This is a genomic window from Sphingomonas sp. (assembly GCF_036269755.1).
Taxonomy (GTDB): domain Bacteria; phylum Pseudomonadota; class Alphaproteobacteria; order Sphingomonadales; family Sphingomonadaceae; genus Sphingomonas.
In genome coordinates this window covers 54,291-169,633 of record NZ_DATBDV010000023.1, presented here as the reverse complement: position 1 = coordinate 169,633, position 115,343 = coordinate 54,291, and the positions used below count along the sequence as shown (strand labels likewise).

The 115,343-nt window shown below is 66.2% G+C and carries 103 protein-coding genes and 1 pseudogene (2 of these 104 cut by a window edge); 53 read left to right on the top strand and 51 right to left on the bottom strand.

What is annotated here, in order from left to right:
• The 4 genes in view from VH326_RS15530 to VH326_RS15515 are tightly spaced (at most 52 nt apart) and all read left to right on the top strand, a layout consistent with a single transcriptional unit that may run on beyond the window.
• A protein-coding gene (locus VH326_RS15530; RefSeq protein ID WP_329632752.1) for a cytochrome ubiquinol oxidase subunit I crosses the window boundary here: on the top strand, positions 1-1,243 show its 3' portion. 158 nt of this gene lie to the left of the window's left edge; 1,243 of the gene's 1,401 nt are visible here — the last part of the coding sequence; its start codon lies off the left edge, out of view; the stop codon is at positions 1,241-1,243.
• On the top strand, positions 1,240-2,250 hold the full coding sequence (gene cydB / locus VH326_RS15525) for a cytochrome d ubiquinol oxidase subunit II (RefSeq protein ID WP_329632751.1): 1,011 nt from the start codon (positions 1,240-1,242) through the stop codon (positions 2,248-2,250). Before VH326_RS15530 ends, cydB begins: the two co-directional genes overlap by 4 nt.
• Positions 2,250-2,369 (top strand): DUF2474 domain-containing protein, encoded by a 120-nt coding sequence (locus tag VH326_RS15520; RefSeq protein ID WP_329632750.1) that lies wholly within the window; start codon positions 2,250-2,252, stop codon positions 2,367-2,369. Before cydB ends, VH326_RS15520 begins: the two co-directional genes overlap by 1 nt.
• Before the next feature lie 52 nt (positions 2,370-2,421).
• Positions 2,422-2,724 carry a DUF6916 family protein gene (locus VH326_RS15515; protein WP_329632749.1) on the top strand — a complete coding sequence of 101 codons (303 nt, stop codon included), beginning with the start codon at positions 2,422-2,424 and terminating at the stop codon, positions 2,722-2,724.
• Here the strand turns inward: VH326_RS15515 and VH326_RS15510 are convergent.
• The 9 genes from VH326_RS15510 to VH326_RS15470 form a co-directional block, all read right to left on the bottom strand.
• Positions 2,717-3,202: a GNAT family N-acetyltransferase gene (locus tag VH326_RS15510; protein ID WP_329632748.1), complete on the bottom strand. Its 486-nt coding sequence runs from the start codon at positions 3,200-3,202 to the stop codon at positions 2,717-2,719. The two genes, VH326_RS15515 and VH326_RS15510, sit on opposite strands and share 8 nt — an antisense overlap.
• Before the next feature lie 61 nt (positions 3,203-3,263).
• Positions 3,264-3,800: a phage tail protein gene (locus VH326_RS15505; protein ID WP_329632747.1), complete on the bottom strand. Its 537-nt coding sequence runs from the start codon at positions 3,798-3,800 to the stop codon at positions 3,264-3,266.
• 17 nt (positions 3,801-3,817) lie between these two features.
• Positions 3,818-4,372 (bottom strand): phage tail protein, encoded by a 555-nt coding sequence (locus VH326_RS15500; protein WP_329632746.1) that lies wholly within the window; start codon positions 4,370-4,372, stop codon positions 3,818-3,820.
• A gap of 30 nt (positions 4,373-4,402) precedes the next feature.
• Positions 4,403-4,933 carry a phage tail protein gene (locus tag VH326_RS15495; RefSeq protein ID WP_329632745.1) on the bottom strand — a complete coding sequence of 177 codons (531 nt, stop codon included), beginning with the start codon at positions 4,931-4,933 and terminating at the stop codon, positions 4,403-4,405.
• A 450-nt stretch (positions 4,934-5,383) separates the two neighbouring features.
• Positions 5,384-7,288 carry an asparagine synthase-related protein gene (locus VH326_RS15490; protein ID WP_329632744.1) on the bottom strand — a complete coding sequence of 635 codons (1,905 nt, stop codon included), beginning with the start codon at positions 7,286-7,288 and terminating at the stop codon, positions 5,384-5,386.
• A 19-nt stretch (positions 7,289-7,307) separates the two neighbouring features.
• A complete protein-coding gene (locus VH326_RS15485; RefSeq protein WP_329632743.1) occupies positions 7,308-7,574 on the bottom strand; it encodes a PqqD family peptide modification chaperone in 267 nt (88 codons plus the stop codon).
• 13 nt (positions 7,575-7,587) lie between these two features.
• Positions 7,588-8,490, bottom strand: coding sequence for a sulfotransferase domain-containing protein (locus tag VH326_RS15480; protein WP_329632742.1), 903 nt, complete (start codon positions 8,488-8,490; stop codon positions 7,588-7,590).
• Positions 8,487-9,410 (bottom strand): hypothetical protein, encoded by a 924-nt coding sequence (locus VH326_RS15475; RefSeq protein ID WP_329632741.1) that lies wholly within the window; start codon positions 9,408-9,410, stop codon positions 8,487-8,489. Before VH326_RS15475 ends, VH326_RS15480 begins: the two co-directional genes overlap by 4 nt.
• A gap of 47 nt (positions 9,411-9,457) precedes the next feature.
• On the bottom strand, positions 9,458-10,657 hold the full coding sequence (locus VH326_RS15470) for a sulfotransferase (protein WP_329632740.1): 1,200 nt from the start codon (positions 10,655-10,657) through the stop codon (positions 9,458-9,460).
• A gap of 107 nt (positions 10,658-10,764) precedes the next feature.
• Between VH326_RS15470 and VH326_RS15465 the strand changes: the two genes are divergently transcribed.
• On the top strand, positions 10,765-11,331 hold the full coding sequence (locus VH326_RS15465) for an aspartyl/asparaginyl beta-hydroxylase domain-containing protein (protein WP_329632739.1): 567 nt from the start codon (positions 10,765-10,767) through the stop codon (positions 11,329-11,331).
• The gene (locus VH326_RS15460; RefSeq protein ID WP_329632738.1) at positions 11,304-12,158 is read left to right on the top strand and encodes an FkbM family methyltransferase; all 855 of its coding nucleotides are present in this window, start codon (positions 11,304-11,306) and stop codon (positions 12,156-12,158) included. Before VH326_RS15465 ends, VH326_RS15460 begins: the two co-directional genes overlap by 28 nt.
• On the opposite strand, the gene VH326_RS15455 is transcribed toward VH326_RS15460, so the two are convergent.
• Together VH326_RS15455 and VH326_RS15450 are read right to left on the bottom strand one after the other, a co-directional pair.
• Complete coding sequence (locus tag VH326_RS15455; protein ID WP_329632737.1) at positions 12,127-13,125, bottom strand: GDP-mannose 4,6-dehydratase; 999 nt, start codon at positions 13,123-13,125, stop codon at positions 12,127-12,129. The genes VH326_RS15460 and VH326_RS15455 overlap by 32 nt on opposite strands.
• Positions 13,126-13,135: 10 nt before the next feature.
• Positions 13,136-14,383, bottom strand: coding sequence for a nucleotide sugar dehydrogenase (locus VH326_RS15450; protein WP_329632736.1), 1,248 nt, complete (start codon positions 14,381-14,383; stop codon positions 13,136-13,138).
• Between the two features lie 112 nt (positions 14,384-14,495).
• Here VH326_RS15450 and VH326_RS15445 point away from each other — a divergent pair, with 112 nt between their 5' ends.
• Positions 14,496-15,452 (top strand): M48 family metallopeptidase, encoded by a 957-nt coding sequence (locus VH326_RS15445; RefSeq protein ID WP_329632735.1) that lies wholly within the window; start codon positions 14,496-14,498, stop codon positions 15,450-15,452.
• Between the two features lie 102 nt (positions 15,453-15,554).
• Complete coding sequence (locus VH326_RS15440; RefSeq protein ID WP_329632734.1) at positions 15,555-16,844, top strand: sugar transferase; 1,290 nt, start codon at positions 15,555-15,557, stop codon at positions 16,842-16,844.
• Between the two features lie 4 nt (positions 16,845-16,848).
• Here the strand turns inward: VH326_RS15440 and wecC are convergent, their stop codons facing one another.
• Positions 16,849-18,102: a UDP-N-acetyl-D-mannosamine dehydrogenase gene (gene wecC, locus VH326_RS15435; RefSeq protein WP_329632733.1), complete on the bottom strand. Its 1,254-nt coding sequence runs from the start codon at positions 18,100-18,102 to the stop codon at positions 16,849-16,851.
• 1 nt (position 18,103) lies between these two features.
• Positions 18,104-19,237, bottom strand: a complete 1,134-nt coding sequence (gene wecB, locus VH326_RS15430) for a non-hydrolyzing UDP-N-acetylglucosamine 2-epimerase (RefSeq protein WP_329632732.1) — start codon at positions 19,235-19,237, stop codon at positions 18,104-18,106.
• Between the two features lie 353 nt (positions 19,238-19,590).
• On the opposite strand from wecB, the gene VH326_RS15425 reads away from it, so the two are divergent.
• Both VH326_RS15425 and VH326_RS15420 read left to right on the top strand, forming a co-directional pair.
• Positions 19,591-19,818, top strand: a complete 228-nt coding sequence (locus tag VH326_RS15425; protein ID WP_329632731.1) for a hypothetical protein — start codon at positions 19,591-19,593, stop codon at positions 19,816-19,818.
• 150 nt (positions 19,819-19,968) lie between these two features.
• On the top strand, positions 19,969-20,688 hold the full coding sequence (locus tag VH326_RS15420) for a class I SAM-dependent methyltransferase (RefSeq protein WP_329632730.1): 720 nt from the start codon (positions 19,969-19,971) through the stop codon (positions 20,686-20,688).
• Here VH326_RS15420 and VH326_RS15415 read toward each other — a convergent pair.
• The 18 genes from VH326_RS15415 to VH326_RS15330 all read right to left on the bottom strand — a co-directional run bounded on the left by VH326_RS15415 (position 20,671) and on the right by VH326_RS15330 (position 45,192).
• Entirely contained in the window at positions 20,671-21,918 is a 1,248-nt protein-coding gene (locus VH326_RS15415; protein ID WP_329632729.1) for a hypothetical protein, read from the bottom strand. The two genes, VH326_RS15420 and VH326_RS15415, sit on opposite strands and share 18 nt — an antisense overlap.
• Before the next feature lie 10 nt (positions 21,919-21,928).
• Positions 21,929-24,145 carry a GumC family protein gene (locus tag VH326_RS15410; RefSeq protein WP_329632728.1) on the bottom strand — a complete coding sequence of 739 codons (2,217 nt, stop codon included), beginning with the start codon at positions 24,143-24,145 and terminating at the stop codon, positions 21,929-21,931.
• Between the two features lie 15 nt (positions 24,146-24,160).
• A complete protein-coding gene (locus tag VH326_RS15405) occupies positions 24,161-24,916 on the bottom strand; it encodes a polysaccharide biosynthesis/export family protein (RefSeq protein WP_329632727.1) in 756 nt (251 codons plus the stop codon).
• Complete coding sequence (locus tag VH326_RS15400) at positions 24,894-26,327, bottom strand: O-antigen ligase family protein (RefSeq protein ID WP_329632726.1); 1,434 nt, start codon at positions 26,325-26,327, stop codon at positions 24,894-24,896. The genes VH326_RS15405 and VH326_RS15400 overlap by 23 nt, the downstream gene beginning before the upstream one ends.
• Before the next feature lie 97 nt (positions 26,328-26,424).
• Entirely contained in the window at positions 26,425-27,168 is a 744-nt protein-coding gene (locus VH326_RS15395; protein WP_329632725.1) for a class I SAM-dependent methyltransferase, read from the bottom strand.
• Positions 27,165-28,313, bottom strand: coding sequence for a hypothetical protein (locus tag VH326_RS15390; protein WP_329632724.1), 1,149 nt, complete (start codon positions 28,311-28,313; stop codon positions 27,165-27,167). Before VH326_RS15390 ends, VH326_RS15395 begins: the two co-directional genes overlap by 4 nt.
• Positions 28,314-28,327: 14 nt before the next feature.
• Entirely contained in the window at positions 28,328-30,244 is a 1,917-nt protein-coding gene (gene asnB, locus VH326_RS15385; RefSeq protein WP_329632723.1) for an asparagine synthase (glutamine-hydrolyzing), read from the bottom strand.
• Position 30,245: 1 nt separating this feature from the next.
• A complete protein-coding gene (locus VH326_RS15380; protein ID WP_329632722.1) occupies positions 30,246-31,583 on the bottom strand; it encodes an oligosaccharide flippase family protein in 1,338 nt (445 codons plus the stop codon).
• Positions 31,580-32,764, bottom strand: coding sequence for a glycosyltransferase family 4 protein (locus VH326_RS15375; protein ID WP_329632721.1), 1,185 nt, complete (start codon positions 32,762-32,764; stop codon positions 31,580-31,582). Before VH326_RS15375 ends, VH326_RS15380 begins: the two co-directional genes overlap by 4 nt.
• 8 nt (positions 32,765-32,772) lie before the next feature.
• Positions 32,773-33,537: an FkbM family methyltransferase gene (locus VH326_RS15370; protein ID WP_329632720.1), complete on the bottom strand. Its 765-nt coding sequence runs from the start codon at positions 33,535-33,537 to the stop codon at positions 32,773-32,775.
• Positions 33,534-34,697: a glycosyltransferase gene (locus tag VH326_RS15365; protein WP_329632719.1), complete on the bottom strand. Its 1,164-nt coding sequence runs from the start codon at positions 34,695-34,697 to the stop codon at positions 33,534-33,536. The genes VH326_RS15370 and VH326_RS15365 overlap by 4 nt, the downstream gene beginning before the upstream one ends.
• Positions 34,694-35,617, bottom strand: coding sequence for a glycosyltransferase family 2 protein (locus tag VH326_RS15360; RefSeq protein ID WP_329632718.1), 924 nt, complete (start codon positions 35,615-35,617; stop codon positions 34,694-34,696). Before VH326_RS15360 ends, VH326_RS15365 begins: the two co-directional genes overlap by 4 nt.
• A complete protein-coding gene (locus VH326_RS15355) occupies positions 35,614-37,707 on the bottom strand; it encodes a bi-domain-containing oxidoreductase (protein ID WP_329632717.1) in 2,094 nt (697 codons plus the stop codon). The genes VH326_RS15360 and VH326_RS15355 overlap by 4 nt, the downstream gene beginning before the upstream one ends.
• Positions 37,708-37,709: 2 nt before the next feature.
• Entirely contained in the window at positions 37,710-39,362 is a 1,653-nt protein-coding gene (locus tag VH326_RS15350; protein WP_329632716.1) for an alginate lyase family protein, read from the bottom strand.
• A complete protein-coding gene (locus tag VH326_RS15345) occupies positions 39,359-40,576 on the bottom strand; it encodes a glycosyltransferase family 4 protein (RefSeq protein ID WP_329632715.1) in 1,218 nt (405 codons plus the stop codon). The genes VH326_RS15350 and VH326_RS15345 overlap by 4 nt, the downstream gene beginning before the upstream one ends.
• Entirely contained in the window at positions 40,573-42,381 is a 1,809-nt protein-coding gene (gene asnB, locus VH326_RS15340; RefSeq protein ID WP_329632714.1) for an asparagine synthase (glutamine-hydrolyzing), read from the bottom strand. The genes VH326_RS15345 and asnB (VH326_RS15340) overlap by 4 nt, the downstream gene beginning before the upstream one ends.
• A 3-nt stretch (positions 42,382-42,384) precedes the next feature.
• Positions 42,385-43,839 carry a hypothetical protein gene (locus VH326_RS15335; RefSeq protein WP_329632713.1) on the bottom strand — a complete coding sequence of 485 codons (1,455 nt, stop codon included), beginning with the start codon at positions 43,837-43,839 and terminating at the stop codon, positions 42,385-42,387.
• A 273-nt stretch (positions 43,840-44,112) separates the two neighbouring features.
• The gene (locus VH326_RS15330) at positions 44,113-45,192 is read right to left on the bottom strand and encodes a CgeB family protein (protein WP_329632712.1); all 1,080 of its coding nucleotides are present in this window, start codon (positions 45,190-45,192) and stop codon (positions 44,113-44,115) included.
• A gap of 122 nt (positions 45,193-45,314) precedes the next feature.
• On the opposite strand from VH326_RS15330, the gene VH326_RS15325 reads away from it, so the two are divergent.
• The 3 genes from VH326_RS15325 to galU all read left to right on the top strand — a co-directional run bounded on the left by VH326_RS15325 (position 45,315) and on the right by galU (position 48,251).
• Entirely contained in the window at positions 45,315-46,088 is a 774-nt protein-coding gene (locus VH326_RS15325; RefSeq protein ID WP_329632711.1) for a metallophosphoesterase, read from the top strand.
• Positions 46,085-47,287: a nucleotidyltransferase family protein gene (locus VH326_RS15320; RefSeq protein WP_329632710.1), complete on the top strand. Its 1,203-nt coding sequence runs from the start codon at positions 46,085-46,087 to the stop codon at positions 47,285-47,287. The genes VH326_RS15325 and VH326_RS15320 overlap by 4 nt, the downstream gene beginning before the upstream one ends.
• Before the next feature lie 100 nt (positions 47,288-47,387).
• Complete coding sequence (gene galU / locus VH326_RS15315; protein WP_329632709.1) at positions 47,388-48,251, top strand: UTP--glucose-1-phosphate uridylyltransferase GalU; 864 nt, start codon at positions 47,388-47,390, stop codon at positions 48,249-48,251.
• A 36-nt stretch (positions 48,252-48,287) separates the two neighbouring features.
• On the opposite strand, the gene VH326_RS15310 is transcribed toward galU, so the two are convergent.
• From VH326_RS15310 to VH326_RS15295, 4 genes are read right to left on the bottom strand one after another with little or no spacing between them, the layout of a single operon-like run.
• Entirely contained in the window at positions 48,288-49,475 is a 1,188-nt protein-coding gene (locus VH326_RS15310; protein WP_329632708.1) for a hypothetical protein, read from the bottom strand.
• A gap of 1 nt (position 49,476) precedes the next feature.
• A complete protein-coding gene (locus VH326_RS15305; RefSeq protein ID WP_329632707.1) occupies positions 49,477-51,051 on the bottom strand; it encodes an MBOAT family O-acyltransferase in 1,575 nt (524 codons plus the stop codon).
• Positions 51,048-52,949 (bottom strand): HAD-IIIC family phosphatase, encoded by a 1,902-nt coding sequence (locus VH326_RS15300; RefSeq protein ID WP_329632706.1) that lies wholly within the window; start codon positions 52,947-52,949, stop codon positions 51,048-51,050. Before VH326_RS15300 ends, VH326_RS15305 begins: the two co-directional genes overlap by 4 nt.
• 20 nt (positions 52,950-52,969) lie before the next feature.
• On the bottom strand, positions 52,970-53,209 hold the full coding sequence (locus VH326_RS15295) for an acyl carrier protein (protein ID WP_329632705.1): 240 nt from the start codon (positions 53,207-53,209) through the stop codon (positions 52,970-52,972).
• 161 nt (positions 53,210-53,370) lie between these two features.
• Between VH326_RS15295 and VH326_RS15290 the strand changes: the two genes are divergently transcribed.
• Both VH326_RS15290 and VH326_RS15285 read left to right on the top strand, forming a co-directional pair.
• Entirely contained in the window at positions 53,371-53,844 is a 474-nt protein-coding gene (locus VH326_RS15290) for a VOC family protein (RefSeq protein WP_329632704.1), read from the top strand.
• A complete protein-coding gene (locus tag VH326_RS15285; RefSeq protein ID WP_329632703.1) occupies positions 53,841-54,779 on the top strand; it encodes a class I SAM-dependent methyltransferase in 939 nt (312 codons plus the stop codon). The genes VH326_RS15290 and VH326_RS15285 overlap by 4 nt, the downstream gene beginning before the upstream one ends.
• On the opposite strand, the gene VH326_RS15280 is transcribed toward VH326_RS15285, so the two are convergent.
• Positions 54,776-55,528, bottom strand: coding sequence for a molybdopterin-synthase adenylyltransferase MoeB (locus VH326_RS15280; protein WP_329632702.1), 753 nt, complete (start codon positions 55,526-55,528; stop codon positions 54,776-54,778). The genes VH326_RS15285 and VH326_RS15280 overlap by 4 nt on opposite strands.
• A 43-nt stretch (positions 55,529-55,571) precedes the next feature.
• Positions 55,572-56,018 (bottom strand): dUTP diphosphatase, encoded by a 447-nt coding sequence (gene dut, locus VH326_RS15275; protein WP_329632701.1) that lies wholly within the window; start codon positions 56,016-56,018, stop codon positions 55,572-55,574.
• Positions 56,019-56,130: 112 nt separating this feature from the next.
• Here dut and VH326_RS15270 point away from each other — a divergent pair, with 112 nt between their 5' ends.
• A complete protein-coding gene (locus VH326_RS15270; RefSeq protein ID WP_329632700.1) occupies positions 56,131-56,607 on the top strand; it encodes a GNAT family N-acetyltransferase in 477 nt (158 codons plus the stop codon).
• 6 nt (positions 56,608-56,613) lie between these two features.
• Here the strand turns inward: VH326_RS15270 and VH326_RS15265 are convergent.
• The 4 genes and pseudogenes from VH326_RS15265 to VH326_RS15250 form a co-directional block, all read right to left on the bottom strand.
• Positions 56,614-57,892: pseudogene (locus VH326_RS15265) on the bottom strand (bifunctional phosphopantothenoylcysteine decarboxylase/phosphopantothenate synthase).
• Entirely contained in the window at positions 57,889-58,998 is a 1,110-nt protein-coding gene (locus tag VH326_RS15260) for a hypothetical protein (RefSeq protein ID WP_329632699.1), read from the bottom strand. The pseudogene VH326_RS15265 and the gene VH326_RS15260 overlap by 4 nt, the downstream one beginning before the upstream one ends.
• Positions 58,999-59,121: 123 nt before the next feature.
• The gene (gene ubiB, locus VH326_RS15255) at positions 59,122-60,657 is read right to left on the bottom strand and encodes a 2-polyprenylphenol 6-hydroxylase (protein WP_329632698.1); all 1,536 of its coding nucleotides are present in this window, start codon (positions 60,655-60,657) and stop codon (positions 59,122-59,124) included.
• A 115-nt stretch (positions 60,658-60,772) separates the two neighbouring features.
• Positions 60,773-61,504 carry a class I SAM-dependent methyltransferase gene (locus tag VH326_RS15250; protein ID WP_329632697.1) on the bottom strand — a complete coding sequence of 244 codons (732 nt, stop codon included), beginning with the start codon at positions 61,502-61,504 and terminating at the stop codon, positions 60,773-60,775.
• A gap of 57 nt (positions 61,505-61,561) precedes the next feature.
• On the opposite strand from VH326_RS15250, the gene mutM reads away from it, so the two are divergent.
• From mutM to dnaA, 3 genes are all read left to right on the top strand, one after another.
• On the top strand, positions 61,562-62,374 hold the full coding sequence (mutM, locus tag VH326_RS15245; protein WP_329632696.1) for a bifunctional DNA-formamidopyrimidine glycosylase/DNA-(apurinic or apyrimidinic site) lyase: 813 nt from the start codon (positions 61,562-61,564) through the stop codon (positions 62,372-62,374).
• A 137-nt stretch (positions 62,375-62,511) separates the two neighbouring features.
• Positions 62,512-62,772, top strand: coding sequence for a 30S ribosomal protein S20 (gene rpsT / locus VH326_RS15240; protein ID WP_329632695.1), 261 nt, complete (start codon positions 62,512-62,514; stop codon positions 62,770-62,772).
• 488 nt (positions 62,773-63,260) lie between these two features.
• Complete coding sequence (dnaA, locus tag VH326_RS15235; protein ID WP_329632694.1) at positions 63,261-64,610, top strand: chromosomal replication initiator protein DnaA; 1,350 nt, start codon at positions 63,261-63,263, stop codon at positions 64,608-64,610.
• A 47-nt stretch (positions 64,611-64,657) separates the two neighbouring features.
• Here dnaA and VH326_RS15230 read toward each other — a convergent pair whose 3' ends face one another.
• From VH326_RS15230 to secB, 4 genes are all read right to left on the bottom strand, one after another.
• On the bottom strand, positions 64,658-65,017 hold the full coding sequence (locus VH326_RS15230; RefSeq protein WP_329632693.1) for an endonuclease domain-containing protein: 360 nt from the start codon (positions 65,015-65,017) through the stop codon (positions 64,658-64,660).
• Positions 65,018-65,083: 66 nt separating this feature from the next.
• Positions 65,084-66,088 carry a tryptophan--tRNA ligase gene (gene trpS / locus VH326_RS15225; RefSeq protein WP_329632692.1) on the bottom strand — a complete coding sequence of 335 codons (1,005 nt, stop codon included), beginning with the start codon at positions 66,086-66,088 and terminating at the stop codon, positions 65,084-65,086.
• Between the two features lie 14 nt (positions 66,089-66,102).
• Entirely contained in the window at positions 66,103-67,671 is a 1,569-nt protein-coding gene (murJ, locus tag VH326_RS15220) for a murein biosynthesis integral membrane protein MurJ (RefSeq protein WP_329632691.1), read from the bottom strand.
• A 28-nt stretch (positions 67,672-67,699) separates the two neighbouring features.
• Entirely contained in the window at positions 67,700-68,221 is a 522-nt protein-coding gene (gene secB / locus VH326_RS15215) for a protein-export chaperone SecB (protein ID WP_329632690.1), read from the bottom strand.
• A gap of 148 nt (positions 68,222-68,369) precedes the next feature.
• On the opposite strand from secB, the gene VH326_RS15210 reads away from it, so the two are divergent.
• From VH326_RS15210 to VH326_RS15195, 4 genes are all read left to right on the top strand, one after another.
• Positions 68,370-69,044 carry a Tim44/TimA family putative adaptor protein gene (locus VH326_RS15210; protein ID WP_414714288.1) on the top strand — a complete coding sequence of 225 codons (675 nt, stop codon included), beginning with the start codon at positions 68,370-68,372 and terminating at the stop codon, positions 69,042-69,044.
• A gap of 198 nt (positions 69,045-69,242) precedes the next feature.
• Positions 69,243-70,523: a murein transglycosylase A gene (locus VH326_RS15205; protein WP_329632688.1), complete on the top strand. Its 1,281-nt coding sequence runs from the start codon at positions 69,243-69,245 to the stop codon at positions 70,521-70,523.
• Complete coding sequence (locus VH326_RS15200; RefSeq protein ID WP_329632687.1) at positions 70,501-71,178, top strand: Smr/MutS family protein; 678 nt, start codon at positions 70,501-70,503, stop codon at positions 71,176-71,178. The genes VH326_RS15205 and VH326_RS15200 overlap by 23 nt, the downstream gene beginning before the upstream one ends.
• Before the next feature lie 69 nt (positions 71,179-71,247).
• On the top strand, positions 71,248-72,930 hold the full coding sequence (locus tag VH326_RS15195) for a putative bifunctional diguanylate cyclase/phosphodiesterase (RefSeq protein WP_329632686.1): 1,683 nt from the start codon (positions 71,248-71,250) through the stop codon (positions 72,928-72,930).
• Positions 72,931-73,139: 209 nt separating this feature from the next.
• Here the strand turns inward: VH326_RS15195 and acnA are convergent, their stop codons facing one another.
• Together acnA and VH326_RS15185 are read right to left on the bottom strand one after the other, a co-directional pair.
• Positions 73,140-75,839 carry an aconitate hydratase AcnA gene (gene acnA / locus VH326_RS15190; RefSeq protein WP_329632685.1) on the bottom strand — a complete coding sequence of 900 codons (2,700 nt, stop codon included), beginning with the start codon at positions 75,837-75,839 and terminating at the stop codon, positions 73,140-73,142.
• 180 nt (positions 75,840-76,019) lie between these two features.
• Positions 76,020-77,084 (bottom strand): HD-GYP domain-containing protein, encoded by a 1,065-nt coding sequence (locus tag VH326_RS15185; RefSeq protein WP_329632684.1) that lies wholly within the window; start codon positions 77,082-77,084, stop codon positions 76,020-76,022.
• A gap of 339 nt (positions 77,085-77,423) precedes the next feature.
• Here VH326_RS15185 and VH326_RS15180 point away from each other — a divergent pair, with 339 nt between their 5' ends.
• Together VH326_RS15180 and VH326_RS15175 are read left to right on the top strand one after the other, a co-directional pair.
• Entirely contained in the window at positions 77,424-79,115 is a 1,692-nt protein-coding gene (locus tag VH326_RS15180; RefSeq protein WP_329632683.1) for a hypothetical protein, read from the top strand.
• A gap of 168 nt (positions 79,116-79,283) precedes the next feature.
• On the top strand, positions 79,284-80,075 hold the full coding sequence (locus VH326_RS15175) for a hypothetical protein (RefSeq protein ID WP_329632682.1): 792 nt from the start codon (positions 79,284-79,286) through the stop codon (positions 80,073-80,075).
• Between the two features lie 383 nt (positions 80,076-80,458).
• Here VH326_RS15175 and VH326_RS15170 read toward each other — a convergent pair whose 3' ends face one another.
• Both VH326_RS15170 and VH326_RS15165 read right to left on the bottom strand, forming a co-directional pair.
• Positions 80,459-81,472, bottom strand: a complete 1,014-nt coding sequence (locus VH326_RS15170; RefSeq protein WP_329632681.1) for an inorganic phosphate transporter — start codon at positions 81,470-81,472, stop codon at positions 80,459-80,461.
• Between the two features lie 25 nt (positions 81,473-81,497).
• Complete coding sequence (locus VH326_RS15165; protein WP_329632680.1) at positions 81,498-82,643, bottom strand: DUF47 family protein; 1,146 nt, start codon at positions 82,641-82,643, stop codon at positions 81,498-81,500.
• Positions 82,644-82,718: 75 nt separating this feature from the next.
• Between VH326_RS15165 and VH326_RS15160 the strand changes: the two genes are divergently transcribed.
• Entirely contained in the window at positions 82,719-83,789 is a 1,071-nt protein-coding gene (locus VH326_RS15160; RefSeq protein ID WP_329632679.1) for a hypothetical protein, read from the top strand.
• Between the two features lie 5 nt (positions 83,790-83,794).
• Here VH326_RS15160 and VH326_RS15155 read toward each other — a convergent pair whose 3' ends face one another.
• The gene (locus VH326_RS15155) at positions 83,795-84,298 is read right to left on the bottom strand and encodes a DNA-deoxyinosine glycosylase (protein ID WP_329632678.1); all 504 of its coding nucleotides are present in this window, start codon (positions 84,296-84,298) and stop codon (positions 83,795-83,797) included.
• Between the two features lie 12 nt (positions 84,299-84,310).
• Entirely contained in the window at positions 84,311-84,589 is a 279-nt protein-coding gene (locus VH326_RS15150) for a type II toxin-antitoxin system VapB family antitoxin (protein ID WP_329632677.1), read from the bottom strand.
• A 109-nt stretch (positions 84,590-84,698) separates the two neighbouring features.
• On the opposite strand from VH326_RS15150, the gene VH326_RS15145 reads away from it, so the two are divergent.
• The 27 genes from VH326_RS15145 to VH326_RS15015 all read left to right on the top strand — a co-directional run.
• Positions 84,699-84,935: a hypothetical protein gene (locus tag VH326_RS15145; protein WP_329632676.1), complete on the top strand. Its 237-nt coding sequence runs from the start codon at positions 84,699-84,701 to the stop codon at positions 84,933-84,935.
• Positions 84,936-85,007: 72 nt separating this feature from the next.
• Positions 85,008-85,982: a cysteine synthase A gene (locus VH326_RS15140; RefSeq protein WP_329632675.1), complete on the top strand. Its 975-nt coding sequence runs from the start codon at positions 85,008-85,010 to the stop codon at positions 85,980-85,982.
• 65 nt (positions 85,983-86,047) lie between these two features.
• Positions 86,048-86,332, top strand: coding sequence for a hypothetical protein (locus VH326_RS15135; protein ID WP_329632674.1), 285 nt, complete (start codon positions 86,048-86,050; stop codon positions 86,330-86,332).
• 341 nt (positions 86,333-86,673) lie between these two features.
• Positions 86,674-87,174, top strand: coding sequence for a hypothetical protein (locus tag VH326_RS15130; RefSeq protein WP_329632673.1), 501 nt, complete (start codon positions 86,674-86,676; stop codon positions 87,172-87,174).
• Positions 87,171-88,112, top strand: a complete 942-nt coding sequence (gene rsmH, locus VH326_RS15125; protein ID WP_329632672.1) for a 16S rRNA (cytosine(1402)-N(4))-methyltransferase RsmH — start codon at positions 87,171-87,173, stop codon at positions 88,110-88,112. The genes VH326_RS15130 and rsmH overlap by 4 nt, the downstream gene beginning before the upstream one ends.
• Positions 88,112-88,696 carry a hypothetical protein gene (locus tag VH326_RS15120; RefSeq protein ID WP_329632671.1) on the top strand — a complete coding sequence of 195 codons (585 nt, stop codon included), beginning with the start codon at positions 88,112-88,114 and terminating at the stop codon, positions 88,694-88,696. Before rsmH ends, VH326_RS15120 begins: the two co-directional genes overlap by 1 nt.
• On the top strand, positions 88,696-90,429 hold the full coding sequence (locus VH326_RS15115) for a penicillin-binding protein 2 (protein ID WP_329632670.1): 1,734 nt from the start codon (positions 88,696-88,698) through the stop codon (positions 90,427-90,429). Before VH326_RS15120 ends, VH326_RS15115 begins: the two co-directional genes overlap by 1 nt.
• Complete coding sequence (locus VH326_RS15110) at positions 90,426-91,844, top strand: UDP-N-acetylmuramoyl-L-alanyl-D-glutamate--2,6-diaminopimelate ligase (protein ID WP_329632669.1); 1,419 nt, start codon at positions 90,426-90,428, stop codon at positions 91,842-91,844. Before VH326_RS15115 ends, VH326_RS15110 begins: the two co-directional genes overlap by 4 nt.
• A 118-nt stretch (positions 91,845-91,962) precedes the next feature.
• Positions 91,963-93,336: a UDP-N-acetylmuramoyl-tripeptide--D-alanyl-D-alanine ligase gene (locus VH326_RS15105; RefSeq protein ID WP_329632668.1), complete on the top strand. Its 1,374-nt coding sequence runs from the start codon at positions 91,963-91,965 to the stop codon at positions 93,334-93,336.
• Positions 93,336-94,415, top strand: a complete 1,080-nt coding sequence (gene mraY, locus VH326_RS15100; protein WP_329632667.1) for a phospho-N-acetylmuramoyl-pentapeptide-transferase — start codon at positions 93,336-93,338, stop codon at positions 94,413-94,415. Before VH326_RS15105 ends, mraY begins: the two co-directional genes overlap by 1 nt.
• A complete protein-coding gene (gene murD, locus VH326_RS15095) occupies positions 94,412-95,710 on the top strand; it encodes a UDP-N-acetylmuramoyl-L-alanine--D-glutamate ligase (protein ID WP_329632666.1) in 1,299 nt (432 codons plus the stop codon). Before mraY ends, murD begins: the two co-directional genes overlap by 4 nt.
• Positions 95,707-96,924 carry a putative peptidoglycan glycosyltransferase FtsW gene (locus VH326_RS15090; RefSeq protein ID WP_329632665.1) on the top strand — a complete coding sequence of 406 codons (1,218 nt, stop codon included), beginning with the start codon at positions 95,707-95,709 and terminating at the stop codon, positions 96,922-96,924. Before murD ends, VH326_RS15090 begins: the two co-directional genes overlap by 4 nt.
• A complete protein-coding gene (murG, locus tag VH326_RS15085) occupies positions 96,921-98,081 on the top strand; it encodes an undecaprenyldiphospho-muramoylpentapeptide beta-N-acetylglucosaminyltransferase (RefSeq protein WP_329632664.1) in 1,161 nt (386 codons plus the stop codon). The genes VH326_RS15090 and murG overlap by 4 nt, the downstream gene beginning before the upstream one ends.
• Complete coding sequence (gene murC, locus VH326_RS15080; RefSeq protein ID WP_329632663.1) at positions 98,078-99,481, top strand: UDP-N-acetylmuramate--L-alanine ligase; 1,404 nt, start codon at positions 98,078-98,080, stop codon at positions 99,479-99,481. The genes murG and murC overlap by 4 nt, the downstream gene beginning before the upstream one ends.
• 14 nt (positions 99,482-99,495) lie before the next feature.
• Positions 99,496-100,377, top strand: a complete 882-nt coding sequence (gene murB, locus VH326_RS15075) for a UDP-N-acetylmuramate dehydrogenase (RefSeq protein ID WP_329632662.1) — start codon at positions 99,496-99,498, stop codon at positions 100,375-100,377.
• A 20-nt stretch (positions 100,378-100,397) separates the two neighbouring features.
• Positions 100,398-101,291 (top strand): D-alanine--D-alanine ligase, encoded by an 894-nt coding sequence (locus tag VH326_RS15070; RefSeq protein WP_414714289.1) that lies wholly within the window; start codon positions 100,398-100,400, stop codon positions 101,289-101,291.
• A complete protein-coding gene (locus tag VH326_RS15065; protein ID WP_329632660.1) occupies positions 101,288-102,220 on the top strand; it encodes a cell division protein FtsQ/DivIB in 933 nt (310 codons plus the stop codon). Before VH326_RS15070 ends, VH326_RS15065 begins: the two co-directional genes overlap by 4 nt.
• A 9-nt stretch (positions 102,221-102,229) precedes the next feature.
• Positions 102,230-103,492, top strand: a complete 1,263-nt coding sequence (ftsA, locus tag VH326_RS15060) for a cell division protein FtsA (protein ID WP_329632659.1) — start codon at positions 102,230-102,232, stop codon at positions 103,490-103,492.
• 115 nt (positions 103,493-103,607) lie between these two features.
• Entirely contained in the window at positions 103,608-105,077 is a 1,470-nt protein-coding gene (gene ftsZ, locus VH326_RS15055) for a cell division protein FtsZ (protein WP_329632658.1), read from the top strand.
• A 114-nt stretch (positions 105,078-105,191) separates the two neighbouring features.
• Positions 105,192-107,264 (top strand): SPOR domain-containing protein, encoded by a 2,073-nt coding sequence (locus tag VH326_RS15050; protein WP_329632657.1) that lies wholly within the window; start codon positions 105,192-105,194, stop codon positions 107,262-107,264.
• A 58-nt stretch (positions 107,265-107,322) separates the two neighbouring features.
• Complete coding sequence (locus VH326_RS15045) at positions 107,323-108,483, top strand: deoxyguanosinetriphosphate triphosphohydrolase (protein WP_329632656.1); 1,161 nt, start codon at positions 107,323-107,325, stop codon at positions 108,481-108,483.
• 90 nt (positions 108,484-108,573) lie between these two features.
• Positions 108,574-110,106, top strand: coding sequence for a DUF1800 domain-containing protein (locus tag VH326_RS15040; protein ID WP_329632655.1), 1,533 nt, complete (start codon positions 108,574-108,576; stop codon positions 110,104-110,106).
• Between the two features lie 3 nt (positions 110,107-110,109).
• Positions 110,110-111,261: a DUF1501 domain-containing protein gene (locus VH326_RS15035; RefSeq protein WP_329632654.1), complete on the top strand. Its 1,152-nt coding sequence runs from the start codon at positions 110,110-110,112 to the stop codon at positions 111,259-111,261.
• A gap of 263 nt (positions 111,262-111,524) precedes the next feature.
• Complete coding sequence (gene argS / locus VH326_RS15030) at positions 111,525-113,252, top strand: arginine--tRNA ligase (RefSeq protein ID WP_329632653.1); 1,728 nt, start codon at positions 111,525-111,527, stop codon at positions 113,250-113,252.
• Positions 113,252-113,980: an SPOR domain-containing protein gene (locus VH326_RS15025; RefSeq protein ID WP_329632652.1), complete on the top strand. Its 729-nt coding sequence runs from the start codon at positions 113,252-113,254 to the stop codon at positions 113,978-113,980. Before argS ends, VH326_RS15025 begins: the two co-directional genes overlap by 1 nt.
• Before the next feature lie 159 nt (positions 113,981-114,139).
• Positions 114,140-115,147: a glycoside hydrolase family 3 N-terminal domain-containing protein gene (locus VH326_RS15020; protein WP_329632651.1), complete on the top strand. Its 1,008-nt coding sequence runs from the start codon at positions 114,140-114,142 to the stop codon at positions 115,145-115,147.
• 111 nt (positions 115,148-115,258) lie between these two features.
• Positions 115,259-115,343 carry the 5' end (the start) of a ScpA family protein gene (locus tag VH326_RS15015; protein WP_329632650.1) on the top strand. 647 nt of this gene lie beyond the right edge of the window, so 85 of the gene's 732 nt are visible here — the first part of the coding sequence; it begins with the start codon at positions 115,259-115,261; its stop codon lies off the right edge, out of view.

Here is a 115,343-nt window from a genome sequence, read left to right as displayed (position 1 = left end):
CCTGTTCCGGTTCTGGGTGAAGATCTTCGCGGTCGCGTTCGCGATGGGCGTCGTGTCGGGCATCGTCATGTCCTACCAGTTCGGGACCAACTGGTCGGCGTTCAGCGACAAGGCCGGGCCGGTGATCGGGCCGCTGATGGCGTACGAAGTGCTGACCGCCTTCTTCCTCGAGGCCGGCTTTCTCGGCGTGATGCTGTTCGGGATGAAGCGAGTCGGGCCGGGGCTGCATTTCGCGGCGACCTGCATGGTCGCGCTCGGCACCTTCATCTCGGCGTTCTGGATCCTGAGCGTCAACAGCTGGATGCAGACCCCAACCGGGTTCGCGATCAACGCGCAGGGGCAGTTCGTCGTCGCGCGCGGCTGGGCGGAAGTGATCTTCAACCCGAGCTTCCCGTACCGGCTCGTCCACACGGTGATCGCGGCGTATCTTACGACCGCGCTGGTCGTGGGTGCGTGCGGGGCTTGGCATCTCCTCCGCGACCGCGCCAATCCGCACCACCGCAAGATGTTCAGCATGGCGATGTGGATGGCGGCGCTCGTCGCGCCGGTGCAGATCCTCGCCGGCGATGCGCAGGGGCTCAACACGCTCGAGCATCAGCCGGCCAAGGTACTGGCCATGGAGGGCGACTACGAGCCTAGCCCGAACGGCGCGCCTTTGGTCCTGTTCGGCTTGCCCTCGAACGCCGACGGCAAGGTGCATTACAAGCTCGAGATCCCCAAGGTCGGATCGCTGATCCTCAAGCACGACCCCAACGCGCCGCTGCCGGGCCTCAAGGACTTTCCGCGCGACCAATGGGCGCCGGTGCCCGTGGTGTTCTGGTCGTTTCGCGTGATGGTCGGATTGGGCTTCGCGATGCTCGGGCTCGGGCTGTGGAGCCTCGTCGCGCGGTGGCGGGGCAAGCTCTACGATTGGAAGTGGCTGCATCGTGTCGGTGTGGCGATGGGGCCGGCGGGGTTCGTCGCGGTGATCGCCGGTTGGATCACCACCGAGGTCGGGCGCCAGCCCTGGACGATCTATGGCCTGATGCGCACCAGCCAGGCGGCGTCTCCGCTGGCGGCGCCCGCGGTCGCGAGTTCGCTTGTCGCGTTCGTCGCGGTCTATTTCGCGGTGTTCGGGATCGGCGTCTGGTACATCCTGAAGCTGATGCAGGCGGGCGCGGTGCCGGATGAGCCGCAAATGGGCGATGCACCGATCCGCACCGCCGGGATCACCCCTGCGCCACAGCGGGGAGACGAATCATGACCGCCGATCCGACGCTCGCGCTGATCTGGGCGTTCCTGATCGCGTTCGCGGTGTTCATGTATGTCGTGATGGACGGGTTCGACCTCGGCATCGGCATCCTGTTCCCGGCGTTCGGCGTCGGTTCCGAGCGCGACCAGGCGATGAATGCGATCGCGCCGGTGTGGGACGGCAACGAGACTTGGCTGGTGCTCGGCGGCGGCGGACTGATGGCGGCGTTTCCGCTCGCCTTTGCGGTGCTGATGCCGGCGATGTATCCGCCGATCATCGCGATGCTGCTGGGGCTGGTATTTCGCGGCGTCGCGTTCGAGTTCCGCTGGCGCGATCCGCGGCACCGCGCCTTCTGGGACTTCGCCTTCACCGCAGGGTCGGTCACCGCGGCGCTGGCGCAAGGGATCGTGCTCGGTGCACTGCTCCAGGGCGTCAAGGTCACGGGCCGCGGCTATGGCGGCGGCTGGCTCGACTGGCTGACGCCGTTCTCGCTGCTCACCGGCATCGGTGTGGTCGCGGGATACGCCTTGCTCGGCAGCTGCTGGCTGATCTTCAAGACCGATGGCGCGACCCAGGGACGCGCGTTTCGGCTCGCGCGAATCGCGGGCGTGGCGACTGCGCTTGCGGTGACGGCGGTTAGCGCCGCCACGCCTTTCCTCGAACAGCGTTATTACGAACGCTGGCTCACCTTTCCGAGCATCCTATTCGCGGGATCGGTGCCGGTGCTGGTTGCGGCGCTATCGATCGGCTTCTGGTGGGCGCTGCTCAACAAGAAGGAGTTGATGCCGTTCCTCCTAACGCTCGGCCTGTATCTGCTGTGCTTCGCCGGGCTGGGGGCGAGCATGTACCCCGACATCGTGCCCGGCGCGGTGTCGATCGTCCAGGCCGCATCGCCAGCGAAGAGCCAGACCTTCATGCTGATCGGTGCCGGGCTGATGATCCCGATCATTCTCGCCTACACCGCCTGGTCGTATTGGGTGTTTCGCGGCAAGGTCGGTGACGCCGGCGGGTATCATTGATGGACGCGGACGCCGGTCCGTTGTGGAAGCGGCTCGCCTGGATGGCGGGCATCTGGGCAGCGAGCGTTGCCGCGCTCGGCGTGGTGGCGCTGGCGATCCGGAGCGTGCTCCACGCTTGATCGAGCGCGCGGCATGCGTCAGTAATGACGGCGCAAGCTGGGGGATCGATGCATGGCAACGCTGACTGTCGAGGATTTCGCGCCGCACGTGGGGACGGTATTCACGTTGCCCGCCGGTGACGGGGCGGAAGCGCTGCATTTCACCTTGGTCGAAGCGAATCCGCTCAAGGTGTCGACCCTTCCGGAAGGCGCGCGCCCACCGTTCGAACTGGTCTTCCGCGAGCCCGGCCCGACCGTCTACCAACAGGGAATGTATCGGCTGGTCCATCCGACGATGGGCGAGCACGACATCTTCATCGTGCCGAACGCCTATTCGGAGGCTGAAGGCGCGACTTATTCGGCGACGTTCAACTGACGACCGGTTCGGGCGACCATTCCATCGTCTGGTAGATGCCTTCGTCCGAGATATGGGTGAAACCCAGCCGGCGATAGAGATGAAGCGCCGGGTTGAACGTCTCGACCGAAATGCCGACACCCTTGCCGAGCGCCCCGGCATGAGCCAGCAGCCCCTCGAGCAATTGCGTGCCGACCCCCTGGCCGCGCATGTCGGGCATCAGCGCGATGTCGATAATATGATACGAACCAGACCGTGCTTCGAGATAGAGGCGGCCGACCGGCACGCTATGCAAGTCGATCACGTCGAATGCGGTGTCGGGGTAATAAGCGTAGTAATGGCGCCGCTGTGCTTCGAACTGGTTGAGCAGGAACGCCAGCTTTGACAGCGGCTCCCACGGCGCATGCTCCAGTTCGGCTTCGCGCGTGCTCGCGTAAAGCCGCGCGAGGAACGGAATGTCCGCGTCGGTTTCGGGCCGCAGCGCGAACCCCTGAGACACCAGCCCGGCGGGTAAAGCGAAAGCTGACGACGCCTCAGCCATATTCACCGAAGACGTCCGTCTAGTTGCGCGTCGGGAAGATACCCTGAATCGCGACGCAATAATTGATGCATAGCACCGGCTGGATGTTGTTGTGCACCTGTCCCCCGCCGGTGAATCCGATCGTTTGCACGGCCATCGGCGTCAAGTTCGCTGCCGTAGCGACATAGGCCTTGCCGGGCGAACTTCCGCCGAACATCGCTCCGGCCTCGGGCGTGCCGCTGACCTGGTTCGGCGCATTGGCCACCGTGCCGCCCATCATCTGATGGGTGTGGGCCGGCATCTCGGTGCTCAATAGCGTCACGTTCTCCGTCCCGGTCGTTTCGCCGAGTACATATTGGCTGAGGCCGGGCCCTTGACCCTGAGCGATCGCAACACGGCCGCGCAAATCGGGCAGCGCGAAGTTGGTCGTCCCATTGCCGCCATAGGTCGTGCCGAGGATCGAGAACAACGCGGTATACTGGGCGATGGGGAGCAACTGACCCGAAGCAAACATATAGTTGCGCGGTGGAAAGTTGAAACCGAACGCCCTGATCTCGCCGATAAAAGGTGCCGTCATGATAAGACCTTTCGAAGTCAGTTGCGCGAGGGGAAAACGCCTTCCAGCGCGATGATGTAGTTGACCGTCAGCAACGGCATGAGATTTTCGTGCGGCTGGCTGCCGCCGGTAGAAGCGATGTTCGCCGGGTTCATGTTGACCGGCGTGATCGGCGACGCCGCGCCAGGGATCACATAGAGCAGCGCGGACTGGCCTCCGACCGACTGCACCGCCTTCGCGGGTTGCGCGGTCGCGCCGGGACGATCGAGTGAGCCCGCGCTCGTGCTGGCGAAGAAAGTGTGTGAATGGCTCGGCATCTGATTGCTCGTGAGCGTGACCGTCTCGGTGCCGCTCATTTGTCCTACGACGTAATTGCTCAGCCCGGACCCTTGGCCTTGGCCGACCGGCAAGCGTCCCCGCAAGTCGGGTATGCCGAACGTGGTTTGGCCGTCCCCGCCAAAGGTCGTGCCGAGCAGCGCATAGAGCGCATCGTTCTGGGCGATCGACAACAAAGCCCCGTTGCAGAAGGCCCAGCCGCGCGGGTTGAAATTGCCGGCGAACAGCCTGATTTCACCAAGGAAGGGATTCGACATGATTTCCTCTTTCTGGCCGAGGCCATCCGGTCAGTTGCGTGAGGGGAACAGGCCCTGCAACGCTATGCTGTAATTCAATGCGGTGTACGGCTGGATATTGCTGTGCGCCTGCGTGCCGCCCGCGTTGGCGATCGTCGCCGGGGCGATCGGCTGCTGCGCGCTCGCATTGTACGGCGCGAGATAATCGACATCGGCGACATTGTCGTGCGCGAACATCGAATTCTGCACCGGCGCCTTGCCGGCATCATTGGTGCTGCCGACCAATTGGTGCGTGTGTTGCGGTATCTGATTGACCGTCAACGTGACGGTTTCGGTGCCGGTCTGTTCACCCCATGTATAGAAGCTGCCACCCGCCAATTGGCCAATGCCGACTGCCCCGCGGCTGCGCAGATCGGGCAACTGGAAGGTGGTCACGCCATTGCCGCCATATGTCGTGCCGATCAGAGCGAACAGCGCCTGATTCTGCGCGATCGGTAAGAACTGACCCTGGCAAAGCGCCCAGCCCCGAACCGACCAGTCCCACGGAAACAGCCGTATTTCGCCGACATATGGTTGGGTCATAGCGCCTCTCACTCCTTAGCCGGCGGCAGGGGCGGAGATTCAAGGCGTCCCCCCGAACGGCTTCGACGCGACCTTATGCCGGTTTTCGGCAGAGTCAAAGCCCAACGGTCATTTTGGAGCTGTTTTCGCTTGGCCTGGCGTAGTGTTCGCACCAAATTGCGGCGTAATACTGCGCCAAAGCAGTGATTACTTGACCCGGAGACGGCAGTGCGCGAAAAGCCGTTACGGACGCGATAATGTCGCGTACCGATTCTTGGGGAAAGGGTTGTCATGAACGCTGTCGAACAATCGCCAGTGCCATCGGAACGGACGCAGGGGCGCAAGCCTTGGGCGACGCCGACGGTGATCGTCGATTCGGCAAGCTCGACCCGATCGCTGGTCAACAATGCCGGACCCGACGGAGTCAGTTCCTACAGCAGCATTTCATACGGCTCTTAAAGGCGCCGCCGTTCAGGCGTTGCTGCGATCGACCCAAGCCACAAATCGCGCAATCATCAACGTGCGCACTGCCGCTGCGGTGCGGATGCGGTCGCGCTTGACGTGTTCGCGACCGCCGCGCGCGAGTAGCCGCTCGACTACCGCAAGATCGACATAGCGCGACATCGTCGAGTCGCGGTCGAGCGCGCGCGTTTCGGCCAGCAGGCGCGGCGCGGCCTCGCGCATCATCCGGAATAGGTCGGGCTGCTCGCGGTCGTTCGGCAATTGCCGCTCGATCATTCGGCGGGGCAGCCGGTTGGCGAAGACGGTGCGCGCCAGCCAGCGGTCGCGGCCGTCGCGAAATTGCAGCGACTCGGGGATCGCCAGCCCGAGTTCGACGATCCGCTTGTCGTGAAAAGGGCGAGTCAGGTCGAGGCCGGCACGCGCGGCCGGCGAGCCTTGTCCAGGCGCGCCCATCGCCACCTGCCGTAGCATCTTGAGCATTCGCGCCGGGCCATGCTTGCGGAGCGGATGCCCGTCATTCAGTTGCGTGCGATCGATAGTTCCCGCGGCAAGCGCGCGCGCCGCGAAGTCGCGGCTGATGCCGCGCCGGCGCCATGACGGGGCAAAACCCTGTTTCGCCGCCAGCGCCCAGGCAACGACCCGATTCGGCGTGAGCGAGGGCAGCACGTCGGAGCGCAGCGCCGAGCGCGGACGCTTGCCGGTGAAGCGCAGCTTCGCGCGAAACTCGCGTGCGAATCGCCCGAAATCGCCGCGCTTCAGCATCGCGCCGAGCCACTGCGTGTCGTAGACATTGACCGTATAGTCGCCGCCATGCCCGTCCATGACCAGCCGCGCGCCGCACCGTCGCGCGATGGCATGGATGCCGTCGCGCGCCATGGTACGCTGCGCCATGCCGCCGCTTTCCGCGAACGCGGCTTCGGGGTCGTCATAGTTGGTTTCGGCGCCGCGGACGAAATAGTGGATGTCCAGCCCCGGGCGGCCCCGAAAGGTCTCGACCGCGGGCCGTGCATCGCGTTCGGGATCGTCTTCGGCGAGCACCGATGCCACGGCGATCAGCTTGCCGCCATTCGCCACGATCGGTGCGGCAACGGCGGCGATGATTCCGCTGTCGAACCCGCCGCTGAACGCCAGGGCGGGCGGCGCGATCAGGCGTCGCACGCGGCACGCAACGGCCTCCTCGATCGTCGCACGATAGACCGCAACGTAGTGCGCATCGTCGCGTGCGACATGCTCATCCCCGGCACGCGGCTGCCAATAGGCAGCGAGGGTGGACCCGCCCGCGGCATTGATCCGCAGCGTCGACCCCCCCGGCAGCAGCGCGACGCCGGCATAGATGGTCTCACCAGGGTGCTTGACCGTCGACCAGAATAGCCGCCGGGCGACCTCCTGCTCGTTGATACGCCGCGGCACGCCCCCGGCGTCGAACAGCGCGCCGACCTCGGTCGCGAAGACGAAAAATTCTTCGCCCGCATGATAATAGACTTGCCGCTGCCCCATATGGTCGCGGCCGATCAGCAGCGTGCCCGCCGCGCGGTCGAAGATCGCAAACGCGAAGTCGCCGAGCAAATGCGCCGCGACGTCGTCGCCCCAGTGCCGCCACGCGTTGAGCAGCACGACGCTGTCGGGCATCGCCGCCAGCGCGTTGCTGGAAATGCCGAGTTCCGCCGCAAGCGCCTCGCGATTGTCGATTCGGCAATCGGCGACGAGCACGGCATCGCGCTCGACGATCGGCTGCGCCTCGTACACATCTTCGCGGTTGACGTGCATCAGGCAATGGCCGAGCGCGAGGCGGCCGAGCTCGATCGTCTCGATTCCGTCCGGCCCGCGATACGACATGCGGCGAGTCATCCGGGCGACGGCGCCGGCGGCGACATCCTCGCCGTCGAACCGCAGGATTCCGCAAATGGCGCTCATTTTCGACTCGCCGGCGCGGTCACGCCGCGGCGTCGATACGGGCCGCGCTCTCCTTCGCCAGCATCGCAAGGAAATCGTCGACCTCGCGCCGGCACTGTTCGGGAGTCACGTCGTATTCGGTGACCAATGTGGCGCACAGGTCCTCGCGCGACTTGGGCGTCTCGATCAACTCCCAGATCCGCGCGCCGACTTCGCTGAGGCTCAGATACTTGCCCTCGCTCGCGCTCATCATCACCAACTGGTCGCCGACCTTGGCACTCAACCAGTCTCCTTCGCGATGGATCATCTCGTCCCTTCCTTCATGCCCGTCGACGTGTCGCCGCATCGGCTTCGATAGCATAACCGAGCCGTCGCATCATCGGCGCGTGGTCGCGCTCGATGCGGGCGGCCTGGTCGGCATCGAGCTCGTCTCGCCAGCCCCCGGCCACGCCGCGACGAAAGAACGTCTTCGCCTTTCTGGGTGCTTCGCGAAAGCCGCTCGCGGCTTCCTGCCGCTGCAATTCATCCAAGCTCGCCCAGGCGATCGCACGGTCGAGCCGAGCCGGATCGGGGTCGACGCCGCAAAATTCGAACGCGGCGCGAATCGTCGGCACTGGCGCGGCGATCATGTCCTCATAGCGGACCAGGTGGACCGGGATGTCGGACTGGTCGAGCCAGCTTGCCGCGAACCCGCTCCAGTCGAGCAACCGCTGCCGCAGCTGGAACGGCTGACGGTCGGTCCCCCCGGCGAGGCAATAATCCGGGTTCGCCATGTGGCCGATCGTCGCATTGATCGACTTGGCGAGGTGGTTGGCGAACGAGCAAGCGACGTCGCGCGGATCGCGCACGAACAGCACGGCCCCGGCAGCCCCGTCGCGGCCCGCCAAGAGCGGCGTGCCATCGGACAGCCGGGTGTAAGCGTCGTGCGACTTGACCAGCCGCACCGGCACGCGTTGCTCGTCCGAGTCGTCGTGCGCTGCCCGGCGCGCGGCATAGGCGTAGAAGATCGGGCGCAGGCGATCGATCTCGTCATGGAAGAGCAGCCCGGTATCGACCAGGCAGCGTTCGTCGATCCGCGGCCGCGCGCTGGCGATCGAGTCGGTGCTATCGATCCGGTTGATGTCGATCGGCGAATCGCTGCCCGACCACAGATTGGCCGCCACGATTCGAAACCAGGTGTTGCCCGACTTGGGGTAGGAAGCGAGCCAATAGGTTGGCGTCACGCCGCCGCTCCGACCAATCCATTCTCCGCCCAATGCCGTTCGAGCAGCGCGATCGTCTCGGCGATCCGGTCGAAGCCAAGCGGGCGAGTCAGCGCGAACACCCCCGCCGCGTCGGCCAGCGCCGCGCTGCCGCGGAAATAATCGGCGCGTTGGCCGAGCTGAGCGATCAGGCTGGGCCGATAGGCGTTCGCCGTGATCAGCCGAGTCGCGTCGATCGCTTCGGCCCGCTCGATCGTCACGGTGGTGCCGTGGCGTTGTTCGACCAGCGCATAGATCGCGCCGACCTGCACCGCGCCACTCGCGGCGCCATCGGGATCGACGTAGAATTTGTGGAGGCGGTCGCGCATCGCGTCGCGGCGCCGGTCGGCGAGGTCGAGCTCGTCGATGCTGTTTTTCCACAAGCGTAGCTGGCGCCCGTCGGGATGGATGCAGGGAATGCCGTCTTCGCCGGTCGTGATCGCGCACTGATCGTCGGCGACGAGCGGATAGCCCGCCTTGCCCAACGCGGCGGCAAACGTGGACTTGCCCGCGCCCGACACGCCGCAGAACAAGACGGCCTTGCCGCCGACCAGCACCGCGCTGGCGTGAAGCACGATGTGGTTGCGCTGATGCAGCAGCATGCCGAACACGCTGCCCGACAGGAAAACCGCGACATCCTGCGGCGTCGCATCGCCTTCGGCCTCGAACGCGATCGATCGCCCATCCTCGAGCAGGAAGCGCGCGATAGTGGGAATGCGCACGAGGAACTGGCGGTCGCTGCGCTGCCAGGTCGGCCCGGTCGCGATCGCGCCGTCGAGCGCCGCCGGGACCGTGTCGTGGCGAATCGTTACCTCGGGCGGACGCGCGGGATCGCCGGCGATCAGCCCTGGGAGATCCACCTCGCTGGCGACTGCAAGTCCCGATACGCAATAGGAATACACGCGTCATCTCCCCCCGGGCTGCGGCATACGGACCTTCGCGGCGGCGTTCAAGCGAGCGGCGCGTCCGCGGCCAGCATGCGCAACTGGCGGTGGATCGCGGCGAGATGTTGGTCGGCCAGCGCGCGAACGGCATCGCTCGCCTCGTCCTGCTTGCCCCGGCTGTCGGGGCTGAAGGTGCTATTGGTCGCCTTGGCGTCGCGGGCCGTGGCGGCGCGCATCGTAGCGCGCTCGGCATCGGTCGGCACGATCCCGAAATGGGGGAGGATTCGCTCCTCGACCGCGTCGGGCAGCGAAGCATAGTCGACGAACATCCCGCCGCCGGCGCCGCGATGCTCGATCGCGGCGCCGCACACCGCGGCCAACGCGCGCGCGGCGAATTCGTCGGCGGGAATCAACGCGCTGTCATCGAACCCGTAGAAGCCCGGCGGCATCATGCCTTGCACCATCTGGCTGCCATGGATGCGCTTGTGCGAAACCATCACTTCCACCGGGTCGCGGAACAGGAATATCCACGGCGTGCCGGGAAAGGCCGCGCGGATCAGCGGCAGCGCGAGCGTGTGCCAGCTGTCGAGCTTGATCACGAACCGCGCGCGCTTGCCGAAGCGGTCGCGCCCCAATGCCGAGGCCATTGCGCGGATCAGTTCGATCCGATGGTCCGCCGGGAGATCGGGATTGGTGTGCGCGAGCTGAATCACCGCATCGAGCGGTGCCGCTTCGGAGACGACCACGTTGGTCGGGACCGCGGCGAGCATCTGCGACACCAGGGTCGATCCGCATCGTGACATGTGAAAGATCAAGGCGTCAGGCGCGCACTGTTCACCTGGGGGCATCGCGCTGGCCAGGGCATTGAGCGGCGTCCGCACGCGGCAGAGCTGATTGAGCGGCCGCCAATTGGTGCGGCGGCGCGTGTCCTCGAAGAACGGATCGGTCAGCGGCATTGCGCCGAAATACGCCCAATCCACCGCCGGCCCCGCGACGGTTGGGACGAGTGCGCTCGGCAGCCAGGCAAGCGGCGGCCAAGCCGTTTCGGTCGGCGGCGTTGCGTCGAATCGCGCGATACCGGCCGGATCGTGCCGGCAAGCCGCCGCGATGTCGGCGGGATCGATCGTCAAGCCAGCCTGGGCGGCGGCCGTTGCAGCCGCGGCGGCAAAATCGAGTCGATCGTCGATCGCGGCGAGATCGTCCTGCAACGAAGGATCGCCGAGGACGAGCACGCGTAGCCGGTCGATGGGTGAGGGGTCGGACATTCAAACCTTTGCAAGCGGGAAGGGGGGCGGATAGGGTCGTGTCGCCGGCCTGGAACAGGGCGGCAGGGAGGGATGCTAGCCTGCGCGACTGGACCGAACAATCGCCCGTGACGCTGCCCGACCGCGTTCGCCTGCCGCTGTCGTTCGACCCCGCGCGGCTGCGTGCCGATCTAGCGACGGTCGAGGCGCTGAGCTGGACAGACCATTTCGTGAAGCAGAATTACGAAGGCCGCTGGGACGTCCTCCCGCTCCGGCATCAATCTGGCGCGACTCATCCGATCATGCAGGCTTACACCCCGCCCGATGCGACCGAGTTCGTCGATGCCGCCGTGCTGGCGCGGACCCCGTATTTCCGCGAAGTGCTCGCAACCTTCGACTGCCCGCTCAAGGCGGTGCGGCTGATGCGGCTGACGCCGGGCTCGCGGATCAAGGAGCATCACGATCATGATCTCGCGGCCGACTGGGGCGAGGCGCGCATCCACATTCCGATCACCACTAACCCCGGCGTCACCTTCCTGCTCAACGGCACGCCAGTCGCGATGCAGCCGGGCGAGGCGTGGTACCTGCGCCTCGCCGATCCCCACGCGGTGACCAACGAGGGCGACGAAGACCGGGTGCACCTGGTCGTCGATTGTCAGGCGACCACATGGCTGACCGACCAGCTCGCGGCGTGAAGCGGCGCCGGCTGACGTTCGCGCAGCACCGGCTGCGCTTCATCCAGCGCCAGATCAACGAACGGCCACGGCTGCGCGAATGGCTGATGCGGCTGCGCTGGGGCGGAAGCGATCGCGACGTCGTGCTGTTCCAGCGCGTGTTTCGGATCAATGCGTTGCGCGAAAACGGCTATTTCCGCGCTTCGAAGCTTGCCGCCGCCAACAGTTTGCTACGCGACGAGACGCTGGTGCTGCAGCGAGTCAGCATGCTGCTCGGACCGGGCACGACGTTCGTCGATGTCGGTGCCAATATCGGGATCTTTTCGAGCGTAATCGCCGACGCCATGCGGTTGTTCGACAATTTCCGCGTGGTCGCGTTCGAAGCCAGTCCGGACACGTTCGCGCGGTTGATCGTCAATGCGGAAAGGTTCGGATTCGAGGCAGTGAATGTTGCGTTGGCCGACAGACCGGGCGAGCTCGACTTCATCAGCGGCGCGGTGTCGGGCGTTGCGACCGCACGCGCTCACGCCGGCAAGGCGCATATTCCGAGCCGTGAGTTTCGCGTTGCAGCACGGCGGCTCGACAGTTTCGGCCTGACAGGGCGGCTGGTGATCAAGATCGACGTCGAGGGAATGGAACTGGCGGTGCTCGAAGGTGCGCGCGCGCTGTTCGGCGCGGGCCGCATCGCCGCGGTCTATTTGGACGAATTCGGCGACAAGCCGGCGGTGCTCGATTTTCTGACGGGATATGGATTCGATCTGATCGCGCCGCCGCGGCTGACGCCTTACAACGGCCGCAGCCGGTCGCTGTTCGCGGTCAGACGCGGTGATATTCCCGGTACCAGTTGACGAAAGCGGGGACGCCGACCTCGATCGTCGTGGTCGGCTCGAACCCGAGATCGCGCTGGATCGCGGAAATGTCGGCATAGGTCGCCTGAACGTCGCCGGGCTGCATCGGCTGGTAATCGCGTACCGCCTTCACTCCGCAAGCTCGCTCGATCAGGTCGATCATGTCGCCGAGCTGCTCGGAGCGATGATTGCCGATATTGTAGAGCCGGTGCGGCGACACGCTGCCCCCGGCCTTGACCGCGTTGTCGTCGGGCGGAGGATTGTCGAGGCAAGCGACGACGCCGGTGACGATGTCGTCGATATAAGTGAAGTCGCGCTGCATATCGCCGTTGTTGAACACCGGGATGGGGCGCCCCTCCAGGATCGCCTTGGTGAAGATCCACATCGCCATGTCGGGCCGGCCCCAGGGGCCGTAAACGGTGAAGAAGCGCAAGCCAGTCTGCGGCAGGCGATAGAGATGCGCGTAGGTCTCGCTCATCAACTCGTCGGCCTTCTTGGTCGCGGCGTAGAGCGATAGCGGGTGGTCGACTCGGTCCTCGACGCGGAACGGCAATTGGTCGTTGCCGCCATAGACCGAAGAGGAGGAAGCGTAGACGAGGTGCTCGACCCCGCGATGCCGCGCGACTTCCATGATGTTGAGGTGACCGACCAGGTTCGACTGGACATAGGCGCGCGGGTTGTCGATCGAATAGCGCACCCCGGCCTGCGCGCCGAGATGGACAATCCGGTCGAACGCCTTCTTCGCCAGCGCTGCGTCGAGTGCCTTGTCGTCGGCGAAATCGACTTGGATGAATTCGAACCGGTTGGTGTTGAGGGCCTGGATTGCGGCGATACGATCGCGCTTGAGGTCGACCGAATAATAATCGTTGAGGTTGTCGATCCCGATCACGATGTCGCCGCGCGCGAGCAAGCGGCGAATCACCCAGGAGCCGATGAACCCGGCCGCGCCGGTGACGAGAACGCGCATCGATAAGCTCCTACAGCGTCCAGCGCGTCGCGCCGGTGAGGGTGGGCATCCCATTCTTGATGTCGGCGAACAGGCCGTCTTGCGCGACCAGCCCGGCGAGCTCGTCGCCCATTTCCAGATAGGCCGCGTGCGGCACCGCGAGCACGACGACATCGTATTGCCGATCGAGCGCGTCGCCATCCACGGTGACGCCATATTCGTGCGTCGCTTCGGCAGCATCGGCATGCGGATCATGGACGGTAACAATGTGGCCCAGCTCGGTCAGCCCGGCGATGAGGTCGGCGACCTTCGAATTGCGCAGATCGGGGACGTTCTCCTTGAAGGTCAGCCCCAGCACCAGCGCCGACCCGGCCTTCCCGGCGCGGTCGTGGATCCGCTCGGCGATCCAGCGCGCCATCCCGTCATTGGTGTCGCGCCCCGCCAGGATCACGCGTGGGTCATGCCCCAACTGCTCGGCGAGGTGGCTGAGATAATAGGGATCGACCCCGATGCAGTGTCCCCCGACCAGCCCGGGCTGGAACGGCAGGAAATTCCACTTCGTCCCCGCGGCGGCCAGCACGTCCCACACCGACAGGTCGATCGACCCGAAGATCCGCGTGATCTCGTTCATGAAGGCGATGTTGATGTCGCGCTGCGCGTTCTCGATTGCCTTGGCCGCTTCGGCCGCCTTGATCGACGCGGCGCGGAACACGCCGGCAGACGTGGCCTTGCCGTAGATCGCCTCGAGCGTGTCGGTGGTCGCTTCGTCCTCGCCGGCGATCACCTTGACGATCCGATCGACGGTGTGCTCGCGGTCGCCCGGATTGATCCGCTCGGGCGAGTAACCGAGCGTGAAGTCGCGCCCCCGCGTCAGGCCCGACACCGTCTCGATCTCAGGCCCGCACAGATCCTCGGTGACGCCGGGATAAACGGTGCTTTCGTAGATCACGACCGGGCGCCGCGCCGGTTCGATCATCTTGGCGACCATCCGCGTCGCACTCATCACCGCGCCCAGATCGGGACGGTTGGCGGCGTCGATCGGGGTCGGGACGGTAACGATATAGGCATCGGCGGCCGGGCAGTCGGCGGGATCGGAGGCATAGGTAAGGCTCGATTCGCGGAGCGTCGCGGCGTCGATTTCGCCGGTTCGGTCTTGGCCGTCGCGCAGCTCGGCGATACGGCGTATGTCGATGTCGATCCCGCACACCTCGAAATGGCGCGCGAGCGCGACGGCAAGCGGCAGGCCGACATAGCCCAGACCGACGACGACCAGCTTCACGCGCACTCCTTCGATTTCAGGCGGTTGACCGCCCCCGGTTCGCGCGCCTTAGCGGCTCGCCCCGCCGCGGCCAAGCTGGCTTGCGCGGCGCGGCTGCGCTAGCGGGAGCGCCATGAGGAAAGCGTTACGATCGCTGGCCGGGGCACTGTTGCCCGGCACACTACTGGTCGCCGCCGCCCCGGCGCCCGCTGCCGATCAGCCGGCTGCGGTCGTGCGCGCGTTGCTGGCGGACGATACCGCGGTCGCGACGGTAGGCTACCGTCTGGCAACCGCGAACGTCGATCTATGCGTCGAGCATATGGTCGAAAGCGGGATGCTGATCGAAACGCTGGCGCAATATGGCAGCGACTATCGCGCCGCCGCTGCCGATATCCTCAAGCTCACCGAGCGGCCGACCATAGCCCTGGTGGTGCCGGGCTCGCCCGCCGAGCGCGCGGAGCTGCAGCCGGGGGACGCCTTGATCGAAGCCGACGGCGCGCCGTTCGCGGAAACGCCACCGACAATTGCCGGAGGCACGTTCACCGCGGTCGAGGCGGCGATGACCGCGCTCGATTCGGCGCTGGCCGATGGCACGGCTCGGTTGACGGTGGTGCGGGCCGGTGAGCGCCGTACGATCGACGTGATCGGCACGCCCGCGTGCAAAGCCCGCTTCCAGCTGATCCCCGGCGACGATCCCGACGCCGTCGCCAACGGGACCTGGGTCCAGTTGTCGACGCGTATGGCGGGGTTCGCCAAAACGCCCGACCAACTCGCCGCGATCCTGGGCCACGAGCTCGCGCACAATGCGCTGGGGCACCGCAAGTCGAGGGCTGCGATCCAGCGTGCGCAGGAGCTTCAGGCGGACCGGCTGATGCCGTATTTGATGGCTCGTGCCGGCTACGACCCCGCGGCCGCGGTTGGCGTGTGGGCAAGCTTCAAGCGCCGCCACCTTGGCGGGCTAATTCAGGATGCCACCCATCCGAGCTGGAGCGAACGCCTTCGCGCGGTCGAAGCGGAGGTTGCGCGCATTGCCGAATTGAAGGCGCGTGGGGAGGCTATCGTGCCGCCGGCCGACCTGCGTCCGCGATAAGACTTAACATCGATCCATGGACAGCGGCGCCCGTGAGGGTGTAACCGCCTCCCGGCTTTGACGCCGGTACAGCGTAACAAGGGGACGACGATCGACATGCTGATGGGTCGAACCACGGCAGCCGCGCGCGCACGATCGAGCATATTCGAATCGTTTCGCATCGAAGCGTTCACCGTGCTCGTACTCGCCGTCGTCGTGCCGTGGCAGCTGTTCAGTCGCCCGTTTATCAACCAAAACCCGAACGCCGCGACGTTGGTTGGATGGCTCGACAACGTCATCCTCGGCTCGATCTTCGCAGCGATTCTCGGGCTGTTCCTGCTGCGCCGCGTGATCGCTTTCCCCGGCTCGCGCGTATTCAGCTATATCGTTCCAAGCTTCCTGACCTCGTACGGGCTTGTCGTGCTGGCGTTCCTGCTGCTTCGGCTCGATTACAGCCGCGGTTTCCTGATCACGTCCTTCGTGCTGGCGACCGCGACGTCCTACGCGATCCATTTCTACCTGCGCCGGCGCGGCACCAAGCCGTTCTATATCGTGCCCTTCGGCAAGACCGCGTCGTTGACGGAGATTGCCGACGTCGAATGGATTCCGTTGACCGAGCCGCGAGTCCCGCCGGGGCGCGAAGTCGTCATCGTCGCCGATCTGCGCTTCGACCACGATGATGCCTGGGAGCGGATGCTAGCCGAAGCCGCGATCAAGGGGCATCCGATCTATCACACCAAGCAGATACGCGAATCGCTGACCGGGCGCGTCTCGATCGAGCATCTTTCCGAAAACAGCTTCGGATCGCTGTTGCCCAACCTGGCCTACCGCAAGATCAAGCGCGCGATCGATCTGGTCTTCACGCTCGCCGTGCTGCCGATCCTGATCGTGCCGATGATCGTGGTCGCGATCCTCATCCGACTCGACTCGCGGGGACCCGCGCTCTTTCACCAGGAACGGATGGGATATCGCGGCAAGCCGTTCCACGTGTGGAAGTTTCGCACGATGACGGCTGCCAACAACGAGGCGGATCGCGATGGTTACATCACGCTCGACGACGACCAGCGCATCACGCGGCTCGGCCGGTTGCTGCGCCGGACGCGGTTCGACGAACTGCCGCAGATGCTCAACATCGTGCTCGGCGAAATGAGCTGGATCGGCCCGCGTCCCGAAGCGGTCGCCTTGTCGAGTTGGTACGAGCAGGAAATCCCGTTTTACTCGTACCGCCACATCGTCCGTCCGGGGATCAGCGGCTGGGCGCAGGTAAATCAGGGGCACGTCGCCGATCTCGCGTCGGTCCATTCGAAGCTCAACTACGACTTCTATTACATCAAGAACTTCTCGGGGTGGCTCGACCTGCTGATCCTCCTCCGGACGATCGGCACGGTGCTCACCGGGTTCGGCGCCAAGTAACGCCTCAGCCGCGCCAGATGCCCCGCGTGTCGTAGATCGCCTTGCCGCTGCGGGCATTGACAGAGACGTTCTTGAACGCGTCGTGATCGACCAGCACGATCAACACGCCGCATTCGTCGAGCGCCTGGTCGAGTTTCGCCAGCGTCGCGCCAGTCCCGTCGAACGCTGCCGGCAGTTCGGTGACGTGCGGCTCGACGATGCGGACTCGGTTGCCATACGCCTTGGCCAGCTCGACCGCGATTCCGAGCGCGGGGCTCTCGCGTAGATCGTCGATGTTCGCCTTGAACGCCAGCCCCAGGCACGCGATCGCAGCGTCGGGATGGGCGCCGGCCAGGGCGGCGGCGCGCGCGAACGAATAGTGCGCCTTGCCGTCGTTCACTTCGCGCGCGATGCGGATCAACCGAGCGTTTTCGGGGTCGCTATCGACGATGAACCACGGATCGACCGCGATGCAGTGACCGCCGACCCCGGGCCCCGGCTGGAGGATGTTGACTCGCGGATGGCGGTTGGCGAGCCGGATCACTTCCCAGACATCGAGTTTGAGCGTGTCGCAGACGATCGACAGTTCGTTGGCGAACGCGATGTTGACGTCTCGGAACGAATTCTCGACCAGCTTGCACATCTCCGCCGTGCGCGCGGTGGTGGCGATGCAGTCGCCGGCGACGAAGGTCCGATAGAATGCCACCGCGCGTTCGGCGCAGCGCCGCGACAAGCCGCCGATCGAACGGTCGTTGCTGACCAGTTCGTCGAGAATCTTCCCCGGCAGAACGCGCTCGGGGCAATAGGCGACGCAAACGTCGCTCGAATGTCCGTCGCCGTCGGGAAACGAAAGGTCGGGCCGCGCGTCGCGCAGCACGTCGCGCACCGCCTCGGTGGTGCCGACCGGACACGTCGATTCGACGATCACGAGGCTGCCGGTACGCAATGCCGGTGCGATCGAACGGGTCGCGGCGAGGACATAGCCGATGTCGGGCGCATGGTCGTCGGTGAACGGCGTCGGCACTGCGACGATGAAGACGTCGCTCGGCTCGGGCGTCAGCGCCGCGCGCAGCGATCCCGATTCGACCATCGCATGCACCAGCAGGTCGAGATTGGCTTCCTCGATATGGATCTTGCCGGCGTTGATCGTATCGACCACTGCCGGGCGCACATCGACGCCGAGCACTTGCGCGCCGCTCCGCGCGATTACCGCTGCGGTGGGCAGCCCGATATAGCCGAGCCCGACGACGCACACGTTGGCAGTCACATCAGGGCTCATGTCAGGCGAACGATTCGACAATGATGCGGGCGATTCGCTCGCTGCTCTTGCCGTCTCCGAAAGGGTTGTGGGCGCGGGCCATGGCTTCATAGGCGGTCTTATCGTCGAGAAGGCGTGAAGCTTCGGTAACGATGGTCTCCTCGTCATTGCCGACGAGCTTCGCCGTGCCGGCCGCGACTCCTTCCGGACGTTCGGTCGTCTCGCGCATTACCAGGACCGGCTTGGCAAGCGCGGGCGCTTCTTCCTGCACGCCGCCGCTGTCGGTCATCACGAAGTAGGACAACGACAGCAGCCGGACGAAATTGGGATAGTCGAGCGGGTCGATCAGCGCGACGTTGTCGGTCCCACCCAGCACTTCGACCATTGGCGCGCGGACGTTGGGATTCGGATGAACCGGGAAGATCACCGCGACATCGGGCCGCGCGGCGAGCCGCCGCACCGCGTGCGCGACCGATTCGAGACCACCGCCGAAATTTTCACGTCGGTGTGTCGTTACTGCAACAATGCGCTTGCCGGCGAACCGCGCCGCGATCGGCGCGACGACCGAAGCGAGCGACGGGTCCGAATCGACTCGCGCGCGGGTTTTCATCAGCGCGTCGATCACGGTGTTGCCGGTCACGTAAATGCGATCGGCGGGCACGTTTTCGGCGGTCAGCGCATCGCGAGCGGTGTCGGTCGGGGCGAAATGCTGGTCGGCGATGCTGCCGACAATCTTGCGGTTCACTTCCTCGGGCCAGGGATGATAGATGTTGCCGCTGCGCAAGCCCGCTTCGACATGGCCCACCGGCAGCTTGCGGTAATAGGCAGCGAGCGCGCCGACCATCGCGGTCGCCGTATCGCCCTGGACGATGACTCGATCGGGCCGATCCTGATCCATCACCGCGCCGAGCTCGCTCAGCAGCCGCGCGGTCAGCGCGTCGAGCGACTGGTTGGGCAGCATTAAGTTGAGGTCGTAGTCCGGCGTAATCTGCGCGATTTCAAGAACCTGGTCCAACATCTCGCGATGCTGGCCGGTGACGCAGACGCGCACATCCGTATCGGTACGGCGTAGCGCATGGACGAGCGGGAACAGCTTGATCGCCTCGGGCCGTGTGCCGAACACGATCAGGATACGTGGGCGGGCGGGCGAGGGCATCGCCGCCCTTTCCCGGATTGACGACCGTCATACAAGGGCTTTGTCGCGACGATCCGCTTGGCGCGGCAGGCGACCGACAGCAGCGATGCCGTCGAGTCACGAGACGTTAACGCTGTGGCGCCATTGCATCGCTCGAACGCAAAATCGCTCGTCAAAACGCATTTTGTGCAACGATTGACTCGCTCTTGCGTTGGCGATGATGTTGGCTGGCTGCCGGATAAAAGGGAACGCGAAATCGACCCTGAAACGCTCGGTGATATGGTTGACAGTCGGCGCGTTTGTGTGGCAAGCGCGGGGAAATTGGAACGAATAACCAAGGGAGTTTGCTAATGGTGCTGTTTAAGTCCGCTGTAGTGGCGCTTGCTTCGGTGGCGCTTGCGGCGTCGCCTGCGATGGCGCAATCCGCGCCTGCAAAGGGCAGTGTCATGGCCAAGGTCAGCACCGTTCGTGCTGGCGCCGACGCTCAGAACGCGAATCACATTCACGGCACGGGTGCGGTGGTCGGCATTCTCGCGTTGCTCGCAATCATCGCCGGCATCATCGCCGCGACCTCGGGCGACTCGAAGCCGAAGAGCCCGTGATCCGATAAGATCAGAAATTCTATTGGGCGCGCGATCTTCGGATCGCGCGCTTTTTTATTGGTGCAGGCTTGTGGCCGGGCAGGCGTGCGTGGCGACCGTCTGCTGCTTCGGTCCTTACCGCCTGCGCGGCGGCTCGGGCGAGCGAGAACGATGAGCGACACCGAGGAAACGGCAATATCGTGGCACGATTCGATCGCGCCGTCGTTTCGCGACGGCTATGAACGGTCGGCCGGTTTTCGCGATCGCCTTCGCACGTGGGGCGGCTTGATCGCGCGCTATGCGCGACCCGGCGATCGGGCGATCGATGCAGGCTGCGGCGCCGGTACGCTATCGTTCGAAGCGGCGAAGATCGTCGCCAGCGTCGAGGGGATCGACGGCAGCCCCCGGATGATCGAACTGGCGCGCGAGACCGCTGCGGCGCGAGGCGTCAAAAACGTCTCCTTCGACGTCGTGCTGTTCGAATCGCTTTCCGATCGCGCCGGAGGATACGATCTTGTCCTGTGTTCGAGCGTGCTCGAATATCTGCCGGATCTGGCGGTCGAACTCGCGCGGCTGGCAGCGTTGCTACGCCACGATGGGCGGATAATCGTCTCCTTGCCCAACGGGCGGTCGCGCTATCGCCGGCTCGAGCGGCTGGCGTATCGCCTGACACGGCGCCCCCGTTATTATCGCCACGTTCGCCACGTACCATCGGCAGCCCAAGTTCGCGATACGCTGCAGGGGATCGGGCTGAGCGTGCTGGACATGGTCTATTATGCCGAGCCGCCGCTGCCCCGCGCGCTGCGTTGGATTGCCGGATCGCGGCGGCGCCGCAAGACGATGTTCGCGATCGTCGCTGCGCGCGCCGCCAGGTCAGCGGATTCGGCGTAGCTCCAGTCCATCGACATAGACGGCGGGCGTGTCGAACGTGTCGCCGATCGACTCGCCGATCAACGCGAGCTGCTGTTGATCGCACCCCGTCGGCACGTCGAACTCCATCGCATATGTCGTCAACCGACCGGGGGCGGGTGCTATCGGCACTTGGCCAAGCGCGGCTTGATGCCCGGGCGTCATGCACACCAGTGCCCAGCGAAACACGGTCTTGTCGACCGCATCCTCGGCATAAGCCCGCCCGGAGAGCCGGTAGTGGCCCGGCGCGAGCACCAGTTCCTGGTCGGCGAACACGGTTTCCTTGTCGCCGGAAAACGAAACGAAGAGCGAATTGCCCATTCCGGCCGGGCCCGTCACGCGTTCGGCATAAACCGACTCGTGCGGGTAAAGTCGCCAGCCGAACGGCGGCGGCGCATCCAAACCGGCAAAATCGCCGTCGCGGAGCAGTCCGCGCCCGGCCGATCTGGCGTCGGGCGGCAGAAGTGCCAACCACTGTGCAAAGAGCGTACCGGGTGCCATCTTTGGCCCGGCCACGACAAAATAGGATTCGAGCTCGCCGCTGGTCGCCGGTGCGCCCAAGTCGGCCAATCGCTTGAACAGGGCGAAGGTCGCGGCGGGGTTCGGGTTGATCGTACCTAGTTTTTGCAGGAACGTTCCACGCCAATACGGTCCGGTGGCGAGCGTTTGCGCCAGCGGTTCGACGACGCGGATGTCGCGGGTCAGCGTGACCAACGCCGGCAAGACGAGATCCCAGTTCTCGACCTGCTGGCGCAGCACGATATCCGCCTCGTGCACGGCCGCCGCGGTCTGGCCGGTGCGGAAGCGGTAGCTCAGCAGCCAGGCATGCGTCAGATAGTCGCGAAGGCTCAGCCGCGCCGCCAGCGACAGCAGCTTCGCAGCCCCGGGCTCGTCATCGTTGGCCGCGGTGATGAACCCGATATCGCGGAGCGCGACGACCTCGTAAGGCGATCGTTCGAGCGTCCGCTTGCTGAAGGCGGTGAGCTGCGCGGCTTCGTCGCCCATCTGCACCGTCTTGAGCCATTCGTCCGCGCGCATGCTCATCGCGTCGGAGTTGGTCGGATCGATCCGCAGCGCGAGTTCGGCCGTGACCGGCGTCGCCAGGAAGAAGGCCAGTCCCGACCGAAGCGTGAACGATCCGCCGACGATCAGCAGCGCGAGCATCGCCGTCCGCGCCGCCCACGTCCCGCGCCGGATCGTGATCATCTTCACGGCGGCCGCCTCAGCCGGTCGCGCGTTTCAGGAACCCGATCCTCTTCTCGCCATATTCGTAATTGTAGCCATAGTCGTAGCCAACCTTCTTGGCGTCGAACTTGGTGAGCACGGCGCCCAGAATGTTGGCGTGGACGTCGGCGAGACGGCGCAGCGACACGCGCGCGGTGCGCGTGTGCGTGTTCTTGGCCGCGATCACGAACATCGTCGCCTCGGCATAGCTGGCGATCAGCGGCGCGTCGGCAAGACCCAGCACCGGCGGGCCGTCGACCACGATATGGTCGTAGGTCTCGAGCAACCGTTCGAAGGTTCGCGGCAGATTGGGCCCGGCAAGCAATTCGGCCGGGTTGGGCGGGATCGGCCCCGAGCTCATGATCGACAGTCGCTCGACCGGCCCGGGACGGATGAAGCTGCTCATGTCCTCGGCGCCGGCGAGGATGTTGGTCAGCCCGGCGGCGTTGGCGAAGCCGAGCATCTTGTGCACCGACGGGTTGCGCAAATCGGCGTCGATCAGGATCGTCTTGCGGCCCAGCGCGGCGAAGTTGCGCGCCACCGCCATCGCCGTGGTCGACTTGCCTTCGGACGGACGCGAGCTGGTCACGAACAGCACGCGCGGCGCGCCCTTGCTCGTGGTCAGGCGAAGCGCCGTCTGGAGCGACAGATAGGCCTCGGCCAGCGGGTTCTTGCTGTCTTCGAGCAAGTCGAGCGAGACGTCCGAATCGGGCACGCGCGGGACGCTGCCGAGCAGCGGCACGCCGAGCTTTCGTTCGAGGTCGTGCGGCGCGATGATCGATTCGTCGAGCTGTTCGAGCATGAATGCCACCGCAGCGCCGATCAGCGCGCCGAGCAACAGCCCGAGCAGCAGGTTCATCGTCGTGCGCGGAGTTACGGGGCCCCGCTGCGGGAGGCCGGCGTCGACGATCGACACGTTGTTGGTTCCGACACCGCCGGCGATGCCGATTTCCTTATACCGCTGGAGCAGCGCGTCGTAGAGTGCGCGATTGGTGTCCGCATCGCGCTGCAGCGTCTGGTATTGCACGCTGCGGCCGCGCAGATTGATGACGCTGTTCTTGAGGGTATCGACCTGACGTTGCAGGTCGTTCTGGCGTTGTGCCGCCGCCTGATAGGCGGAGCGTAGCGAATCGAGGACCACCGACCCTTGGCGGCCGAGCTGCTTCTCGATCTCGGCGATTTGCTGGCGTAGCGCGACCATCTGCGGGTAATCCGGGCGGAACGTCGCCGACAGCCGTTGATATTCGCCCTGGAGTTCGGCGCGTTGCGAACGAAGCTGATTGATCGTGTTGTCGGCCAGGCTCTCTGGGGCGTTGAGTCCGGCGCTGCGTGCCGCCTGTTGATACCGCGCCTCCGCTTGGGCGCGATCGATCTTGGCGGCGTTGAGCGCGTCGTTGAGCGCGCGAAGATCGGTCGATTCGACCGATTGGCCCGGCGTCGGCGCGCCGTTCTTGTCGACCCCGCCGCCCTCATAGTCGATGATGCGTTGCTGACCCGCATAAGCGACCAGCGCGCGTTCGGATGCTTCGAGCTTCTGCCGTGTGGCTTCGATCTGCTGTTGCAGGAATTGTCGCGCGTAGGCCGATGCCTGGAATCGGCGGTCGAGATTGGAGGTTATGAAGTTCTTGGCGAGCGCATTGACGATCGCCGCCGACAGATCGGGATCGGGACTGTCGAAGCTGAGCGAGACGAGGCTCGATCCGCGAACGGGTTCGACCGTCAGATGCGCCATCAACTGGCCGGCGGCGGCGAGTTCGCGCCGGCGACGGTCGCCCGTCAACGCATTGGCGGGAACCTTGCCGCCGCCATAGCCGTAGAGAAACTTGACGTTATCTGCGAGACGCAGGCTTGCGACGGTCTGTTCGGCCAAGGCACGGCTGCGCAGCAACCCGTATTGCGTCTGGTAGAATTCGTTCGACATTGCGGCGCTTTTGGGCGCGGTGTCATCGACGTTGACGACGCGGGCGGCTTCGCGGGCAATCTCCAGCGACGCGGTCGAGCGATAGAGCTTGACGGTGGTCGCGTTGATGAACAGCGCGGCGAAGATGCCGGCGGCGATGATCGCCAGCACGATCCAGCGCTGGCGGACCAGCACCTGGATATACTGAGTCAGCGCGCTTTCGGTGTCCTGCTGCTGAAGGAACTGCTCAAGCGCAAGGTTCGACCCTTCCGGGGTCGCGCCGCGGCTGCTGATGTCGAGCGGGAGGTCGTTCATGACTCGGGAAAAACCCTACCTTACAATCTGATAGAAGATGCCCGCGAGCGGGGCCGCGGTCAGAATATCGTGAAACAGGCGCTTGCCCGCGCTTTCGCCGATGACGATCACGTCATTGCCGTACACTTCCGGGTCGGGCGCGCGCGCGCCGCGAATGTCCCTGATGTCGAAGCGCGCGACCATGCGCTGGCCGCCGACCGTCCGAAATACGATCGCCTCGCGCAGCGACGCATAGTCGCTGGTGCCGCCCGCCAGAGCGAGCATGCGGATCAACGTGGAGCGGCCGACCACGGGGTATTGGCCGGGCCTGTTGACACTGCCTTCGACGGTGACGAGTTGGCTCACCGCCTCGGTCACGGCGACGCTGACTTGCGGATTTTTTACGTAGCGCCCGCCAAGCGCGGCCTCGATCTTGCGCGCGAACGACGAAGGCGTTTCCCCAACCGCGGCGATCTGGCCGACAAGCGGCATCGAGAAATTGCCCGCGCCGTCGACCGTACCGTTGGTCGTCAAGTCGGCGACGCCGAACACCGTCACCGAAAGCTTGTCGAGCGGCCCGATGCGATAGTCCGCCTGGTCGCGAGTCATGTCGGTGATCGACGGCGCAGGCAACGAGGTCTGAACTGCCGCCGCCGATGCGGCCTCAGGCTTGAAGTTCGTGCCGCAACCGCCCAGCAACCCGGCCAGTGCGCCGATTGCGATAATCCTGCCGTAAATACGCGCCTCCTTGCGCCGCGTTGCCGCGACGTTACTCGATGCCCGGTACCACATCCTGTTGCTCGTCATAGCCCGGAAAAGCCTTGTCCCCAAATCTCGGGCGCGAACGGCGCTCGCGCGCCGTGCGACTTTCCTGCGGCGCCGTCAGGCAAGCGGCCAGGAATGCAAAGACGGCAGCGATCGCGCCCGTCCGGATCGGATAGTCGCCCGCGCTGTGGAGCATCACCAGTAGCATGAACAAGGCCGCGGTGATCTGTTGCCGCCGTACGCGCGACGACGGATCGCCGTTTCGCCAGATTCCGACTACGCGAAGGACGTACCAGACGACGAACGCAGCGATCAGCGCGATCCCGACGAGGCCAGCCTCGATCGCGACCTGCGCATAATCCTGATGCGCCTGGTTCCAATAGCCGAAGCTGAGCGATTGCGCTTGCTCGTAGCTTTTGAACACCGGCTCGAAACTTCCCAGCCCCGACCCGAATGGAAAGAAATCGCGGATCACGCGCCCGAACTGCGGTAGCAGCCCGATCCGCTCCTGCGTGCCCTCATCGAGCGCGAACCGGCCCGACAAGAGGGTGCCGCTGAGCACCAGTCCGAGCCCGGTGGCCAGCCCCACCATGACGATCGCGGCCCCACCCATCACGTAACGACGCTTCAGTCCCACGCGCTCGAGCGGCAGCATCGCCAAGCCGCCGACCAAGGCGATCACTGAAAAGATCGCGCCCGCGCGCGAGCTGGTACCGGCGATGCCGAACAGCAGAACGACGATCGCCAGCGCTGCCGCGACTACGGCTGGCACGACGATGCGGCCGGTCGTCGCCATCGAATCGCCGAGCCACGCCAGCGCGATGATGATCCCACCCGCCAGAAACAGCCCGAGATGATTGGCATTGGCGAAGAAGCCGACGCTCGAATCATCGTTGGTAATATGGTAGAAATAGAGCGGGCTGCCCGCGCCGGCGGTCAATTGGCCGAGGCCGAGGATCGCGCTCACCACCGCGAGCATGAGGATCGCTCGCAGCATGACTGCGCGGCCGGCGAAGTCGAGATGCGCGCCGAGCACGTAGCCGGCGAGCGGCACGAACAAGGCGAGCAGGAAGTCGAGCGTTCGGCTTGGCGACAGGCTGATCGGCAGCCAGGGATGCACGCCGATCACCGTGTAGACATCGCGCGCCAGTCCGCGCCCCGGAAGCGCGGTCCAGATGTCCCAGGGCAATGGCACGAGCTGGATCAGCGGGACCGCGAACACCAGCCCCCAAAAGATCAAAGCTGCGCGCTCGATCCGGATTGGCGAGCCATGCCGGCGCCACATGACGTAGGTCAGCGCGATAAGCCCGGCGAGCCGCGGAACGATCGACGTCCCGACATTGTATCGCGACGCGCCGCCGAACAGGATGGCAACGGTCAGGAATATCAGCGCTGCGTAGAGCGTGTGAGGCCGGTTGGAGCGGAATAAACTTGGCATCGGTCGCTCGGCGGGCCCCGTCAGGCGCACATCGGTTGCGCGCGGTACGCGACTAGCGGCTGCGCGTCACGGTGCCAAGCCATCGCGCGCGGGCGACCTACTTGGTCAATCGGGTGAGCATGTCGGCGGTGTAAATCCCGCCCTTGGTCGAGGCGAGCTCGATCATCAGCCGTATCTTGATGCCCAGCCGGATCGCTTGCCACAGCACATAGCGAATCGCGCTCACCACGCCGTGCGGGCGTGGGCCGCATTCGCGAAAGTCGAACCTGCTGAAACCGCACAGCCGCCCGATCTGGATGAAGGCGGACGGCGTGAAGGCTAGCTCGTGGGTGATGTCCCAATAGCGAGTCATCGCGCCGAACGGAGAGCCGGCGTTGGGCGTCATCGCGATCAGCGATCCGCCCGGCTTGAGCACGCGCATGGCTTGGTCGAGCGTTGCCGCCAACACTTGCTTGTCGAGATGTTCGAGGATGTTGAGCGCGGTAATGCGGTCGACGCTGGCATCGGGCAATGCCGCGAGGCCGGCGACGATATCCGCCTCGACGAAGGTCGCCTGAGGCACGATGCTCCGCGCCAACTCGTTCTCGCTCGCGCTCAAGTTGATCCCGGTAACGCTGGCGGCGCCGCGTGCGACCGCTGCCGCGCACGTTTCTCCCATGCCCGAACCGAGGTCGACCACCACCTCGCCCTCTTGCGGCGCCCAATCGCCGAGCAGCCGTTCGAGCGTCACGATCTGACGCTCCATCATCGCCGGGGTGAACGATTCGCGCGACGACGTGGTCTCGTAATATTGGCGCACAACGCGCTGACTGGTGGTCAGATCGGCGGTTTCGGCGGTCATGCCGTCATTCTCCTCATCGCGGCATCGACCATCGCCGCTTGTTCGGGCCAGGTAAAGAAGCGCGGCGGCAACCGCGGATCGATCGCATAACCGGGCGTGTCGATTTCCTCGAGTGCCGCGCGCAGCAAAGCGGGGCTGTCTGGTGTCAGCAGCGGCGCGTGAAGGCGCTCGGCGGCCGACAGGCTTTCGCGCAATTCGCCGCCATAGGCGATCACAGGGCGGCGGCACGCGAGCAGCTCGAACAATTTGTGATGGAAGCCCCATCCGAAGAACACGTAGCAATTGGCGAGCGCGGACTGGCAGATTGCCGCCATTTGCGCGGGCGCGACATAGCCGGGGCTCGACACCGGCACGTGGCCATCGTGCCGCGTCGCCGATTCTTCGAGCATCGCGATCTGCGCGCCGAGATGGACGATCTCGATCGGGGAAGCGGCATTGCGGTTGAACGCCGCGACGCCATCGACGAATGCGTCGAGCAAATGCCGATGATACAGCGCGCCGACCAACGTGACGTAGCGGCGCGGGGGCGGCGGCGCCTTGGGAAAGAAGCAGGAATCGACCCCGCTATATACCAGCTCGGCGGGCTGGCCGAGCCAGCGCGTCGCGGCATCGGCGTGGAGTTCGGCGTTGCTCTGGAGCGCGCCGAACCCGCGCAGCCGCCACGCCAGCGCGCGCCGCAGCAGCCGCGGAACGTAGATGTCGGGGTTGTCCTTGACGTCGAGCAGCCACGGTGCGCTCGCGCCGCGCGCGATGCGCCGCGCGACGAACACGCTCTCCAGGCTGCCGAACGTCGTCCAGACGGCGTCGACGGGGAAGCCGGGCGCGAGGTGCCGCCAGCGCGTCAGCATCGCGCGGTACAGACCCACGCGGTTGCCGCCATGGCGCAACAGGCGAATCGCGGTGCCGAGCCGCGCGAACGCGCCCGCCGTCACCGGCGGCGCGGGGTCGGTCACGGCAGCGATATAGGGCATCGACCAATCGTGATCGGCGATCGAGTCGATCTGCTCGGCCTCGCCCGGCACGGTCGGGCAGAGCAGCACGCAGCGGTGCCCGAGCCGCGCGAGTTCTTCGGCAAACCGTCCCGCGCGAACGCCCGAAATGTGCGGTGTGCGCGGATGCGTGCCGCTGACCAGCAGGATGTTCATGTAAACGCGGCGGATCAGGCGGCGAGCCGGTCCACGGCCGCCGCCGTGCGGATCACCGGCGCGAGGAAATGCTGCTTCCACATTTCGTGGATGAACGGCTGCCATAGCTTCCAGCCGAGCTCGAGCTCACCGCCGCGGATACGGTCGAGCACCTTCAGCCACCAGCGCTGGTCCCACACCGCCGATTGCCGGAACGAGGCCGAGGTCAGCGTGTCCTGCATCAGTTCGAGGAAGGCCGGATCGGTGAACCACAGATCCTGCGGCGGGCGGAACCCCTGCTTGTTCCAGCGAGTTGCGATCGCCTCGGGGAGGAATTCGCGCAACGCCTCGCGGATCGGGCGCTTGGTCTGGACATCGCCCATCAGGAATTCTGGTGGCATCTGCAGCGCCAGCTCGGCGAGGCGATGGTCGCAGAACGGCAAGCGAACCTCGCGCGAATGCGCCATCGAATTACGGTCGCCGTAGCGCAGCAGGGTCGTCAGGTGACGCTCGAACGTGTCCTCGTACAACGCGTCGCGCAGCGCGTCGCCGCCATGCTCCCCGCGCGCGGCGTGATCGGTCACCGCCTCGCTGAACCCGCTCTTGAGCCCGAACCGCATGTCGGACCCGCGGTTGAGCAGATGCGCCAACGCGTGGCGCAGACGCTGCGGCATTTGCGAGCGCACCTTTCCCGCGCCGCCTTCGAGCGCGGCGGGATAGCGCCGCTCGATCTCGGGGAGCTCGCGCGCCAGCCGGGCGGTATCGCCACGTGCCTTGAGCGCTTCGATGTAAAACGCGAAATACTGCTCGTACCCGCCGAGCAGCTCGTCGGCGCCCTGGCCGTCGAGCAGCACGGTGACGTCGTGCTCTTTCGCCAGGTGGAACACGCACCATTGCGCGAACTGGCTCGACGATCCGACCGGCAGCTCGCTGTGCCACATGAAGCGCGGCAGGTCGGCCATGAAACGCCCGACGGTCGGTTCGACGATGTGGCTGACGACATGGCTGCGGTTGACCACCAGCTCGGCGAAGTGCCATTCGTCGGCCGACGTGCCGGGAAACCGCCCGGTGAAGGTGTGATATTTCGCGTCCGGCCCGAGCAAATGGCGCGCGACGCCGACGATCGCCGACGAATCGAGCCCGCCCGACAGGCACGACCCGACCGGCACGTCGGAACGCATGCGGATCCGCACCGAATCGACGAACAGATCGCGGAATTCGGCCATCGCGTCGCGCGGATCGGCAAAGTCGCGCGTCCTGGTCAGGTCGATATCGAAATAGCGCCAGGTATCGGTCGCGAGCGTGGCGAGGCTCACCTCCATCGCTTCGCCCGGCAGCAATTGCTCGATCGCGTCGAACGGCGTCCGGCGATTGCGGTCGGCGGAGGATCCCGGCGCGCATGTCTCGGTGACGATCATCAACTCGTCATGGCCATGGCTTACGCCGGGCAGCGCGAGCAGTGCCTTGTATTCGGACCCGAACGCGATGAAGCCGTCGCCTTTGGCGTAAAGGAACGGCTTCTCGCCGAAACGGTCGCGCGCGCACAGCATCGTCCCCGCCTGGCGATCGACCAGCGCCAGTCCGAACATACCGTTCAGGCGCGCGAGCACGTCCCGGCCCCAGACTCGATAGCCCTCGATGATGACTTCGCTATCGCTCTCCGACACGAAGCTTGCGCCGAGCGCGATCAGTTCGCGCTTCAGCTCGACATAATTGTAGATTTCGCCGTTGAAGATCAGGGCAAAGCGTCCGTCAGGGGACAGCATCGGCTGGTCGCCGGCATGGCTCAGGTCGATGATCGACAGGCGGCGATGCCCGAGCCAGATCCCGGCGCTGGCGTCGTGCCACTCGCCCTCGCCGTCGGGGCCGCGATGCGCGAGCAGGTCGAGCGCGGCGCGATACCGCGGTACCTCGATCGGCCGTTTCGCCACCACGCCCAGAATGCCGCACATGTTACGCTTCCTCTGCCGGCGTCGTCTCGGCACCCGGGGGCGGCACCAGCAACGCGACCAGCGCCGCCGTTACCACCCACGCGCCGAGCTGAATATAGCCCAAAATCGCGCCCGTCAGCGTATCCGCGAACCACAAAGTGCCGCCAATGGTGATCGCGGCGAACGGCACGAACAAGGCGAGCTGCTTCCACATCCGCCCGTCCGCGACCAGCTCCTGCTGGCGGGCGGTGACATAAGCGGTGGGCACCAGCGGGACCAGGAACAGCGCGAACAGGAAATTCTGCCCGCGGAACGAGGGCCCGTAGAGCGCGAGGATCAGGCTCGACCCGAGCACCGCGACGATCGAAAAGCCGAGCGCGACGGTGATGTTGAGCCACACGTGATAGCGCTGCAGCCGCCGGGTCTGCTCATGCTCCGACGCGCCGAGATAGCGGCCGAGCATCGGCAGAATTGCGCTCGCCAGCGACGCCATCACCACCAGGATCGGCGTGCGCCATTGCAGGCCGGTGTTGATGATGCCGAGCTCGCGATACCCCGCCGGCTGCCGGGTGAGGGCGTAATTGCCGATCCACACCGACAGACCGGTCACCAGCGACAGCAATCCGCTCGGCAACGAGAAGTCGAAGATCGCGCGTGCCGAGCCTAGCGCCTGACGAAAAGTGGTATGCGCGACGAGCGGCGCGCTGAGCCGCCGCGCGGGGATCGCGACGGCGATCAACCGGATTATGGCTCCTCCCGCGATCACCGCCATCACGGCGGTCAGCGTCGGTGCGTAGATCATCACCGGCACCAGCGCGGCGAGCGACAGCAAGGCGGTCGAGACTCGCGCGATCGCCAGCGTGCGGAATCGCTCGCTGGCTTGAAGCAGCGTGTCGCTGAGGCCAGCCTGCACGGTCGCGAGCAGGATCACGCCGCCGAGGATGATCGGCCAGGCATAATCGCCGCTGTTGAACAGCCACTGCGATAGCGGCCTCGCGAACACCGCCGATGCGATCAGCGCTGCCAGCGTCGTCGCCAGCGTCAGCCGCCGACCGAGCAGGACGATCGCGCCGGCCTTGGCCGGATCGCTCGCCTGGAACCGCGACACGAAATAGATCACCGAATAGGGCAATTGCAGGCTGACGATCGGCGACAGCGTGCTGATCGTCGAGAATAGCAGCCCATAGCGCCCGTAATTCTCAAGGTGGAGCGCGCGCGCGATGAGCACGGTCTGGGCAAGCGCGGCGGCGCGCTCGATCAGTGACGACGAGAACAGCCAGCCGGCGCCGCGCAGCCACGCGGCGACCGCGCTGTCGCTGCGCCAATAGCTCGGGCTGAACAGCTTGCGCGCGGCGCTCATCGCGGCCGCGCCAGCGCCGCCTCGATGCCGCGATGGATCCCGGCGACGCTCGCGGCGAGATCGCACTCGTCGAAAATTTCGAGCGAGCGGCGCCCCATCGCGTCGCGTCTCGGGCCGTCCGTGGCGAGCGTCTCGATCATCCCCGCCAGCGCAGCGATGTCGCCGCACGGGAACACCAATGCATTCTCGCCCTCGCGCGCGATGTCCGTCGGGCCGACCGCACCGATCCGATCGCTGAGGATCATCGGCAGCCCAATGCACGCGCCTTCGGAGCAGATCAGCGGGTGCGGGTCGGCGCCCGACGGATGCACCAGCATGTCGGCGGCGGCGTAGAGCGCGGGGAGCTGGTCGACGTTGACGAACCCGGCGAAGCGGGCGTCGACGCCGGTCGCTTCCGCGCGCGCCTTGGCTCCCGCAAGCTGGTCGCCATTGCCGGCGAACAGCGCCGTGACCTTCGCGCCTTTCACCCGCGCGACCGCCTCGATCAGGTCTACTGGCCGCTTGCGGCTCGACAGCTTGCCGACGAACAGCGCGACCACCGCATCGTCGGCGATCCCGTAGGTCGCGCGAGCCTCGGAGCGCAGTGCTGCGCGGTTGGCTTTGGCGGCGCGATACGCCGCTTCGTCGATCGTGAACGGGCAACGGAAGATGCGATCGGCCGGCGCGCCGTAGTGGCGATAGAAATCGGCGTTGCGGTCGCCCACCGACAGGAACGCCGAATAACGGCGGAAAATCCAACGGACGACGATGTCCTTGACCGCGCGTGTCAGCGTCGTGCGCTCGCGCAGCAACTCGCTGTCGCCGATCGTCATCAGCGGCACCCTGCGGCTCCGGCACCAGCGGATCGCGCGATGGACGTTGGCCTGGACGTGACCATAGACGAGCACCACGTCGGGCGCGAACGCAGCCAGGCGATCCGCCACCTTGGGCGAATTCGGTTCGCGCACGCAGGGCTGGCCGTCATCGGGCACCGGCCCGAGGAATTCGTGGCTATAGCCGCCCAGCATGTCCATGTTCCAGCTGATCTCGGCCTGCATTTCCTCGTCGAAATAGGCTTGGACGCCGATCGGCGCGCCGTACAGCACGTGGAGTTCGATCGCCGGATCGGCGGCAAGCGCGCGATAGAAGGGCACGAAATGCTGGATCGGGTGCGTGACGACGATCGCGAGGCGAGTCTTCATGGCCTTGCTCAGGCGGTCGGTTCGAGAACGATCACTGGTCCATGCCGATCGCGCAAGCTGAACCGCCCTGTCGCCAGAAGCGCGGCAATCAAGTCGTCATAGGTGCCGTAGGGCGAGAATTTGTGCGTCTCCATCACGATCATGCGGGCACGCGCTAGCGCATCCAGGTCGTGCTGGAGGATCCGCCACTCGACCCCCTCGATATCGCTGACCAAGGCGAAGTTGGTCAGCCCGTGGCGTTTGATCAGCTGGCCCAACGTGCACGCCGGCACCTCGATCGTCGGGAGCGATCCGCCATCGGCGGCGATCCGGCCGCTGACCGAGCTTTCGCCGAGCGCGAACGAGACGGTCTCGCCGGGATCGTAGCTGATCGCCGTCTCGATCACCTCGACGTTGTTGTCGCAGTGGTTGATCGCGAGATTACGCCGCAATGCTTTGGCGAGTCGCGGATCGGCTTCGACGATGAATTGGCGGCGCGCCGGATCGATCCGGCGGCGGATGGTGCAGCTGATCACGCCCAGGCTGCCGCCGAGTTCGATCACGTCGCAATCGGTCGGAATATATTGGCGCACGAAGCGATATTCGCTCGATTCATAGCCGCGCATCAGCAGCGCTGCCTTGATTTCGGGCGTCACGACGGGGCTCGACGTGTCGATCGTCAGCCCGCGATGCGGTATGCGGTCGCGAAGCACGCGCGCCGCCACGATCCCGGTCCAGCGATTGGCGAGCAGCGGGCCTATAAAGCGCTTGGCGTGGGTGGCGAGGCTCGTCATGCGCGCACGCCCATGGGTGAAGGGCCGGGGGCGGTCAAGGCGTGGAAGAGCCGCGCCATGTCGGCGCGTGCGGTGCTGGTCGCGACGAAACGCTCCGCCATCGCGCGCGCGCCGGCGCGCCAGCCGGCATATTCGTCGGGGGGCATCGTGGCCAAGCTATCGATCGCCGCGGCGATCGCGGCGGGGTTGGGCAATGCGATATCGAACCCGGCCTTGGCGGCTTCGAGCCCACGCCATGGGGTCCGGTCGCCGATCACGACCGGCGTGCCCGCCCCCAACGCTTCAAAGATGGCATGGCCGAAATTCTCGGAGCGCGACGGGAGCAGCAGCAAATCCTGTTTCGCCATCGTCTCAGCGACATCGTTGTTGGCGAGCTCGCCGGCACGATGCGCGGTGACATTGGCGGGGAGCGCGGCGATCAATTCCTCGCAACGTGCCCAATGCGCGCGGTCGCTGATCGGACCGAAGATCGTGAAGTCGACGCGGGCCTTGACCAGCGCCAGCGCTTCGAGCGCGACGTCGAGGCCTTTCACCGGCGAAATACGGCCGAGAAAGGCGACGCGGAAGAGGTTGCCGGGTGCGCGCTCCGGCAACGCGAAGAGCGGGCGAATGTTGGTGATCGTTTCCACCGGGTTGCGCGGAAACGCGGCGCGCACGTCGTCGGCCTCTTCGTCGCTGGTGACGTGGAAGGTCACGCCCTTTGCCAGCCCGAGCGCGCGGGTGATCGCGAGGTAGAGCGACTTGCGCGCGCCCTTGAGGCCAAGCGCGCCCGACGAGAATTCGCCACGCGGCGAGAGGATGACGGGCGTGCGCGGCGCCTTGCCCAAGCGCCGGGCGAGCATCGCGGGGATCGTGAATTCGCGATCGAAGAAGCCGTTGACGTAGAGCAGGTCGTGCGGCGTGTCGCGAAGCAGCGCGGCCAGTCCCTCGGCGCCGCGCTTGCCGACGGTCAGATAGTGAATCGTCGCCCAGCCGAGATCGTGCCATCGGCTGCTGTCGATCATCGCGCTCGCCGCGCCGAACGGGCGGTCGCGCGCGACCAGCAGGAAATCGAACTCGTCGCCCAGCGCCTGGCACATCGCCTTGACGCTGAGGTTGGGCCCGGCCGAATCGTGCCCCGGCCAGAACGCGCCGATCAGGATCAGGACGCGCGGCTTCACCGGTCCCACGCGATTCCCGTATCGGCGATGCCGTAGGTTTCCACTAGATAGCGCGGGAATTCGGCAAGCGAATGCGCAGCGATCCACGTCCGCGCCTCGTCGATCTTGGCGTCCATCAGCACGAAGAACCAGAAGCCGTGGAGGAAGTGCCAGACGAAGCCGAGCCGTCCGTCGAGGAACCCGAGCCGCAGGAAATAACGCTGCAGGAAATAGAGCACGGCACGCAGATAGAGCGGCGCGCCGCCATAGAGCTTGCGGAGGCCGCGGCGCTTCCTGGCGGAGGCGGTGAGCTGGCCGTCTTCTTCGCCGATCAAGCCATGCTCGCGCGCGATGAAGTCGATCATCTGCCGCGTCGCATAGGCGTTATGCTTGGCCGTCCACCAGCCGATGTCCTTGAGGCTCGCATCGACCAGGTCGCCACCCGTCAGCCGTTCGGCGCGCCCGCGCGTGATCAGCAGCCGCTCGTCCATCCAGCGCTGCTCCATCCGACCGGCTCCCGGGCGCCACATGCGGGTCAGCCAGGTGCGGTAATAGGCGCCCCAGCGGATGAACTTGCCCTTGAACAGCACCTTGAGCTTGAGGTCGAGCGCAGTGACGTCCGCGGGCAGCGCGGGGAGCTTTGCCTTGATCTCGTCGATCAGCGCGAGTTCGAGATATTCGTCGCAATCAATGCGGATGATCCAGTCGCTGTCGATCGCGATCGTGTCGAGCGCCCATTGCAGCTGCGCGGCCTGGTTGGTGAAGGCGTGTTGGTGCACTTCGGCCCCCATTGCCCTGGCGATCTCCACCGTGCGGTCGGTCGAGAAGCTGTCGATCACGATCACGCGGCTCGCCAGCGGCGCGATCCGTTCGAGACAGCGCCCGATATGCACCTCTTCGTTGAACGATAGGATCAGCGCGGTGATCGACGGCTGGCTCACTCGGCCCCGGCGATATCCAGCGTCGCGGCGCTCACCGCGATCAGCTCGTCGAGCGGGATCGGGGCAGGGGCGCCGTCGCGTGTCGCGGCGTAGAACGCCTTGACGAGCCCGGCCTGACCCTTGTCCTGCGCCGACGCCGATTTGGTCATGGTCTTGCCGCCGCGCGTGATGTGGAGCTTGCGGAAATCGTCGAGCCGGATGACCGTCCCGGCGGCGAATATCTCGAGATATTCCTTGGGCAGCGACGAATCGCCGAGCGAGGAATAGAGGATCGTGCCCGTCGATCCGTCGGCAAAACGCAACACCGCCGAGACGGTGTCGTGCACGCCTTCGGGGCTGAATGCCTCGACCGCGACCGGCGGTCCGCCGGCGAGGAAGGTGAGGGCGTCGACGAAGTGGCAAGCCTCGCCCGCAATCCGCCCGCCCCCTTCGCTGCCGTGCAGCCAGCTGTCACCCGGCACGTGCCCGGCATTGATCCGATAATGCATCGCGATCGGCCCGCCGCGATTGGCAAGCGCTTGCTTGGCCGCGATCATCATCGGCGCGAAGCGGCGGTTGAAGCCGACCGTCAGCACGCCCGGCGCGGCGCTCGCCGCCGCCTGCACTTCGGCGAGTTGCGCCTGGGTCAGCGCGAGCGGTTTCTCGACGAACACATGCTTGCCGGCGTTGAGCGCCTCCACTGCGAGCCGGGCATGACTGTCGTGACGCGTCGCGATGAACACGCAGTCGGTCTCGGCATCGCCCAGCACCGCTTGCGGATCGGTCGCGGCGTGCGCGAAGCCCTGGCGTTCGGCGGCGTCGTGCGCGGACAGGCCGGTCGAGGTGACCACCGTCGTCAGCCGCTCGTTACCCGCCTTCTTGAGCGCGGGGAGCAGCACCGATTTGGCGTAATTGCCGAACCCGATGAACCCGGTTCCGCGTGCGCCGCTCGTCGCGTTCTTGCCGGCGACCGGGATCGAGCGCTCGATCGGAGTCGGGGTGTCGGGGTAGGTCAGAAGAATCGCAAGGTACGGCGCGTCGCCGTCCATCAATTTGTACGCCGCCTCGGCCTGCTCGATCGGGTAGCGGTGCGTGACGAGCTTGAGCGGCGTCACCCGGCCTTCGGCGACAAGCTCAAGGAATGCCTGCATGTTGCGCTGCTCGGTCCAGCGGACATAGGCCAGCGGATAGTCGCGGCCTTCCAGCTCGTACGCCGGGTCGTGGCGGCCGGGGCCGTAGGACATCGACAGCCGCAGATCGAGCTCGCGCTTGTAGAATGGCTCGCGGTCGATCTCCATGCCGGTCAACCCAACCATCACCACGCGGCCCTTCATCCGGCTGATCTCGGCGGCCTGGTTGGGCGGGCCGGACGATTTGCTGGAGGCGGTGACGATCACCGCGTCGGCGCCATAGCCGCCGGTGAAGCCGCGCACCGCGTCGTCGAGGCCGTCCGACACCGCCACATCGGCGCCCATTTCGAGCGCGAGATCGGCCCGTGCGCGGTTGGGATCGAAGCCCAGCACGCGGCAGCCATTGGCCTTGAGCAACTGGACGGTGAGCTGCCCGATCAGCCCGAGCCCCATCACCACCACGCGCTCCCCAAGCGTCGGATTGGCGACGCGCACGCCCTGCAGCGCGATCGCGCCGATCGTGACGAAGCTCGCCGCCTCGTCGTTGACCCCGGCCGGGATGCGCACCGACAGGTTCTTGGGCACTGCGTTATATTCGGCGTGATTGGCGACCGCCGCGCCGGCGCAGGCGATGCGGTCACCGACCGTATAGCCGCCGGCATCGCCGCCCGCCTCGACCACCGTTCCGGCGAGCGAATAGCCAAGCGGAATCGGCGTATCGAGTTTGGCGAACACCTTCTGCACGGTTGGCAGCAAGCCTTCGTTGCGGACCTTCTGCAGCGTCTTCCGAACCAGATCGGGCCGCGCCATCGCCTTGCCCGCCAGCGAGCTGCGCGCGAGGTCGATGATCTGCTTCTCGGTCCCGGCGCTGATCAGCGACACGCGCGTCGCGACCAGATTACGTCCACCACCCGCACGCGGCACCGGCGCGTCGATAAGACGCAGCACACCGCTCCGGTAATTTTGTTCGACCTGTTTCACGCTTACTCCGTCGCCGTGTCGGCGGCCCCGATATCGAACTTTGCCTCAAAGCAATCGGCCGGGAGTGTCAAGCGGATGCGCTTGGCCGCGACCTCGACGCCCATGTCGGGCCACCACGCCGCATCCTCGACCGCAAGCGGCGCAGAACCGCGGATCGCAAGCGCGACATCGCCGCGCCGGATAATCGCGGTGTCACCGTCGAGATCGACCGTGCAGTCGGGATGGAGCAGTAGTCGCGAGGTTGCGGCATGCCAAGTCTCGCACAGGATACGGTCGTGGAGCGTGATGCCGTTGGCGTTGACCTCGACCCGCCGCTCGACCTCGGGATGACCCGGCAAGTGTCGATAGCCGTCATGGTGTCCGCGCAGGAGCATAGAATCCTCACCGCCGACGAACTGCATCACCGTCACCTTGGGCCGCCGCCCGCAGCGGAACGCACCGTAGAAATCGGCCGGCTCCGCGCCGTCTATCGCGAGGCAATTGTGGTTATGTGCGCTGCGCGAGGCCTGGCGGCGATCGCCCGCGACATATTCGAACACCCCCTGATCGACGATGAAGCGTTCGCCGGCGATCGACAGCTCGATGCTGCCGATGTCCCCGTGCGCGTGCGCGGGCAAGCTGTCGGGACCAATCGTGCCCATATCGGCGATCAGCGTGAAGCCGGGGGCGTGAAGCCCGAAATAGCCCGCCGCCGGTAGGCGGAACGCGCCATCGCGTGGCGGGATCGGCTGGCCGGTGACTCGCGCATAGGCCGCGAGGCAAACGTCGGGCCTATACGCCATCGTCAGCCCGGCATCATTGAACTGCGCCGGACTACCGTCGGGGTGGGCGAGCAACGCGGTTGCCGCTGCCATGCGCTGCAACGCCTGGTCCAGCGCGATCGTCGCCGGACCGAACCCGAGCGCGGCTCGAGTCTCGATCAGATCGGCGAAGACTTGCGCGTGGTAGGAGGGCGAGCGCTCGTAATGCGTGCCGTCGCGCAGAACCTGGGTCTGTAGCTCCCGGTTGAGCAGGTCAACCGCGAGCGTTCGCCAGGCGTCGCTGTCGGGCGCGGCGAACCATGCGCTCGCCCATGCCAGCGCCTTTATGTTCTTGATCAGGTGGTTGCCGCCGAGATCGCTTTCGAGGTTGCGCGTCAGGAAGTCGATCTGCGCGGCCAGGCTGGCGCGGATGTCCTCGACTTCGTCGGCCTCGACGCCCCACGCCGCGAGCCGCTGCATCCACACCACGACGCGAAGCGACAGCGCGTAGCTGTTCCAGGCATCGTGCCAGTAACCCGCTCGATAGGGCAGGTTGGCCTGAATCCACTGGCGAATCAGCGCGAGCCCGGCGTCGCGGTCGAGCTCTTCGAGATACTCCATGTAGTGGAGGTTCATCCGCCATAATTGGTCGGCGTCGCTGTGCCAATCGATGCTCTCGGCGAAATCGACGCTGCGGCCGACGAAGGTGAAGCGCCAGCCATCGGGCGTTCGCTCGACCATTCCGGCGCGTGGCGAGAAGATCGGACGGGGGAGGGTGGTTGTGGCGCGCGCGTGGTCCGCGAGCGTCGGGGGGCGCTTGAGCGACCAGCGCCGTCGCGCCGCCAGCTTGAGCCGAGCGACGATCTGGCGCGGCGGGATATGGCGCGCGAAGGCAAGGCTGCGCGTGATGTTCATCGCGCGACCGCCTCGAACGCGGCGAGATAATCGCGCGCGAGCGTCTCGCGGTCGAAATTCGCGCGGACATAGGCTCGCGCCGACGCGCCGATCCGCTCGCCCAACGTGCGGTCGTCGGCCAGTCTCTCGATCGCTGCCGCCAATTGGGTATCGTCCTCGGGCGTGATGGCGATCCCGGCGGCGCCCGCGTCCATCAGCGCCTTGGCTTCGCCCTCAACCCCCAGGATCATCGGCACGCCGAGCGCCATCGCTTCGAACATCTTCGACGGGATCACGGTCTTGAACGTATCGACTCGCTTGAGCAGCACCAAGGCCGCGTCGCTCGCGCCCCAGATCGCCGGCATCGCGGCCTTGGGCATCTGACCGACCATCACGATGTTGGCGAGACCGCGCTGATCGCGAGCCGCGCGCAAACGCTCGCGCTCGGCGCCGCCGCCCACCATCAGGATCGCGATATCGTTGCGGTGGCGTAGTCGCTCGGCTGCGGCGATCACCGTGTCGAGCCCGTGCGCCATCCCGTGCGTCCCGACATAGCTCGCGACGAACTTGCCGGTCAGGCCGTGCTCGGCGCGAAACGCGTCGGCCGCAGCCCGATCGGCGGTGAAGTGCGACAGGTCGGCGCCGTTCTTGATCACCGCGATCGGGCCATGGGGCCGTCGGGTGCGAATGTGCGGCACGAAGCCGTCGGTCACCGACACGACGAGGTCGGCATGGCGGTACGCGAACGCTTCGATCGCTTCGAGTAGCCGGATCGCGAACCCGCGCTTCATCGCGCCGACCATCACGATGCTTTCGGGCCACAGGTCGCGGATTTCGAGCACCCACGGGCACCGCCGCCGCTTGAGCAGCCAGCCGGCGAGCCCGCAGAAGAATTGCGGGCTGGTCGACATCACCATGTCGGCCTTCGGGAACCGCCACATCCAGACGAGTACCGACAGCATGTAGCTGACGTAATTAGCGATGCGGCGCACGAATCCTTCGTTCGGCGCGAGCCATGTCCACAGCCGGATCACGCGAATGCCGTCGATCGTCTCTTCCTGCCACAGCCGGTTGCGATAGCCCGGATAGAGCGCCCCCGCCGGATGATTGGGCGCGCACGTGACGACGGTGACCTCATGCCCCGCCTCGCGCCACACGTGCGCATGCTCGGACAGCCGCGAGGCGGGGGCGTTGACCTCGGGCGGATAGTAATGGCTGAGCGCGAGGATCCTCACCGCGCGAGTGCTGCGACGCCTTGCAGCGACCGCGAGGTCGCGACCTTGGCCCAGCTGCGCGACGCGCGGCGATCGGGGACGTGCGCGGCGTTGCCCGCGAGCCAATCGGCGACGGGGATCGCGAACCCAGTCTTGGACCGCTCGACGATTTCGCGCGGGACCGGCAGCGACGGGGCATTGGCGAGCAATGCCTTGCCCTCGCCGGCCCTGAGCGTGGCGATCCGAGGGCTGAGCGTCTTGAGTAGCGTGAAATCGACCAACGGCACGCGGATTTCGAGCGAGTGCGCCATTCCGGCCCAGTCGGCGTCGCGCAGCAACTGGTTGCGCATGTAATTGCTGCTCTCGAGCGCGCAGACGCGGCCATTGTCCGATCCCGGATCGGGCGTCACCGACCGTTCGATCGCGCCGAGCAGGTCGAGTTCGGCGAGGCCTTCGCGCGCCATTGCGGGGTCCATCGCCTTGTCGAGCTCGAACGGCAGCAGCACCGCGCGGCGCAGCAGGTACGCACCTGCCCAGTTTCCCGAATAATCGAGCACGCCCGCCGCCTTCGGGTTGCGCTTGGCCATTCCGGTCGCGCCGAGCAGCATGCGCGCCAGCGCGCCGGCACCCGGCACCTTCGCCAGCGGCCCGAACCGCCGCCGCATCGCCGGCACGGTGCGGAAGGTCGAATAGCCCGCGAGCAATTCGTCGCCGCCCAGGCCGGACAGCGCCACTTTGAGCCCCATCTCGCGCACCGCCTTGCTGACGAACCAGCTGTTGATGCCGTCGATGCTCGGCTGGTCCATCGCTTCGAAGATCGCATCCATGTCGGCGCGGAACTCGGCGGCGGTGATTCGGCGGATATGGTGATCGACGCCATATTGGCTGGCGACCATCGTCGCACCGGGCGTTTCGTCCTGGGGATGCCCGTCGAACTCGCCGAACGAGAGCGTGCAGGCGCGGATCCGGTCTTGCCCGCAATCGCGCATCAGCCCGATCAGCGCCGACGAATCGACCCCACCCGACAGGAACGCGCCGACCTCGACATCGGCGACGAGATGATGCGCGACGCTGTCGCGGAGCGCGGCGGCGACATCGACCGCGTGCGGATCGCGCTCGCGACCCTCCGCCAGCACTTGCGCGACATTGGCGTAGGACACCGGCGCGCCGACGCCGCTCGCATCGACCGTCAGCCAGCTTCCCGCCGGCAAGGCGCGGATCGCGCGCCACGCGGTGAACGGCTCGGGCACCGATCCCATCAGGTGGAATCCGGCGAGCCCGGCGGGCGAGGGCTGGCGCGAGATCGCGGGATCGACCAGCAACGCCTTGACTTGCGACGCAAAGGTCAGCGCGCCGCCGGTGTCGCTGTAGTAAAGCGGCTTGATCCCGAGCGGGTCTCGCGCGAGCAACAGCGTGTTGTCGCGCGCATCCCATATCGCCAGTGCGAACATCCCCCGCAACCGCGACAGCATCGCCACGCCGTCGCGGGCATAGAGGTGGAGCATCACCTCGGTATCGCTGTCGCTGGCGAAGCTGACGCCGTCGGCGATCAGCTCGTCGCGAAGCGTGCGGTAATTGTAGATCTCGCCGTTGAAGCAGATCGTCAGCCGCTGGTCGGGCGTCGCCATCGGCTGATGACCGCCCTCGCTCAGGTCGATGATCGACAGCCGCCGATGTCCGAACCCGGTGCGTGCATCATCGCTGACCCACACCCCCGTCCCGTCCGGCCCGCGCGTCGCCATCCGATCGCGGATCGCAATCAGCGTGTCGCGCGACACCGTCCGCCCGCTCGACGCGTGGGTGTGGAAACCGGCAATGCCGCACATCGCTCAAGCCAATCCGCGCTGCAGGATCGGTAGACGCGGCAGGAGCCTGTTGGCCAACTGACACGCGATATGGATGGCGAGCACCGCGCTCAGCGGACCGATGACGTCGGGCACCAGCATGCCGTCAACGCGGACGCCGGTCCGCATTCCCAGCAAGACGACCAACAGCAAATGCCAGGCGCCGCGTTCAAACACGATGGTCGAATAGATCGACCATAGCGTCAAAACGGCGCCAAAAAGGGTCGCGAACAGTGCGACGCCAAGCCACCCATAGTCCCAATACCCCTCGGAAGGCATCGACGGATTGGTCGACGAATCGTAGTTGCCATTCGCCATGTAGGTAAATTCGCGTGAAATATCGGTAATGTTGGGCTTGTCCGGGAACACAACCCGGGGAATCCAAACGATAAATATGTCGCGTAACGTATCGCCAGCCAGGCCCTGATCATGAAAGCTGATGGCTAACGTGCCGGCGTTTACATAACTCAGTCGCGCCCAAGCCAATTGGTAGTCTGCCCCGTCGTTACCCGTCTTCCTGCCGGCGGCGATGTCGCCCATCACGTCGACCGTGTCCGAAAGCACAGCGTTGCCATTGGAGAGATCGCGCTCGACGCGCTCGCGCGCGTCGTAGACCACCGAAGAAACGAACAGGTAGAATGGTACGAGAAATGCGAGGGAGAGGGCGATGCGTCGTGCCGTCGGGCGCTGATAAACATATGCGATCGGAATCATTAGCACCGGAAAAATCGCCGCATATTTTGTCAGCTCTAACAGACCGACGATAGAATCTATCGCCGCCAATACGATTATCGCCGCAATCCAACGGTAATTGCGATTTTGTAACCCCCAATAGCTGAGCAGAAAATACCCCACATAGGCCATTTGCCCAACCTGAGTGACGGCATTTGCAACGTGTATGCGGAGTATTCCCACGGCAGCCGGGTAGACAAGCAGGTAATTAGTCGCCAGTCCGACGCCGAGAAAGGCAAGGCCAACCATTTTCAAGGACAGACGGCAGCCCTCTATTGACAGAATCCTACTCCCCCGAGCGCGTGATCGACCTCGATATATTTGGATGACAATCCACGAAGTGATTAGAGCACACTCATGGAACATTGCGTTGACAAGGTTGAACTTGAGTAGGTCGCTCGGAAAGAACGCGAACAAACTTTGGATCAGGTCACGGGTATCGGCGTTGAAAAACGAGGTGATTGTCGAGCCGATCCCGAGATATGTCACCATCGCCACGCGGTACCAAAACAGCGGTGCCCAGATGGCGTGGATGTTGAGCCGGGTCATTCGCAGCGTCGATAGCGCGACAACGACCGCAAAGGCTGCCGGGCCGACGATGTTGATCAGGTCGACGATGCCGTAGCCATCGAACATCGCGACGCCGTACAGAACCATGATCACGCCGACGGCGACGAATTCGCCCCAATGCGGCGCCAGCCCCTCCATCTGATCGTCCGGTTCGCGCGCTATTCGCGTCGCTCCGGCTGGGCGGAGGCGACGTTGGGATCGTAGCGAAAGCAGTCCGCCAGCCATCAGCCGACTAGCCCGACTGGAGATCGTTCGCATACTGCTATTTTGGCCGTTCCTGATCGCATGCCTCGCAGCCTTATGCGCGATCCCCTGTCGATGCCACCCCTGAGGGAACGGAGATCCGCCACAAAGCGGCAGCAAATTCACGGAGCGATACCCGCAGCGAAGAGGGCGTGCTTGGCCGGGTAATCAGCCCGGCATTCGGTGCGCAGCCAGCAACCCGTCGATTTCCGCCGCTCGCGCGTGATACGAATAGGCCGGCACCGCGCGCGCGTGCCCGGCGTCGGCGATCGCCCGGCGCGCGGGTTCATCCGTCAGATAATGATCGACCTTCGCCACCAGATCGTCGGGGGTCGCGAACAGATCGACTTCGCGCCCGGGCTCGAACAATGTGCGCACCTCGTCATTGTCGATATGCAGCATGAACCCGCCGCACGCCGGTATCTCGAAGCTGCGCGTCGAGACCTCGTCCGCCCAGCCATGCGCTCCCCCAGGCCCGTGATGCACTGCGACATTGATGCGCGTATGCTCGATCGCGCGCGCGAACTGGTCGCCGTGAAGCGGACCCCCGAACACGTACGGTGCGAGCGGCGTTCCCGCCGCCAGCTGTTCCCAGCGATTGCCGACGACGATCATCGACCGGCCATTGAGGCTGCGCGCGATCGGCTCGAGCCAGGCGAGCTTGTCGGGCGACGCATTGCCGATGAACCCGACGTCCCACAAAAAGCGCGGGGTTTCGCCGGGCGGCGTGCGGCGACGATGAACTTCCGGCACGTAGCCGTGATGCACCATCGCAACGCGTTGGGCGCCGAGCCGCTCGCGCAACCAGGGAACCTGGTACGATTTGGTCGTCGCGACCAAGTCGTATTCGCCGATGGCATCGGCGCGCATGCCGTCATGATCGAAATCGCGGTCGGGATAGTAATTGACGGTGAATATGCCGCGCCGGCGCAGCGCGCGGATCGTTTCCGGCGCGATGAAATTGCCCTTCACCGTCAGCATGACGTGCGGGCGGACGTAATCGGCGGCCACGATGATGTCGTCGTTATGGCTGCGCCGCGCCTCGGGATAGAGCAGGCGTCCGGCGACCTTCAACTGCAGCCGCCGCGAATGGATCAGCGGGTCCGACGACGACACTTCGGTGACGTCCCAGCCGAGCAAGCGGAACCCCTCGGCCAGCCCCGCGCCGGTCTGCCACACAGTGAAATCGCCGACCATCAGCATCGAGGGCGCCGAGTTCCCCAGCGGAGCAAAGATCGATTCGGCCATGTCGCGGCCTATGTCCCTTGCTTCGCCGCCCGGCGCAAGATTGCGGACGGCGGCGCCAGCCTCTATCGCTCGCGGGCAAAGGGGCGTGTTTCCGGCCCCGTGCAGCGAGTTGGGACGCAGCCTTGGCGCTTTCGGTGTTGAAGAAGATGTTCGGCGGGTCGCCGCCCGAGCGCGCGCGCGGCGACGCCGGCATTCCCGCGGGCGAGCGCGTCTATGCGATCGGTGACGTCCATGGCCGGCTCGACCTGCTCACCGCGCTGCTCGAAACGATCGATCGCGACGACGCGGCGCGCGGCGAAGCGGCGACGCGGATCGTGTTCCTGGGCGACCTCGTCGATCGCGGGCCGCACTCGAAGCAAGTCATCGACCATATCCTGACTCGCGACTGGCGCGACCGCCCCGTGACCGTTCTAAAAGGCAATCACGAGGAAGTGTTCCTGCTGACGCTCGCGGGCGACCTGGAGGGCGCGCGGTTCTGGCTGCGGATCGGCGGCAAGGAGACGATGACGAGCTACGGCACCCCGGCCGAGCTCATCGAACAAGCCGGACCGCTCGACATCGTCGAGGACTTCGCGCGCCGCGTGCCGTCCGCGCATGTCGGCTTTCTCCACGGACTGTCCGATATGGTGAGCATCGGCGGCTATTGCTTCGTCCATGCCGGGATCAAGCCGGGCGTCGCGATCGATCGCCAGAAGCCCGAGGACGTTCGCTGGATTCGCGATCGTTTCCTCGATTACGAGGGCAGCCATGGGGCCACGATCGTCCACGGCCACTCGATCGCGACCGATGTCGAGGATCTGCACAACCGGATCGGGATCGACACCGGCGCCTATGCCACCGGCAAGCTGACCGCGGTCGGGCTCGAGGCCCAAGACCGCTGGTTTCTTTCGACGTGACTCGTCGCCGAGCGGAGCCGTCGGCGGAGTTGCGACTGGTGGCGGCGTGCTGCCGCTGGCCGATCGACGTTGCGGCGATCCGCGCCGCGGCGGCAATGCCGCTCGATTGGCCGCGCGTGGTTGCCCTCACTCGGCGACACCGGGTGACCGGTTTCGTGCACCTTGGGCTCGCCGCGGCCGGGCTCGCCGCACCGCCGGGATTGGCCGTACGCTACCAACGCGTCGTCCAGCGCAACATGCTGCACTGTGCCGAAGCCACGCGCATCGCCGCGCGGCTGGGCGAAGCGGGCATTGCCGCCGTGTTCCTCAAGGGCGTGGCGCTGGCCGAGCTCGCTTATGGCGACCTAGGCGTCAAGCAAGTGGTCGACAACGACCTGCTGGTCGCGCCCGCGGATGTCGCCGCGACGATCGTAGCGCTTCAGGAGGCTGGCTACGCGCTGTACAGCCCCCCCGAAATCGACTTGTCGCGACTCCCGCTGCTGATGGATTTCGTCAAGGAATGCGAGCTTCGCCACCGCGCGACCGGCGCGGTGATCGATCTGCACTGGCGGATGCATTCGTTGCGCGGGTTGATCGACGAACCTGCAATCGCCGACATCGCGCGCCCGGTGACCATCGGGGGCAAGCCGGTGCCGACGCTGACCGGCGAGCCGCTGATGATCTATCTCGCCATACACGGCGCACGCCATTGCTGGTCGCGACTCAAATGGCTGGCCGATTTCAACGCGCTGCTTGCCCCGATGCGCGACGACGCGGTCTCCGCGCTTCGCCGGCGCGCGCGCGCCGAGGGCGTCGGGCCGTGCCTCGACTCGGCGCTCGCGCAAGCCGGGCGGCTGCTCGGCGCGCGCGTGCCCGACGATGTCACGGCGACGGCGCGGGTGCGGATGCTGGTGGCGCTTTCCGACCGCCTGCTCTTCGGAGCGGGGGAGGCGGCTCAACAGACCGACGCGCCCGGCCGCTACATGCGGACGATCACGCTCTCTGCGATCGCGATGAAATCGCGGCCCGGCTATCTCGCAAAGCTCGCCTGGGACATGTGGGTGGCGCCCGGCGACGCGCTCGCGGTGCCGTTGCCGAAGCCGCTGCGTCCGCTCTATCTCATCATCAGCCCGGCGCGGCGGATGGGGCGCGCCGCCGCGCGCCTGACCCGCGGGTCGCGAATCGGCGCAAGGCCAGGGATGCCCGCACCGAACGGTTGACCCCAATACGTCGTCACGGGGCTTTGCGTGCGTGCGATCCGGGACTATGCGCGCGGCCCAGGAGCAAAGCCCCCGTGCGTCCGCACGCCAGGAGAAATGCATGTCGATCAAGCCGTTGCGCAAGGCCGTGTTCCCCGTGGGCGGGCTCGGCACGCGATTCCTGCCCGTCACGAAGGCGCTGCCCAAGGAGATGCTGCCGATCGTCGATCGCCCGTTGATCCAATATGCGGTGGACGAGGCGATCGACGCCGGGATCGAGCAGATGATCTTCGTCACCGGGCGCGGCAAGTCGGCGATCGAGGACCATTTCGACATCGCCTACGAGCTCGAGAGCACGATGGCCGAACGCGGCAAGTCGCTCGAAATCCTCGACGCGACTCGGCTCAGGCCGGGCGCGGTCGCCTATGTCCGCCAGCAGGAACCGATGGGGCTCGGCCACGCCGTGTGGTGCGCGCGCGACATCGTCGGCGACGAGCCGTTCGCGATCTTCCTCGCCGACGAGCTGATGGTCGGCGAGCCCGGTTGCATGAAGCAGATGGTCGACGCCTATCATCGCGTCGGCGGCAATCTGGTGTGCGGCTATGAAGTGCCGGCCGATGAAACCGATCGCTACGGCATCATCTCGCCAGGCAAGGTCGACGGTGACCTGGTCGAGGTCACCGCGCTGGTCGAAAAGCCCGCCAAGGGAACCGCGCCGTCGAACCTGATGATCCCGGGCCGCTACATTCTCCAGCCCGAGGTGATGCGCGTGCTCGAAACGCAGGAAAAGGGCGCAGGCGGCGAGATCCAGTTGACCGATGCGATGGCGCAGATGATCGGCGGGCAGCCGTTCCACGCCTTCAAGTTCGGCGGGCGGCGGTTCGATTGCGGCGACAAGGCCGGCTATATCCAGGCCAACATCGCGCTCGCGCTCGACCGGCCCGACATCGGCCCGGCGGTGCGAACGTTCATCGACGCGCTATAGCCATTACGCCACCTTCGCTCGGCGGGATTGAGCAGGTTAGTTTTTACCGTAGCGCTGCCTGCCGGCGTCGCGAACGCGAGTTTCGATCGCCTGCGAATAATCGTCCAGGTTCGATCGGGTCAGCAGGAATCGATCGTCGCGAACATCGGTCAACAATCTTTCCAGCGCGGCAGGGGCCGTCAGATGGACGGTGTCGCGATAGTTTAACGGGTCGCCGGTCAGTGCAGCGTCGGTATCAATGGCGTGGACGCGTATCGTGCTCAGCTTCTCTTCCGTTACGACTTGCGCGATGCACGCGTGGAAATGCGCCAGTTGGCGATAGTCGGAGCCCCTCGTCCAGAAGCTCATCATGATCGGTTTTTTCTGCCAGCTGTAGAAGGTTGCGAAGGGTATTGGCGGAAACATCAGGTCGATCCGAAGCCCCTTTTTCCGCGCCGCGCGTCCTATGGGCACGAGCAAGCGCGTAATGAAACGGTAGGATCGGCAGTCAGGCAGCCGCGGATTCAAAAACAGGTCCGGCGCAGGATGCGAGACTGCGTCGTTGAGCGTCGCGATCAAGTCCGGCTGGGTCGGCAACCGGGGCGCATCGTAATAGGATGCGGGCTCGATTCGCCAAGTTGGCGTGTCCAGCGGTTTTCCTGATGCCCGGCGTATTGCGGCCTCAATCATGCGTGGATTGAAATCGGGCATGTCAAACCAGCGCGCGTCGAACATCTGCATCGCGAGGACGCCAGTCAGGAAGGGCGCGCCGTCGTTACCCATTTGCGAATGGTCGACGCCCAGGATGACGCGCCGAAGCCCGGGGGTTTCTAACAGTTGCGTCAGGATCCGTGCCGAGTCGTCCGGCGAGGGCAGTGGGTATGAGAGGTTGACCGGCGTTTTCGCGCCGAACACCTTTCGGAGCTGCGCCGGCGTCACCGCCATCGTCGTCGATCCGCCGAAGACGACCAGGTCGTGCGGCTCGCGAGTGCGCGCCGCCATGAAATAGACGGTTTGAAGGCCCGGATAGTTGGCATCCGCGAATTTGGGGGGAAGTCCCCACGGGCGCAGGTCCAGGGGGTCTACGACCTGCAGAAGCAACACGATCGCCAAGCCAAAAATCAGTGGGATACCCGCGATCGGCAAAAACACGCGCGCGCCGGCCAATCGGCCGGCGATCCCTGATCTGGGGCGTGGGCCGCCATAGAGCAGCGCTGCCAACGAGGCGCGGAGGGCCATCATCACGTCAGAATACCTGATAGACGAAGGGCACGATCACTGCCATTTTTTTCATGGCGATAAGCAGGATGAACGCGGTGGCTACCCCCCATAGCAGAGTGGGACGCCACCGAAACTGGAAGAGCGCCAACGTCCGTGACGGATTGACGAACGAAGGAAGCCCGGCGCGATATCGCCGCATGAGCTCATAGGCATTCGGCATGAACATCGCGATGGCGTAAGCGACGACCAGGACGGGGATCGCGAACTGGTCCTGGTCGAGCGGCGCGGCCCCAGGCTGGCCTGCGAACACGTTGCGCAACAGGGCGCCGAATGTGGCGAGCGTCGGCGATCGAAACAGCGCGAAGGTGACGATCAGCAACGGAATGGCGATGACCGCTCCGCCCGCCAGTCGCCAATGCTCCGCAATCGCGGCGCGGCGCTTTTTCCACCGCCGCGCGCTCCGGAATTCGGTTTCGATGACGTACCACGTTCCGTGGATCAGCCCGAACAGCACGAACGTCAGTCGAGGCCCATGCCACAGGCCGATGATCGTGAAATTGATCAATAAGGGACCCCATAGCGACACTATCTTCGCGGGGACGCCCTTCATTCGGCGCCGCGCGGCGTAGCGCGATCCAGCAATCGACAGCGGCGAGAACAGGAATCGTGCGATCACTCGCGTCAGCGTCATGTGCCAGCGGCGATAGAAGTCGATAATTCCGGTCGCGCGCAACGGTGAATCAAAGTTGATCGGCAACGTGATGCCGATCATGCGAGCGACTCCCAACGCGATATCGGAATAGCCTGAAAAGTCGAAGTAGAGCTGCGCATAATAGGCGATCAGTGCCTCAAGCGCTTGATGCGAATTGACGGCGTTGCCGGCGGCGATCCGTGCATAAACCTGATCGACCCAGTCCGCACCGATCTGATCGGCCAGCACGAACTTCTTAAACACGCCGATCGACAGGAGCGTCACGCCGACCGCTAGATCAATACCGCGCAGCCTCCCGAAGCTGCGACGGGCGATTTGCGGCAGGACTTCGACCAGATAGGCGATCGGCCCGATCAGAAGCGTCGGGAACATGGTCGCAAAGGCGCCGTACCGCAGCATTCGATCTGCGCGAGAGGGCGCTTGCCCGCCCGGCGGGGCATCGAGCCCGAACGCGACATCGCGTGGTAGAGCCAGCGCGTCGAGCAACGCGACCGCGCGCTGGAAGGTGAGAAACGACAACGTCGTGGGGATCAACACGCCCAGCGTCGCTGACAGCGGTCCGATCCCCGGTAACCATTGCAGCCAGATCGAATATTTTACGACTGCCAGGAGCAGGATGTTGAGCGCGATACCCACACTGGCAATTCGCGCGCGCCGGTGCTGCGTCTGTGCAGGGGATACGGTGGCGAACAGCAACCCCGCATTGATCAGGGTACTCGCGATCATCACGATCAGGAACGGCGTGCCTTGCGACGCGGCGAAGAACAGCGAGGCGAGGATCAGTACGCCGAGCGCCCCGCGATTGCCGCCGATCCGGCCGGCCAGCGCGAAGCACGCCAGGAAGGCGGGCAGGAACAGGAAGAGGAAGAAAGGGTAGACGAGGGTCAAGTCAGGTCGTTCCAGGCCGCGAACGGCAAGTCTTTCGCTACGTAATCGTCAAGCGCCATTAGGTAGTAGCGATCTCCCGCAGCGGTTTCTTCGACCAAGGTGAAGCCCAGCCGATCGAACAATTCGCGGACCATGCCATTCTTCGCCGTGGGCGCGTAGTGCGCGCGGATCCGACGTCGACCACCGGCGCGCGTTGCCTCCACCAGCGCTTGAAGCATCGCTTCTTCCACGCGGCGGCCGAGCACGCGGCAACTCATCAGCCATGAGTCGATGTCGATCGTTTCGGCATCGGCGGCATCGGGCTGCGCGATGATCACGCCGATAATGCCGAAATCGCTGAATTTGTCCCGGAGCCGCACTTGCAGCGTGACGGCGCGCGTATCATTTTCAAATCCGGCCACCTCGGGCTCGGTGTATCGCCGCGAAGTCAGGTTGAACTGGTTGGATTTGTTGATCAGCTGCGCGATCCGGCTTCGGCCCTGCACATCGAACGGTTTGACGGAGAGTCTCATCTCCAGCGCCGCAAGATAATCGCCAAGGTCGCGGGACCTTTGCTGCACCTCGGCGCGCGCGGCATTGGCGATATAGCTGGCGCTGCGGTTGCGATCCTCGTCGGACCAAGCGACCGCTTCGAAATAGCCGGCACTCGACAAATAGGCGGGGTACCAGGCAGCGTCGGCAGGCAGTTCGGGCACGGCGACCGCCGGCAAAGCCGCGCGGACCTGGGCTCGCTCGGCACTGTTGTCGTCGAGGAGGACCAACGCGTCGAGCCCGATGTTCAATGTCGCGGCGATGGCCTCGAGATTGCTCGCCTTGTCGCTCCAGTTTGCCTGAAATACCGCGATGTCACTCTCGCGGAGCAGCATGTCGGGGTGTTCGCGGAAGGCCTGACGGGCAGTCTCGTCGAAATTCTTCGAAGACACTGCGAGGATGATTCCGCGGTGCTTGAGGTCGAGCGCGAGTTGTTGAACGGCGAGGAAGCTCTCCCCCTCCGCATTGCCGGAGCCGATCGCGATCCCCTCCATCCCGTCGTCGCCGATCACCCCGCCCCACAACGTATTGTCACAATCGAGCACGAGGCACTTGCGCGCCTTGCCCCGGATCGCGCCCAAAACGCGCGCGATCACGTCGGCGAGCAGGGGCGCGCATTGCGGCGCAACCGGTAGTTTGTAGAGGTTCCACATCACCGGATCGAACCACTCGGCGGTCCCGACTTGCTCGGCGGCCGAGGCGAGATCGAGCACTAGCGCACTGTTGTCCGACGCGATTTCCCCCAGGCGTTCGTTGAACGCCGCTATCTGCGCGCGGGGTGTCGCCGCGACCGCCCGATCGAAACTGCCGAACAGGGCGCCGGGCGGCGCCGGGAGATTGCTTACGACGATTTGTGCGCCGATCCCCTCGCGCAGCGCGTTGAGCACCATGTCGATGCGATCGATTGCCTGATCCACTGCCGCAGCGTCGTGACCGACGGCGAACCGGTCGAGACCCAGCCAACGATGGTCGACATGGACCAGCACGGCATCGGGCTGTTCGGCAAACACCTCCGCGTGCGGATCGATCGCAGTCTGGACGACCTGGTCGTATTCGGCCAGCGCCACATCAAGGGCAAGCCCGTGCCGCGCTGCAGCGGCGGGAAGCGCGGCCGCGACGATATCGAAAGTGCTCGAGGACAGCACGGCCAAGCGCAAAGGCGCGAGCGGATCGAGCACCACGCCGTCCGCGCGGAACTGCCGCATCGCCTTCCCGAACGCGAGCGACTGACTGGAATTGAGTTGGCTCGTCGCCAGCCGCTGGAGTTCGATCCCGTGCCCGCCGTCCGCGACCGCAATCGCCTTCAGCCGAGCCTTGAAATCCGCAGGCGCGGTCGGCAGCCACGGCATTTGCCAGGGAACGAACATCTGACTGGCCTCTGCTCAGCTCAGAGTCGTGCTCTTATCAAGTCGACCAACCCGCCAATATTCTTGAGCGACGTGATTTCCGAGGTTTGAAAACGTACCCCGAATTCTTCCTCGACGCCGATCATGATCCGGACATGCGCCAGACTGTCCCAGTCCTCTACCTCGTCGGCGCGGGTGGCACGGTTCAGCGTAATCGTCTCGTCATCAAGCTGATCGCGCACGACCTCCTGAATGCGGCGGATGATATCTTCGTCGTTCATACAATCCAGTCGTCTTGGGGCTTGGAGTCATTGGCTCGCGCGACACGCGAACCGGCTGTTTTCGCTCGCCGATTTGCCAGCCCAGCGGAAGCGGAGCCCGACGATTTCGCGGGGGTGACTAAGGGTTGCGCGGCACCAAGTCCAGCCCTATCGCCGCGACGATGAGCTCCGTTTCCGTCCCGCAGCAATGGCGTTTCGATCATGCCGGCGTGGTGGTGAAGTCGCTCGAAAAAGGCAGGAAGCACTTTTCCGAAGCGCTTGGTGTGAACGATTGGAGCCACCCGCTGGTGGATCGGGTCAACGGAGTCCATCTGCAGTTCGGCCGCGACGCGTCGCTCATGGTTTACGAACTCCTCTCGCCGCTCGACGCCGATAGCCCCGTCGCCGGCGCGCTGGCGGCACGCAAGAATTTGCTCAACCATGTCGCCTATCGCGTCCGCGATCTCGCCGAGGCAGCCGCCGCTTTGCGCGATGCGCGGTGCTTTCCGGCGGGGGAACCCAAACCCGCGATCGCGTTCGGAGGCGCGATGATCCAGTTTTTCGTAACGCCGATCGATACGATCGTCGAACTGATCGAGGCGTATGATTTCGCGCACGATTTTAGGCCGCTTGCCGTTAGCCAAGGTGAAAGATGACAGTTCCTGAGCCCTACCCCGCCACCCGCTCGCTGACCCAGGCGGTCGTCGCGTACTGGCCCCAGCATGCCACGTTCGTCGAGAACAGTTTTCGGGATCGCGAGCCGGCCTCGCTGGCGGTGGCCGAACGGCTGTCGGAGTGTATCTTGAAACTCGCCCAGGACGCGCCCGGCGGGCTCCAGGCGCTATGCGACGATTATCGCTTCCTGTGCGAGGATATCGTCCTGCCCGAAGAGATCCACTTTCGCCGCAACGGCGCATACCGTCTCTCGAACTTCGACGATGCCAATGCCGAATGCTACGCCAACGAGCCGTTCATGTCGCGCTACATGAACGGTCTGCTGCTATCGGATGTCCTGTGGGCCAATCACGCGAACGCTTTCGCGGCGTTCGTGAACGATTTTCTACCCCGATTGCCCGAAGGCGCGCGACATCTGGAAATCGGGCCGGGCCATGGCCTGTTCCTGTATTTCGCGGCGAGCGATCCGCGCGTCGCATCGATCAGCGGATGGGATATCAGCCCTGCAAGCATCGAGAAGACGCGCCATGCGCTCGACCTCCTCGACGCGCCGCGGCAACCGGACCTCACGTTGCGCGACTTGTTCGATGCGAGCGCCGACCGCGGCGATCGATTCGATAGCATCGTAATGAGCGAGATACTCGAGCACCTCGAGGATCCGACTGCCGCGCTTCGCGCTGCTGCCCGGCACCTTGAGCCAGGCGGGCTGATCTTCGTCAACGTGCCGGCCAACAGCCCGGCGCCGGATCATATCTTCCTGTTTCACGACGTTTCCCATGCGCGCCAAATCATGTTGGATGCAGGTCTCGATGTCCTCGATTCGGTCGCTTATCCGATGTCGGGTGCGACGCTCGACCGCGCGATCAGGCACAAGCTATCGGTGTCATGCGTCCTGACGGGCAGACGACCGGCCTAAGCGGCCGCGCAACGACAGCTCGGATCCTTGGGCAGCGCGATCGTCCGGAACCGCAGCGACAGGCCGTCGGCGAGCAGCAGCTTGCCCGCGCTGTCCTCGCCGAACGGGACGATCGCGCGGGTCACCTCGAGCGCGGCGAGGCTGCCCATCACCCCGGCCATTGCGCCGAGCACGCCGACATCGGCGCAGCTCGCGCCCTCGCGTTCGGGATCGCCGCCGACGAAGCAGCGATAGCAGGGCTTGTCCGGCTCCCATCCGCGATAGACGCCGAGCTGCCCCTCGAACTGCGCGACCGCCGCCGAGACGAGCGGGATACACAGCGCGAGCGCGGCATCGGCGACGGCGAGCCGAGTCGCGAAATTGTCGGTGCCGTCGAGCACGACATCGGCGCCGGCGATGATTTCGCGTACATTGTCGGGGTCTATCCGGGCGGTGCGCCGTTCGATCCGCACGCCAGGATCGATGTGCGCCAGCGCCGTGGCGGCGGCGTCTGTCTTCGGCGTGCCGATATCGCCCGTCCCGAACAGGGTCTGGCGCTGAAGGTTGGACAGATCGACGGCGTCGTCGTCGACGATCCCGATCCGTCCGATCCCGGCGGCCACGAGATATTGCAGCGCCGGCGACCCGATCCCGCCCGCGCCGATCACCACGACCTGCGCCGCGCGCAACCGCGCCTGGCCGGCGCCGCCGATCTCCTTCAACACGATATGCCGGGCGAACCGGGTCAGGTCCTGATCGCTGAGACTCACGGGCTCCAGCTAAGCATCATCCCGGTGCGATACCAGCGATCGCTCATACGCCGGTCGAGCCGAACCCTCCGTCGCCACGCTCGGTATCGCCGAGCTCGTCGACCTCGTGCAGCGTGGCGCGCTGAACGGGCGCGGGGACGAGTTGCGCGATGCGGTCGCCGCGCGCGATCTCGAACGGCTCGGTCCCCAGATTGGCGAGGATGACCTTCACCTCGCCGCGATAATCCTGGTCGATCGTGCCCGGTGTGTTGAGGCAGGTAATGCCGTTCTTGAGCGCCAGGCCCGAGCGGGGGCGGACTTGAACCTCATACCCTTCGGGGATCGCGATCGCGAACCCGGTCGCGACCGCGTGGCGCGCACCGGGGGCGAGCCGCAGGCTTTCCGCGGCGACCACGTCCATGCCCGCCGCGCCATCGGTGGCGTAAGCCGGAAACGGCAACCCGCCACCATTGGGCAAGCGTTTGATCTGAATTCGAATCGGATCGGGCATTGCGCGAGCGTATCGCAATGCGCCGCGCCATGCAGCCCCGCGTTTTGGCTGACGCCGCGTTAGCCATGACTGGCATTGCATCGGCAATCGATACGATGCCAGAACGATGGCGATGTCCGAGCAATTCCGCATCGCGCCCGTCGCGAACGATATCGACCTGTGCGCGGCGGCGGGATTGTTCGACGATTACGCGCGGTCGCTGCCGGTCGATCTGGGGTATCAGGAATTTGCCGCCGAACTCGCCGGACTGCCCGGCAAATATGCGGCGCCGGCGGGCGCGCTGTTGCTGGCGCGCGGCTCGAGCGGGGCGGCGGTCGGGTGTGTCGCGCTACGACCGCTCGGCGACGGGGTGTGCGAGATGAAGCGGCTGTTCGTGGCGCGCTCGGCGCGCGGTCTGGGGCTGGGGGCCGCATTGGCCGAAGCGATCGTCGCGGCCGCGCGCGATCGCGGGTATCGCGAACTCAGGCTCGACACCTTGTCGTCGATGGCGCGCGCAGCGGCGCTGTATCGTGCGATGGGGTTCGAGCCGATCGCGCCATATTACGGCCCGACCCCGGCGGGGACGGTGTTCATGGCATTGCAGCTTTAGCGGCCCTTACGCGAGCGCCGCATCGATCCGCGCGGCGATCCGGCGCGCCACCTCGTCCTTGGGCAAGCTTTCCCAGGTTTCGGCGCCTGCGGCGGTGACGATGTGCACCGCGTTGGCGTCGCCGCCCATGACGTCCCCCGACACGTCGTTGGCGACGATCCAGTCCGCGCCCTTCTTCGCGAGCTTGGCGGTGGCATGCTCGATTACGCGCTCGGTTTCCGCCGCGAAGCCGATCAGCAAGCGCGGGCGACGGGCATCTTTTGCCAGCGTGGCGAGGATGTCGGGATTTTCGACGAGGCGCAGGGCGGGCGGGCCATGGGTGCCCTTCTTGATCTTCTGCGGGTTCGCTTCGACTCGCCAATCGGCGACCGCCGCGACCATCACCGCGGCGTCGGCCGGGAGCGCGGCCTCGACCGCCGCCGCCATCTCGCGCGCGGTCTCGACGTCGATCCGCTCGGCCCCTGCGGGCGTGGCGAGCGTCACCGGGCCGGCGATCAGGGTGACGCGTGCGCCCAATGCCGCCAAGGCTCCCGCGATCGCGAACCCCTGCTTTCCCGACGAGCGATTGGCGATGTAGCGCACCGGATCGATCGGTTCGTGCGTCGGCCCGGCGGTGACGATGATGTGGCGGCCGTCGAGCATCAATCCGTCGCCCCGGCGGAGGCCGGGGCCGCGATGGTGTTGGCGGTGAGCCTGTCCAGGTGAAGCGGCGGCCCCGGCCTTCGCCGGGGCGACGATGGCGGCGACGTCACTTGCCCAGCATCTGCTGGATCGCCGCCAAGATCGCCTCCGGCGCGGGCAAGCGCCCAGGACCGAATTCACCGCACGCCATCGCGCCTTCATCGGGGTCGAGCACGGCCACGCCATCGCCGCGCAAGGTCGCGACGTTGCGCACCATCGCCGGATGCTGCCACATCCGCACATTCATCGCCGGCGCGGCGAGCACCGGCTTGTCGGTCGCGAGCAACAGCGTGGTGGCGAGGTCGTCGGCGATCCCGGCCGCCATCTTCGCCAGCAAGTCCGCCGTGGCGGGAGCGATGACGATCAAATCGGCCTCGCGGCTCAACTGGATATGCCCCATCTCGGTCTCATCCTTGAGATCCCAGAGCGACGTATAGACCTGTTCCTCGGACAGCGCCGCCAGCGTCATCGGCGTAATGAACTGCGCGCCGCCCGCAGTCAGCACGCATTTGACGCCGATATCCGCTTTCTTCGCCAGCCGGATCAGCTCGCAGGCCTTGTATGCTGCGATGCCGCCGCCGACGATCAACAGGATTCGCTTCATGGCGTGATCCTCGTGACCGTGATCTTGCGTTGTCTGGGGAAGGCGGCGGCGATCAAATCCTTGAGCCCGTCAGGCGCGAAGGCCAGGCCGACCAGGATCGCGGGCGCCACCATCAGCCCCCAATAGAAGGTGTCGACGCGCCCGAACAGGCCGATCAGCGCGGCGTAGAGCGCGAAGGTCACGAGCGCGCGCAAGCCGGTGCCGTCCCGCCACGCTGCCCAGCCGAACAAGGTGAACCCCATCAGCAGCGCCGCGAACCACATCGGCGCGAGCCGGAGCGCGGTCGACAGCGTGATCGCCTCGACGAAGAACCCGAACCCGAGCATCCCGCTCCAGCCGGGGGAGGCCGGGTCGAGGGGGCGGACGACTTGCGCCACCGCGTGCGCGTGCGCGACGACGACGATCGCGAGCAACGCGACGCCCGCGGCCCATCCGGCGGCCTCCTTGCGCTCGCCCTCCGCCAGCGCGAGCAGGCACATCGCCGCGACGTACAGCGCCGACGTCTCGCGGACCAGCATCGCGAGCGCGCCGATCCCTGCGGCGGCAACCCACTGCCCCGGGCGGCGCAGCGCAAGGCTGAGCGCGATAAGGAGCCCCGCCCACACTTCGTGGAAGCTCGCCAGATCGGCCTGGACGAATGCGCCGAGCCCGCCGGCAAGCAGCACCATCGCCAACAGCAGCGGCGGCGGCCGCGCAAACGCCGGCCGCAGCCGCCTGAACCACGCGACCATCACTCCGGCCGCGAGCACGTAGAGCAGAAGGACCACCGTCCAGCTCGGCAGCATCGCCTGTGCGACCGCGAGCGTCGGCAGGCGGAACGTGACGAACGGCTTCATCGGGTAATCGCCCGCGCGCAGCTGGTCTGCAGCGACGGTATAGTAATTGCCGCCATGCCGCACGCCGTCGACGATCGCTTCGTAGAGCACGACATCGGCCTGATCGTCGGCGCGCTTGGCCACGTCGCCGCTCACCGCGGGCGGCGCGGGGACGGCGAGCGCACTCAGCGTGGCGATCAGCAGGATCAGCAGCAGCGCCAGCCCGATCCGCGCGCGGCGCTTCGACAGCCCGGCGAACCGCGAGGGTTGGGAGAGCCAGATCGTCGCCATATCAGCCCCTCCCCTTCAGGGGAGGGGAAGGGGGTGGGGCGGAGCCTCGCAGAGACCGTCGCCCGTGATTTCCCCACCCCAACCCCTCCCCTGAAGGGGAGGGGCTTGAAGAAGGCGAGCCCCTCACCGCATCAAAACCCACGCCGCCGCCACAGCCACCACCGCGCTCAGCACCGCCACCGCCAGATACCGCCACCCTCCGCCAATCCGCACCACCTGCACCTCTGCGAGCGGCGGGGTTGGGGGCGCGCCGCCGGGCGCCGGATACCGCGCCTCGATTCGGCGAATCAGATCGGGCAGCCGCGCGACGGTGCGCAGGTCGGTGATCAGCCGGTCGGCCAGCGCCGCTTCGGGGCCAAGCTCGGTGCGGATCCATTCGCGGATGAACGGCGCCGCGGTCTCCCACATGTTGATCTCTGGATCGAGGCTGGTGGCGACGCCCTCGACCATCACCATGGTCTTTTGCAGCAGCAGCAGATGCGGCTGAGTCTGCATGTCGAAATCGCGGGTGATCTTGAACAATCCGTCGAGCATCATCCCGATCGACATGTCCTTGACCGGCAGCCCGCGCATCGGCTCGCCGACCGCGCGCAACGCCGTCGCGAACTCGCCGACATTGTGGTGCGGCGGCACGTACCCGGCCTCGAAATGGATTTCGGCCACCCGCTTATAATTGCCGGTGATCAGCCCGTAGAGGATCTCCGCCAGCCACACCCGCGCGCGCCGGTCGATCCGCCCCATGATCCCGAAATCGATCGCCGCGATCTTGCCGTCGGGGGTCGCGAACAAATTCCCCTGGTGCATGTCGGCGTGGAAGAAGCCCTCCGAAATCGCCTGGCGCAGGAACGCGTTGACCAGGATGTCGGCGAGCTTCTTGGGGTCGTGCCCGGCGGCGATCAGGCGGTCGCGATTGGCGAGCTTGATCCCGTCGATCCATTCGAGCGTCATCACGCGCCCGCTGGTGCGTTGCCAGTCGATCGCGGGAACGAGGAAATCGGGCTCGGCGTGCATCGCCTCGGCGAGCTCGGACGCGGAAGCCGCCTCGCGCCGCAGATCGAGCTCGCGCGCGGTCCAGCGCTTGAACGTCTCGATGACGAGGCGGGGGCGCAGCCGCGACAGCTCGCCCCCCATCGCTTCGGCTTGAGCGGCGGCCCATTGATAGGTGTCGATCGCCTTGGCGAAATCCTCCTCGATGCCCGGGCGCAGTACCTTGACCGCGACCTCGGCGCCGTCGAGCGTCACCGCGCGGTGGACTTGCGCGATCGACGCGGCGCCCACCGCAGCTTCGTCGATCGCGGCGAACAGCTCCGCGATCGGCCGGCCCAGCCCGGTCTCGATCGCGCGGCGGATCGTGTCGAAGGGGAGGGGCGGCAGCGCGTCCTGCAGCCGCATCAGATCGTGCGCGGCGTCCTCGCCGACCAGATCGGGGCGAGTCGCCAGCGTCTGGCCAAGCTTGATCGCGGCGGGGCCGATCGCCTGGAATGCGTCGGCGTAGCGCGGCGCCTCGGGTACGCGCGCGCCGAACCGCGCGAGCCTGACCAGCCGGCGCAGCCGCGGCGGCGTGTTGGGATCGCGCTCGATCCCGCGCAACGCCCCGTGCCGCGCGAGGATCCGGCCCCATTTGAGCAGGCGCCAGGTGTGGACGAGGGGGGCGGTCACCGGATTCCCCTCCCGCTTGCGGGAGGGACTAGGGGTGGACCTGTCAAAGGCGCCACCCGAACCAGGCCCACCCCCGGCCCCTCCCGCAAGCGGGAGGGGAGAAGATCGCCACCCATCAAATCTTCCAGCCGCTATGGATCGCGACCAGCCCGCCGAGCATCGGCTCGAATTTGGTCTGGACGAACCCCGCCTCGCCGATCATCGCCTTGAACCGCTCCATTGTCGGGAAGCGGCGGATCGATTCGACGAGATAGCGATAGCTTTCCTCGTCGCCCGCGATCGCCTTGCCGACCTTGGGGACGATGTGGTGCGAGTAAGCGTCATAGACGTCGGCGAAACCCGGCCACAAAGTCGTCGAGAATTCGAGGCAGAAGAACCGCCCGCCGCGCTTGAGCACGCGGTTCGCCTCGCGCAGTGCCTGGGGGATGTCGGTCACGTTCCTGATCCCGAACGCGATCGTATAGGCGTCGAAGGAGCGGTCGGGCCAGGGCAGCTCCTCGGCATTGGCCTCGCTCCAGACCAAGCCGTTGATCCCACGCTTCGCCGCGCGCTCGATCCCGACCTCGAGCATCGCGGGGTTGATATCGGCGACGGTCACCGCCGCCCCAGACTTCGCCATGCGAAACGCGATGTCGCCGGTGCCGCCGGCCATGTCGAGGATCGCCTCACCCGCGCGCGGCTTGACGCGGCGGACGAACACGTCCTTCCACACGCGGTGCAGCCCGCCCGACATCGCGTCGTTCATCAAATCGTATTTGGCGGCGACGCTGGCGAACACCCCGCCGACGCGGCGAGTCTTTTCGTCGGGCGAAACCTCTTCGTAGCCGAAGGAGACGGTGTCGGTCATGCGCGCGGCTCTAGCGAGCGCTTGTGACCGGAGCAAACGCAACCTAGCAGCACCGACATGCCCGAACTCCCCGAAGTCGAAACCACCGTCCGCGGGCTCGAGCCGGTTCTGAAAGGCCAGCGCCTGACGCATGTCGTCACGCGGCGCGGCGACCTGCGGCGCGCATTCCCGCCCGACCTCGCGCAACGCATGACCGGCGCCACCGTCAGTGCGCTCGGCCGCCGCGCCAAATACGGGCTGATCGAAACGACCCGCGGCGACACAATGATCTTCCACCTTGGCATGTCGGGGCGCTGGCGAGTCGATCCGGGCGCGCTGGAAAAGCACGACCACCTGGTGATCGAAACCGCGAGCGGGCGGCGCGTCGCGCTCAACGATCCGCGCCGCTTCGGGTCGGTCGATCTCGTGCCGACTGCCGAGCTCGCCGAGTTCCCCGCCTTCAGGGCGCTCGGCCCCGAACCGCTCGGGCCCGGTCTGACGGGCGCCTATCTCAAGCGCGCACTCAAGGGCCGCGTCGCGTCGATCAAGCTGCTGCTGCTCGACCAGCGCATCGTCGCGGGGCTCGGCAACATCTATGTCTGCGAGGCGCTCTACGCCGCGCGAATCTCGCCCCGGCGCGAGGGCGGCCGGATCAGCCTCGCGCGGCTCGACCGGCTGGTCGTCGAAATCCGCGCCGTGCTCGAATCGGCGATCGCCGCCGGCGGATCGAGCTTGCGCGACTTCGCGGCGCCGGGCGGCGAGCTCGGCTATTTCTCGAAACAATTCCTCGTCTATGGCCGCGAGGGGCAGCCGTGCGCGTGCGGCGGCACCGTTCGCCGCTACGTCGAGGGGGGGCGCTCGACGTTCTGGTGTCCGACTTGCCAGACTTGAAGAGCGCTACTGGCCGCGCCGAACCGCAACACCCAGTCCTAGGTTGACCGAATCCTTCGCCCTCGTTAAGGGCCACCGCTTCCGGGCGCGGCTTTTCGTCGTGCCCGTTCCATTTTTGCTAGATTCAGAGGGCTTTCATGGCGAACACGCCGCAAGCGAAGAAGCGTATCCGTCGCAACGACCGCCGGGCCGAGATCAACGGCAACCGCGTCGGCCGTATCCGGACGTTCGTCAAGAAGGTCGAGGCGGCGCTCGCGTCGGGCGACAAGGAAGCCGCGACCACCGCGCTTGCGGCGGTGCAGCCCGAATTGCAGCGTGGCGTCGCCAAGGGCGTGCTCCACAAGAATACCGCGAGCCGCAAATTTTCGCGCCTGACCAAGCGACTCGCGTCGCTGTAAAACGAATCGTTTCGAAGCAGGGCAGGTGCCCGCCGGCGACCGTTCGCCGGCGGGTTTTTTGTATTTCCGGCACCGCGCCATGCTGCGCGCAGACGGGAAACCATACCGCATGTTCGAACGGCAGCTAAGACTCCACGGAATCCGCGCGATTCGCATGCGTTAACAAAAGTTAATAAACGAAATACGAGGTATTTCAACGGCTTGACCAAGAAATGCTGGTTTTCCGGGGGGTTCGGCGAGTCAATATTTTTATTTCCGAATTGTGACAGTTCGCCCCCTTGATCGACTCGCCAAGCTGTTCCTAAACATCCCCCGTCACGCCGTTTCGCGCCGTGGCCGACCACTAGCAGATGTCAGTTCAGACGGATGATTTCCGGCTGAGGGGAATCGTCTGCGTGGATTTTGGGGAGGGTCGCGTGCGGGGGCGTGCGGCCGAAGCAGGGAAGGGGGTTTCGCGAGTGGCGGTTTCGGTAGCGAGGGATGGCGGCGTGCCCGGGGAAGTTCTCAATGCCTGGGCGCGAATCCGCAAGAACCTGCGCGAATCGGCCGGCGCTCGACTGTTCGAACAGTGGCTCAAGCCGATCGAGCTTGGCGATAGCGACGATTCGGCGGCTGTCCGGCTGACCTTGCCGTCGGCATTCACCGCCAATTGGGTCCGCAACCATTATGCCGACCGGCTGCTCCAGGAATTTCGCGCGGCGATCCCGGCGATTCGCACCGTCTCGATCGAAGTGCGCGCCGCCAATGCGCCGGTGCTGCGAGTCGCTGCCGAGGAACCGGCCATCGCGACCAAGCCGGCCGCGGTGCCGACCGAGCGCCCCTCGCTCGATTCGCGGCTGACCTTCGACCGCTTCGTGATCGACGCCACCAACCGAGTCGCGTTCAACGCCGCGCGCGCGCTCGCGGAACCGGGCAAGCCGCGGTTCAGTCCGCTGTTCCTCCATTCGGGCACCGGGCTCGGCAAGACTCACCTGATGCATGCGATCGGCCATGCGTTCCTCGCGGCGGTTCCCGACGCGCGCGTGATCCTGATGTCGGCCGAACGCTTCATGTTCGAATTCGTGGCGGCGATCCGCGCCAACGACACGCACGCGTTCAAGGCGCGGCTGCGCGGGTCGGATCTGCTGATGATCGACGATCTCCACTTCATCTCGGGCAAGAAGCCGACCCAGGACGAGTTCTTCCACACGATCAACGAGCTGACCGCGGCCGGCAAGCGGCTGGTGATCACCGCCGACCGGCACCCGCACGGGCTCGACGATGTCGAGGCGCGGATCGTATCGCGGCTGTCGATGGGCTTGGTCGCCGACATCAAGGTGCCCGACGTGACGCTGCGCCGCGCGCTACTCGACCATCGTCTGGGCGAATTGCCCGACGTCAACGTGCCCGACGACGTGCTCGAACTGCTCGCGCACAAGATCACCGGGTCGTTGCGCGAGGTCGAGGGCGCGCTCAACCGCCTCGTTGCCTATGCCCAGTTGACCGGCGAGGCGATCGACCTGGGGTTCGCGCAAGCGACGCTCGGCGATCTGCTGCGCGGCGGCACCAAGCGGATCACGATCGACGAAATCCAGCGCGCGGTTTCGACCCATTTCGACCTCAAGCCGGTCGACCTGGTTTCGGCGCGCCGCGCCGTCGTCGTCGCGCGCCCGCGCCAGATCGCGATGTACCTTGCGAAGCGCCTGACCACCCGCTCGCTGCCGGAGATCGGCCGCAAGTTCGGCGGCCGCGACCATTCGACCGTGATCCACGCGGTGCGCCGCATCGAGGAACTGCGCGGGTCTGATCATGAAATCGACGGCGCGGTGAAGTCGCTGATCAGGCAGCTGGAGGGGTAGGCATTAGCCCTCTCCCGCGTGCGGGAGAGGGTTGGGTGAGGGTCTTCTCACTTCTTCTCGGCCATCCGCCGGATCAACGCGTCGCGCAAAACATCGATCACGCCCGCAAGGTTGCCCAGCACATCGTTGTTCCAGAAGCGCAGTACTTCAAACCCTTGGGCCTCAAGAAATGCCGTCCGCGCAGCATCGCGCTTTTCGTCATGTTGTCCGCCATCGAGCTCGACAATCAGCATAGCTTCCAGACAGGCGAAGTCTGCGACGAAGGGGAGTAGGCTATGCTGAAAGCGGAACTTGAAACCGTCGATCTGACGATTGCGAACCGCCTGCCAAAATCGCTCTTCTGCTTCTGTCGGATCGTGGCGTAGTCGAGATGCGTGCGGGCTGATCTGACGGCGGACCGGGGGCATTGCGGCAATCTAGAAGAAAGAAGACCCTCACCCAACCCTCTCCCGCAAGCGGGAGAGGGCTAATCCTCAAACCTGCAGCCCGACCGCGTCCTGCGCCGTGCGCAGCGTCGGCGCGGCGATGGCGCGCGCCTTCTCCGCGCCGCGTTCCAACACGCGCCCAACCTCGGCGCGGTCGCCCAGCAATCCCGTCAGCCGCTCTCGGATCGGGCCGAGCTTCGCCACCGCCAGATCGGCCAGTGCCGGCTTGAACTGGCCGAAGCCCTGGCCACCATATTGCGCGATCACCTCGACCGGCGCGATGTCCGCCAGCGCGGCGTAGATCGTCACCAGATTGCGTGCCTCGGGCCGCGTCTCGATCCCATCGACATGCTCGGGCAGCGGCTCGGGATCGCTCTTGGCCTTCTTGAACTTCGACACGATCGTGTCGTCCGAATCGATCAAATTGATCCGTGACAGGTCCGAGGGGTCCGACTTCGACATCTTCGCGGCACCATCGCGCAACGACATGATCCGCGGCGCGGCCTTCGACACGAACGGCTCGGGCAGGGCGAACAGGTCGACCCCGAAATCGAAGTTGAACTTGGTCGCGATGTCGCGCGCCAGCTCGAGATGCTGCTTCTGGTCCTCGCCTACGGGCACATGCGTCGCCTGATAGAGCAGGACGTCGGCCGCCTGGAGCACGGGGTAATCGAACAGCGCGACGCTCGATCCCTCGCGGTTCTTGCCGGCCTTGTCCTTCCACTGCGTCATGCGGTTGAGCCAGCCCATCCGCGCAGTGCCGTTCAAGAGCCACGCCAGCTCGGAATGCGCGGGGACTCGCGCCTGGTTGAACAGGATCGAGCGATCCGGGTCGATCCCGCAGGCGAGCAAGGTCGCCGTCATCTCGACCGTCGCGTTGGCGAGCTCGGCAGGCACCACCGGCAAGGAGATCGCGTGGAGGTCAGCGAGGAAGAACAGGCAGGCATCGTCCGCGCCCATCGCATCCTGCATCGCGACCCATTGCTTGATCGCGCCGAGGTAATTGCCGAGGTGGAGGTTGCCGGTAGGCTGGATGCCGGAGACGACGCGCATGGGGGTCTCTTGTGTTACGGCGCGCGCTTGCGCCTCAGGAAGCTCAGGTCGTCGCGAGTGAACGCGCCGAGGACGAAGGTGGCGATGCCATAGACGAGCGCACCTGCGACAACCAGCACCGTCATCGCTCCGCCGCGGACCAGCCAGGTGCCATGCGTGAAGGGGGTGAGATAGCCCTGCAGCAGCCACAGGATTCCGCCCATCGCCAACGCGGCGAGCGCGAGCCGCCAGGCACGGCGGCGCAAGCGATGGTCGGGCTCGAAATGGCCGCGCTTGCGAAGCGTCCAGTAAAGCATGGCGACGTTGACCGTCGAAGCGATCGCGGTGGCGAGCGGCGGACCCATATGCCTGAGCGGCACGATCAGCGCGAGATTGCACGCCAGATTCACCGCCATCGAGACCATCGCGTAGCGCACCGGCGTCCGCGTGTCCTGCCGCGCGTAGAACCCCGGGGTGAGCACCTTGACGAGGATGTAGCTCGGCAGCCCGATCGAGAAGGCGGCGAGCGCCTGCGCGGTCGCGTGCGTATCCGCCGGCGTATATTTGCCGTAGCCGAACAACGCCGCCGCGATCGGCTCGCCGCACAGCACCAAGGCGACCGTGGCGGGCAGCGTCAGCAGCAGCGCGAGTTCCATGCCCCGGTTCTGCGTTTCCATCGCCGCCGCCTCGTCGCCCTGGCCGAGCTGGCGGGAGATCAGCGGCAGCAAGACCGTGCCGAGCCCGATGCCGATCAGGCCGAGCGGCAGCTGGTTGAGCCGGTCGGCCATGTAGATATAGGTCACCGAGCCGTGCGCGAGGAACGCGGCCGCCAAGGCGGTCGAGATGACGAGGTTGATCTGCACCGCGCCCGCGCCCGCCGCCGCCGGCCAGATCAGCGCCATCAGCTTCTTGACGTCGGCCGTCAATTGCGGCGGTCGGATTCGCAGGCGGACATTTTGCTGCCAGCAGGCCTGGACCAGCCAGACCAGCTGCAGCAGCCCCGATACGCTGACCGCGATCGCTTGGTTGCGTGCGGTCGCGAGCGGATCGTGCGTGTGGAAGAACAGCAACGCCGCGATCAGCGTCAGGTTGAGCAGGATCGGCGCGGCCGCATTGACCCAGAATTTGTGCAGCGAATTGAGGATCGAGCCGAGCAGCGACACCAGGCTGATCAGCATCAAATACGGGATCGTAAAGCGCGACAGCTGGACGGCGAAGGCGAATTGTTCGTGGCTGACGCCGTTGAACTTGCCCGACAGCGCCAACGTCACCGGCCACGCCAGCGCCTCGAGGATCAGCGTCATGACGAGGAGGATCGGCAACAAGACGGACAGCGCATCCTCGGCAAAGGCGACCCCGGCGGTCAGGCCGGGGCCGTCCTTGTCGGCGACCTTGCGGTTGAACATCGGGATGAACGCAGCCGAGAACGCGCCTTCGGCAAACAACGCGCGAAACATGTTGGGCAAGCGAAACGCCACGAGGAACGCGTCCGACGCGAAGCTCGCGCCGATATAGCGTGCGAACAAGGAATCGCGGACGAGGCCCAGGATTCGGCTGGCGAGCGTCAGCCCGCCGACCGATCCCAGTGCCTTGGTCAGGTTCATGGTGCGCCCGCCCCCCGGCCGCCGCGCGTCAGGCGTTGCCCGCCGCGCCCTCGGCCTCGGCCTGCTCGCGCGCCTGGAGCTGCTGCATGTAGAGCGCGGTGAAATCGATCGGGTCGAGCATCAGCGGCTGGAAACCGCCGTCGCGCACCGCATCGGCCAGCACGCGGCGAGCGAACGGGAACAGCAAGCGCGGCGCTTCGCCGAGCATGAACGGCTGGAGGTGCTCGTCGGGCACGTTGCGCACCCCGAACAGCCCGGCATAGACCAGTTCGACGATGAACGCCGTCTGCTCGTCGGTCTTCGAGCGCACCTCGATCTTGAGCGTGACTTCGTGGACTTCCTCGCCGACCTGGGTCGCGGCGATGCCGAACTCGACCTCGACCGCGGGCTGGTTCTGCGTCTGGAAGATCGCCGGGGCGTTCGGGCTCTCGAACGACAGATCCTTCACATATTGCGAGATCATCCCGATCGTCGGCAGATTGTCGGCGCCGTTGGCGAGCGTCGCGTCGGTGCCGGCACCGGCTTGGCCCGCATTGTCCTGATCGTCCATCTGGTCTGATATTCCCTGGCTGAATTGGTGAGAATCGCGTCCGCGCCACGGCCGGGCGGGCGAAGTCGGCCGCGCCTAGCAGGCGTGCTGCGCGAGTTCAACGTCGGGCCGATGGGGCCAACGTTTGAATAGTGCGTTTCTTGTGCCTATGTTGCACCCCGGTCAAGGTGGAGTTCCGGTGCTCGTTTATATCGTCATCCTCGCGATGGTCGCCCTGTTCATGGGCCTGCGACTCTATGCCGTTCTCGGCAAGCGGACCGGGCATGAGCAGGTTTTCCCCAAACCCGCCGACGCCACCGCGCCGCTGACGATTCCCCGCGTGGTCGAGCCCGCGACCGAACCCCGCGATCTGGGGCCGCAGGCGATCGAGGCGCGCGCGCAATCGGGGCTTCGCGCCTTGATCGCGGCCGAGCCGGGTTTCGATGTCGCGGGTTTCCTGGACGGCGCGCGGAGCGCCTATCGCATGATCCTCGAAGCGTTCTGGAAGGGCGACGAGGAAACGCTCGCCTGGCTGACCGAAGATCACGTTCGCGACGCCTTCGCCGAAGCGATCCGCGCGCGTGGCGAAGCGGGGCACGTGCTCGACAACCGGCTGGTCTCGATCGAGCGCTCGCTGATCGTCGACGCCGGCGTCACTGGCCGCGTGGCGCGAGTCTCGGTCGCATTCGACGCCGACATTGCCGGCGTCACGCGCGATGCCGACGGGACGGTCGTCGCCGGTTCGATGAGCGACGCGGTCACGACTCACGACGTCTGGACCTTCTCGCGCACGCTCAAGAGCGGCGATTCGGACTGGAAGCTCGCGGATACGGACGAAGCGTAGGCGGCGCCAAGGTTTAGCGCAGCTAAACCGCGAACAGCGCCACCTCGGCCGGCCTCGCGCGGGCGAGGTCCGACGACGCGGAATTTACTTCCGCGTCCGCCTTCCGCCGCCACCCGACCTTGTTTCAGGGCCTATGTCCCGTCATTAGCAATGGGCGTCATAGTTTCGTCGCACGGTGGATGCTGAAACGAGTTCAGCATGACGGGAGTGGGGTTGGGCGTGTCATACAAATCTCTAGTCCTCGGTGTAGCCATTGTCCTCTCCGCCTGCGGCGCGCGGATCGTCCCGCCGTCGGCGCCGGCGGCGAGGGCGCCGACGGCAAGAGTGCCCGCGCCGGTGCGCCAGCCCGTCGCCGCCACGCCATTGCCGCCAGTGACCAATCTCGGTGTGGTGACGGGCGGCGCCAACGCCGCCTCCGCCGGCCTCGCCGCAGGACCGTCGGTCGAGTCACTCGCGATCGATCCGGCCCGTGCCGCCGCCGCGCTCGCGGCGTTCCGGACGAGCTGCCGCGAGCTCATGCGCCGCAGCGACGCATCGGGGCTGACGCGCGGCACCGACTGGCAACCCGCCTGCGCCGCGGCGCAATCGGCGAGCGACCGCGACGCCGCGCGCTTCTTCGCCAGCAATTTCGAAACCGTCCAGGTCGGCGACGGCAAGGCGTTCGCGACCGGATATTACATCCCCGAGATCGAAGGCTCGCTCAGCCGCCGCAGCGGCTATGACGTGCCGATCTACGGCCGCCCGAGCGACCTGATCGACGTCGATCTCGGCAAATTTTCCGATGCGCTCAAGGGCAAGTCGATCCGCGGCCGAGTCGATGGCCGGACCCTCGTTCCCTATTACGACCGCACCCAGATCGAGAGCGGCGCGATGACCGCCGCGCCGATCATCGGCTGGGCGGCGGACCCGGTCGCGTTGTTTTTCCTCCAGGTCCAGGGATCGGGCATCCTGCGTCAGCCCGACGGCTCGACCGTGCGGATCGGCTATGACAGCCAGAACGGGCGCGAATATACCGGCATTGGCGCGTTGATGCGAACCCAGGGCCTGCTCCAGCCAGGCCACGCCTCGATGCAGGACATCGTTGCGTACCTTCGCGCCAATCCCGATCAAGGGCGCGAGATCATGCGCGCGAACAAGAGCTACGTGTTCTTCCGGCTGCTCGACGGCCCGCCGCTCGGCGCGATGGGGCTGCCGGTGATCGGCGGGGTCAGCGCGGCGACCGATCCCCGGTTCATCCCGCTGGGCGCGCCGGTCTTCCTGTCGATGGACCGCACCGATGCGACGGGGCTGTGGATCGCGCAGGACACCGGCGGCGCGATCAAGGGGGCCAATCGCGTCGACACCTTCTGGGGCGCAGGCGCCGACGCCGAAGCGATTGCGGGCGGCATGTCGGCGCACGGGACGGCGTTCGTGCTGGTGCCGATCGGCACGCTCGCGCGGTTGCAGGGAGGGGCGAGTGGGGCGACGCCTCAACCCTGACGAAGCGGCTTTGTGGGCGCGCGTGATGGCGACCGTGACGCCGTTGCCGGGCGCGAAGCCCGAAAAGCCCCTCCCCCTCGGGAGTTCGACGTCGGTTGAAACTGCCGGGGGCAGTTTCACCTCGAACTGGGTTGGGGTGGGGCAGTCAAAGGCGCCGCCCTCTGCGAGGCTCTCCCCCACCTCCATCCCAGCATCGGGTCGGTCGGGCTCCCAGCCCGACCTGAACCGCGCGGGGCGCGGTTCACCCGACGCTCCTCAAGGGGAGGGGCGAAAAAGGGATGCGAACACTACCCCCGGCACCACCCTCGATGCCGCCTGGGATCGCCGCCTCGCGCGCGGCTCGGTCGAGCCCGACGCGACGATCGACCTTCACGGCCACACCTTGACCTCCGCCTATCGCCTCTTGGACGACGCGCTCGACCGCGCGCGGTTACGCGGGGACCGAGTCATCCTGCTGGTCACCGGCAAGCCGCCGCGTCCCGACAGCGAGCGGCCGCACGCGCGCGGCGCGATCCGCGCGGCGGTGGGCGACTGGCTGCGGGCGTCGCGCCATGCCGGTGCGATCGCCGCGGTGCGCGGTGCGAGCCCGCGGCACGGCGGGTCGGGCGCGCTGTATATCGTCCTCCGGCGACCCCGCGCCGCACGGAAATCTTAACTCTTTCCGGGCAAATTCCGCCGCAGACGGGGGCCTTTCACGGCCGGGCGCGGGGACTTTTCTACGAACATGGAATCGGCATCACTCAAGGGCCGGGCGATTACCTTCGCCCTGTGCGCCGGCGTGGTGGTGTTCGTCCTGGCGGTGCTGGCGACATCGCACGGGGCGCTCAGCCTCGATAATCTCGAGCGGGCGCTGATCCCCGCGATCGTCTGCGCGGTGTTTTCCTGGGCCGCGGCCGAGCGTGCGATCGGCACCACGGCGGCCGCGCTCGACACCGCGATCGAACGCCTCGCCAAGGCGGCGCACGGCGATCTCGATAGCCCCGTCCCGGCCGAGATCGCGACCGTGGCCCCGCATCTGTCGCAAGCGATGGAGGGCCTGTTCCGGCAAGTCGCCACCAACCTCGACAGCGTCCACCGCCTGGCGATGTACGACCCGGTCACTTCGCTTCCCAACCGCACCCATTTCCGCCGCGCCGCCGAGCGCCAGCTTGCCGAAATGCCCGCCGGTACCGTCGCGGCGTTGCTGTTCATCGACCTCGACCGGTTCAAGGCGGTCAACGACACCAAGGGCCACGCGACCGGCGACATGCTACTCGGGATGGTCGCCAACCGGCTCCGCGCGGTCGCCGACGGCGTCTCGCTCGCGCCGGGTTCGGGCGTGCCGTTGATCGGGCGGCTGGCGGGCGACGAGTTCACGATGCTGTTTCCCAAGCTCGCCGATGCGCGCGAGGCGGCGCGGATCGGGCGCGGCGTGCTGTTCGCGCTGACCGAACCGTTCGACCTGGCCGGCACCGAGATCGAGATCGGCGCGTCGATCGGCATCGCGATGCGGCCCACGCACGGCACGACGCTGCACGACTTGATGCGCGCCGCCGATGCCGCGATGTACCATGCCAAGGCGAGCGGCCGGGGCCGCACCGAGCATTTCTCCGACGAGCTTGCAGCGCAGCTCGCCGACCGCGCGCAGCTCGAGGTCGATCTGCGCAGCGCAATCGAGCGCGGGCAGTTCGAATTGGTCTATCAGCCGCAAGTCTCGCTGCGCGACGGCCGCACCGTCGCGGCCGAAGCGCTGCTGCGCTGGCGCCACCCGACGCAGGGGATCAAGCTCCCCGCCAGCTTCCTCGAACGCGCCGAGGAGAGCGGGCTGATCGTCGAGATCGGCGAATGGGTGATCGCCGAGGTCGCGGGCACGCTGCGGCGCTGGGCCGTCGCGTCGATCGATCAGCGGCTGGCGATCAACGTCAGCCAGCGCCAGCTCGACCATGCCATGTTCTTCCGGCGGTTGCGCGAGGCGATGCATGCCGCGCAAGCCCCGGCGCGATTGCTCGAGCTCGAGATCACCGAAACGCTGGCGATGCATTGCAGCGACGACGTGATCGAGGCGATTTCCGCTTTGCGCGCCGACGGCGCGACGATCGCAATCGACGGGTACGGCACCGGCCATTCGAGCCTGTCGCGGCTTCGCGAGTTACCGATCGACCGGATCAAGCTCGACCACAGCCTGGTCGCGCAGATCACCGAAGATGGTGAGGCTCGCCAGATCGCGCAGTCGGTGGTCGGGCTGATCCACGGCCTTGGCTGCGAAGCGGTGGCGGAGGGGATCGAGCGCGCCGAGCAGGAGGACATGCTGCGCGTGATCGGCTGCGACGTCGTCCAGGGCTATGCCGTGGCCGCACCGATGGACGAGGCGGCGTTCATTGCCTGGTCGCGGGGTGGCGGCGGCCAATCGGCGGCGGTGCGAGTCTAATACCAGTTATCCCTCTCCCCTTGTGGGAGAGGGTTGCGCAGACTTGGGTCGCGCTCCTTCAGCGCGGCCCTAGTCGGAGCTGGGTGAGGGGTAAGCGGTCGCGCTTGCGGCCGCGCGGAGCTTTGCTCCGCTCACCCTCTCCAACCTGCGCTAGGCAGCAAGCTGCCAAGCTTCGCTATCCTCTCCCGTCAAGGGAGAGGAGAAAAGGATCAAGCTGCCAGCTTCCGCAGCACGTAATGCAGGATTCCCCCGTTGAGGAAATACTCGAGCTCGTTGACCGTATCGATTCGGCAGCGAGTCACGAACATCTCGGTCGAGCCGTCGGCGCGAGTCAGTTCGACCTCGACGTCCTGGCGCGGGCGGATCGCTGCGACGTTGCGGATCGTGAAGGTCTCGTCGCCGGTCAGCCCGAGCGTCTGGCGCGTGACGCCGTCGGCGAACTGCAGCGGGAGCACCCCCATCCCGACCAGGTTCGAGCGGTGGATTCGCTCGAAGCTCTCGGTGATGACGGCGCGGACGCCGAGCAAATTGGTGCCCTTCGCCGCCCAGTCGCGCGACGATCCGGTGCCGTATTCCTTGCCCGCGACGATCACCATCGGCACGCCGTCCGCCTTGAACTTCATCGCCGCGTCGTAGATCGGCATGACCTGGCCGTCATAGCGCGACATCCCGCCCTCGATGCCGGGGACCATCTCATTCTTGATGCGGATGTTGGCAAAGGTGCCGCGCATCATCACGTCGTGGTTGCCGCGGCGCGCGCCATAGCTGTTGAAGTCGCTGCGGCTGACCTGATGCTCCTGCAGGAAGGTGCCGGCGGGCGAATCCGCCTTGATGCTGCCGGCCGGGCTGATGTGGTCGGTGGTGATCGAATCGCCGAGGATCGCCAGCGGCCGCGCGGCGACGATGTCCTCGACCGGCGCCGGGGTCATGCTCATCCCGTCGAAATAAGGCGGGTTGGCGATGTAGGTCGACCCGGCGCGCCAGGTGTAGGTGTCCGACCCGAGCACGTCGATCGCGCGCCATTTGTCGTCGCCGGCATAGACGTTGCCGTAGCGGCTTTCGAACATGCCGCTGTCGATGTTCGCCGCCATCGTCTCGGCGACTTCGCGGTTCGTCGGCCAGATGTCGCGGAGATACACGTCCGCGCCGTCCGAGCCTCGCCCGATCGGGGTTTCGACCATGTCCTCGGTCACCGTGCCCTTGAGTGCGTAGGCGACCACCAGCGGCGGGGAGGCGAGGAAGTTGGCGCGAACGTCGGGCGACACGCGGCCTTCGAAGTTGCGGTTGCCCGACAGCACACTTGCGGCGACGAGGTCGCTCTCGTTGATCGCGGCTGAGATCTCGGGCGCGAGCGGGCCCGAATTGCCGATGCACGTCGTGCAGCCATAGCCGACCAGGTTGAACCCGATCGCGTCCAAGTCCGCGGTCAGCCCGGCCTTGGTCAGGTAATCGGTGACCACCTGCGACCCCGGCGCCAGCGAAGTCTTGACCCACGGCTTGGGGCTCAAGCCCTTCTCGCGCGCCTTCCTTGCCACCAGCCCGGCGGCGACCAGCACGCTGGGGTTCGAGGTGTTGGTACAGCTGGTGATCGCCGCGATCACCACGTCGCCGTCGCCGATATCGTGGGCGCGGCCCTCGACCGCGATGCGGGTCGGGCGCTCCTTGTAATAGAGCTTCGAGAGGTCGCCGTTGAACACCTCGTCGACCTTGTTGAGGCTGACGCGGTCCTGCGGGCGCTTGGGCCCGGCCAGGCTCGCCACCACTTCGCCCATGTCGAGCTCGAGCGTGTCGGTGAACACCGGGTCAGGCGAATCCGCCGCGCGCCACAGCCCCTGCGCCTTGGCGTACGCTTCGGTCAGCGCGATCGTCTCCGCCGGGCGCCCGGTCAGCCGCATGTAATCGAGCGTCGCGCCGTCGACCGGGAAGAAGCCGCAGGTCGCGCCATATTCGGGCGCCATGTTGGCGATCGTCGCGCGGTCCGCCAGCGTCATCGAATCGAGCCCCGGCCCGTAAAACTCGACGAACCGCCCGACCACGCCCTTCTGCCGCAGCATCTGAGTCACCGTCAGCACCAGGTCGGTCGCGGTAATGCCTTCGTTGAGCGCGCCCGTCAGCTTGAACCCGACCACTTCGGGGATCAGCATCGAAACCGGCTGCCCCAGCATCGCGGCTTCCGCCTCGATCCCGCCGACGCCCCAGCCGAGCACGCCCAGCCCGTTGATCATCGTCGTATGGCTGTCGGTCCCGACCAGCGTATCGGGATAGGCGATCATCCGCCCGTCCGCGATCTTCGTCCCGTCGGCATTGGCCTGCACCGAAGACCACACCGCCTGGCCGATATACTCCAGGTTGACCTGGTGGCAGATCCCCGTCCCCGGCGGCACCACCTGAAAATTGTCGAGCGCCTTCGACCCCCATTTGAGGAACTCGTACCGCTCGAAATTGCGCGCATATTCGAGGTCGACATTGTCCGCGAACGCCCGCGGCGTGCCGAACTCGTCGACCATCACGCTATGGTCGATGACGAGGTGGACCGGGACCAAAGGATTGATCCGCGCGGCATCCCCGCCCAGCCGAGTGATCGCGTCGCGCATCGCCGCCAGGTCGACCACGCACGGCACCCCGGTGAAATCCTGCATCAGCACGCGCGCCGGGCGATACTGGATCTCGCGGTCGGGGGCGTGGGGGTTGGCCTGCCAGTCGATCACCGCCTGGATGTCGTCGGGAGTGACGGTCACGCCATCCTCGAACCGCAGCAGGTTTTCGAGCAGCACCTTCATCGAAAACGGCAGTCGCGACACGTCGCCCATCTTCGCCGCCGCCTTGGCCAGGCTGAAATAATCGTACGCCTTGCCCCCCACGGTGAGCGTGTCTCGCGTTTCGAGCGAATCGTGGCCGATGGCGGTCATGCGGGTCCTTCCCTGGATGTGCGGCCAGTCGCGAGGCGCTGGCCGCGGAGGCGAGGGCGCGGGGCATGCCGCCGGCCCCTCGCGCGGACGCGCCCGGACGGGCGAATGCGAGAGTCGGACGGGCCTTAAGGCTCAAACCCGACACTGGCAACGCCCGCAAGGAGCGCCCAAATCACCGTCCTATTCCGACAGTTCGAGCAACTTCGCGCGGAGCCCCGGCCAATCGTCGAAATGCCAGCTTTCGGGCCGCTCGAGCCCGATGATCGGATCGGCCCGCGTGCTCATCCGGCGCCACGGAACATCGCCGCCATTGACGTACCGGAACACCGCAACCGCCGGGTGGAGCGGATCGCGCTCGGTCTCGTCGAGCACCACGCCGAGCAGGTTGCTCCGCATCCGCACCAGCGCCCCCGGCGGAAACGCGCCGACGATGCGCACGAAGGATCGCACGACTCGCTCGTCGAATTCGCCCGCCCCCGCGCGAAGGCGCTCGATCGCCTGGCTCGACGACCATCTCGCGATGCCCGGCGGCGGGGCGGTCATCTTGTCGTAGAAATTGCACACCGCCGCCATCCGCGCGTGGATGCTGAGCGCGTCGCCCGACAGGCCGTCGGGATAGCCCGCGCCGTCGGGCCGCTCGTGATGGTGGCGAACGACGTCGAGGACGAGCTCGGGCATCGCCGGCACCTCGCGCAGGATCTCATCGCCGCGATGCGGGTGCTCGCGCAATTCGGCCGCTTGCTCGGGCGATCGCGCCGCAGCCTCGTTGAGCAACCCCGACGGGATCGCCGACTTGCCGATGTCGTGCAGCAGCCCGGCCAGACCGGCATCGCGGATCTGATCGGCGGGCAGCTCGAGCTCCTGCGCCACCGCCACCATCCAGCCGCACACCGCGACCGAATGCATGTAGGTATATTCGTGCAGGTTGCGCAGCCGCGTGATGCTGGGCAAGGCGAGCGGGTCGCGCACCAGCGACGCCGTCACCGCATCGACGATTTCCACCAGCTCAATGGTCTTCAGCGGCTCGCCCGCGCGCGCCGCCGCCATCGCGGCGGCGACGGCTTCGGACCCGGCGCTGACGACGGCCTGGGCGCGGCCCTTTTCTTCGCGGTGCGTGCCGGGGCGGCTTCGCAAATGAAGCTCCCGGGCCTTGCCGAACGCGGGGCGCTGCGGTGCCGCGGTGCGGCCGGGACTGCTCGGCCCACGCCAATCGCCGGGGACCAGCCCGTTATTTCCGTCCGACATTGTCTGATCCCCCCGAGGTCCGCGAATGCGGCCAGCTACGCGTCGTAAGCGCTAATTGACGCAAATCAATTGGGAATTTCGGACAATCCGCTGTGCCGATCGAAATTTATTTTGCGCAGTTCGGGCCGGCGCGGGACCATCTCGCGCGGACGCGCCCGGACGGGCGAATGCGAGAGTTGGATGGGCCGATAGCAGGGGGAGGGGGAGGGGGTGGTGGTGGGTTGACCGGCGGCCTAATTTCCAGAACAATTTGGAAAAGAGGGGGGACGAATGAGACCGCCAGTACTTTCGTGGCCAGAGTCCGACAAGGCGCAAAGCGTTCTTTTCATTGCGCAGCTGATGCGTGAACTAGTCCGCCGAAATACATTCGAGAGTTTTCGCGTTCCCGCTCTCGATTGCGCATCGCGATTAGTCGAGTTGGGGCGGCTTTGCGATGATGTAATCGGAGGAAAAATTCCAGCCGTTGCTATTGAATCTGCAATTGTCGAATTCTCGGAATACCTGCACAAGGACCCAATTCTCTTCGAACTTTACCCTAATGAGATAAAGATATTTCAGAAGACCTTTGCTAAGCAGAAGATAAATGAACGAGAGGTTCACGATCTCCGCCGATTCTTGATAGGGCTGTCTCCAAAGATATCCGTCCTAGACCGCTCGGTTATAGAAGACAAAATTATAGAAGTTTATGGCGATAAGAAAAACCGAATCGCGTTAGACGAGCTAGTCACGATATATTGTTCCGTTCTCATAAATCACGGCTATTCACGGTCGTTTATTGGGTATACTGTATTCAAACGGTTTTTCTCAGAACAGGTACATAAAATAGAAAAGAGAACACTAAAGCGATTCTTTAGTCAGTTTAATGATAAAAAGCACGCATACGAAGTTATAACCCCAATATCCGATTCTTTAGCGGCCATTATCGAAGTTTCTCATCCATTCGGCCGTGTGCGAAGTATCGAGGATTTGCCAGACCACGCGAGAGAAAGCATAATTCAGCACGCCGGATATTCCGACGAGCATAAATACCTTGTTTATAAAACTGAAGCATTAGATCAATTTAATGCCATCCATTTGGTTGGGATGTTGTTATCAACTATAGCTTCGTCCACTATATTGGCTAGACGAGGAGCGGATCTTAAATGGTATAAACATTCTTACGTCAAGCTATACCGCGCGACCGCCGGTCGGATATATCTCCATGAGACGCCTCTATTACAGCGAAAGGTGCCGCGCGTCACGAAAAGCGTGGCAAGAGACATGGGGGCTTATACTAGGAAAATATTTCGCAACTTTGAGAGAAGTTCTACTCTGCGGTTAATGAACGCGCTGAACATGGCAGCGCTGTCAGGCACCTCGGCAAACCCGGAAAATCAAATAACGTCTTTGTGGTCGTCGGTGGAAGCTTTGTTAAGCGAGCCTCCGGCTGGAACCGCACGGATATCTCATTATGTAGAACAGGTTATACCCTTGATTTGTTTCAGGTATCAGCAGAGGTATGCTAAAGCAATTTTCGATGAGCTGGTGTTTAGTTATAGAAAAAGAATGAACAAATTTTTCAAAGATAATAATTTCGTCAAGGCAAGTCCATTTGATAACTTTATCGACCTTATGTTTATACCAGATAACAAACAGTATCACCAAGAATGGTGCAATCTATTTTCTAACAATCCCTTGGCTTTGTATCGCTTATGGCGGCTACACAAAAAATTCGGATTGCCTGCTGATTATCAGAAATCGCTGGCTGAGCACGAAAATCGGGTACGATGGCAATTACATCGGATTTATAGAGTTAGGAACCTGATTTCCCATAGCGGTAACGTACCCACATATATCTTGCCGCTAGTAATGAACGCCTATGAATACCTAAGTAGTGCGATAAACACCCTATTGGACGGACGTGCGGAGGGTGGAGAAGCTACCATCGATGGTGTGGTGGCTACGATCAACCTAGACTATCTAGTAGTTAGAGATCGTTTGCTAAATCTGCAAGAATTTAGCGCCGATGATATGCAATCGTTTTATCTTTAGCCATACGCGATATCAGGTAAGCGCCGCAGCTGCCCATGAGGTTCCGCCCCCGTCGTAGCTTAGGAGCCGCAATTTAGTTCCGGTAATGGGGCATCGCGCATTTTCATTTTCCTACACGCATGTGGATGAGATAACTGCCTCGCTCCTTCCACCCAGGGGAGCACCACCATGCCGCGCACCACTCGCGCCTACACCCAATGGACCGCCGATACCGAGATCGCCTTCGTCATGGCGCTGCGCTTTCACGGCCATGTCGGGCGCGCGCTGGCGGAGGTCGGGCGGACCGAATCGCCCGCTTATGACCGCCGCCGCCGCTCGCCGGAATTCGCCGCCAGATGGGACGATGCGCTCGACCAGTGGCGACGCGCCAATGCGGAGGCGCGGCGCGCGGCCAAGGGCCTGGATGCGGCGGACGTGCCCGCCGTGGTCGGGCATCACGACGGCTGGACCGCGATCCGGCGGCGCGCGTTCCTGCGGCTGATCGGCGAGGGCGAGAGCGTGACTGCGGCGTGCGAAACGCTCGGCCTGTCGTTCCCCGGCGCCTATCACTTGCGCGACCGCGACCCCGCCTTCGCCGCCGCATGGGACCGCGCGAAAGGGCAATCGACCGGCGTGCTCCAGCAGATCGCGGTCGAGCGCGCGGTCGACGGAGTCGAGGAACAGGTCTGGCACGCCGGCAAGGTGGTCGGCACGCGGCGGCGCTATTCGGAAGTGCTGCTGCGGACGCTGGTCACGCGCGACGCCGCGGTGCCGCGCAAGGACCGCACCAAGAAGGAACTGGTCGCGGCAGCGCACGCCGCGGCGAAGCTTGCCGGGGGATCGTTCGTGCCGAAGCAAGTGCGCACCAGCGAAGAGGTGTTCGCAAGCATCGCCGCCAAGCTCGACCGCGTGGCCGCGCACAACCTGCGCAAAGAAGCGGTGCGCGCGGAACGCTGGCTGGCGGAGGGGAAGATTCCCTGACGCGGCGGCCGCAGGATTTGGCGGCGCCAAATCCCGGCTCCAGCCGCGTCCGGACGGCGGCGCTACGGGCGCCGACCGACGGCGCGAATTCACTTCGCGCCGCTGACGCGCCACTCGAAATCCTCCCCGTTCACGGGGAGGGGGACCATGCGAAGCATGGTGGAGGGGGCGGGCCGCCGGCGGTGCGCTCGTGGAGGCCCCCCTCCGTCGCGCTACGCGCGCCACCTCCCCGTGAACGGGGAGGTGGCGCGCCCTCTAAATCCTCCCCGGGACGGGGAGGGGGACCATCCGCAGGATGGTGGAGGGGGCGGGCCGCACACGCGCCGCTCGTGGAGAACCCCCTCCGTCGCCTTCGGCGCCACCTCCCCGTGAACGGGGAGGATTTAAAAGAGGGTGGTCACCCCGTAGAACAACGCCCCCACCGCGGCGCTGGCGGGGATCGTGATCACCCACGCCACGACCACGTTCTGCGCCACCCCCCACCGCACCGCGCTCGCGCGGCGCGCGGTGCCGGCGCCGATCACGCAGCCGGTGATGGTGTGCGTGGTCGATACCGGAATGCCGAACAGGCTGGCGGTGAACAGCATCACCGTGCCGCCCGCCGACGCGCTGAACCCCTGGTGCTGCGATAGCTTGGTGATCCGGCTGCCCATCGTCTCGATGATCTTCCACCCGCCGGTCAGCGTGCCGACGCCCATCGCGGTGTAGCAGCTGAGCGCGACCCAGTGCGGCACCGCAAACTTGCCGGTCAGATGGCCCGTGGAGAACAGCAGCACGGTGATGATCCCCATCGTCTTTTGCGCGTCGTTGAGGCCGTGGCTGAGCGACAGCGTGCCCGCCGAGATCAGATGGAGGATTCGGAGACGGCGCTCGGCGGCGTGGTTGCGGGTGCGCGCGAACATCCAGCTCGTTGCGAGCATGATCGCCATCGACAGGAACATGCCGAGCACCGGCGACAGCACGATCGCGACCAAGGTCTTGTTGAGCCCGGTCCACTGGATCCCGCCGATCCCGGCATGCGCGACGCCGGCGCCGATGATCCCGCCGACCAGCGCGTGGCTCGACGACGACGGAATGCCTTTCAGCCAGGTGACGACGTTCCAGAACATCGCGCCGACCAGCGCCCCGAACACCACGCCGGGGGTGATCAAATTCTTCTCGATCAGCCCCTGGCCGATCGTCTGGGCGACCGCGTGCAGGCTCGGGATGGCGAGCGTCAGGAAATAGGCGGCGAAGTTGAACACCGCGGCGAACATCACTGCATGGACCGGCTTGAGCAATCGCGTCGCGACGACGGTGGCGATCGAATTGGCGGCGTCGTGCAGGCCGTTGAGGAAATCGAATGCCAGCGCGGTGACGATCAGCCCGATCAGCAGCGGGAGCGCGAGGTCGTGCATCGTCGGGCGGTCCTAGCGAGCGCGATCAGGAATGGTCGATGACGATGCCGTCGATCTCGTTCGCGACGTCCTCGAACGCGTCGACGATCCGCTCGAGATGCTTGAACACCTCGCGCGCGACGATGAAGCGCAGCGTGTCGCTGGCGCCGTACTGGTTGTACGCGCGCTTGAGCCCGACGCGGTGGATCTCGTCGGCATGGCTTTCCATCCGCACGATGCGCTCGGTCAGCTCGTGGAGCCGCACGCCGTTGCGCGCGACGTCGCGGAGCAGCGGCATCGCCTCGGCGGTGAGCCGCGCGGCGTCGACGATGATCCCGGCCATGTCCTTCATTTCCTGGGCGAAATCGCGCACCTCATAGAGGTCCATCGCCTGCACCGCGGCTTGCATCTCGTCGACCGTGTCGTCCATCGACCCGATCAACGCGGTGATCGTTCCGCGGTCGAACGGGGTGAGGAAGGTCTCGCGCACGGTCTTGAGCACCTGGCGGATGATCTCGTCGGCATCGTGCTCGCGCTCGATCACCTCGCGGATATGGTCGGCGCGCGACTCGCCCCCGTCCTGCACCAGCCGCGCCATCGCATCCGCCGCGCCGACGATCGTCACCGCATGCGCCTCGAACATCTCGAAGAAATTGCCCGTCTTGGGCAACAGGCGCTGAAACCAGGCGAACATGGGACTGATCCTCGATTGTGTAGCGGCGATCACGCCGGTGCGCCGCGTCGCGGCCTTGAATTCGGCGGCGCCGAACGATCGGATGAGGTCGGCGAGGTCAGGCTCCTCGACCATGCCGGCGGCTTGGGTGAGCGAAACCCAACGGCGCTCGCGCTCGCCCTGCTCCTTCCAATTGGCCAGTTCCTGGTTGACCGCGAGCGGGAACACATCGACGTCGACCATCAGCGACGCCCCGTTGCTCTTACGCTTGCGATAGCGATAGCTGCCGAGCGGAGTGGGGCAGACGAGACCGCGGACCCCAGCTTCCTCGTCGGCTTCCAACGCAGCGGCGGCGTGGGCCGAAAATCCCGACGGATGATTGCCCTTGGGGATGACCCAGCGCTTGTTCTCGCGGCTGGTGATCAGCAGCACGCGCACCGCCGAATCGATTGCTGGCCCGTCGGTGCGATACGGCAAGGCGGCGATCTGACGAATCGAAGGGTACCCCGGCGCAGGCATGGCGGCTTCCCTAGCAGCCCGCGGCGCGCTGTGCGATCTATTGCGCGATTGTGACACTCCGATGAAAGCGCGCCGATGCAGTGGATGGTGACCCTGTCGATTTTGCTGTCCGCGACCTTGGCGATGCCCGCGACCGCCCAAACCGTGTCCCCGGTACCGACGATCGCGACTCCTCCGCCGCCGCCACCGCCGCCGTGCCGCCGCGTCGGCGACGATCCCGCGATTCGGATCGACCCCGACGCGTTGGCGCGGATGGCGCAGATCGGGCTCGACCGCGCGGGCGTCTTTGAACGGATGCACGAGACCTCGATTCCGGAGACCACCGGATGCTGGGCCGATCCGGTGGGCAATTTCGACAGTCAGTTGATCTCGGTCGGGATGGCGCAGTGGAATTTCGGGACCGGCAGCCTTCAGCCGGTGCTCGCGGCGTGGCGGAGCCAGTTCCGCCACAAGCGCGATTTCAAGTGGGCGCGCGATGCGCTCGCGCCGACCTATGGCAAGTTGCTGTTCTCGAAGCCGTGTCTCGCAGTCCCCGTCGCCGACACGTGCCGCGCCGCGATCCTCGCCGCCGAGGACGACAAGGGCAAGCTCAACGCGGTCCTCGCCGCCGAACTTATCGCGTTGTTCGAAGGCGACGCGATGCTCCAGGTCCAGACCGACACCTATATCGCACTGCTCGACAAGGTGCGGCTCGATCTGCTGCGTGTGTTCGCGGGCGAGCCGATCACCGCGCGCAAGGTGCGCTGGGCGATCGACGTGCGAGTCCAGCAAGGCTTCCTTCCCCCCGACGAGGACGTCGCGCGGCTGCGCGCTAAGCTCGCGGTGCTGCCGGGCGCCGAACGCGCACCGAAGCTTCAGGCGATCGTCGACTGGTATGGTGCGCTGGCGCGGACGATCGACGAGGACGGCATCGCGCGCGACTGGCGATGGAATGTCGCGCAATGGACCTGCCTGATCGACGCGGGCCAAGTCGACGACGAGCAATACGAGCTGATGAGCCTGACCTTCCTGCGCAGCCGAGCCGCGATCGGCAATTCCGGGCGCTGGCAAGCATTGGCGTTCGAACGGCGAGCGAAGATCGTGCTCGGCCTGGGCAGCGTCAGTGGGGTGCGCGATGGGGTCTGCGCCGCGCCGGCGGCCTCATAATAACGTCACAAGAATTCGCGGAGCGCGTCCCACGCGGGCTGCTTCGCCGCGAGCCCTACCGTGTGGAGCGGGCTCGACGAGGGTAGGGCGATCAGCGGCAATGCGGTTCCGACAAGCCGGCGCGTGCCGATGCGATGCGCGGTGCCGCCGTTGAACGCGATCGCGCGCAGATCGGGAAGGGTGGCAACGAGCGCGGCGAGGTCGTTGGCGGCAAGATCGCGAATCGCGGCATCCCTGCTCCCGCTGCGCGACGCCGAAGCGACGACGTCCCACAGCCCGACATTCGCCGCGCGCAACGCGGCGAGACGCGCGTCATAGTCGAGCGTCGCCAGGTCGGCCCCGACCACCGGCGACAGCAATCGCCAGAACTGGTTTTGCGGGTGCGCATAATAACGCCGCGCGGCGAGGCTTCGCTCGCCGGGCAGGCTGCCGCAGATCAGCAGGCGCGTTTGCGCGTCGACAACAGGCGCGAACGAGCGTTTGCGATCAGGGACGGGGACGGGAGGCAATCTTGACGTCCGTCATGGCGAAATCATCCCCTTTGAAGAAGAGCGGCGCGTCCTCGGCCTTGGCCAGCGCGTAGCCGAACAGTCGCCGAAATTGAGCTTAACGACGTCGTTCAGGATTCGCTGGCGCTCCTCTATGGCGCTCGGCGTCTGGCTGCGTTCGCGGCGAAGGGCTTTTAAGCGTTCGCGCATCGCCTCGGTGACGGCAGGCGTGAGGGTCTCGCCGCTCTCGGCCGCGAGTTCCTCGGCAAGGCGCCGGGCTTCTTCGCTCTTGATGTTCAGCTGCACGCCCATCGTTCTACCTTTCGCTGACCGCTTTCCACCATATGCCAAGTTGGCAAGCAAATGTTGAGCCGGGCCGGAGTGGCGCTATGGTGGCGCGACAAGCGGGCGGGAGGGATCGATGCGGCGACTATTCTTGGCGGGAACGAGCCTGTTGGTGCTGGCCGCGTGCGGCGGCAGCCAGGATGCGGTGGGCGCCAATTCGCCCGACTCGATCACCACGACCGCGGTCGGCAACGTCGTCGCCACGGTCCCGAGCCCGACGCCGACTCCGGACGACGCCATTTCAAGCGGCGACAACATGGCCGCCGCGGACGCCACGATGAGCAACGACTCGGTCGCCGGCAACGCCATGTAGCGCGAGCGGCGCTTTCCCAATGCCAAGCCACGCTTCCTTGCCCCGCAGCGCGGCGCGCGCCATGAGGCGGCGATGACCGCTCTTCCCGGCACGCTCGCGCTCATCGGCAACACGCCGCTCGTCCGGTTGCAGGGGCCGAGCGAGGCGGCGGGCGCCGAGATCTTCGGCAAGTGCGAGTTCGTCAATCCAGGCGCCAGCGTGAAGGACCGCGCCGCGCTGTCCATCGTAGAGGATGCCGAAGCGCGCGGCCTGCTCAAGCCCGGCGGTACGATCGTCGAAGGGACCGCGGGCAATACCGGGATCGGCCTCGCGCTGGTCGCCAATGCCAAAGGCTACAAGTCGATCATCGTCATGCCCGAGACGCAAAGCCGCGAGAAGATGGACACGCTGCGCGCGCTCGGTGCCGAGCTCGTGCTGGTGGCCGCGGCGCCCTATTCGAACCCGTGTCATTTCGTACATACCAGCCGCCGCATCGCCGAGGAGACCGAGAATGCAGTGTGGGCGAACCAGTTCGACAACATCGCCAATCGTCGGGCGCATATTCAGGGCACCGCCGAGGAAATCTGGGAGCAGATGGACGGACGGATCGACGGCTTCACCTGTTCGGTCGGGACGGGGGGCACGCTGGCCGGGGTCGGGCTGGGGTTGAAGGCCAAGGACGAGACGGTGTGCATCGCGCTGACCGATCCGTACGGCGCCGCGCTCTACGAATATTATGCGTGCGGCGAATTGCGTTCCGAAGGATCGTCGGTCGCCGAGGGGATAGGACAGGGCCGAGTGACCGCCAATCTCGAAGGGGCCCCCATCGACACGCAGTTCCGCGTATCCGATGCGGAGGGGTACGAATGGGTGCGGCGGCTGCTCGACGAGGAAGGGCTTTGCCTGGGCCTGTCGTCGGGGATCAACGTCGCCGGCGCGATCCGGCTGGCGCGGCAATTGGGGACGGGGAGTCGAGTCGCGACGATCCTGTGCGACACCGGATTCCGTTATCTCTCGACGCTGTACAACCCGGTCTGGCTGGCCGAAAAAGGCCTGGTTTCCGGCTGATGCGATCGGCCGGCCCGGTCCTAAGGTCGACAAGCCGAGTCCGCAGTGTTACATAAACGACACAAATGAAAACGACGGTTCGCGATTCCATCCAGACGACGCAGCGAGTGAAAGTGGGGCTGATCGGCCTCGCCACCGTGGTGCTGCTCATCGGTCTGGCCGCGACGATCTTCGCGATTGTCAGCCGCGAAAAACCCGGCACTGCGGCGGGCGCGCCCAAGGCCGACGTTGCCGCCAACCTCACGCTGTCGAACACGCCCGTACCGAGCGATGCCGCCACCAGCGAGCCGCTCGCCGAACTCGGCGTGGCACCTGCGGCTACGCCGACCGCTGCGCCTGCTCATAGGTGAATCGTTTGGCGCTGGCTTGGGCAGATCATGGGAAAATGCCCCACCGCAGCCCGTCATCGGCGGAAAACCGCGGCTTTGGGCCCCGATCACGCGCTAGCGCTTACATCAGCAGGAATTTAGCCGAAGATAATTCCGGTTGTTTCGGAGCTACTTAGGCAAACGGCTTCTTCGTAGGCCCATAGTTACCCAAAGATTACCATTGTGTCCCATGCCGTCCCTTGATACGGAATGGGCAGCAAGAGGGGCGTTTTTACCCGGTCGAATCAGGATCGCGTTGGCGACGGCGAGGGCCGTTCCAGCGCCGGGGAAGACGTGCGTGTTTTGGGGTCAGGGTACGCGGCGTGACTGGACGTGGCATCTATACGGGAACGGCGCTCCAGCTTGTCGATGACAAGAGCCGGGTCTCGATACCCGCCAAATTCCGCGACGCGATCATCGCCAATAGTGACCCCGAAACGCTGAAGGGCGGCGCCTCCGTCCGCATCAACGTGCATCATAAATATCAATGCCTTGTCGGCTACGACCAAGCCCGTTTCGAGGAAGAGATTGCGCGCGCCACCGCGACCTCGCTCGATCGCCTCGACGAGAATGGCGACCCCGACGACAGCCAGTTGCGGCGCCTCTCCGGCGGCGGCGAGACGATCGGGTTCGATTCTACCGGCCGCTGCGTGCTGGTCGGCTGGCACAAAAGAAAGGCCAACATCACCAAGCACGCCTTCTTCTACGGATCGATTCATTATTTCGAAATCTGGGACCCCGAAACGCTGTTGGCCGACCCTCACGCGCCGGAAGTGATGAAGGACGCGTGCCGCGGCGCGCTCGAAGAAAAGGGCCTGTTGTGAGCACGCCCGCCCCGCACACCCCCGTGCTCCTTGATGCGGTGATCGACGCGCTCCTCCCCACCCCGGGCGAGCGCCATGTCGACGCCACCTTCGGCGCCGGCGGCTATACGCGAGCAATCCTTGCCGCCGGCGCCACCGTCTATGCGTTCGATCGCGACCCCGACGCGATCGCCGGCGGTCAGCCTCTCGCCGCCGCGAACGATCATTTGACGCTGATCGAGGCCCCTTTCTCGGCGATGCAAAGCGAACTCGATTCGCGAGACGCCGTGCCGGTCGACGGCGTGGTGATGGATATCGGCGTGTCGTCGATGCAACTCGACCAGGCCGAGCGGGGCTTCTCGTTTCAGGGCGACGGCCCACTCGACATGCGGATGAGCCAGGCGGGCGAGAGCGCGGCGGACTTCCTCAACACCGCCCCTGAGGAAGCGATTGCCGACGTCATCTATCGATATGGCGACGAGCCCAAGAGCCGCCGCATCGCGCGCGCGATCGTCGCGGCGCGGCCGCTGACGACCACCGGCCAATTCGCAAACGTCGTGCGCAAGGCGCTCGGCCATAAGCCGCACGACAAGAAGGATCCGGCGACCCGGACGTTCCAGGCGGTGCGAATCCACATCAATCGCGAGCTGGGCGAGCTGTCCGATGGCCTCGCTGCCGCCGAACGCGTTCTCAAGCCCGGCGGCCGGCTCGCGGTGGTGACCTTCCACAGCCTCGAGGACCGGCTGGTCAAGCGCTTCTTCCGTGAGCGCAGCGGATCGACCCCGGCAGGGTCGCGGCATCTGCCGCCGAGTGCGGCGAGCGAAAAGCCCAGTTTTGAAGATGTCGGCCGCGCAGTGCGCGCCGGCGACGAAGAGATCGCGGCGAACCCCCGCGCGCGGTCGGCAACGTTGCGGGTGGCCCGGCGTACCTCGGCCGCCCCCTGGTCTGGAGAAAAGTGATGGTAGTGGTCAGTCGCTTTCGCTGGTTCGGCTGGTTCGTGCTCTGCGTGGGTGTGATCCTCGGTTGCTATCTGATGTCGTCGCGAGTTGCCGCCGAGCGCAACAGGTTGAGCGACGTCGAGCGCTCGATCGCCTCGACCGAACGCGACATCCGGGCGCTCGAGACCGAGTTCGACACGCGCGCCAATCTCGCGCAGCTGCAACGCTGGAACGGCGACACGTTGAAGCTCTCGGCGCCGACCGCCGCGCAATATGTCCGCGACGATGCGCAGCTCGCCAGCCTCGAGTTCGGCGGCTCGCCGCAGGTCCAGACCGCCGCCGCGGTGATCCCGAGCGCGCCGCTCGCGACCGCGAAGCTTGAGACGACTCGGGCGGCGGCCACCGACTCGCTGCCCAAGGCCAAGCCGGCCAAGGCTATCCCCGCGGTCGAGACCGCAATGGCGAGCAAGCCAAGGCTCCAGCCGGCGTCGGCCAGCGCAACGGCCAAGCCGCGCGCGCAGATGGCGATGCTCGATCGCCGAATCATGGGTGGTTCGTCGCTCGGCGACCTGATGCGCCGCGTCGGCGTCGAGGACGGCCGCTGATGACGCTGACGCTCGCACGGCCGCTGTCGCCGCGCCAGACCGACGATCGCGGGCTGCACCGCGCAACCGCGCAGAAGCGGTTGATGATCATGATGCTGCTTTACGGCTTTGCCGTCGGCATCGTGCTGACCAAGCTGACCTTCTTCGCGGTGTTCGCGGGACCGGCCTCCGCCACCACGGTGGCCGGACGCGCCGCTCGCGGCGACATCGTCGACCGCAACGGCGCGCCGCTCGCGCGCACGATCGATGCCTGGGCGATCGGCGTCCACCCCGACGAAATCCTCGGCGACAAGCGCGACATCGCGCAGCGCCTCGCCGGCATTCTCGGGCTCGACGAGGCCAGGATCTACGGTCAGCTTACCGCCAAGAACTTCGCCTATATCGAACGCGACGCCTCGGCCTCGCTGGTGACCGAGGTCAACGCGATCGGCGAGCCGGCGCTGGTGTTTGAACGCGAGCCGCAGCGGCTCTATCCGCAATCCGAACTCGCGGCCCCGGTGCTCGGCTTCCTCGACATGGGCGGGCGCGGCGCGTCGGGAATGGAGCGCGCGCTCGACCGCAAGCTGACCGACCCCGCCACCAACGGCCAGCCGATCGCGCTGTCGATCGACGTCCGCGCGCAATCGGCGCTCGAGAACGAGCTCGGCCAGCAAGTCACCGCGCTCAACGCTAAGGGCGGCGCCGGCGTGGTGCTCGACGTTCGCACCGGCGAGATCATGGCGCTGGCCTCATTCCCGACCTTCAACCCCAACAATCCAGGCATGGCGCCGAAGCCGCAGGTTGATTCGAGCGGCAAGACGTTGCCGGGGCCGTTCTACAATCGAGTGACGACCGCGGCGTACGAATTGGGATCGACCTTCAAGCCGATCACCGTCGCGGCGGCGATCGACAGCGGCACGGTCACGTCGATGGCGAAGCGATTCGATGCGACCGTCCCGTTGGCGATCGACCGCTTTCTGATTCACGACGATCGTGGCGACGAGCAGAAGCGCTGGCTCAATATTCCCGAAACGCTGATCTATTCGTCCAACATTGCGACGGCGCGGATCGCCGACGAACTGGGCGGCGACAAGCTGGCACACATGTTCCGTCTGATGGGCTTCGACCAGCCGATGCCGTTCGAACTGCCGGCGCGCGGGCGGACTCAGTTCCCGCAAAAGTTCAGCCGCATCACCACGATGACCTCGGCCTATGGACACGGGGTCGCGGTTACCCCGCTTCACCTCGCGGCCGCTTACGCCGCTCTGGTAAATGGCGGCGTCTGGCACCCGGCGACGCTGATGAAGGTCCAGCCCGGCCAGGCGGCTCCCGGCCGCCGCGTGATCAGCCAGGCAACCAGCGACCGGATGCGCCAGCTGCTTCGCCTTGTCGTGCTGCAGGGAACCGGCAAGAAGGCCGATGCCGCCGGCTTCCGCGTCGGCGGCAAGACTGGCACCGCCGAAGTCGCGACCGGCGGCGGCTATTCGAAGAAAGCCAACGTATCGACGTTCGCGGCGGCTTTCCCGATGGACGCACCGCGCTATGTGGTGATCGTGATGCTCGACTCGCCCAACGGTGCCGTTAACACCGCGGCTTATACCGCCGCGCCTGTGGTCAACCGCTTCATCCTCCGCGCCGGACCGATGCTCGGCGTGATGCCCGACGCAACTCGCGATATCGACGTCAACGACTTGCTGCCGCTGATCTGGCACCACCCCGGCGAGAAGCCGCAGACGATCGCGGATCCCGAATGAAGCTCGGCGGGCTGGTGGCGGGCGGGGGCGACGCCAGCGTCACCGGCTTCGCGATCGACCACAGGAAAGTTGCGCCCGGCACGGTCTTCGGCGCGTTCGAAGGGGCCCAGGTCAACGGCGAGGATTACATTCCCGCCGCGGTCGCAGGCGGCGCGATCGCGATCGTCGCGCGGCCGGGAGCGAGCGTCGCAGGCGCGCTCCACATCCCCGACGCCAATCCCCGCCAGCGATTCGCGCAACTCGCCGCTGCGTTCTTCTCCCCGTTCCCGGAGACATGCGTCGCGGTTACCGGCACCAATGGCAAGACCTCGACCGTCGAGATGACTCGACAATTGTGGCGGATGGCCGGGCACCATGCTGCCTCGATCGGCACGCTCGGCGTCACCACCTCCGACGACAGCGTGTCGACCGGGCTGACCACGCCCGATGTCGTCACGTTCCTGTCGAATGTCGCTGGACTGGCGCGCGAGGGGGTCACCCATGTCGCGTTCGAGGCGTCGAGCCACGGTCTGTCGCAATATCGCACCGAGGGGCTCCGGGTGGCTGCGGCAGCGTTCACCAACCTCAGCCGCGATCACCTCGACTATCACGGCGACATGGCGGCGTACCTGACCGCCAAGCTGCGGCTATTCTCCGAAGTGCTCGCAGATGAGGGCACCGCGGTGGTGTGGGCCGATGATCGGCGCGCGGCGCGGGTGATCGATCTCGCCCATGCCCGGCGGCAGTCGCTGGTGACGGTGGGCGAGAATGGCGGCACGCTGCGGCTGGTGAGCCGCGACCCGACCTTGCTTGGGCAGGGGCTGGTGATCGAAGCCGAGGGCAGTGAGCACAAGGTGACTCTGCCGCTGATCGGTGCGTACCAGGCGGCGAACGCGCTGGTCGCGGCTGGGCTGGTGATCGCGACCGGCGGGGATGTCGCGCAGACGATCCAGAATTTGGCCAGGCTGCAGCCGGTGCGCGGGCGGCTCGAGCGCGCAGTGATCAATCGCGCCGGCGCTCCGGTCTATGTTGATTACGCGCATACGCCGGATGCGCTCGAAGCCGCTATTGCCGCGCTCAAGCCGCATACTGCTGGGCGGTTGATCGTGGTATTCGGTGCCGGCGGCGACCGCGACGAGGGCAAGCGCGAGTTGATGGGCGAAATCGCCGAGCGCCAGGCCGACATGGTGATCGTGACCGACGACAATCCGAGAAGCGAAGACCCGGCGGCGATCCGCGCTGAAGTGCTCAAGCGCGCACCGCACGCGACTGAAATCGGCGACCGGAGGCGCGCGATCGGCGAGGCAGTGGCGGTTGCCCGACCCGAGGACATCGTGCTGATCGCCGGCAAGGGTCATGAGCAGGGGCAGATCGTCGGGGATCTGGTGTTGCCGTTCGACGACGTCAGCGTCGCGCGCGAGGCGGCGGCGACATGATGGGGACGGCAAACGAATTCCCCTCCCGCTTGCGGAAGGGGTTAGGGGTGGGCCTGAGTCTCAGGCCGCTCACCAAGCAGGCCTACCCCCGAACCCTCCCGCAAGCGGGAGGGGAGAAGTGAGCCTCTGGACCTCTGACGAAATCGCCCAGGCGACCGGCGGCACCGCCTCTGCGGCGTTCGACGTATCCAGCGTGACCTTCGATTCCCGCGAGGTCGGCCCCGGCGATCTGTTCGTCGCGCTGACCGGCGAGGTCACCGACGGTCATAAATTTCTCGACCAAGCCTTCGAGCGCGGCGCGGCCGGAGCGCTCGTCAGCCGGGACACGTCGCACCCGCACGTCCGCGTCGGCGACACATTCGCCGCGCTTGAAACCCTCGCCGAGGCCTCTCGCGCGCGCACCAACGCGAAGATCATCGGCGTCACCGGATCGGCGGGGAAGACCGGCACAAAGGAGGCGCTATTCGCCGCGCTCGACCGGTCGCCGGCGAAGCGCGCGCATCGTTCGGTCAAGTCATACAACAACCACACCGGCGTACCGCTGAGCCTCTCGCGGATGCCGCCCGAAGTCGACTACGGCGTGTTCGAGATGGGTATGAACCATCCCGGCGAGCTCGCGCACCTGACCACGCTGGTGCGCCCGCACGTCGCGATCGTCACTGCGATCGCCCCCGCGCACGCCGCGTTCTTCCCCGACGAAGCCGCGATCGCCGATGCCAAGGGTGAGATTTTCCAGGGCCTCGAACCCGGCGGTGTGGCGATCGTCCCCTACGACAGCCCGCACCGCGACCGGCTGACCGACGCTGCGCGACCCCATGCCGGCCGGATCGTGACCTTCGGGGTTGGCGAGGGTGCCGACGTAGTCGCGCTCGAAGCGGTTCGCGCCGGCAATGGCGGGACCTTCGTCACCGCGCGGATCGGCGACCGCGAGCTGAGCTATACCGTGTCGCAACCCGGCCAGCATTGGGTCACCAACTCGCTCGCGGTGCTGGCGACGGTCGACGCGGTCGGCGGCGACCTTGCGCTCGCCGGGCTGGCGCTCGCCGAGCTGGGCGGGCTCGCCGGGCGTGGCGACCGCTTCTGGATCGCGGCGGGAGACGGCCGCGCGCTGGTGATCGACGAAAGCTACAACGCCAATCCCGCCTCGATGCGCGCGACGCTCGAGGTCCTGGGTGCGCAGGAGGCCAGCCGGCGGGTCGCGGTGCTCGGCGAAATGCGCGAGCTCGGCGACAAATCCGCCGACCATCATGCCGGGCTGGCAGGGCCGATTCGTCACGCCAACGTCGAACTGGCGCTTTTGGTCGGTGAAGCGATGAAACCGCTCGCCGAAGCGCTTGAGGGGCAGGTCGAAATCGTCCATGTCCCCGACGCCGCGGCCGCGCGCGACCGTCTTGGGGCGGTGCTTCGCGCGGGCGACGCGGTCCTCATCAAGGGTTCGAACGGGGTCGGGCTGTCCGCATTGGTCGCGGCGCTTGGCGATGGGAAAACGTAATGCTGTACTGGATCGCCGCGCAGCTTGGGTTTCCCCACGCCCTCAACCTGATCCGCTATCAGACGTTCCGGACCGGCGCCGCGGTCGCCACCGCGCTGCTGATCGGCCTGATCATCGGGCCGAAGTTCATCGGCTGGCTGCGCGTCCGCCAGGGGAAGGGCCAACCGATCCGCAGCGACGGCCCGCAGACTCACCTAGCCAAGCGCGGCACGCCGACGATGGGCGGGCTGATGATCCTGACCAGCATGGTAATTTCGGTCCTGATATGGATGGACCTGTCCAACCCGTTTGTTTGGGCGTGCCTGTTCGTGACGCTGGGGTTCGGGACGATCGGGTTCCTCGACGACTATGACAAGGTGCGAAAGGCGAGCGCCGCGGGGGTTTCGGGCAAGGCGCGACTGCTCGGCGAGTTCATCATCGCCGGGATCGCGAGCGCGATCATCATCCACGCCAACACCAAGAACGGCACCTTATTCTACCTGCCATTCTACAATGGCGGCGTGATCGACCTCGGCTGGTTCTACGTCGCGTTCGCGGCGTTCACGATCGTCGCATTCGGCAATGCCGTGAACCTGACCGACGGACTTGATGGGCTGGCGACGATGCCGGTGATCATCGCCAGCGTTGCGTTCATGATCATTGTCTACCTTGCGGGTAACCTGAAGTTCGCCGACTATCTCGGTATCCCGCACATTCCGCGCGTCGGCGATCTTGCGATCTTTTGCGGCGCAATGATCGGGGCGGGGCTGGCGTTCCTGTGGTTCAATGCACCCCCGGCGGCGGTGTTCATGGGGGATACCGGCAGCCTCGCGCTGGGCGGCGCGCTCGGCGCGATCGCAGTGACCGCGCACCACGAGATCGTGCTCGGCATCATCGGCGGGCTGTTCGTGGTCGAGGCGATGAGCGTCATCATTCAGGTCTTCGTCTACAAGCGCACCGGCAAGCGCGTGTTCAAGATGGCGCCGATCCACCACCATTTCGAGCAAATCGGCTGGGCCGAATCGACCGTCGTCATCCGATTCTGGATCGTCGCTCTGGTGCTCGCGCTGGCGGGGCTGGCGACGCTGAAACTGCGGTGATCATCAGCCCGGCCTGGCGCGACAGACGCTATGCGGTGCTCGGGCTGGCGCGGTCGGGCGCGGCGACGGTCGAGGCTTTGGTGTCGGCGGGCGCCGACGTCTACGCCTGGGACGCGGACGAGACCGTGCGCAAGGCAGTGATCGAATACCATCCGCACGGCGTGACGCTGGCGGATACCGCGACGATGAACTTGACCAGCTTCGACGGCGTGGTGGTGTCGCCGGGCGTACCGCTCAACCGTCACCCGATCGCGGCGAAGGCGCGCGCGGCGGGGGTGCCGATCATCGGCGATATCGAACTGTTCGCCGAGGCCCGCGCCGAGCTTCCGCCGCATCGCGTCGTCGGCATCACCGGCACCAACGGCAAATCGACCACCACCGCGCTAATCCACCATATCGTCGAGACCGCGGGAATCCCCGCGCGGTTGGGCGGCAATATCGGGCTGCCGATCTTGGGTGAAGACCCGCTGCCTGAAGGCGGCGTCTACGTGCTCGAACTGTCGAGCTACCAGCTCGATTTGGCCTTCCATCTCGATTGCGACGTCGCGGTCCTGCTCAACGTCACCCCCGACCATCTCGACCGCTATGACGGGTTCGAGGGTTACGCCGCGGCCAAGGCGCGAATTTTCACGATGCAATCGCCGCAGCATGACGCGGTGATCGGGATCGGCGACGAAGCCTCCGCCGCTATCGCGCGGTCGCTGTCCGCACGCGGCGAGCATCTCCACAAGGTCGCCGCCGGCGTGTGCATCGACCAGTCGCGCTGGCCGAGCCTGCAGGGGCCACACAACGCGCAAAATGCGCTCGCCGCAATCACGGCATGCCAGGCACTCGGCATTCCCGAAGTCGCGATCGACGCGGGGCTCGAAAGCTTTCGCGGCCTGCCGCATCGGATGGAGCAAGTCGGCGTGGTCAATGGCGTCGCCTACGTCAACGACAGCAAGGCGACCAACCCGGATTCGGCCGCGCCCGCGCTCGCCGCGTTCGATCATATCCACTGGATTTTGGGCGGGCAGGCCAAGGCCGACAATCTCGACGCTTGCCGTCCATCGTTCAGCCATGTCCGCGCGGCGTACACGATCGGCGAAGCGGGGATGCTATTCCGCGACATCCTCCAGGACGCGATCCCGACGACCTATGCCGGCACGCTGACCGACGCGGTCGATCTCGCGCACGCCGCCGCGGAGCCGGGCGACACCGTCCTGCTATCACCGGCCTGCGCGTCGTTCGACCAGTTCCGCGATTATGAGGATCGCGGCGACACGTTCCGGCGCTTGGTCGAGGCGCTGGCATGAGCCGCATGCCCAAGGACGGCCTGCTCCAGCGGATGGCGCAGCGTGGCGGACGCGCCGACCGATCGGCGCTGGGCGCGTGGTTCTGGGATATCGACTGGCTGCTGCTGATCCTGACTTTGTTCCTGATCGCGATCGGGTTGGTCGCGGTCGCGGCTGCCTCGCCCGCCTCGGCGCATCGCTATTCGGACGCCGCGCATCACATGGCGCCGCTGCATTATTTCTGGCGCCAACTGATGTGGGTGTGCGTGTCGCTGCCCGTATTGTTCGTCGTCTCGATGTTGCCCGCCGATCGCGCGCGGCGGTTCGCGCTGATCGGCTGCGCCGGGTTCCTCGTCATGCTGATGCTGGTCCCGCTGGCCGGGGTGGAAGTGAATGGCGCGCGGCGCTGGCTCGGCGTCGGCATCGCGCAGTTCCAGCCGTCGGAATTCCTCAAACCGTGCTTCATCGTCGCGGTGGCGTGGCTGTTGTCGATGAAAGGCAAGGAAGGACTGTCGCCGTTGATCGTCGGGTTGCTGACCGGCGCGCTTACCGCGATGATTGCGACGTTGCTGATGCTCCAGCCCGATTTCGGCCAGACCGTGGTGTTCTGCACCGTATGGTTCGCGCTGTTGCTGATTTCCGGCGTGTCGGCGCGCATAATTGGCTTGATGGCGGGGGCGATCCCGATCGGACTGTTGTCGGCCTATCTGTTCTATTCGACCGCGCGGACGCGGATCGACGCCTTCCTGTTCCCGGGCTCGGCCGACCCCGCGGACCATTTCCAGACCAACGCCGCGCGTGCGACTTTAACCGCGGGCGGCTGGCTCGGCACCGGTCCCGGCGGGGGACAGATGAAGTTCCGCCTGCCCGAAGCGCATACCGACTACATCTTCTCGGTGATCGGCGAGGAATTCGGCCTGATCGCGTGCGGCATCATCGCGGTGATCTTTCTCGCGATCGTCGTGCGCGTGTTCGTCAAGTTGTTGGACGAACAGGACGATTTTCGCCTGCTCGCCGCTGCCGGCCTTGCCATCCAGTTCGGTGCGCAGGCGCTGATCTCGATGGCGGTCAATACCGGCCTCGCGCCGTCCAAGGGGATGACGATGCCGTTCATTTCGTATGGCGGCTCCTCGATGATCGCGCTGTCGATCGGGATGGGGTTGCTGCTTGCTTTCACGCGCCGGAACCCGTTTGTGAGCCGCTCACCCTATGTCGTGAAATGGAGCGGCGAATGACGAGAATGCGGCAGTTCGTGCTGGCCGCTGGCGGGACCGGAGGCCACATGGTGCCCGCCGCCGCTTTGGCCGAGGAGCTCAAGCGGCGCGGGCATCGCGTTGCGTTGGTGAGCGACGAGCGCGGCGTGCGGTTTCCCGGGCTGTTCGAAGGCGTCGAGACTCACGTGCTCCCCGCCGGGCGGATGCAGGGCGGGCCCGCCGGCTGGCTCCGCGCGGGCCGCGCGATGTGGGCGGGGCGTAGCCAGGCGATCGAATTGTACGAAAAGCTCCAGCCCGCCGCGGTGATCGGGTTCGGCGGCTATCCGGCGCTGCCGGCGCTGGCGGCGGCGTTCGCGCACCGCATTCCGACGGCGGTACACGAGCAGAATGCAGTGCTCGGCCGAGTCAATCGGCTGGTCGCGGGGCGAGTCGATGCGATTGCGACCTCGTACGCCAAGGTCGAGCGGCTGGCCGACAAGTATCGCTCCAAGGTCAAGCTGACCGGCAATCCGGTGCGCGACGAGGTGCTGGCGCTACGCGACCGGCCCTATCCGCTGCTCGAGGAAGACAGCATTTTCCGCGTGCTCGTGACCGGCGGCAGCCAGGGCGCGAGCGTGCTGTCGCAAGTCGTGCCCGACGGTCTGGCAATGCTTCCGGTCACGTTTCGCAGGCGGCTGCAAGTGACGCACCAGGCGCGAGTCGAGGATATCGACGCGGCGCGCGCGAAATATGCCGAGCTGTCGATCGCCGCCGACCTCGCGACCTATCTGCCCGATCTGCCCGAGCATCTCGCCTGGGCGCACCTCGTCATCGCGCGCGCCGGTGCCTCGACCATCGCCGAGCTGACCGCGGCGGGGCGGCCGGCGATCCTGGTGCCGCTGCCGAGCGCGACCGACGACCACCAGACCGACAATGCCCGCGAAATCGCCGATGCGGGCGGGGCGCGTGTGATCGCGCAGGACCGGTTCACGCCGGTCGAGCTCGCCAAGCAGATGCAGAAACTGGGCCTCGACCCCGAAGCGCTCCAGAACGCCGCCGCCCGCGCGCGATCGTGCGGCCACCCCGACGCCGCGCGCGACTTGGCCGATCTGGTCGAGGAAATCAGCAATCCCGCGGGCGACATGCCGGTCGGGCTGGCGCAACCCGCGCTCGACACCGGCGGAGCCGCGTTCGCATGACCGGGCTCAAGACCGATATCGGCGCGATCCATTTCGTCGGCATCGGCGGGATCGGCATGTCCGGGATTGCCGAGGTGATGCACAATCTTGGGTACAAGGTGCAGGGCTCGGATGTCGCCGAAGGATATGTCGTAGAAGGGCTGCGCGAGCTCGGCATCGAGGTGAAGATCGGCCACGCCGCCGACAATCTCGGCGATGCCGCGGTGGTGGTGACAAGCACCGCGATCAAGCGCGCCAATCCCGAGGTCGAGGCCGCGCTCGAGCGCCGCATCCCGGTCGTTCGCCGCGCCGAAATGCTTGCCGAACTGATGCGGCTGAAGTCGAACGTTGCGGTCGCCGGCACCCACGGCAAGACTACGACGACCAGCATGGTCGCGGCGCTGCTCGATGCTGGCGGGATCGACCCCACGGTGATCAACGGCGGGATCATCAATTCGTACGGGTCCAATGCCCGGCTCGGCGCGAGCGAGTGGATGGTGGTCGAGGCCGACGAGAGCGACGGCAGCTTCCTGCGCCTCGACGGCACGATCGCGGTCGTCACCAACATCGATCCGGAACATCTCGACCATTACGGCAGCTTCGATTCGATCAAGGACGCGTTCGTCCAGTTCATCGAGAACGTGCCGTTCTACGGCGCCGCGATCCTGTGCCTCGATCATCCCGAGGTGCAGGCGGTGCTGCCGCGAGTCCGCGACCGCCGCATCGTCACCTACGGCTTTTCGACCCAGGCCGACATTCGCGGGGTCAACGTCACCCCGATCCCCGGCGGCAACCGGTTCGAGGCGATCGTCCGCCAGCGCGACGGGACGGTGCGGTCGATCGAGCATATCGAGCTGCCGATGCCCGGCCGCCACAACGTCCAGAACGCGCTTGCCGCGATCGGCGTCGCGCTCGAGCTCGGGGTCGACGACAAGACGATCCAGCAGGGCTTCCACAAATTCCACGGCGTCAAGCGGCGCTTCACCAAGGTCGGTGAAGTCGGCGGCGTCGCAATCATCGACGATTACGGCCACCATCCGGTAGAGATCCGCGCAGTGCTATCGGCGGCGCGAGAGGGCGTCGCCAATCGCGTGATCGCGGTGGTCCAGCCGCACCGTTTCACGCGGCTCGGCAATTTGATGGAAGAGTTCCAGCAAGCGTTCAACGACGCCGACATGGTCTACGTCACCCCGGTCTATGCCGCTGGCGAACAGCCGATCGAGGGCGTCGACGCACAGGCGCTGGTCGATGGGTTGAAACGGCGCGGGCATCGCTCTGCGGCGACGATCGGGTCGGCGGAGGAACTCGCGAGCGAACTCGCGCAGGCGATCCAGCCGGGCGACATGGTCGTGTGCTTGGGCGCGGGCGATATCACCAAGTGGGCGGCGGGGCTCGCGGCGGGCATCGAGGCGGCGCGGTGAGCGTGTGCTACGCCATGCCGCCTGTGCGTGGACGCCTGACCCACGGCGCGCCGCTCGCGCCGCTCGTGTGGTTCAAGAGCGGTGGCGCGGCGGAGTATTTGTTCGAGCCGGCCGACGTAAAGGACCTGAGCAATTTCCTCTACGCGCTCGATCCTGACGTGCCAGTGATGGGGTTGGGGCTGGGCTCGAATCTGATCGTCCGCGATGGTGGTGTGCCGGGCGTGGTGGTGCGGCTCGGCAAGGCATTTTCGACGGTCGAGCGGGTCGACGGAACCACGCTCAAATGCGGTGGTGGCGCGCCGGGTATTCTCGTCACCTCGAACGCGCGTGATGCCGCGATCGGCGGGCTCGAATTCCTGCGCTCGATCCCCGGCACCGTCGGCGGGTTCGTGCGAATGAACGGCGGCGCGTATGGGCGCGAGGTCAAGGACGTCCTCGTCGAGTGCGAGGTCGTGCTGCGATCGGGGGATATCCGCACGCTGGCGCTTGACGAGCTCGGCTATACCTATCGCCACAGCGAATTGCCGGCGGGTGCGATCGTGGTGTCGGCGACCTTCCGCGGGCATCCCGAAGCGCCCGAAACAGTGCAGGCCGAGATGGACCGCATCGCCGCCGCCCGCGAGGAATCGCAGCCGCTGCGCTCGAAGACCGGCGGGTCGACCTTCAAGAACCCCGAAGGCCACAAGGCCTGGCAGTTGGTCGACGAGGCAGGCTGCCGGGGCTTGCGTCGTGGCGATGCGCAAGTATCGGAGAAGCATTGCAATTTCCTGCTCAACCTCGGGGACGCGACGAGCGCCGACATTGAGGGGCTGGGCGAGGACGTGCGTGAGCGGGTCAAGGCGAAGTCGGGCGTGAGCTTGGAATGGGAAATCCAGCGTGTGGGGGTGGCGAAGTGAGCCTGCACGTTGCGGTCCTGATGGGCGGATGGTCGGCCGAGCGCGAAGTGTCGTTGATGTCGGGCAACGGCATCGTCGAGGCGCTGGAGTCGCTCGGGCATCGCGTGACGCGGATCGACATGGACCGCGACGTCGCAGCCAAGCTCGCCAACGCCAAGCCCGATGTCGTGTTCAACGCGCTTCACGGAAGCCCGGGCGAGGACGGCACGGTGCAGGGCATGCTCGACCTGATGGGGCTCAAATACACGCATTCCGGCCTCGTCACCTCGGTGATCGCGATCGACAAGGTGCTGACCAAGCAGGCGCTCGTCCCGCACGGCATTCCGATGCCCGGCGGGCGGATCGTCAGGTCGGCGGACGTGTTCGAGGCCGATCCGCTCAAGCGGCCCTATGTGCTCAAGCCCGTCAACGAAGGTTCCTCGGTCGGCGTTGCGATCGTCACCGACGATGGCAATTACGGCAACCCGATCGGGCGCGACGTCGCGGGGCCGTGGCAGGAGTTCGAGGAGCTGCTCGCCGAGCCCTATGTGCGCGGGCGAGAGCTGACCACGGCGGTGCTCGGCGGCAAGGCGCTGGGCGTGACCGAACTCAAGCCCAAATCGGGCTGGTACGATTACGACGCCAAATATACCGACGGCATGACCGAGCACGTCTTCCCGGCGCAGATTCCCGACCACATCGCCGCAGCGTGCAAGCGCATCGCGCTCGAGGCGCATCGGCTGCTCGGCTGCAAGGGCGCGTCGCGGTCGGATTTCCGCTGGGACGATGAGCGTGGCGAAGACGGGCTATTCCTGCTCGAGGTCAATACGCAGCCGGGGATGACTCCGTTAAGTCTCGTGCCCGAGCAAGCACGCCACTGCGGCATCTCGTACCCCGAACTCGTCCAGATGATCGTCGATGAGGCGCTGCAATGAGCAAGCGTCCGATTAGCCGGGCTAGGCCAAAGGGGCGTCCTACGCGCAAGAAGAAGGCGTCGATCGTCGACCGCCTGCTCGCGCGCATTCCGCTCAGCCATGCGGCGCTTCACCGCATTGCGATGTGGGCGATCGTGCTCGGCGTGCTCGGCGGCGGATATGCGGTCGCCAACGTCTTCGGCATCCCCGGCGCGGTCGGCACCGCGCTGGCGGAGCAGATCGGCAAGGCTGGCTTCCGGGTGGAGCAGATCGAGGTGCGGGGCGCCAAGCGGATGGACGTGACAACGGTCTATGCCGTCGCGCTCGATCAGAAATCGCGCGCGATGCCGCTGGTCGACCTCAACCTCGTGCGCGACCGGCTGCTGCAATATGGCTGGGTCAAGGATGCGCACGTCTCGCGCCGGCTGCCCGATACCCTGTTCATCCGCATCGAGGAGCGAGTTCCCGTTGCAGTGTGGCAGAACCAGGGGCAATTGAGCCTGATCGATCGAGACGGGGTGTTCCTAGAGCCGGCGTCGGCCAACGCGATGCCCGACCTGCCGCTGGTGATCGGCCCCGGCGCCGACCGGCAGGAGCCCGCCTATCAGACGCTGATGGTCGCCGCGCCCGCGCTCAAGCCCAAGGTCCGCGCCGCGACCTGGGTCGGCAATCGCCGCTGGGACTTGCTGTTCGACACCGGCGAGACGCTATCGCTGCCCGAAGGCGACGATGACTCGGCCAAGGCGCTGCGCAAGTTTGCCGAGATGGAGGGCACCAATCACCTGCTCGGCGGCAATTTCATCAAGTTCGACCTGCGCGACCCGACCCGCATGGTGGTGCGCAAGCGCGACGGCTCGACCGATCGCTCGCTGGGCAACGATTCGACCGGCACAAATACCGCGCCGCGCGGCAACCAATCCGATGGCGCGGACACGCGCACGCAAGTGTAGGGGGACAACATGGCCAAGGCAGCACCCGAAGGACTTATCACCGCGCTCGACATCGGATCGTCGAAGGTGTCGGCGATGATCGCGCAGAAAGGCGACGGCGGCGAGTTGATCGTGCTCGGCACCGGGCAGCGCGAGAGCCGCGGCGTCAAGCGCGGCTGCATCGCCGACATGGGCGCGACCGAGGTTGCAGTGCGCGAAGCTGTCGAGCAGGCCGAGCGGATCGCGCAGACCAATATCGAGAATGTCTGGGTCGGCTTCTCGGCCGGCGGCCTTGTCAGCGATGTCGCCTCGATCGAATTCGAAATGGGCGGGCACCGTATCGAGCAATCGGACATCGACGCGCTGCTCCGTGCGGGGCGGGAATCGATCGACCCCGCCGGACGGATGGTGCTCCACGCCCAGCCGGCGCTCTACACGCTCGACGGAATCACCGGGGTCAAGAACCCGCTCGGGCTCCATGCCGACCGGCTCGGCGTGCATATCCACGTCGTCGCCGCCGACGGATCGCCGGTGCGCAATATCGGGCTGTGCGTCGCCAAGGCACATCTCGAGGTTAAGTCGATCATCGCCGCGCCCGTCGCGACGGGACTCGCCTGCCTCAGCGCTGAGGAGCGCGAGCTCGGCACCGCACTGGTCGAGATGGGGGCGGGGATCACCAACGTCTCGTTGTTCGCGGGCGGGATGCTGGTCGGGCTGACCACGATCCAGATGGGCGCCGCCGACATCACCGACGACATCGCCTCGACCTTCGGCGCCAGCCGGGGCCAAGCCGAGCGGATGAAATGCTTCCACGGCTGCGCCAATGCGACGCCGCGCGACAATCACGAGGTGATCGAGATCGCGCCGCTATCCGAGGACGGATCGAGCGATGGCCCGCGCATCACCAAGGCGCAGCTGATCGCGGTGATCCGCCAGCGGCTCGAACTGCTCATGGGTGAGATCGGCAAGGCGCTGACGGCGATGAAGTTCGACGGCAATGTCGGGCGCCAGGTCGTGCTGACCGGGGGCGGCGCCGAGCTGAAGGGTATCGCCGATTACGCGCAATCGTCGCTCGGGCGATCGGTGCGATTGGGTCGGCCGCGCGGGCTGGCGGGGCTGCCTGATGCCCATTCGGGGCCTGCGTTCGCGACGCTTGCCGGCCTCGTCCACCACGCCGCGAGCAACCCGGTCGACCTGCGCGCGCTGGGCGTTGCCGACCACCAGATGGTGCATCGTCCCTCGCGCTTTTCAATGGTCCGCCGGTTGATCCGCACGGCGCGGGCGAATTATTAACAAAATAAGTAACCGGCCCCCCATTTGTTGTGGATCGCGGGGGGGCGATGGTGCAAGAAGTTGTGGATTCAGGGGGTCCCCGGCGTTTCGGGGGACATGTTCGGAGATGGTTACCATGGTCGAATTTCTTCCGCCGGAAGTTGACGAGCTGACCCCGCGGATCGCGGTGATCGGCGTCGGGGGTGCGGGCGGCAACGCGATCGCGAACATGATGCTCAACGACGTCCAGGGGGTCGACTTCCTGGTCGCCAACACCGACGCGCAAGCGCTCAAGCAAAGCAAGGCGGGGCAGCGGATCCAGCTCGGCGCGAAGATTACGCAAGGCCTCGGCGCGGGCAGCCGGCCGGAGATTGGACGCGCCGCCGCTGAGGAGACAATCGACGCGGTCGCTAAGACGCTCGAGGGCGCACACATGTGCTTCATCGCCGCCGGGATGGGCGGCGGCACCGGCACCGGCGCCGCTCCGGTCATCGCCAAGGCGGCGCGCGACATGGGCATCCTGACCGTCGGCGTCGTGACCAAGCCGTTCGCGTTCGAGGGCAATCGCCGCGCCAAGGCCGCCGACGCGGGCATCGACGAGCTCCAGAAATATGTCGACACGCTCATCGTCATCCCCAACCAGAACCTGTTCCTGGTCGCCAACGCCAACACCACCTTCAAACAAGCCTTTGAAATGGCTGATGAAGTGCTCCAGCAGGGCGTGCGCGGGATCACCGACCTGATGGTCATGCCCGGCCTCATCAACCTCGACTTCGCCGACGTGCGGTCGGTAATGCAGGAGATGGGCAAGGCGATGATGGGCACCGGCGAGGCCGAGGGCGATAACCGCGCCATCGAAGCCGCGTCGAAGGCGATCGCCAATCCGCTGCTCGACGGCGTCAGCATGAAGGGCGCGAAGGGCGTCATCGTCTCGATTACCGGCGGCGAGGACATGCGCCTCCTCGAAGTCGACGAGGCCGCCAACCACATCCGCGAGCTTGTCGACGAAGATGCCAACATCATCTGGGGATCGGCATTCAACCCCGACCTCGAAGGCAAGATCCGCGTGTCGGTCGTCGCCACCGGCATAGAAGCCGACGCCACCGCTGCAGCGGTGCCCGAGCCTGCGACGCGTGCCTTCTCGTTCGGTCGCCGCACCGAAGCGGTCGCGCCGGTCACCGTGCCCGAGACGCCGGCGGCCGAGCCCGCTCCAGAGCCCGAAGCCGCGGCCGCCATCGAAGTCGAGCCCGAGCCGCTCGAACTGTCGGAACCGGTTGCCGAATTCGAGCCCGAGGCCGAAGCGCCCGTACACGAGCCGATGGCGGAAGCGGACGACGACGAACTGGTGCTCGACAGCGGGGCCGAAGTCGATGCGGCGCCGCCGACGCGCCTGACCTTTGGCGAGGAAGAATTCCCCGAGCCGCGCGCGACGATCGCCGATGGTTCGGTGGAGGAAGCCGCGCCCGCCCCCAAGGTGAAGCTCGGCGGCACCTTGTTCGAGCGGATGCAGAACGTCGCACGCGGCGCGTTCGGCGAGAACGAGGAAGAAAGCGACAAGGATTCGCTCGACATCCCGCGCTTCCTCCACCGCCAGAACAATCAGTAAGCAATCGCGAAGGGGCGTGGCGGGCGTTCGTCGCCGCCGCGCCCCGTTTCGGCGCGAGTTGGCCTTGGCGTCATTTCCCGTTCAGGCCGTGGCTGGCTTAAGCTTTCGTCCCATATGACCTTGCGCCGGACCCTGACCCTTGCCGCATTCGGATTCGCGGTGGTGGGGGCTGCGCAGGCGCAGACCGCCGCCGACAATCGCGATGCCGATTCGCTTGCCGCCGATATGCGGATCCTCGCCGCCAACCCAATCGATATCGAAGCGCTGATTACCGCGGGCGAATTGACGCTGCGAATGGGGGACACCACCGCGGCGGCGACGTTCTTCGGCCGCGCCGAAAAGCTCGACCCCAACAATCCGCGGATCAAGGCGGGGTGGGGCAGCATCATGGTTCGCGCCGAGCGGCCGGGCGAAGCGCTGCGCCGGTTCCAGGACGCCGAGCGCCATGGGCTCGATCCGAGCAAGTTCGCCGCCGACCGCGGCCTCGCCTACGATCTGATCGGCGAGCAGGAACGCGCGCAACGCGATTATCGCCTCGCGCTCAGGGCGGGTTCCGACGACGAAGTGACTCGTCGCTATGCGCTGTCAGTCGGGATTTCGGGACGCAGGGACGAAGCGCTCGCGCTGCTCGACCCGCTGCTCAAGCGAAGCGACCGCGCGGCGTGGCGCGACCGCGCGTTCATCCTGGCGATGAACGGCGACGCCAGCGATGCCGAAAAGATCGCGGCGTCGATGCTGTCGCCAGGGCTCGGCGCCGGGCTGACGCCCTTTTTCCAGCAACTGCCCCGGCTCGGTGCCGCCGATCGCGCGTTCGCGGTCAATTTCGGCGAGCTCCGTGCGACCCCCGAGCGCGTCGCCGACGCACGTCTGGTCCCTGCGTTGCCGCGGCTCGGCCCCGACCCCTATGCGCCTAGAGTGGTCGCGGTCGTGACGCCAGTTGCGGCACCCGCCGACGAAGGGCGCAAGCGCAAGCGCCGCCGCCGGGACGACCTCGCGCCCGCGGTCACGATGCCCGCGCCGGCACCGACCGAGGTGGCGGTCAACACCCCGCCTGAAGCGCCACGTTCGCGATCGGAATCGGGCTCGAAGAGCATAGCATCCCCAAGCCGGGTCGCCATTGCTACGCCGCAGCGCCCGATCCCGACTCCGGCGCCCGCTCCGACACCTGTCGAGACGCGGCCGGAACCCGCGCCGACGCGGATCGAGACACCGGCAGCCGCGCCAGCGCGTGTCGAGACGCCGCCGCCCGCGTCGAGCCTGGCGCTTTCACCTGCCGTTACGCCATCACCGCCCCCCAGCCCAACGCCGACCGCGCCGATCGTCGTAGCGGCAGCGGCGCCTCCCGTCACGACAGCGCCAGCGCCCAATCCCGGCGTCACCGACCAGCCGAGCGCGGTCGAAGCGGGTGTGCCCGAGCCTACCGCCACGTCGCGCGTGAGCGAGGATGCCGTGCTCGCGCGGATCGTCGCCTCTGTGGCGAACGCCGCGCCGCCGCCTGAGCCCGCACCGCGCCGCCGCGCGCCGCCGCCGGTCGTGGCCAAGCCGGAGGAATTCCGTACCGCACCGGTCGAGACGCCCAAGCCGGTCAAGCCCGCCGTCCGAACGCGCGGCAAGACCGCGCCCGACGTAGGGGCTGCGGTGCCCGATACGGTCGCGGACGACAAGAAGGGCCGCCGCAAGGCCGACCTCGCGGACGCCGAGGACACGAAGGGTCGCAGCCCCAAAGCGAAGGACGAAGAGCCCGCGCTCGACAGGAACGGCTGCCCCATCCTGGTCAAGACGAGCGGCAAGGGCAAGGCATCCGCCGCGAAGACCAGGACCGCGACCACCGCGCGCGAGCGCGCCAACGAGGCACGCTGCAAGGCCGCCACCGACAAGGCCAAGGCCAAGGCCGAGGCGGAGGCGAAAGGCGAACCGGCGCGGGTCTGGGTGCAGGTCGCGGGCGGCGCGAACGAGGGCGACCTCGAAAAAGCCTGGGCTGCGCTCCGCGTCAAGGCGCCGGACCTGTTCCGCGGTCGCCAGGGCTGGACAACGCCGTTGCGCGCCACCAATCGCGTGCTGGCGGGCCCGTTCAAGTCGAGCGACGAGGCGCAGGACTTCGTCAACCACATGGCCAAGGCGGGGCTGTCGGGCTTTGTGTTCACCAGCGCCAAGGGGCAGATGATCGAGCGGCTGGGCGGGAAGTAGCCGGCGGAGGGCGAGGGCGGCGGTTGCTTCGAAACGCTCGCCCGCTAAAGCCTGCGCCATGCCAGCGTCCTACGCCTCCGATCCGTCGCTGACCCGCGGGCGGCTCTATCCCGAGGACGAGACCACCGCGCGTGGCCCACGCGACGCGTTCCAGCGCGACCGCGACCGCATCGTCCACTCGATCAGCTTTCGGCGCTTGCGGCACAAGACCCAAGTGTTCCTCGCCCCCGATGGTGACCATTTCCGAGTCCGGTTGACGCACAGCATCGAGGTCGCGCAGATCGGCCGCACGATCGCGCGGACACTTGGGCTCAACGAGGACCTGACCGAGGCGCTGTGTCTTGCACACGACATCGGCCACCCGCCGTTCGGGCATGCCGGGGAGGATGCGCTGAAGGCGGCGCTCGAAGGGCAGGGCGGGTTCGATCACAACGGCAACACGCTGCGTGCGCTGACGGAGATCGACAGCCCGTATCCGCGCTTTCCAGGGCTCAACCTGACCTGGGAGACGCTGGAAGGGCTGGCCAAGCACAACGGCCCGGTGACGGCACCGCAATGGGCGCTCGCAGCGGCAGACGATGCGTTCCCGCTCGAGCTCGAAACCTATGCCAGCCTCGAGGCGCAAGTCGCCGCGATCGCCGACGACATTGCCTACGACAATCACGACATCGACGACGGCCTGCGCGCCGGGCTGCTCAGTCTCGACCAATTGCTCGCGGTGCCGATGATCGCGATGCGCTGGGACCAGTGCCGCGCGCGCTTCCCCGAAGTTGCCGCCGACCGGCTGACCGGCGAGCTGATCCGCGGGCAGATCGGCGCGATGGTCAACGACTTGATCGACACGAGCCGCGCGGCAATCACTGCATCCGGCGTCAAATCGCCCGACGATGCGCGCGATGCTGGCCGCGCGCTGATCGGCTTCTCCGACGCCATGCGCGACGACGAACGCGGGCTCAAGCGCTTCATGTACGCCAATCTCTATCACCACCCTTTCCAGCTCGCCGCCGCCGACAAGGCGCAGGCGATCGTCGCGGGGCTGTTCGCCGCCTACTATGCGGAGCCATCGCTGATGCCGGGCGACTGGCCCGCGCGGCTGCCGCAGGCCGAGCCGTGGATCAGCCGCCACATCGTCGACTTCATCGCCGGCATGACCGACCGCTATGCGATCACCCGCTATCGCGAGGTGGTGGGCGAGATCGACATGCCCGACGCCTTCTAGCGAAGGATCGCCGCCGCCGGCGCGTTAGGCCTGCGATATTTGTGCGACAAAGCTGATATAGGCCGTCGCATCGCATGGAGTGACGCGGGAATGGCCGACGCCAGCATCGCGCTCAATCGGTTCGGGCTGGGCGCCCGGCCCGACGAGAGCGAGCCTTCCGACCCCAAAGCCTGGCTCAAGCGCCAGATCGAGACGTTCGAGCCCAAGCCGGCCGCGTTCGCCGCCGTACCGACGCGCGCCAAGGTAGCGGGCGAACTCGCCGATTACATCGAGCAGCAGCGCCAGATGCGCCAAGCGGGTTTGGGGCGGCGCCAACAAGCTGCCGCCGCGCCAGCCGCTGCGCCGATGCCGGGGATGGCGCCGCAAATGGCGTCCCCCGCGATGCAGCCCGGCACGCCCGAACCAGGCGCGAAGTCCGACGATGCCGGCGATCCCTTGAAAGCCGCGCGCCGCTTCATCGGCGGGCAAGTGCGCGACGACTACGCCACCGCGGTCGGCGCGCGAGTCACCGCAGCGCTCACCAGCCCAACACCATTCGCCGAGCGGCTCGCGCATTTCTGGGCCAACCATTTCGCCGTGTCCGCCGACAAGCTTCAAGTGATCGGGCTGTCGGGGCTGCTCGAGTTCGAGGCGATCCGCCCGCATCTGATGGGCAAGTTCGGCGATATGCTCAACGCCGTCGAGCGGCACCCGGCGATGCTGCTCTATCTCGACCAGGCGCAATCGATCGGCCCCAACAGCATGGCCGGACGCTTCATCGCGAGCCGCCCGCGGGCGAATGGTCAGAAGGCCGGGATCAACGAGAACCTCGCGCGCGAGATCATGGAGCTCCACACGCTCGGCGTGCGCACCGGTTATACGCAGGCCGACGTCACCGAGTTCGCGCGTGCCTTGACCGGCTGGACCGTGGGCGGGATCGGCCGCGGGCCGGGTGCGCGGCTGATGGGGACCGACGGCACGCCCGGCGACTTCGTCTTCGCCGAGCGGCTGCACGAGCCGGGCGAGCGGACGATCTTCGGCAAGCGGTATGCCGATGGCGGGGAGCGTCAGGCGCAGGCCGTACTCGACACGCTCGCGACCAGCCCGGCGACGGCCGAGCATGTCTCGACCAAGCTCGCGCGGCATTTCGCCGGCGATACGCCGCCGCCGGCCCTAGTGGCGCGGCTCAAGGCGAGCTTCCTCAAGACTGGCGGCGATTTGCCGTCATTTTATCGGGTGTTGATCGACAGTCCTGAATGTTGGGTAGCGGGGCCGGTCAAGTTCAAGTCGCCTTGGGAGTGGACGGTGTCGACCGCGCGCGCGCTGGGGATGAGGCAGATGCTGCCGCTCGCCGCGGTCGGCCTGCTCAACCAGCTCGGTCAGCCGACCTGGAAGCCGGGATCGCCCGCAGGCTATGACGACATCGCCGCGAGCTGGGCCGGGCCCGACGCGCTTGTGCGGCGGGTCGAGGCGGCGGAGCGTTTCGCCACGCGCGCCGGTGCCGCGATCGACGCGCGCGCACTCGCCCCCAAATTGTTCCCCGGCGCGCTGACCCCGGCCACCGAACAGGCGCTGGCGCGCGCGGAAAGCCCCGGACAGGGGCTCGCGCTGCTGCTCGTCTCGCCCGAAATGTTGAGGAGATAGGTCATGCTCGACCGCCGTTCCTTCCTGGCCACCGGCGCCGGCCTCGCCGCTATGAGCCTCGCGCCGCGCATCGCGTTTGCGCGCGCGGAGACCGACCGCCGTTTCGTCTTCATCATCCAGCGCGGCGCCGCCGACGGGCTCGGCACGATCGGCGCGGTCGGCGACCCCGCCTTTGCCGGAGCGCGCGGGACACTCGGCGAGGACTTCGCCACCGCAAAGAAACTTGACAGCACGTTCGCGTTGCACCCGGCGATGGCCTTGCTCGGCCAGATGTACGACGGCGGCGAGGCGTTGTTCGCGCACGCCATCGCCTCACCGTACCGCGACCGCTCGCATTTCGACGGGCAGAACGTGCTCGAGAGCGGCGGGACTGGCGCGTACCAGGTCAAGGACGGCTGGCTCAACCGCATGCTCGGGGTGATCCCGTCGGGCGAGGCCAAGGCGATTGCGGTCTCCGCGACGATCCCACTGGCGTTGCGCGGCGCCCATGAAGTGACGAGCTACGCGCCGTCGGCGCTGCCCCAGGCGTCGGACGATTTGATGGCGCGCGTTGCGGCGCTCTATCAAGGCGACAGCCAGCTCCACGGGCTGTGGAGCGAGGCGATGGACACACGCACGCTGACCGGCGACCTGACCGCCGCCAATGCGGCGAACGCGGCCGCCACGGGGAGCCTCGCCGCCAAGTTGCTCGCCCCCGCCAACGGCGCCCGGATCGCGATGATCGAGACCGGCGGTTGGGACACCCACGCCGGCCAGCGACCGCGATTGGCAGCGCAGTTAAGGGGGCTCGACGCGATGATCGCCGCGCTCAAGACGGGGATGGGCCCGGCGTGGAGCGACACGATGGTGCTCGTCGCGACCGAATTCGGCCGCACCGTCGCGGTCAACGGCACCGGCGGCAGCGACCATGGTACCGGCTCAGCCGCGATGCTGGTCGGCGGCGCGGTCAAGGGCGGACGCGTGATGGCCGACTGGCCGGGGCTGGGGCAGGCGGCGCTGTTCGAGGGGCGTGATTTAAAGCCGACTTTGGGGCTCGATCAATTCGTCGCCGGCGCGGTCGCCGGGCATTACGGAGTCGAGCCCGGCCGAGTGATGGCGGCGTTGTTTCCCGAGACGAAGGGTGCGGCGCCCGTGATGGGGATGAGCAGGGCGTAATCTCTCTCGCCCCTCGCAGAGGGGAGAGGGTTGCGCAGACTTAGGCCGCGCCCCTTCGCGCGGCCTTTAGTCGGAGCTGGGAGAGGGGTTGCCGAGCCCAGCTCGGCGCGAGCCTGCGGCTCACTCGTCCCCTCTCCCAACCTCCGCTAGGCAGCGAGCTGCCAAGCTTCGGTATCCCTCTCCCCTTTCCAGGGGCGAGGCGGGGTTTGCGCAATGGCCTTGGTATCCGCTACACGCCCCGCTTCCCTACCATCGGACCCGCAATGACGCTCTACACCCGCTTTGCCGCGCACATCGACGCGGCGCTCGACGCCTTGGCCGCGGCCGGCGATTTGCCGGGCGGGCTGGCGCGCGGGGGTGTGACGGTCGAGCCGCCGCGCGACGCGAGCCATGGCGACCTCGCGACCAACGCGGCGATGGTGCTGGCCAAGCCCGCCGCCACCAATCCGCGCGTGCTGGCCGAGAAGATCGCCGCCGAACTCGGCAAGCTCGACGAGGTCGCATCGGTCGCGGTGGCAGGCCCCGGGTTCATCAACCTGACGCTGACCGACGACACGTGGCGCAACGAACTCGCCGCGATCAACGACGGCGGTAGCGAGTATGGCCGTTCGACGCGCGGGCAGGGCCAGACCGTCAACATCGAGTATGTCTCGGCCAATCCGACCGGCCCGATGCATATGGGACATTGCCGCGGCGCGGTGGTCGGCGACGCCTTGGCGTCATTGCTCGAATGGGGCGGGTACAAGGTCATCCGTGAGTATTATGTCAACGACGCGGGGGGCCAGGTTGATACGCTCGCGCGCTCGGCACACCTGCGCTATCGCGAGGCACTGGGCGAGGATATCGGCGAGATCCCAGAAGGGCTGTATCCGGGCGACTATCTGGTCCCGGTAGGCCAAGCGCTCGCGCAGGAATTCGGCGACAGATACGTCGATGCACCCGAGAGTGACTGGCTAGCGCTATTCCGCAAGGCGGCGGTCGCCGCGATGATGGCGCTGATCAAGGCCGACCTCGCGTTGCTCGGCATCCACCACGATTTGTTCTCGTCCGAAGCCGCGTTGCAGGCCGCGAAGAAGCCCGAGGCGGCCGAGCGCGAGTTGCGCGCGCGGGGCCTCATCTATGACGGTGTGCTCGAAGCGCCGAAGAGCGAAACGCCCGAGGATTGGGAGCCGGTCGAACTGCCGCTGTTCCGCTCGTCGCAATTCGGCGACGATCAGGACCGGCCGATCAGGAAGTCCGACGGCAGCTGGACCTATTTCGGCGCCGACCTAGCCTACCATTGGCAAAAGGCGCAGACCGCCGATGCGCTGATCGACATCTGGGGCGCGGACCATGCCGGTACGGTCAAGCGGATCGTCGCCGCGGTCCAGGCGCTGACCGGGGGCAAGACTCGGTTCGACGTCAAGCTGGTCCAGATGGTGCGGCTGCTGCGGGCGGGCGAGCCGGTCAAAATGTCGAAGCGTTCCGGTAACTTCGTGACGCTTGCCGATGTCGTGCGCGAAGTCGGCAAGGATGTCGTGCGCTTCACGATGCTGACTCGTAAGGCCGATGCCCAGATGGACTTCGACTTCGCCAAGGTGGTCGAGGCGTCGAAGGACAATCCGGTATTCTACGTCCAATACGCGCACGCCCGAGTCGCGTCGCTCAAACGCCGTGCGGCGGAGGCCGGGATCGAGCCCTGCGCGGTCGATCTGTCCCGGCTTGATACGGAAGACCTCGCACTGGTGAAGCTCGCTGCGCAGTTCCCGCGCGTCGTGGAGACTGCGGCGGCGGCGCGCGAGCCGCACCGGATTGCGTTCTATCTCTATGACTTGGCGGCGGCCTTTCATGCGCTGTGGAATGTCGGCAACGACCGGCCCGAGCGGCGCTTCCTGTTGACCGATAATCACGATCTCACCTGCGCGCGGCTTTTCCTCGGCGACGCGATCGGGCAGATTGTCCGTAACGGCCTCGCGATCATGGGGGTGGAGGCGGTCGAGGAGATGAATTGATGGCGCGCGAGAAATGGAGCGAGCCCACGGTCACCGACGACAATCGGCTGCCCTGGCTCGAAACCGCGGCGGACGAGGACGAAGGCGCGCCGCTCGGACGTGTCGTCGGTATGGTGCTGATCGGACTGGTCGCGCTCGCCGCGGTGCTCGGCGGGATATATTGGTTCAAGCATCGCGGGCCGGCGCCGGGGAATGGCGACCTGATCGCGGCGCAGCCGGGAGATTATAAGGTCAAGCCCGATGATCCCGGTGGGATGAAGGTCGCTGGTGAAGGCGACGCGGCGGTCGCGACCAGCGGTGGCGCCGCGGGCGGTAACGGATCGATCGCTGTGTCGAACCTGCCCGAAGCGCCAATCGTCGGCACCAAGGCGGCACCGGGCGCCCAAGCCGGTCCGGGATCGTCAACCGCGACCGCCAGCGTCTCCGGCCCAGGCGGCAAGCTGACCGCGCCGCCCCCGGGCCGGCCGGTGTCGGTATCGGGCACCGGCGGCGGCGGCGCGCTCGTCCAGCTCGGCTCGTTCCCGACCGAGGCCACGGCAAACGCGGCGTGGACGCAGGAATCGAAACGGTTCGGGTATCTGGCCAACCTCGGCAAGTCGATCGAGAAAGCCGAGGTCAACGGCCGGACCTTCTATCGGCTCAAAGTCAATGCCGGCAGCGCGGGTGCGGCGCAGGATCTGTGCGGCAAGCTCAAGGTCGCCGGCGAGGCGTGCATCGTCACGAACTGAATTCTGTTTCCCCTCCCGCTTGCGGGAGGGGCTAGGGGTGGGCGGAGAAAAAGTCGGGGTCGATCCCGGGCTTTTTCTTTGTGACGCCCGCGGGAGCTCGCTACGCTCGCACCCACCCCCAGCCCCTCCCTTGAAAGGGAGGGGAGCTAGAAGAGAAGAATGAAACCCGTCATCTACGGCCTTTCCGGCCTTGCCCTGACCGACGACGAACGCGTGTTCTACAAAGACGCCGATCCGTGCGGATACATCCTGTTCAAGCGCAACATCGACACGCGCGACCAGGTGCGCGCGCTGACAGACAGCTTGCGCGAGCTGTCAGGGCGCGACGATGTGCCGATCCTGATCGATCAGGAAGGCGGCAAGGTGCAGCGGCTCCAGCCGCCCGAATGGCCGCAGTTCCCCGCGGGGCCGGGGTTCGACCGGCTCTACGACGTCGCGCCGGTCTCGGCGATCGAAGCGGCGCGCGCCAACGCTCAGGCGACCGCGCTGATGCTCGCCGAAGTGGGGATCAACGTCGACTGCTGGCCGCTGCTCGACATTAGCCAGCCCGACACCACCGACGCGATCGCAATCCGCGCGCTCGGGCACGAGCCGATGCGAGTCGCCGCGATGGGCCGCGCGATCCTCGATGGCCTACGTTCCGGCGGCGTCGTCGGCGTGGTCAAGCACATGCCGGGGCATGGTCGCGCCAAGGTTGATACGCATTACCATCTGCCGACGGTCACCGCGTCGGAAGCCGAGCTCGAAGTCGATCTCGAGCCGTTCCGCAGCCTCGCGCACGCGCCGATGGGGATGACCAGCCACATCGTGTTCGACGCGTGGGACAAGGAACGCCCAGCGACGCTGTCGCCGATCGTCGTGGAGCACGTCATCCGCGGCCTGATCGGGTTCGACGGGCTGTTGATGACCGATGATATCGACATGAAGGCGCTGTCGGGCACCGCTGGCGAGAAGGCGGCGGGGGCAATCGCCGCGGGGTGCGATCTGGTGCTCGATTGCTGGGGGCGGATGGACGAGATGGCGATGATCGCCGACTTGCTCGGCGACATGCCGGCCAAGTCGATCGAGCGGCTCGATCGGGCGATGGCGACGATCGCGGGCGCGACGCCGGAGGGCGATTTCGACGAGTTGATCGCGAAGCGGGATGCATTGCTGGCGCTGGTCTGAGGTTTTCCGTTCGCCCTGAGGCTTGTCGAAGGGCCGTACTTCCTCTCTTATCCACAGATGAAACAAGGCAGGGCTTCGACAAGCTCAGCCCGAACGGTAGTTTGCGCGGCAATGGACGCCACCTCTGACACGCTGACGCTCGACATCGAGGGATGGGAAGGCCCGCTCGACCTGTTGCTGGCGCTCGCGCGGTCGC

Excerpts from the sequence above, each read along its gene's own strand:
- cydB (WP_329632751.1), top strand. The coding sequence starts at position 1,240 with ATGACCGCCGATCCGACGCTCGCGCTGATCTGGGCGTTCCTGATCGCG.
- VH326_RS15520 (WP_329632750.1), top strand. The coding sequence starts at position 2,250 with ATGGACGCGGACGCCGGTCCGTTGTGGAAGCGGCTCGCCTGGATGGCG.
- VH326_RS15515 (WP_329632749.1), top strand. The coding sequence starts at position 2,422 with ATGGCAACGCTGACTGTCGAGGATTTCGCGCCGCACGTGGGGACGGTA.
- VH326_RS15505 (WP_329632747.1), bottom strand. The coding sequence starts at position 3,800 with ATGACGGCACCTTTTATCGGCGAGATCAGGGCGTTCGGTTTCAACTTT.
- VH326_RS15500 (WP_329632746.1), bottom strand. The coding sequence starts at position 4,372 with ATGTCGAATCCCTTCCTTGGTGAAATCAGGCTGTTCGCCGGCAATTTC.
- VH326_RS15495 (WP_329632745.1), bottom strand. The coding sequence starts at position 4,933 with ATGACCCAACCATATGTCGGCGAAATACGGCTGTTTCCGTGGGACTGG.
- VH326_RS15490 (WP_329632744.1), bottom strand. The coding sequence starts at position 7,288 with ATGAGCGCCATTTGCGGAATCCTGCGGTTCGACGGCGAGGATGTCGCC.
- VH326_RS15485 (WP_329632743.1), bottom strand. The coding sequence starts at position 7,574 with ATGATCCATCGCGAAGGAGACTGGTTGAGTGCCAAGGTCGGCGACCAG.
- VH326_RS15470 (WP_329632740.1), bottom strand. The coding sequence starts at position 10,657 with ATGTCCGACCCCTCACCCATCGACCGGCTACGCGTGCTCGTCCTCGGC.
- VH326_RS15460 (WP_329632738.1), top strand. The coding sequence starts at position 11,304 with ATGGCTGACCGACCAGCTCGCGGCGTGAAGCGGCGCCGGCTGACGTTC.
- VH326_RS15455 (WP_329632737.1), bottom strand. The coding sequence starts at position 13,125 with ATGCGCGTTCTCGTCACCGGCGCGGCCGGGTTCATCGGCTCCTGGGTG.
- VH326_RS15445 (WP_329632735.1), top strand. The coding sequence starts at position 14,496 with ATGAGGAAAGCGTTACGATCGCTGGCCGGGGCACTGTTGCCCGGCACA.
- VH326_RS15440 (WP_329632734.1), top strand. The coding sequence starts at position 15,555 with ATGGGTCGAACCACGGCAGCCGCGCGCGCACGATCGAGCATATTCGAA.
- wecC (WP_329632733.1), bottom strand. The coding sequence starts at position 18,102 with ATGAGCCCTGATGTGACTGCCAACGTGTGCGTCGTCGGGCTCGGCTAT.
- wecB (WP_329632732.1), bottom strand. The coding sequence starts at position 19,237 with ATGCCCTCGCCCGCCCGCCCACGTATCCTGATCGTGTTCGGCACACGG.
- VH326_RS15420 (WP_329632730.1), top strand. The coding sequence starts at position 19,969 with ATGAGCGACACCGAGGAAACGGCAATATCGTGGCACGATTCGATCGCG.
- VH326_RS15410 (WP_329632728.1), bottom strand. The coding sequence starts at position 24,145 with ATGAACGACCTCCCGCTCGACATCAGCAGCCGCGGCGCGACCCCGGAA.
- VH326_RS15405 (WP_329632727.1), bottom strand. The coding sequence starts at position 24,916 with ATGTGGTACCGGGCATCGAGTAACGTCGCGGCAACGCGGCGCAAGGAG.
- VH326_RS15400 (WP_329632726.1), bottom strand. The coding sequence starts at position 26,327 with ATGCCAAGTTTATTCCGCTCCAACCGGCCTCACACGCTCTACGCAGCG.
- VH326_RS15395 (WP_329632725.1), bottom strand. The coding sequence starts at position 27,168 with ATGACCGCCGAAACCGCCGATCTGACCACCAGTCAGCGCGTTGTGCGC.
- VH326_RS15390 (WP_329632724.1), bottom strand. The coding sequence starts at position 28,313 with ATGAACATCCTGCTGGTCAGCGGCACGCATCCGCGCACACCGCACATT.
- asnB (WP_329632723.1), bottom strand. The coding sequence starts at position 30,244 with ATGTGCGGCATTCTGGGCGTGGTGGCGAAACGGCCGATCGAGGTACCG.
- VH326_RS15380 (WP_329632722.1), bottom strand. The coding sequence starts at position 31,583 with ATGAGCGCCGCGCGCAAGCTGTTCAGCCCGAGCTATTGGCGCAGCGAC.
- VH326_RS15375 (WP_329632721.1), bottom strand. The coding sequence starts at position 32,764 with ATGAAGACTCGCCTCGCGATCGTCGTCACGCACCCGATCCAGCATTTC.
- VH326_RS15370 (WP_329632720.1), bottom strand. The coding sequence starts at position 33,537 with ATGACGAGCCTCGCCACCCACGCCAAGCGCTTTATAGGCCCGCTGCTC.
- VH326_RS15350 (WP_329632716.1), bottom strand. The coding sequence starts at position 39,362 with ATGAACATCACGCGCAGCCTTGCCTTCGCGCGCCATATCCCGCCGCGC.
- asnB (WP_329632714.1), bottom strand. The coding sequence starts at position 42,381 with ATGTGCGGCATTGCCGGTTTCCACACCCACGCGTCGAGCGGGCGGACG.
- VH326_RS15335 (WP_329632713.1), bottom strand. The coding sequence starts at position 43,839 with ATGGAGGGGCTGGCGCCGCATTGGGGCGAATTCGTCGCCGTCGGCGTG.
- VH326_RS15330 (WP_329632712.1), bottom strand. The coding sequence starts at position 45,192 with ATGGCCGAATCGATCTTTGCTCCGCTGGGGAACTCGGCGCCCTCGATG.
- galU (WP_329632709.1), top strand. The coding sequence starts at position 47,388 with ATGTCGATCAAGCCGTTGCGCAAGGCCGTGTTCCCCGTGGGCGGGCTC.
- VH326_RS15300 (WP_329632706.1), bottom strand. The coding sequence starts at position 52,949 with ATGTTCGTTCCCTGGCAAATGCCGTGGCTGCCGACCGCGCCTGCGGAT.
- VH326_RS15295 (WP_329632705.1), bottom strand. The coding sequence starts at position 53,209 with ATGAACGACGAAGATATCATCCGCCGCATTCAGGAGGTCGTGCGCGAT.
- VH326_RS15290 (WP_329632704.1), top strand. The coding sequence starts at position 53,371 with ATGAGCTCCGTTTCCGTCCCGCAGCAATGGCGTTTCGATCATGCCGGC.
- VH326_RS15285 (WP_329632703.1), top strand. The coding sequence starts at position 53,841 with ATGACAGTTCCTGAGCCCTACCCCGCCACCCGCTCGCTGACCCAGGCG.
- dut (WP_329632701.1), bottom strand. The coding sequence starts at position 56,018 with ATGCCCGATCCGATTCGAATTCAGATCAAACGCTTGCCCAATGGTGGC.
- VH326_RS15270 (WP_329632700.1), top strand. The coding sequence starts at position 56,131 with ATGTCCGAGCAATTCCGCATCGCGCCCGTCGCGAACGATATCGACCTG.
- VH326_RS15260 (WP_329632699.1), bottom strand. The coding sequence starts at position 58,998 with ATGGCGACGATCTGGCTCTCCCAACCCTCGCGGTTCGCCGGGCTGTCG.
- VH326_RS15250 (WP_329632697.1), bottom strand. The coding sequence starts at position 61,504 with ATGACCGACACCGTCTCCTTCGGCTACGAAGAGGTTTCGCCCGACGAA.
- mutM (WP_329632696.1), top strand. The coding sequence starts at position 61,562 with ATGCCCGAACTCCCCGAAGTCGAAACCACCGTCCGCGGGCTCGAGCCG.
- rpsT (WP_329632695.1), top strand. The coding sequence starts at position 62,512 with ATGGCGAACACGCCGCAAGCGAAGAAGCGTATCCGTCGCAACGACCGC.
- VH326_RS15230 (WP_329632693.1), bottom strand. The coding sequence starts at position 65,017 with ATGCCCCCGGTCCGCCGTCAGATCAGCCCGCACGCATCTCGACTACGC.
- trpS (WP_329632692.1), bottom strand. The coding sequence starts at position 66,088 with ATGCGCGTCGTCTCCGGCATCCAGCCTACCGGCAACCTCCACCTCGGC.
- murJ (WP_329632691.1), bottom strand. The coding sequence starts at position 67,671 with ATGAACCTGACCAAGGCACTGGGATCGGTCGGCGGGCTGACGCTCGCC.
- secB (WP_329632690.1), bottom strand. The coding sequence starts at position 68,221 with ATGGACGATCAGGACAATGCGGGCCAAGCCGGTGCCGGCACCGACGCG.
- VH326_RS15210 (WP_414714288.1), top strand. The coding sequence starts at position 68,370 with ATGTTGCACCCCGGTCAAGGTGGAGTTCCGGTGCTCGTTTATATCGTC.
- VH326_RS15205 (WP_329632688.1), top strand. The coding sequence starts at position 69,243 with ATGACGGGAGTGGGGTTGGGCGTGTCATACAAATCTCTAGTCCTCGGT.
- VH326_RS15195 (WP_329632686.1), top strand. The coding sequence starts at position 71,248 with ATGGAATCGGCATCACTCAAGGGCCGGGCGATTACCTTCGCCCTGTGC.
- acnA (WP_329632685.1), bottom strand. The coding sequence starts at position 75,839 with ATGACCGCCATCGGCCACGATTCGCTCGAAACGCGAGACACGCTCACC.
- VH326_RS15185 (WP_329632684.1), bottom strand. The coding sequence starts at position 77,084 with ATGTCGGACGGAAATAACGGGCTGGTCCCCGGCGATTGGCGTGGGCCG.
- VH326_RS15180 (WP_329632683.1), top strand. The coding sequence starts at position 77,424 with ATGCGTGAACTAGTCCGCCGAAATACATTCGAGAGTTTTCGCGTTCCC.
- VH326_RS15175 (WP_329632682.1), top strand. The coding sequence starts at position 79,284 with ATGCCGCGCACCACTCGCGCCTACACCCAATGGACCGCCGATACCGAG.
- VH326_RS15170 (WP_329632681.1), bottom strand. The coding sequence starts at position 81,472 with ATGCACGACCTCGCGCTCCCGCTGCTGATCGGGCTGATCGTCACCGCG.
- VH326_RS15165 (WP_329632680.1), bottom strand. The coding sequence starts at position 82,643 with ATGCCTGCGCCGGGGTACCCTTCGATTCGTCAGATCGCCGCCTTGCCG.
- VH326_RS15160 (WP_329632679.1), top strand. The coding sequence starts at position 82,719 with ATGCAGTGGATGGTGACCCTGTCGATTTTGCTGTCCGCGACCTTGGCG.
- VH326_RS15150 (WP_329632677.1), bottom strand. The coding sequence starts at position 84,589 with ATGGGCGTGCAGCTGAACATCAAGAGCGAAGAAGCCCGGCGCCTTGCC.
- VH326_RS15145 (WP_329632676.1), top strand. The coding sequence starts at position 84,699 with ATGCGGCGACTATTCTTGGCGGGAACGAGCCTGTTGGTGCTGGCCGCG.
- VH326_RS15140 (WP_329632675.1), top strand. The coding sequence starts at position 85,008 with ATGACCGCTCTTCCCGGCACGCTCGCGCTCATCGGCAACACGCCGCTC.
- VH326_RS15135 (WP_329632674.1), top strand. The coding sequence starts at position 86,048 with ATGAAAACGACGGTTCGCGATTCCATCCAGACGACGCAGCGAGTGAAA.
- VH326_RS15120 (WP_329632671.1), top strand. The coding sequence starts at position 88,112 with ATGGTAGTGGTCAGTCGCTTTCGCTGGTTCGGCTGGTTCGTGCTCTGC.
- VH326_RS15115 (WP_329632670.1), top strand. The coding sequence starts at position 88,696 with ATGACGCTGACGCTCGCACGGCCGCTGTCGCCGCGCCAGACCGACGAT.
- VH326_RS15110 (WP_329632669.1), top strand. The coding sequence starts at position 90,426 with ATGAAGCTCGGCGGGCTGGTGGCGGGCGGGGGCGACGCCAGCGTCACC.
- mraY (WP_329632667.1), top strand. The coding sequence starts at position 93,336 with ATGCTGTACTGGATCGCCGCGCAGCTTGGGTTTCCCCACGCCCTCAAC.
- VH326_RS15090 (WP_329632665.1), top strand. The coding sequence starts at position 95,707 with ATGAGCCGCATGCCCAAGGACGGCCTGCTCCAGCGGATGGCGCAGCGT.
- murG (WP_329632664.1), top strand. The coding sequence starts at position 96,921 with ATGACGAGAATGCGGCAGTTCGTGCTGGCCGCTGGCGGGACCGGAGGC.
- murC (WP_329632663.1), top strand. The coding sequence starts at position 98,078 with ATGACCGGGCTCAAGACCGATATCGGCGCGATCCATTTCGTCGGCATC.
- murB (WP_329632662.1), top strand. The coding sequence starts at position 99,496 with ATGCCGCCTGTGCGTGGACGCCTGACCCACGGCGCGCCGCTCGCGCCG.
- VH326_RS15070 (WP_414714289.1), top strand. The coding sequence starts at position 100,398 with ATGGGCGGATGGTCGGCCGAGCGCGAAGTGTCGTTGATGTCGGGCAAC.
- VH326_RS15065 (WP_329632660.1), top strand. The coding sequence starts at position 101,288 with ATGAGCAAGCGTCCGATTAGCCGGGCTAGGCCAAAGGGGCGTCCTACG.
- ftsA (WP_329632659.1), top strand. The coding sequence starts at position 102,230 with ATGGCCAAGGCAGCACCCGAAGGACTTATCACCGCGCTCGACATCGGA.
- ftsZ (WP_329632658.1), top strand. The coding sequence starts at position 103,608 with ATGGTCGAATTTCTTCCGCCGGAAGTTGACGAGCTGACCCCGCGGATC.
- VH326_RS15050 (WP_329632657.1), top strand. The coding sequence starts at position 105,192 with ATGACCTTGCGCCGGACCCTGACCCTTGCCGCATTCGGATTCGCGGTG.
- VH326_RS15045 (WP_329632656.1), top strand. The coding sequence starts at position 107,323 with ATGCCAGCGTCCTACGCCTCCGATCCGTCGCTGACCCGCGGGCGGCTC.
- VH326_RS15040 (WP_329632655.1), top strand. The coding sequence starts at position 108,574 with ATGGCCGACGCCAGCATCGCGCTCAATCGGTTCGGGCTGGGCGCCCGG.
- VH326_RS15035 (WP_329632654.1), top strand. The coding sequence starts at position 110,110 with ATGCTCGACCGCCGTTCCTTCCTGGCCACCGGCGCCGGCCTCGCCGCT.
- argS (WP_329632653.1), top strand. The coding sequence starts at position 111,525 with ATGACGCTCTACACCCGCTTTGCCGCGCACATCGACGCGGCGCTCGAC.
- VH326_RS15025 (WP_329632652.1), top strand. The coding sequence starts at position 113,252 with ATGGCGCGCGAGAAATGGAGCGAGCCCACGGTCACCGACGACAATCGG.
- VH326_RS15020 (WP_329632651.1), top strand. The coding sequence starts at position 114,140 with ATGAAACCCGTCATCTACGGCCTTTCCGGCCTTGCCCTGACCGACGAC.